The following is a 111,346-nucleotide window of genomic DNA, read 5'->3' as shown; positions in this document are numbered from 1 at the left end:
AGTGCAGTCGCGAGGGTTTCGAGGTTTGTCGTCACACACGAACCAACGAGACCCTCGTTTCATGCGCCCGAAGACTTCGGACTTACTCGTCTAGGTCCTGTCCGGACAGGACCTGGGGGCGTCCTGTCGACTGAGGCCCGGGTACGGCCAAGCCCCGATACGACGAAGGCCCGGCTGCGGCCAAGCCCCGGCTGCGGCCAAGCCCCCGATACAGCTACAGCCGCCAAGCCCCCGATACGGCCACCGACCCCCCGGCACGGCGAACCCCCCGCACGGCGAACCCCCCGGCACGGCGAACCCCCCGGCACGGCGAAGCCCCCGGCACGGCGAAGGCCCCGGCGGCTCCTGGGGAAGGAGGCGGCGGGGCCTTCGGCGTACTGGGTGGGCTCGCACCCGCGTGGCGAACGCGTCCGCGTGCGAGTCCGTGTGGCCGTCGGGAGCGGGAGAGAGGGCCCGCTGGATCCCGTACGACCGGCTAGATCAGAGCTCAGCCCTGGAGGGCGGCAACCTTGGTGGCCAGCGCCGACTTCTTGTTGGCGGCGGCGTTCTTGTGGATGACACCCTTCGAGACAGCCTTGTCGAGCTGACGCGAGGCGGCGCGAGAGGCGATGGTGGCCTTCTCGAGGTCGCCGGCGGCGACAGCCTCACGGGCCTTGCGGATCGCGGTCTTGAGCGACGACTTGACGGCCTTGTTGCGCAGGCGCGCCTTCTCGTTGGTCTTGTTCCGCTTGATCTGGGACTTGATGTTCGCCACTGAAAGAGCCTTTACAGGTTCGATGTTCCTTCTGGATGTGATCTCGCAGGCTGAGAGGGCACACGAGACACAGCTGTCCACGTTACCAGTCACCCTCGGGGCCGCCCAAACCGGGCGCCGGGCGGCGGGCATGGGACCATGGAGCCTACGTATCGATCCGACATCGCCCCGAGACGAGACCCTGCGTGCCCGCGACTCCTACCAACGTGCCCGAGCCGAGCCGTACCGACCCGGCTCTGATCCGCAACTTCTGCATCATCGCGCACATCGACCACGGCAAGTCCACGCTCGCCGACCGGATGCTCCAGCTGACCGGTGTGGTCGACCAGCGGCAGATGCGTGCCCAGTACCTCGACCGCATGGACATCGAGCGGGAGCGCGGCATCACGATCAAGTCCCAGGCGGTCCGGCTGCCCTGGGCGCCCACGGACGGGCAGGGTGAGGGCCGGACGCACATCCTGAACATGATCGACACGCCCGGGCACGTCGACTTCACCTACGAGGTCTCTCGGTCGCTCGCGGCCTGTGAGGGCACGGTCCTGCTGGTCGACGCGGCGCAGGGCATCGAGGCGCAGACGCTGGCGAACCTCTACCTGGCGATGGAGAACGACCTCACCATCGTCCCGGTGCTGAACAAGATCGACCTGCCGGCGGCCCAGCCGGAGAAGTTCTCCGAGGAGCTGGCGAACCTCATCGGCTGCCAGCCGGAGGACGTCCTCAAGGTCTCCGCGAAGACCGGCATGGGCGTCGAGGCGCTGCTCGACCGGGTGGTCCGGGACGTTCCGGCTCCGGTCGGTGTGGCCGACGCCCCCGCCCGCGCGATGATCTTCGACTCCGTGTACGACTCGTACCGGGGCGTCGTGACGTACGTCCGAGTCGTCGACGGCCAGCTCAACAAGCGCGAGCGCATCAAGATGATGTCGACCGGCGCCACCCACGAGCTGCTGGAGATCGGTGTCTCGTCGCCGGAGATGACGTCGTCCGACGGTCTCGGCGTCGGCGAGGTCGGCTACCTCATCACCGGTGTGAAGGACGTCCGCCAGTCCAAGGTCGGTGACACGATCACCTCCCTGAACAAGGGCGCCACCGAGGCGCTCGGCGGTTACAAGGACCCCAAGCCGATGGTGTTCTCGGGTCTGTACCCGCTGGACGGCTCGGAGTACCCGGACCTGCGCGAGGCGCTCGACAAGCTGCAGCTCAACGACGCCGCGCTGGTGTACGAGCCGGAGACGTCCGCCGCGCTCGGCTTCGGCTTCCGCGTCGGCTTCCTCGGCCTGCTCCACCTCGACGTGATCCGCGAGCGACTGGAGCGCGAGTTCGGTCTCGACCTGATCGCCACCGCCCCCAACGTGGTCTACCGCGTGGTCATGGAGGACGGCAGCGAGCACACGGTCACGAACCCGAGCGAGTTCCCCGAGGGCAAGATCAACGACGTGTTCGAGCCCGTCGTGCGCGCGACGATCCTCGCCCCCAGCGAGTTCATCGGCGCGATCATGGAGCTCTGCCAGACCCGTCGCGGCACGCTGATCGGCATGGACTACCTCTCCGAGGACCGGGTGGAGATCCGCTACACCCTGCCCCTCGCCGAGATCGTCTTCGACTTCTTCGACCAGCTGAAGTCCAAGACCCGCGGTTACGCCTCCCTGGACTACGAGCCCACCGGCGAGCAGGCGTCCAGCCTGGTCAAGGTCGACATCCTGCTGCACGGCGACAAGGTGGACGCGTTCTCCGCCGTCACCCACAAGGACGCCGCGTACGCCTACGGCGTGCGGCTCGTCGCCAAGCTGCGCGAGCTCATCCCGCGGCAGGCCTTCGAGGTGCCGATCCAGGCGGCGATCGGCTCCCGGGTGATCGCCCGCGAGACCATCCGCGCCATCCGCAAGGACGTCCTCGCCAAGTGCTACGGCGGTGACATCTCCCGTAAGCGGAAGCTGCTGGAGAAGCAGAAGGAAGGCAAGAAGCGCATGAAGATGGTCGGCTCGGTGGAGGTGCCGCAGGAGGCCTTCATCGCCGTCCTGTCGAGCGACGAGTCCTCCGGCAAGAAGAAGTAGCAGGGCGCCGGGCAGGGCTGTCCTGCGCAAACGACGGGTCCACGCGCCGTGTGCGCGTGGGCCCGTTCGTTATGAAGCGACGCCCGGTAGGCCCTTACGCGCCGGACCTCGGGCCTCTACTCTGAACGCGGCTCGAAGGTTACTCGCCAGTTAGTTACGAACCACCAGAAGGCACCGCCGCCGCCCGGAGGACGTCGTGAGCGACACACAGACCCAGATCGAGAACCGGCCGCCCTCCGTGGCGTCCCTCTTCCTTACGCGCGTCGAGCGGACCCCGGATGCGGAGGCCTACCGCTATCCGGTTCCGGCCGCCTCCGGCGCCGGCCCGGACGAGTGGAAGTCGCTCAGCTGGGGACAGGCCGCCGAGCGGGTCTACGCGATCGCCGCCGGTCTCGTCGACCTCGGCGTACGGGCCGAGGAGCGGGTCGCCCTCGCCTCCTCCACCCGGGTCGAGTGGATCCTCGCCGACCTCGGTGTGATGTGCGCCGGCGCCGCGACCACGACGGTCTACCCGCAGACCAACGCCGAGGAGTCGGCGTTCATCCTGTCGGACTCGGAGTCGCGGGTCCTCATCGCCGAGGACGCCGCGCAGCTCGCCAAGGCGGTCGAGCGCCGCGGTGACCTGCCGGACCTCCACCACGTGGTCGTCGTCGACGCCACCGGCGTGGAGAGCGACGGAGAGTTCGTCCTCTCCCTCGCCGAGCTGGAGGCGCGTGGCAAGGCCTACCTGGAGAAGCATCCGGAGGCCGTCAAGGAGCGGGTCGCCGCGATCACCTCCACCCAGCTCGCCACCCTCATCTACACCTCGGGCACCACCGGCCGCCCCAAGGGCGTCCGCCTCCCGCACGACAACTGGTCGTACATGGCCAAGGCCATCGCCGCGACCGGCCTCGTCACCCAGGACGACGTGCAGTACCTGTGGCTGCCGCTCGCCCACGTCTTCGGCAAGGTGCTCACCTCGGGCCAGATCGAGGTCGGGCACGTCACCGCCGTCGACGGCCGCGTCGACAAGATCATCGAGAACCTGCCGGTGGTCCAGCCGACCTACATGGCCGCGGTGCCCCGCATCTTCGAGAAGGTCTACAACGGGGTCGCCGCCAAGGCCCGCGCCGCCGGCGGCGCCAAGTACAAGATCTTCCAGTGGGCGGCCGGTGTCGCCCGCGACTACGCCAAGACCACCCAGGACAACTTCCGCCGCACCGGCACCGCCTCCGCGCCGTTCGGCCTCTCGGCGAAGCACAAGGTCGCCGACGCGCTCGTCTACGGCAAGATCCGCGAGGCCTTCGGCGGCAACCTGCGCGCCTGCGTCTCCGGCTCCGCCGCGCTCGCTCCCGAGATCGGCTACTTCTTCGCCGGCGCCGGCATCCACGTCCTGGAGGGGTACGGCCTCACCGAGTCCTCCGCCGCCTCCTTCGTCAACCCCGGCGAGGCCTACCGCACCGGCACCGTCGGCAAGCCGCTCCCCGGCACCGAGGTCCGCATCGCCGACGACGGCGAGATCCTGCTGCGCGGCCCCGGCATCATGGAGGGCTACCACGGCCTGCCCGAGAAGACCGCCGAGGTCCTGGAGTCGGACGGCTGGTTCCACACCGGCGACATCGGCGAGCTGTCCGCCGACGGCTACCTCCGGATCACCGACCGCAAGAAGGACCTGATCAAGACGTCCGGCGGCAAGTACATCGCGCCGGCCGAGGTCGAGGGCCAGTTCAAGGCCGTCTGCCCGTTCGTCTCGAACATCCTGGTCCACGGCGCCGACCGGAACTTCTGCACCGCCCTGATCGCCCTCGACGAGCCCGCCATCCTCGGCTGGGCCGCCGAGCACGACCTCGCGGGCAGGACGTACGCCGAGGTCGTCGCCGACGCGCGCACCCAGAAGCTGATCCAGGGCTACGTCGACCGCCTCAACGAGGGTCTCCAGCGCTGGCAGACGATCAAGAAGTTCCGGCTGCTGCCCCGCGACCTCGACATCGAGCACGGCGAGCTCACCCCGTCGCTGAAGCTGAAGCGGCCGGTCGTCGAGCGCGAGTACAAGGACCTCATCGAGGAGATGTACGCGGGCTCCCGCGAGTCCTGATCCCCGTCGCACGACGGCCACCCCGGGCAGTACGGGACAATGGGGTCCATGCCTTCCGTACTGCCCGATGGTGAGCCCGTGCCCGACGACGGGGCGCTGCCCCCGCACGCCCTCGAAGGGGCCGGGGAGCGGCCGCTCGGGTTCTACCTGCACGTGCCGTACTGCGCCACGCGGTGCGGCTACTGCGACTTCAACACGTACACGGCGAGCGAGCTGCGCGGTACGGGCGGTGTGCTCGCCTCCCGGGACAACTACGCCGAGCAGGTCGTCGAGGAGGTCCGGCTCGCCCGGAAGGTCCTCGGTGACGACCCCAGGCCGGTGCGGACCGTCTTCGTCGGCGGCGGCACGCCGACGCTGCTCGCCGCCGGGGACCTCGTACGGATGCTGGGGGCGATCCGCGACGAGTTCGGGCTCGCGGACGACGCCGAGGTGACGACGGAGGCCAATCCGGAGTCCGTGAACCCGGCCTACCTCGCCGAGCTCCGTGAGGGCGGCTTCAACCGGATCTCCTTCGGCATGCAGAGCGCCAAACAGCACGTCCTCAAGATCCTCGACCGCACGCACACCCCGGGCCGCCCCGAGGCGTGCGTCGGCGAGGCGCGGGCCGCCGGCTTCGACCACGTCAACCTCGACCTCATCTACGGCACGCCCGGCGAGACCGACGACGACTGGCGCGCCTCCCTCGACGCGGCCATCGGCGCCGGGCCCGACCACGTCAGCGCCTACGCCCTCATCGTCGAGGAGGGCACGCAGCTCGCGCGCCGCATCCGCCGCGGCGAGGTGCCCATGACCGACGACGACGTGCACGCCGACCGCTACCTGATCGCCGACGCGGCCTTCGAGGCGGCCGGATTCTCCTGGTACGAGGTGTCCAACTGGGCCACCTCCGAGGCCGGGCGCTGCCTCCACAACGAGCTGTACTGGCGCGGCGCCGACTGGTGGGGCGCCGGCCCCGGCGCCCACTCCCACGTCGGCGGCGTCCGCTGGTGGAACGTCAAGCACCCCGGGGCGTACGCCGCCGCCCTCGCCGCCGGCAAGTCCCCGGGCGCCGGCCGCGAGCTCCTCTCCGACGAGGACCGCCGGGTCGAGCGGATCCTCCTGGAGCTCCGGCTGGAGGAGGGCGTCGAGCTGTCCCTCCTCAAGCCCGCCGGGCTCGCGGCGGCCGCCAGGGCCCTCGCCGACGGCCTCCTCGCCCCCGGGCCGTACGGCGCGGGGCGCGCGGTCCTCACCCTGCGCGGCCGGCTGCTCGCCGACGCGGTGGTGCGGGACCTGGTGGACTGAGACACCCCCGGAGCCTGCCCGGCCGCGGAGCCTGCCCGGTCCTGGAGCCTGCCCGGTCCTGGAGCCTGCCCGGTCCTGGGGCCTGCCCGGTCCTGGGGCCTGCCCGGCCGCGGAGCCTGCCCGGTCCTGGAGCCTGTCCGGAAGGTCCCGTCCGGCTCGCGGTCTTCCGGACCGGCCCTACGGGGCCGTCACGAAGTCGATCAGTTCCTCGACGCGGCCCAGCAGTTCGGGTTCCAGGTCCTTGTAGGAGCGGACGCGCTCGAGGATGGCCTGCCAGACGGCGCCGGTGTTGTCGGCGGGCCAGCCGAGGGCGCGGCAGGTGCCGGTCTTCCAGTCCTGGCCGTGGGGCACGGCGGGCCAGGCGGGGATGCCGAGCGAGGCGGGCTTCACCGCCTGCCAGATGTCGATGTAGGGGTGGCCGACGACGAGGACGTCCGGAGAGGTCACCCGGGCGGCGATCCGCGACTCCTTGGAGCCGGGGACCAGGTGGTCGACGAGGACGCCGAGGCGCGCGTCGGGTCCCGGACCGAAGTCCGCGACGACGGACGGCAGGTCGTCGACGCCCTCCAGGTACTCCACGACGACGCCCTCGATGCGCAGGTCGTCGCCCCAGACGCGTTCGACGAGCTCCGCGTCGTGGCGTCCCTCGACGTAGATGCGGCCCGCGCGTGCCACGCGCGCGCGTGCGCCGGGGACCGCGACCGAGCCGGAGGCCGTACGGGCCGGGCGTACCGGTCCGCCCGGCACCGGGCGGACCAGGGTGACGACCTTCCCCTCCAGGAGGAAGCCGCGCGGTTCCAGCGGGAAGACCCGGTGCTTGCCGAAGCGGTCCTCCAGGGTCACCGTCCCCGCCTCGCAGCGGATCACCGCCCCGCAGAATCCCGTGCCGACCTCCTCGACGACGAGGTCGGCGTCCGCGGGGACCTCCGGGACGGGCCTGGGCCGCTTCCAGGAGGGCGTCAGGTCCGGGTTGTAGCTACGCATGGGCTCCGATCCGTCCGGGCGCTGGGGCGGGGGTCCCGCCGGGGGCCCGGGGCCGTCCCCCGGGCGGGCGCGGCCGGGGCGGCGTCGGATCCGGCACCGGGCAGCGCATTCGGGCGACGTTATGCGACCGCGAAGCGCCTGGCCAGTTCCTCGCGTTGGCGTCGCACGAACGTGGCGTCGACGACGGCGCCGTGGCCGGGGACGTACACCGCGTCCTCGCCGCCCAGGGCGAGCAGCCGGTCCAGGGCGTCCGGCCAGCGGGAGGGGATCGCGTCGGGGCCGGCCTGCGGCTCGCCGGACTCCTCGACCAGGTCGCCGCAGAACACGACCTCGCGGCTGCCGGGAACGCACAGCGCCAGGTCGTGGCCCGTGTGGCCGGGCCCCACGTTCGCCAGGAGGACCTGGCGGCCGCCCAGGTCGAGCGTCCACTCGCCCGAGACGACGTGCCGCGGGGCGACCAGGACGTCCACCGCCTCCGCCGCCACCCGCGGGTCGACCCCCTGCCGTACGGCGTCCTCGCCGAGCTCCTCGCGGCCCCGGGAGGAGCCCATGAGGTCGTCCGAGCCGACCGCCCCGAAGACCTCCGCCCCGGCGAACGCCGCCGTGCCGAGGACGTGGTCGAAGTGGGGGTGACTGAGTGCGATATGCGTCACTCTCCGGCCCCCGGTGAGCGCCGTCACCTGCGCGCGCAGCCCGGCGCCCTCCGCGAGCGAGGACCCCGTGTCGTACAGCAGCACCGCCCGTGTGCCCAGGACCAGTCCGACCGTGGCGTCCCAGCCGGGCAGCCGCCGCCGGCCGACCCCGTCCGCGAGCCGCTCCCATCCGCATGCTTCCCAATCCGTGTCCATGAGGCGACGCTAGCCGCTGGGTGCGCCGCCTCCTTGCCAGGAGCGACGCCCGCCGCCGTACACTGACCGGGGATCGCTGGCACTCGGACCGGGTGAGTGCCAAAAGCGGAGCAACCGGAAACGACGACAGCTGGAGGTGCGCACGATGCTCAGCGAACGCAGACTCGAGGTGCTGCGCGCCATCGTCCAGGACTACGTCGGGACGGAGGAGCCCGTCGGCTCCAAGGCGCTCACCGAGCGGCACAAGCTCGGCGTCTCGCCCGCCACCGTGCGCAACGACATGGCGGTCCTGGAGGAAGAGGGCTACATCGCCCAGCCCCACACCAGTGCGGGCCGCATCCCGACCGACAAGGGCTACCGGCTCTTCGTCGACCGGCTGGCCGGCGTCAAGCCGCTGTCGACCCCCGAGCGGCGCGCCATCCACAACTTCCTCGACGGCGCCGTCGACCTGGACGACGTCGTCGGCCGCACGGTCCGGCTGCTCGCGCAGCTGACCCGCCAGGTCGCCGTCGTCCAGTACCCCTCGCTGACCCGTTCGACCGTCCGGCACGTGGAGCTGCTCTCGCTGGCCCCCGCGCGCCTGATGCTCGTCCTCATCACGGACACCGGCCGGGTCGAGCAGCGGGTCATCGACTGTCCCGCGCCCTTCGGCGAGGTCTCGCTCGCCGATCTGCGGGCCCGGCTCAACAGCAGGGTCGTCGGCCGCCGGTTCGCCGACGTGCCGCAGCTGGTGCAGGACCTCCCCGAGTCCTTCGAGGAGCCCGAGGACCGCGCCACGGTCTCCACCGTGCTCGCGACCCTCCTCGAAACCCTCGTGGAGGAGCACGAGGAGCGGCTGATGATCGGCGGCACCGCCAATCTCACCCGCTTCGGACACGACTTCCCCCTGATGATCAGGCCCGTCCTGGAAGCCCTCGAGGAGCAGGTCGTGCTCCTCAAGCTGCTCGGCGAGGCCAAGGAATCGGGCATGACCGTACGCATCGGGCACGAGAACGCCCACGAGGGGCTGAGCTCCACGTCCGTCGTCTCGGTCGGCTACGGTTCGGGCGGCGAGGCAGTCGCCAAACTCGGCGTGGTCGGACCGACCCGCATGGACTACCCCGGAACGATGGGAGCGGTACGCGCAGTGGCACGTTACGTCGGACAGATCCTGGCGGAGTCGTAAGTGGCCACGGACTACTACGCCGTACTCGGCGTGCGCCGCGACGCCTCCCAGGACGAGATCAAGAAGGCCTTCCGGAGGCTCGCCCGCGAGCTGCACCCGGACGTCAATCCCGATCCGAAGACGCAGGAACGCTTCAAGGAGATCAACGCCGCCTACGAGGTCCTCTCGGACCCGCAGAAGAAGCAGGTCTACGACCTCGGCGGCGACCCGCTCTCGGCCTCCGGCGGCGGCGGCGCGGGCGGCGGCTTCGGAGCCGGCGGCTTCGGCAACTTCTCCGACATCATGGACGCCTTCTTCGGCACGGCCTCGCAGCGCGGCCCGCGCTCGCGGACCCGCCGCGGCCAGGACGCCATGATCCGCCTGGAGATCGACCTCAACGAGGCGGCCTTCGGCACCACCAAGGACATCCAGGTCGACACGGCCGTCGTCTGCACGACCTGCTCGGGCGAGGGCGCCGCACCCGGCACCTCCGCGCAGACCTGCGACATGTGCCGCGGCCGCGGTGAGGTCTCCCAGGTCACCCGGTCCTTCCTGGGCCAGGTCATGACCTCCCGCCCCTGCCCGCAGTGCCAGGGCTTCGGCACCGTCGTCCCGACCCCGTGCCCCGAGTGCGCGGGCGACGGCCGGGTCCGGTCCCGCCGCACCCTCACGGTCAAGATCCCGGCCGGCGTCGACAACGGCACCCGCATCCAGCTCGCGGGCGAGGGCGAGGTCGGCCCCGGCGGCGGCCCCGCCGGGGACCTGTACGTGGAGATCCACGAGACGCCGCACGACACGTTCCAGCGGCGCGGCGACGACCTGCACTGCACGGTCACCATCCCGATGACCGCGGGCGCGCTCGGCACCAAGGTGCCGCTGCAGACCCTCGACGGCGTCGAGGAGATCGACATCCGCCCGGGCACGCAGTCCGGCCAGTCGATCCCCCTGCACGGCCGCGGCGTCACCCATCTGCGTGGCAACGGCCGGGGAGACCTGATCGTCCACGTCGAGGTGCAGACCCCCGGCAAGCTCGACGCGGAGCAGGAGCGGCTCCTGCGCGAGCTCGCCAAGCTGCGCGGCGAGGAGCGCCCGACGGGCCAGTTCCAGCCGGGGCAGCAGGGGCTGTTCTCGCGCTTGAAGGACGCGTTCAACGGGCGTTAGGACGCCTGGTCCGTACGCCTCGACGGCGGCGGGCGGTAGGGACGAGGGCGGTACTCGCGGAGGCGCGGGTGCCGCCTTCGTCCGTTTGCGGAGGCGTTGGTTCCATGACGTGACGTACGGATTCGGCCGGGAAGCAGGGGCATGACACGATGCCCATATGTCCACCACCGCACTGAACGATCTCTCTCGGTTTCCGATCGTGCAGGCCCCCATGGCGGGTGGTGCCTCCTGTCCGGAGCTCGTCGGGGCCGTGTGCGAGGCCGGGGCGCTCGGCTTCCTGGCGGGCGGCTACAAGACGGCCGGAGGCCTGTACCAGGAGATCAAGCAGCTGCGCGGGCTGACCGCGCGGCCCTTCGGCGTCAACCTGTTCATGCCGCAGGACGGCCGGCCGGCCGACCCCTCCGCGGTGGAGGTCTACCGGCACCAGCTCGCGGGCGAGGCCACCTGGTACGACACACCGCTGGGCGAGGCCGACGACAGCCGGGACGACGCCTACGACGCCAAGCTGGCGATCCTCCGGGAGGACCCGGTCCGCGTCGTCTCCTTCACCTTCGGCTGCCCGGAACCGGAGGTCCTCGCCTCCTTCGCACGGGTGGGTACGTTCACGATCGTGACCGTGACCTCGGCCGCCGAGGCCCTCGCCGCCGAACGGGCGGGCGCCGACGCCGTGTGCGTGCAGGGCGTCGAGGCGGGCGGACACCAGGGGACGCACCGCGACGACCCCGCCGACGACGGAGCCCCGGGCACCGGCCTGCTCGCCCTCGTCACCCAGGTCCGCGAGCGCGTCGGGCTGCCGATCGTCGCCACCGGCGGGATCATGCGCGGCGCGCAGATCGCCGCGGTCCTGGCCGCCGGGGCCGACGCCGCCCAGCTCGGCACCGCCTTCCTCGGCTGCCCCGAATCGGGCGCCCACCCGCTGCACAAGCGGGCCCTGACCGACCCGCTGTTCACCCGGACCGCCCTCACCCGGGCCTTCTCCGGCCGGCCGGCGCGCGGCCTGGTCAACCGCTTCATGCGCGAGCACGGGCCGTACGCCCCCGCCGCCTACCCCGAGATCCACCACCTCACCGCCCCGATCCGCAAGGCCGCCGCGGCCGCGGGCGACGCCCAGGGCATGGCCCTGTGGGCCGGTCAGGGCCACCGCCTCGCCCGCGCGCTGCCCGCCGGGGAGCTGGTGGAGGTGCTGGCCGCCGAACTCCACACCGCCCTCTCCGAGATCGCCCACAGGAGCGCTTCATGACCGCACCCGTCTTCGTCGTCGACGCCATCCCCGACACCCGGCTCTTCGTCCTGGACGGGCCCGAGGGCCGGCACGCCGTCTCCGTGAAGCGGCTGAACCCGGGGGAGGCCGTCGTCCTGACCGACGGCCGTGGCCGCTGGGCCGACTGCGTGGTGGTCGCGGCGGAGGGCAAGGACCGGCTGACCGTGGAGTTCTCGTCCGTGTCCGAGGACCCGCAGGAGGAGCCGCGCATCACCGTCGTCCAGGCGCTCCCGAAGGGCGACCGGGGCGAGCTCGCCGTCGAGACCATGACGGAGACCGGCGTGGACGCGATCGTCCCGTGGGCCGCGGCCCGCTGCATCACCCAGTGGAAGGGCGACCGGGGCCTCAAGGCGCTCGCCAAGTGGCGGTCCACCGCGCGCGAGGCCGGCAAGCAGTCGCGCCGCACCCGCTTCCCCGAGGTCGCCGACCTGATGAGTACGAAGCAGGTCGCCGCGCTCCTCGCCGGGGCCGACTTCGCGGCCGTCCTGCACGAGGACCGCGACCACCCCAGCGGCGCGCTCGCCACCGCCGAACTCCCGGAGAAGGGCTCGATCGTCCTGGTCGTCGGCCCCGAGGGCGGGGTCTCACCGGACGAGCTGGCGGCCTTCGAGGCGGCCGGCGCGAAGCCGTACCGCCTCGGCCGCAGCGTCCTGCGCACCTCCACCGCGGGCACCGCGGCGACGGCCCTCGTCCTGGGCCGCACGGGCCGCTGGAGCTAGACGGCGCCTTGCCGATCACGCCGGGCTCGCGGGGCCTGATCGACGAGGAAACCTAGGGCCTGTCCGGCGGGGCCCCCGCGCCCGTGTCCCTGCCCGCCGCCACGGTGTCGTAGAGGGGCCAGGCGTCCTCCTCGTGGACGCCGTGGACGGTCGGGAGGAGGCCGCGGGTCGCGGCCTCCTCGAGGAAGCGGCGTACGACGCCCGGCTTGTTGAGGTTCAGGACGGCGCCGCCGGTGGAGGCCACGTCGCCCTGGCCGAAGGGGTATCCGGCCACGATGCGGCCGGGGCCGTCGCGGAAGACGAGCCGGAGCTGCGCGTGCGGGTGCTCCGCGCGGCGCAGGGAGAGCACCGTCCGGCAGTCGGGGTGCCGGTGGCGGACGTTCCAGAGCCACACGGTGCCGTCCACGGTCAGTCTGCGCGGCGCGCTTTCGCGTCTCATGCCGCGCACCCTACGCGGCACGCCTTCCGCCGCACCCGGTGGACAGCGGCCCCCCGGCGCTCCTTAGGCTGACCGCATGGCCGACGAGTCCCCTCTGATCCGCAGTCTGCGCGCCGCCGTGGCCGCCGCACCGGGTGACGTACCCCTGCGTCTCCACTTCGCCGAACTCCTCCTCTCCGAGGGGCGGAACGACGAGGCCGTCGCCGAGGCGGCGGTCGCGCTCCAGCACGTGCCCGGGGACGCGGACGCGCGGGCGCTCATGGTGCGGGCGATGGGCCTGCCGCCGGCTTCCGGTCCCGCGCCCGGCCCGGCGGCCGGGCCCGCGCAGACCTCCGCGTCCGACCCCGTGCCGGGGCCCGCTCAGGCTCCCGCTCCCGCTCCCGAGCAGCCTTCCGCTCACGACGAGCCCTCCGTGTCCGCTCCGGCTGCCGAGGAGCCCGCCGGGCACGTACCCGACTTCGACTGGGCCGCGGCCGAGCAGCAGGTGCAGGACGTGGTGGGGCCCCGGTTCCTGGAGGCCCCGCAGGCGGACGGCGGCGAGGGGACCGCGGGGGACGCCGCGGCGTGGGACGTGGACGCGCCCGGGGCGGTGCGGCTGGCCGACGTCGGGGGCATGGAGGAGGTCAAGGACCGCCTGGAGGCCGCGTTCCTCGCGCCGATGCGCAACCCCGAACTGCGCAGGCTGTACGGCAAGTCGCTGCGCGGCGGGCTGCTGCTCTACGGGCCGCCCGGCTGCGGCAAGACGTTCATCGCGCGGGCCGTCGCGGGCGAACTGGGCGCGAACTTCCTCACCGTGTCGCTCTCCGACGTCCTGGACATGTGGATCGGGGCCTCGGAGAAGAACATCCACGACATCTTCGAGACCGCCCGCCGCCAGGCACCGTGCGTCGTCTTCCTCGACGAGCTGGACGCACTCGGCGCCAAGCGCTCGCGCACGCACCACAGCGGTCTGCGCAACGTCGTCAACCAGCTGCTCACCGAGCTCGACGGCATCGCGAGCGGCGCGGGCAACGAGGGCGTCTTCGTGCTCGCGGCCACCAACGTGCCCTGGGACGTCGACATCGCCCTGCGCCGACCCGGCCGCCTCGACCGCACCCTGCTGGTGCTGCCGCCGGACGCCAGGGCCCGGGAGGCGATCCTCCGCTACCACCTGCGCGAGCGGCCGATCGAGGCCGTCGACCTCGGCAAGCTCGTCAAGGCCACCGAGGACTTCTCCGGCGCCGACCTCGCCCACGTGTGCGAGTCCGCCGCCGAGGCCGCGCTCCTGGACTCCGCCCGCACCGGCTCCGTACGGCTGATCACCACCAAGGACCTGCTCGGCGCGGCCAAGCAGATCAAGCCGTCCACGGAGCCGTGGTTCGCCGCGGCCCGCAACGTCGCCATGTTCGCCAACGAGGGCGGCCTGTACGACGACCTCCTGGCCCACCTCAAGCGGAAGCGCAAGCTGTGACCGCCCCGGGCGGCCCGACCGCGCTCCTGCGCGCCGAGGCGTTGTACGACACCGGGCGGTACGCGCAGGCCGGGGCCCTGGTCGCCCAGCACCTGGCGAGCGAACCCGAGGACGCCGAGGCGCTCGTGCTGCTCGCCCGCTGCCACCACCGCAGCGGTGAGGGGCCCGCCGCCCTGGCCGCGGTGGACCAGGCGCTGCGGGCGCAGCCGGACCTGCTCGGGGGCTGGCTGATGCGCGTGCACATCCTGCTCGCCGCCAAGCGGTTCCCGGAGGCCGAGGCCTCCGCGCGGCACTCGGTCGAACTCGCCCCGCAGTACTGGGGCACCCACTACGCGCTCGGCACGGTCCTCGCGGAGCACGGCGAGCGCGCGCGTACCCCCGGGCGCACCGTCGAGGCGTACGAGGCGGCCAGGACCGCCGTGGCCCTCGCGCCCGAGGAGGACGCGGCCCACTTCCTGGTGGGCCTGACCGCCCAGCGCCGGGGCGACCGGGTCACAGCGCAGCGGGCGTACGAGACGACGCTGCGGCTCAACCCGCAGAGCAGCGAGGCCCACAACAACCTGTCGCTGCTGCGGCTGCGGCGCCGCTGGTTCCGGCGGGGCGCGTGGACGCAGGCCGCCGAGGGCTTCGTGGCGTCCGCCGCGCTCGACCTCCAGGACCGCAAGGCCCGCTACAACCTGGAGGCCATGGCGTGGAGCACGGTCGCCGGGGCCCGCTGGGTGGCGCTGCTCGGCTTCCTCGCCTCGGTGTTCGGTGCCGCTCCGCTGCGCGAGGGGGCCACCGGGGCCGCCGCGTTCGTGCCCTTCGCGATCGGCGTGGGCGTGCTCGTCGGCGCCTGGGGCGGCTGGGCGCTGTGGATGGCCCGGCGGGTGCCGCCCCGGCTGCGCCGTCCGATCCTGCTGGTCGCGCGCGCGTGCCGGCCGGTGATCGCGATGGCCGCCGCCGCCGGGCTGCTCGGCCTGTACTCGGCGGTGTCGATGACCCTGTGGGCGTTCGACGCGGGGGTGATCGGCGGGCTGGGCACGCCGCTGTTCTGGGCCGTCGTCATCACGTACTGGGTGAGCCGCTCGGCCCTGAACCGGCGCGCGCCCAAGGACTGACCGGGACGCGCCACCGGGGAAGCGGTGATGTCGGGGGCGGCCGATAGCATGCGCGTGTACTGACCGACGGAGGCGAGGAGGCCCGGGCCATGGCCGGAGAGCCGCAGAGCGACTGCCTGTTCTGCAAGATCGTGGCGGGGGAGGTGCCCGCGACGATCGTCCGCGAGAGCGAGACGACCCTGGCGTTCCGCGACATCAACCCGCAGGCACCCACGCACGTCCTCGTGATCCCGCGCCTCCACTACCCGGACGCCGCCTCGCTGGCCGCCGCCGCGCCGACCGTCGCGGCCGACGTCCTGCGCGAGGCCGGCGAGGTCGCCGCCCAGGAGAAGGTCGACGGCCACGGCTTCCGGATCGTCTTCAACACCGGCGCGGGCGCGGGACAGACCGTCTTCCACGCCCACGCGCACGTGCTGGGCGGCCGCGGCCTCAACTGGCCCCCCGGGTAACCCGTGTCCGTACGCGAACTGGTCGTGCTCGGGACCGCCAGCCAGGTCCCGACCCGGCACCGCAACCACAACGGCTACCTGCTGCGCTGGGACGGCCAGGGCATCCTCTTCGACCCCGGCGAGGGCACCCAGCGCCAGATGCTGAGGGCCGGGGTCGCCGCGCACGACCTCGACCGGATCTGCGTGACGCACTTCCACGGCGACCACTCGCTCGGCCTGGCCGGGGTGATCCAGCGGATCAACCTCGACCAGGTCCCGCACCCGGTCACCGCCCACTACCCGGCGAGCGGGCAGCACTTCTTCGAGCGGCTGCGGTACGCCACGGCGTACCGGGAGACCGTGAAGCTGACCGAGTCGCCCGTCGCCGCCGACGGGCCGCTCGCCGTCACCGAGGCGTACACCCTCGACGCGCGCCGGCTCTCGCACCCCGTCGAGTCCTACGGCTACCGGCTGACCGAGCCCGACGGGCGCCGCATCCTGCCCGAGAAGCTGGCCGCGCACGGCATCAAGGGTCCCGACGTGGGCCGGATCCAGCGCGACGGCGTCCTGGACGGCGTGACGCTCGACGAGGTCAGCGAGGTCCGGCGGGGCCAGCGCTTCGCCTTCGTCATGGACACCCGCCTCTGCGACGGGGTGCACGCCCTCGCCGAGGGCGCCGACATGCTCGTCATCGAGTCGACCTTCCTCGACGAGGACGTCCGACTCGCCACCGACCACGGTCATCTGACGGCCGGACAGGCCGCGACGGTCGCGCGGGAAGCGGGGGTGCGGCATCTCGTCCTCACCCACTTCTCGCAGCGCTACTCCGACCCGGCGGAGTTCGAGCGGCAGGCGCGGGCGGCCGGGTTCGACGGCGAGCTGAGCATTGCCCAGGACCTCATGAGGGTCCCCCTTCCGAAGAGATAGAGCACCACCCATGCACCTCCCGGTGGCCCTTCCCAAGGCCGAACTGCACCTCCACATCGAAGGCACCCTCGAACCCGAGCTGGCCTTCGCGCTCGCCGCGCGCAACGGCGTCACCCTGCCGTACGCGGACACCGCCGCCCTGCGCGAGGCGTACCGCTTCAGCGACCTCCAGTCCTTCCTGGACCTCTACTACGGCCTGATGGCGGTGCTGCGCACCGCCGAGGACTTCACGGAACTCGCCGACGCGTACCTGGAGCGGGCCGCTGCGCAGGGCGTCCGGCACGCCGAGATCTTCTTCGACCCGCAGGCGCACACCGCCCGCGGCGTCCCGATCGGGACCGTGATCGAGGGCCTGGGCGCCTCCCTCGACCGCGCCGAGGAGCGGTACGGGATCTCGACGCGGCTCATCCTGTGCTTCCTGCGCGACGAGTCGGCCGAGTCGGCGCTCGCGACCCTGGAGGCCGCGAGGCCGTACCTGGACCGGATCACCGGCGTCGGCCTGGACTCGGCCGAGGTCGGCCACCCGCCGGCCAAGTTCCGCGAGGTGTACGAGGAGGCCGCCCGGCTCGGCCTGCGCCGCGTCGCCCACGCCGGCGAGGAGGGCCCCGCCGCCTACGTCCGGGAGGCCCTGGACGTGCTCGGCGCGGAGCGGATCGACCACGGTCTGCGCTGCATGGAGGACCCGGACCTCGTCGAACGGCTGGCCCGCGAGCGGGTCCCGCTGACGCTGTGCCCCTTCTCGAACGTCCGGCTCCGCGTCGTCGACACCCTCGCCGACCACCCGCTCCGCACGATGATGGCGGCGGGCCTCCTCGTCACCGTCAACTCCGACGACCCCGCGTACTTCGGGGGGTACGCGGGCGACAACTTCACCGGGGTGCGGGAGGCGCTGGGCCTGTCGCCGGAACAGCTCCGCGAGCTGGCGAGGAACTCGTTCGAGGCGTCCTTCCTGGAGGACGACGAGCCGCGCAGGGCGCGGTACCTGGCGGAGGTGGCGGCGTACGAGTTCGGGGCCGCCGGCTAGCCGGGCGGCCGGGCGCCGGCGCGGGCCGGTGCGGGGGCCGCGCCCGCGGCGGCAGGACGGCCGCTCACCCCCGGCCGTTCGGCCTCGCCGGGCCGAACGCCGCTCACCCCCGGCCGTTCGGCCTCGCCAGGCCGAACGCCGCCCGCCTGCGGCCCGCGGTGGCCGGCACCGGGATCGGTGCCACCGGCTGCTCCGGCGCGCCCATCTGCGGGACCAGGCCGGTGGCCGGGCCCCTGCCCGCGAGGACCGCCGCCGGTGCGCCGCCGCGACGGCGGATCGAGCCCGGGACCAGGGGACGGCCGGAGGCGTGGCGTGCGACGGCCGTCATGGGGGCCGCGACCAGGACGAGCAGGGCGCAGAGGACGGCGCCCATGCCCGGGTAGCCGGCGCCCTCCGAGAGGAGGCTGCCGACGACGGGGCCGCAGGCCACGCCGAGGGAGGACGCCGAGCCGACCAGGACGGCCCAGCGGCCGCGCGGGTCGAGGGAGGCGGCGAGGCCCAGGAGGTACGACAGGACGACCGGGTAGAGGGCGTTCCACAGGATCTCGCCGGCCGCGAAGGACGCCAGGCTCCCGGCGGCCGAACTCAGCAGCACGCACCCGGCGATGAGGACGGTGCCCACCCCGATCGGGACCGCGCGGCCGAGACGCGCGCCGAGCGCGCCCGCCGCCGTGACCCCGGCGAGCCCCGCGCCGAGCGCCGCCGCGAAGACCGCGCCCACGGTGACCTCGGAGAGTCCGGCCTGGGTGATCCCGATGCGGCCGCTGACGCCCCAGAGCGCGTTCTGCGCGAGGGACCAGCACAGGATGCCCCCGGCGAGCACGGCCCCGGCCCGGCGGTACGGCAGCGGGCCCGTGGGGGCGCCGCGTCGTTCCGCGCCGTCACGCGCGTGCGTGGCGCCCGGGAGGCGGCCGGTCAGGGGCCACACCAGGGCGGCCGCGCAGGCGATCGCGAGCAGGGGCGCGGCGTGACCGCCGCCCAGGTGCGGAAGCGTCAGATAGAGGGCGCCCGCCGTGGCCGACACCGTCAGGAGGCCCAGCGTGGACGCCCGGTGCGGGTCCCGCTGCCCGGCGATCCCGGCAGCGGCCACCGCCGTCGCCGTGCCCGAGCCGATGCCGCCGACGACCGCGCCCGCGACCACCAGCGGCACGGTGCCGGTCGCGGCGGCGGAGCCGTATCCGACGGCCATCGCGAGCAGGCCCGCGCGGGCCGCCGTGCGGGGCGCGACGCGGTCGCCTCGCGCGGCGAGGGCGAATCCGGCGGACGAGGAACCGAGCAGCAGCACGGAGCCGACCAGACCGGCCTGCGCGGGGGTCAGGCCGAGCCCGGCGGAGAGCCGGCCGACGACGGTCGGCAGCAGGTACGGGGCGAGGTAGCCGGCCGTGAAGAGGGTGACGAGGGCGACGAGGGCCCCCGGGCCGCGAGTCCGCGACGACATGGGCGTTCCCAGGAACAGGAAAAGGGGAGGGTGGAGCGCCCGGTGGTGCGGGGAACACGGGGTCGCGGAACCATGTGTATCAAGCAGGTGCTCGCCCGGAGAAGGCGGTATCCGCCCGTTCGTCACGTGATCTGGGTCACCATCGGTTTCCCTTGGGGAATCCCGGGTAGGAACGGTGTTCGTCGCTGCGTCCCACCCGTCACCCACCCCCCATCGGGCACACTGGCCTGATCCGCACCGCAACCGGGGAGTCCGCCGTGACCACAGCAAGGGGAGACCAGCCGCAACACGACGCCGGGGTCGACCCGTTGGTCTGCCTGCGCGAACCCACCGACCCCGACTGCGACGTCTTCCTGACGGGCACGGTCTTCCTCGACATCATCTTCACCGGTCTCGACAGCGCCCCCGTCCGGGGCACCGAGTCCTGGGCCCGCGGCATGGGCTCCAGCCCCGGCGGCGTCGCCAACATGGCCACCGCCCTCGCCCGCCTCGGCCTGCGCACCTCCCTCGCCGCCGCCTTCGGCGACGACCACTACGGTGAGTACTGCTGGGACGCCCTGGAGCAGGGCGAGGGCATCGACCTCTCGCTGTCCCGCACGGTCCCCGGCTGGCACTCCCCGGTGACCGTCTCCATGGCCTACGAGGGCGAGCGCACGATGGTCTCCCACGGTCACGAGGCCCCGCCGCTCGACGGCGCCCTGCCGGCCTACCCCCCGCACGCCCGCGCCGCCGTCGCCTCCCTCGTCCCCGGCCGCTCCGAGGACTGGGTCGCCCAGACCGCCCGCGGCGGCGCCAAGGTCTTCGCCGACGTCGGCTGGGACGACACCGGCCGCTGGGACCTGGCCGGGCTCACCGACCTGGAGCACTGCGAGGCCTTCCTGCCCAACGCCGCCGAGGCCATGCGCTACACCCGCACCGACTGCCCCAGGGCCGCCGCCCGCGCCCTCGCCGACAAGGTCCGCTACGCCGTCGTCACCCTCGGCGCCGAGGGCGCCTACGCCGTCGACGGCGCCACCGGCGAGACCGCCGAGGTCCCCGCCATCCAGGTCGCGGCCCTCGACCCCACCGGCGCCGGGGACGTCTTCGTCGCCGGTTTCGTCACCGGCACCCTCGCCGACTGGCCGCTCGCGGACCGCCTCGCCTTCGCCGGCCTGACCGCCGCCCTCTCCGTCCAGGAGTTCGGCGGCTCCCTCTCCGCCCCCACCTGGGGCGAGATCGCCGCCTGGTGGCAGCACGTCCAGGGGCACGCCCGGCAGGACCCCGAGGCCCTGCGCGGCCGCTACGCCTTCTTGGAGCGCCTCCTCCCGGCCCCGGCCCGGCCCTGGCCGCTGCGCCGGGCCGTGCCGACGATCGGCTTCCGGGCCGCCCACTCGTAAACCGCTACGACCTTGTCGGACCCGAGTCGTAGGCTTGGTAGCCCAGAGGCCGTCGAGCGGCGACAGCCCTGCAACGGGGAGGTGTGTGCAGGCCACAGTGCCGGCCCATGACTCAGACACCCACAACCCGCAACGGCGCGTCCGGCGAAGCACGAGCCCGCTTCACCGTCCCCGCCAAGCACCCGATGGTGACCATCCTCGGATCCGGTGACTCGCTGCTCCGCGTCATCGAGCAGTCGTTCCCGGCCGTGGACATCCACGTCCGGGGCAACGAGGTCAGCGCGGTCGGAGACGCGGCGGATGTCTCCCTGATCCAGCGCCTGTTCGACGAGATGATGCTGGTGCTCCGCACCGGTCAGCCGATGACGGAGGACGCAGTGGAACGCTCGATCGCCATGCTCAGGGCGAGCGAGGACGGCTCGGAGACCGGCGAGGAGACCCCCGCCGAGGTGCTCACCCAGAACATCCTCTCCAACCGGGGCCGCACCATCCGCCCCAAGACGCTGAACCAGAAGCGGTACGTCGACGCGATCGACAAGCACACGATCGTCTTCGGCATCGGCCCCGCCGGCACCGGAAAGACCTACCTCGCCATGGCCAAGGCGGTCCAGGCCCTGCAGTCCAAGCAGGTCACCCGGATCATCCTGACCCGGCCCGCCGTCGAAGCGGGCGAGCGCCTGGGCTTCCTCCCCGGCACGCTCTACGAGAAGATCGACCCGTACCTGCGCCCGCTCTACGACGCCCTGCACGACATGCTCGACCCCGACTCGATCCCCAAGCTCATGGCGAGCGGAACGATCGAGGTGGCGCCGCTGGCGTACATGCGCGGCCGGACGCTCAACGACGCGTTCATCATCCTCGACGAGGCGCAGAACACGAACCCCGAGCAGATGAAGATGTTCCTCACCCGCCTCGGCTTCGACTCGAAGATCGTCATCACCGGTGACGTCACCCAGGTCGACCTGCCGAACGGGACGAAGAGCGGTCTGCGGCAGGTCCGCGACATCCTGGACGGCGTCCAGGACGTCCACTTCTCCACGCTCACGTCGCAGGATGTCGTCCGGCACAAGCTCGTCGGCCGTATCGTCGACGCGTACGAGCAGTACGACAGCCGCAACGGGAAGTAGTAACACGCACCATGTCGATCGACGTCAACAACGAGTCCGGCACCGAGGTCGACGAGCAGGCGATCCTCGACATCGCCCGCTACGCGCTCGCGCGCATGCGCATCCACCCGCTCTCCGAGCTCTCGGTGATCGTCGTGGACGCGGAGGCGATGGAGCAGCTCCACATCCAGTGGATGGACCTGCCCGGGCCGACGGACGTCATGTCCTTCCCGATGGACGAGCTGCGTCCGCCGTCGAAGGACGACGAGGAGCCCCCGCAGGGGCTCCTCGGCGACATCGTGCTCTGCCCCGAGGTCGCCACCCAGCAGGGCAAGGACGCGCCGACCGAGCACTCCATGGACGAGGAGCTCCAGCTCCTCACCGTCCACGGCGTGCTGCACCTCCTCGGGTACGACCACGAGGAGCCGGACGAGAAGGCAGAGATGTTCGGCCTCCAGGCGGCGATCGTCGACGGCTGGCGCGCGGAGAAGGGCCTGACCGGCCCGTCCCCGGCGCCGACCGTCTCCTGACCCCGTGGACGTCTCGCTGATCCTCGGCGCCGTCGCGCTGGTCATCGTGGCCTGGCTCGCCGCCTGCGCCGAGGCGGGCCTCGCCCGCGTCTCCAGCTTCCGCGCCGCCGAGGCCGTACGGTCCGGGCGGCGCGGGGCCGAGAAGCTCGCGCAGGTCGCATCCGACCCGACCCGCTACCTCAACGTGGCGCTGCTCGTCCGCGTCGCCTGCGAGATGGCGGCCGGCGTCCTCGTCACGTACGCCTGCCTGGAGGCCTTCCCGGAGACCTGGGAGGCGCTGCTCGTCGCGATCGTCGTCATGGTCCTCGTCTCGTACGTGGCCGTCGGCGTCTCGCCGCGCACCATCGGCCGCCAGCACCCGCTGAACACGGCGACCGCCGCCGCGTACGTGCTCCTCCCGCTGGCCCGGGTCATGGGCCCGATCCCGCAGCTGCTGATCCTCATCGGCAACGCGCTGACCCCGGGCAAGGGCTTCCGTAAGGGCCCCTTCGCCTCCGAGGCCGAGCTGCGGGCCATGGTCGACCTCGCCGAGCAGGAGTCGCTGATCGAGGACGAGGAGCGCCGCATGGTGCACTCGGTCTTCGAGCTGGGCGACACGCTCGTGCGGGAGGTGATGGTGCCGCGCACGGACCTCGTCTGCATCGAGCGGTACAAGACGATCCGTCAGGCCCTCACGCTCGCGCTCCGCTCCGGCTTCTCCCGGATCCCGGTCACCGGCGAGAACGAGGACGACATCGTCGGCATCGTGTACCTGAAGGACCTGGTCCGCAAGACGCACATCAACCGGGACTCCGAGGCGGACCTGGTGGCGACCGCGATGCGGCCCGCCGCCTTCGTGCCGGACACCAAGAACGCGGGCGACCTGCTGCGCGAGATGCAGCAGGAGCGCAACCACGTCGCCGTCGTCATCGACGAGTACGGCGGCACGGCCGGCATCGTCACCATCGAGGACATCCTGGAGGAGATCGTCGGCGAGATCACCGACGAGTACGACCGGGAGCTGCCGCCGGTGCAGGACCTCGGCGAGGGCCGTCACCGGGTCACCGCCCGGCTCGACATCGGCGACCTCGGCGAGCTGTACGGCCTGGGCCCCGACGAGTACGACGACGAGGACGTGGAGACCGTCGGCGGCCTGCTCGCCAAGGCGCTCGGCCGCGTCCCGATCGCCGGCGCCAAGGCGGTCGTGGAGCTGCCGGACGGCCGCTCGCTGCGGCTGACGGCCGAGGCCCCGGCCGGCCGGCGCAACAAGATCGTCACCGTGGTCGTGGAGCCCCTGGAACCGGAGGAAGTATCCGAATGACCCCCGACGAGCTGCGGACCTTCTGCCTGGACTTCAACGACGCCTCGGAGGAGTTCCCGTTCGGACCGGACACCTCCGTCTTCAAGGTGGCCGGGAAGATGTTCGCGCTGTCGTGGCTCGACGGAGACCCGCTGCGGATCAACCTCAAGTGCGACCCGGACGACGCGGTGCGGCTCCGAGAGGAGCACCCCGCGATCGCCCCCGGCTACCACATGAACAAGCGGCACTGGAACACCGTGACCGTCGCGGAGCTCCCGGACCTGATGGTCCGGGAGCTCGTCGAGGACTCGTACGACCTCGTCGTCGCCGGTCTGCCGAAGGCGGTACGGCTCCGCCTCGACCGCCCCTGAGTCAGGACCGGCGCCGCAGGCCGAGGCCGACGAGGACCGCGGTGCCGAGGACGATCGCCGCGTCCAGGGCGATGACCGTGCGGACACCGCCGTACAGGTCGCCGCCCGTGGTCGCGAGCACGCCGAGCAGCGGGATGCCGACCGTGAGGCCGACCTGCTGGGTGGTGGTCACCAGACCGGTCGCCAGGCCCTGCTCCTCGTCCGGGACGCCGGAGGTGACGGTCAGGCCGTACGAGATGATCGCGCCCAGGTGGAACATGCAGGCCAGCGAGGCCGCGACCGTCGCGAGGACCGCCCCGGAGTCCCGGCCGACGCCGAGGACCGCGGCCGTCAGCAGGCCCTGGCCGGCGAGCGAGACGACCAGGACGCGGCGGGTGCCGAACCGGCCGATCACCTTCGGGGCGAGCATGCCGGCCACGATCGCCGCCACGCCCTGCACGCCGAAGACCAGGCCGGTGACGAAGGCCGAGAGGTCCAGCGTCTCCTGGAGGTACAGGGTCAGGACGAAGACGACGGTCGACATCATCGCGAAGGTGACCAGACCGGCCAGGTTGCCGAAGGCGACCGTCCGCTTCCGCAGCATCGGCAGCGACACCAGCGGAGCGGCGTGCCGGGACTCCACCCGCACGAAGACCGCGAGCAGCAGCACGCCCGCCACCAGGGTGACCAGCACGTCCACGCCGCCGAAGCCGCGCTGGGCCGCCGTCGACAGGGCGTAGATCAGGGCGAGCAGACCGCCGGTGACGGTCACCGCGCCCGGCACGTCGAGCCGGGGCCGCTCCGGGGTGCGGGACTCGGGCAGCAGGCCCGGTGCCAGGGGCAGCACGATCAGGGTGAACACGGCGAGCAGGCCCATCGTGGAGCGCCAGCCGAGGGCGTCGGTCATGACGCCGCCGAGCACCATGCCGACGGTGAAGCCCAGCGACAGCACCGTGCCGGAGATGCCGAGCGCCCGGTCGCGCAGCGGCCCCTCGGGGAACGTGGTGGTCAGCAGCGACATGCCGGTGGGGACGATCGCGGCGGCGCCGATGCCCTGGAGGGCGCGGCCGGTGAGGAACGCCGCCGGGTTCCAGGCGAAGGTGGCGAGCAGCGAGGCGGCGCCGAAGAGCGCGAGCCCGGCCAGGAACAGCTTCTTGCGCCCGTAGAGGTCGCCGATCCGGCCGAAGAGGAGCAGGAAGCCTCCGGACGGCAGGGCGAAGGCGGTGACGGCCCACTGGAGGGCGGACTGGCCGAAGCCGAGGTCGGTGCCGAGGACGGGCAGCGCCACGTTCAGGACGGAGAAGTCGAGCGCCACCATGAACTGGGCGGCGCACAGCACGAAGAGGATGAGCCGGGTGCGGCCGGTGAGCACCGGAGGGACCGCGGGGGCCGTGGGTTCTGTGGGGGCGGTCGGAGGAGAGGTCGTCGTTGCCATGCCCCCACCTTCGGCGCCGGGGAACAACGCTGGGGAGCGGGAACTTATCCTGTTGGTCGCACCACCAGGCACCACCAGGCACCAGGCACCAGGCACCAGGCACCAGGCACCACCAGGCATCCACCATGCGTCCAGGGGGAGGAAGCACACGTGGCCACCGTTCTCGAGAGCGCCGACGCGAAGCAGCACCGACTCGCCGAACTGCGCGAGTTCCTGATGAGCCGTCGGGCGCGGGTCAGCCCGGCGGAGGCGGGGCTCCCGGACGGCGGGGCGCGTCGCCGCACCCCGGGCCTGCGCCGGGAGGAGGTCGCGGTCCTCGCGGGGGTCGGGGTCTCCTGGTACCAGTGGCTGGAGCAGGGCCGGGACATCACGGTCTCGCCGCAGGTCCTGGACTCGGTCGCGCGGGTGCTGCGGCTGAGCCCGGCGGAGCGGCGGCACCTGTACGTCCTGGCGGCGCTGAACCCGCCGGCCCTGGAGGCGGCCCCGGAGGACCGGGACATGTGCGACGGGCTGCGGCGCCTGATCGACGCGTGGATGCCGTTCCCGGCGCACATCATGGACCAGTACTGGAACACGGTCATGTACAACGACGCGGCGGCGATCGTGCTCGGGATGCGGCCGGAGATCTCCCAGAACTGCATGATCGCGTTCTTCACCGACCCGCTGTACCGCGCACGGGTGAGCCACTGGGAGGAGCTCGCGCCGAAGGTCGTCGCGCAGTTCCGTTCGGCGTGCTCGGAGTGCGACGACGACGGCGGGTTCCGGGCGGTGATCGACGAGCTCAAGGAGCGCAGCGAGGAGTTCGTGGAGCTGTGGGAGCGGCGGGACATCCTGCCGGGCGGCCAGAACCGCAAGGAGCTGGAGCACCCGGTGGCCGGCACCCTCGTCGTCGAGTCGACCCAGCTCAGGGTTCCCGCCCGCCCCGACCTCGTCATCGTCATGCACACCCCGCTCCCGGAGGCCGACACCGCCGCCAAGCTGGAATGGCTGGTCTCCCCTGAGGGCCGCCGCGGCACGATGTACCCGCTCGCGGGCTGACCCCCCGGGCGGCCCCGGCCGGGACGGACGGGCCACTCGCGGGCCGGCCCCCGAACGACCGGCGGTCGGGACGAGCCGCTCGCGGGCCCCCCGGAGACCGTCGGCCGAGACGGTCCGGTCGAGGACTGAGACGCCCGGCGGCCGGGCGCGGGGCCCGACCTATGCTCGGGGGCATGACACTCAGCAGCGAGCACGGCGACCTCGGCGCCGAGGACCTCAAGATCATCACGCTGGCGCGGAGCGCCCGCGCCCGCAACGGCGTGCCCGAGGGCGCGGCCGTACGCGACGAGACGGGCCGGACGTACGTCGCCGGCACCGTGGAGCTGGAGTCGCTCAGGCTGAGCGCGCTGCGGACCGCGGTGGCCATGGCCGTGGCCAGCGGCGCCCAGTCCCTGGAGGCGGCGGCCGTCGTGTCGAACGCCGAGGCCGCCTCGGACGAGGACCGCGCCGCCGTGCGGGACCTCGGCGGCCCCGAGACCCCCGTGCTCCTCGCCGGCCCCGACGGGCGGCTGCGCGCCGCGGTCCCGGCCGGCTGAGCCGCACGGCGACTTCGGAGCATCGAGGACCCGGCCGCCCGCCGGGTCCTTGCGCGTTTGTGAAGGATCACCGCAACTTCTCTTGCCTTCCCCGGTCGTCTGCGCATCAATGGCATCGGTCCGCCCGACGGATCGTCAGATATCCGCCATTCACGCAGTGTCCGCACCCCCTGCGTTCTCCATCGGAAGGGGTACGAACCCGCCATGAGAAGCAGAAGCACCTTAGGGACCGTCGCGGTCGTCAGCGGCGCGCTGGCGGCCGCCGGACTCGCCTTCGCTCCGACGGCCGGCGCCGTCGCGCCGGGCACCGCCACGGCGACGTACGACTGCGGCAGCTGGGGCGGTGGCGGTGCCACCCTCACGGCCACGCAGAGCGGCACCGCCGCGACCATCACCGTCACCTCGGCCGTCACGACGCCGATCCCGGTCGGCGCCGACACGATCAACGCCACGCTGACGATGGCCAAGGGCGGCGGTGGCACCCGGGTCTTCACCGGCAAGAAGAACCCGGCGCTCGGTGCCGGGCAGTCCGTCGTCATCGGCCCGCTGAGCGGGACCGTGGCCTCGGGCGACAGCCTCAACTCGTACTTCGCGGGGGTCGCCCTCAAGATGGTGATCTTCGGGGTCACGGTGAACTGCGACGCGCTGACGTCGCAGTCGCCCGGCCCGTTCGTCTTCAGCTGACCCCGCTCCGCCCACGACCGGTGTCGCCTTCGGCGGCACCGGTCCCTGCCGTGTCCGCACCGCCGATGAGCTGGGAAAACGTCCCGCACCGCCGATCTTGACAGAATCTGATGGGTCATCAGTCGATGGGTCCCGATCCCATTGACTTCTCTCTCCGCGCAGCCGTCAATGGCGCCCACTCATCCCTCAGGAGGGGGCACACCCATGGCACTCAACCGATCCCGGGCGGCGGCCCGAAGACGGCGCTGGACCGCCGTCCTCGGCGCCACCGCCCTCGCGGTCGGCGGCGGCGCGCTCGCCGCCCCGGCGGGCGCGACGACCACCTCGCAGTCGGTGGAATTCCCGACCCGCTGCGTCCCGCCGCCCATCGCCGGCATCCCGCCGATCGAGGGCACCACCACCGCCGAGATCACGGTCGACAAGCCCAGCCCCAAGGTCGGCGAGACCGTGACCGTGACCTACACGGTCACCAAGCCCGCCGCGTCCAACCCGGTCGACCTCGCGCTCCCGGCCGACATCATGACGCCCAGCGGCAAGGTGGTCCTCGGCGGCGCCCAGACCGGCCAGGTCACCGTCACCGGCCCCAAGAAGAACCCGCCGGTCCCCGGCAAGGGCTCCTTCCCGGCCTTCTCCATGACGGGCACCTTCACGGCCACCGCGGCGGGCTCGATCACGCTCTCGCCCGGCGACTACAACATCCACACCAGCTACCTCATGGAGCTGGACACCCCCTGTACGGTGCTCAACCCGCCCGCCCCGGTCTCCGAGACGGTCGTCGCGAGCCCCGTCACCAACCCCAACACGCGCACGCTCCAGCTCGACAGCGCGTCCGGGGACCCCGGCGTCCGGGTGACGGTCAGCGGATCGAAGTTCACCCCGCTCACCGAGGTCACCGTCGTCGGCCGGGCCGGCGGCGCGGAGACCGCCGACCGGATGACGGTCACGACCGACGCCGAGGGCGGCTTCGCGGCGCGCCTGAAGGTCAACGACCCGGCGACCACCGGGATCGTGGCCTACGAGGGCGCGGCCTGGGACCCGGAGAAGGGCGCCGGACCCGCCGCGTACAAGGTCGTCGTCCCGGCACCGCCGAACAGCCAGACGATCACGGCGGCCGTCACCGCGGGCGAGCTGTCCATGACCCAGGCGGGGGACGCCGTCCAGCTGTCCTCGGTCGACTTCGGCGCGGGCGGCGCGGCCACCGGCGCCCTGCGGACGGTGACCGTCAAGGACTTCCGCGGCGGCCCCGCGGGCTGGTCCCTGACCGGCAAGGTCACCGACTTCAGCGGGCCCGGCGGAGCCATCGGCGCCGGGAACCTCAGCTGGACGCCGGCCTGTACCGCCAAGGCGGGCAGCCCCAGCGCCTGCGCGGCGGGCTCGGCCGGGCCGGTCGGCGGCGGGGGAGCGACCCTCGCGTCCACCCCGAACGGCACGCTCACCGGCGGTGAGTTCACCGTCGACGCGGGCCTCTCCCTCGACGTCCCGGCGTTCACCGCGCCCGGCTCGTACGCGGGCGTCCTCACGCTGACGCTGTCCTGACCACCCCGCGGGCCGGGCGCGCACCCGGCTGGCCCGCTCCGTCTCCGCACCCCCGGGGGGTCCCGCACCCGTGCGCACCAAGCCGTACGTCCTCCTCCTGAGCACCCTCCTCGTGCTGCTCGCCCTCGCGCCGAGCGCGGAGGCCGCCGAGAACGGCGAATGGGCCGTCTACCCGGCCGCCGCCCGGCTCGGCAGCCGCCCCTACTTCTTCCTCTCCGCCGACCCCGGCGGCACCCTCACCGACCGGGTCACCGTCGCCAACAAGACCGCCGCCCCGCTCACCTTCCGGCTGTACGGCGCCGACGCCTACAACACGGACCGGGACGGCGGCTTCGCCGTCCGCACCCGGACGGAGAGGCAGACCGGCGCCGGTGCCTGGATCAAGCCCGAACGGACCCGGGTCACCGTCCCGCCGCGCTCCGCCGTCACCGTGGCGTACACCCTCGCCGTGCCCGCCGACGCGGACCCCGGCGACCACCCCGGCGCCCTCGTCGCGCTCGACGAGCGGATCAGCCCCGGCGGGAAGGGCGCCGTCGCCGTCGGCGTCCAGCGGGCGGTCGCCGCCCGCCTCTACCTCCGGGTCAACGGGCCGACCGTCCCCGCGCTCGCCGTCGAGGACGTGACCCTCGACCAGGACCGGCCGCTCGTCCCCGGCACCCGTACGAGCAGCGCCGTCGTCTCGTACACGCTGCACAACCGGGGCAACGTCACCCTCAACCCCAAGGTCGTGCTCAGGGCCCGGGGCCTCTTCGGCCGCACGCTCCTCGACCGCGACCTGGCCAGGGTCCCCGGCGAGCTGCTGCCCCGCCAGAAGATCCGGCTCACCGAGCGGTGGAGCGGTTCCCCGCAGTTCGACTGGGGCGACATCACCCTCACGGCCACCGCGAAGGACGTGGAGGAGACCGGCGCCGTGTCCTTCCTCGCCCTGCCCTGGCTCGCCGCCGCGGTCCTCGTCGCGGGGGGCGCGGCGGGCGTTCTCGGCCTGCGGATACGGCGCCGCCGGGGCACCGGTCGGGCCCCCGCGGAGGCCTGAGGCCGCACTGAGTGCGTGACGCGGGCGCTCATCGGGGACAATGGCCCCCATGAGCGCTCGCAACCAAGAAACCGAAGCCGTCCACCGGGCCGGCTTCGCCTGCTTCGTCGGCCGCCCCAACGCGGGCAAGTCCACCCTCACGAACGCTCTGGTCGGCCAGAAGGTGGCCATCACCTCGAACCGGCCGCAGACCACCCGGCACACCGTGCGCGGCATCGTGCACCGCCCGGACGCGCAGCTGATCCTGGTCGACACCCCCGGCCTCCACAAGCCGCGCACCCTCCTCGGCGAGCGGCTCAACGACGTCGTGCGCACCACCTGGGCCGAGGTCGACGTGATCGGCTTCTGCCTGCCCGCCGACCAGAAGCTCGGCCCCGGCGACCGGTTCATCGCCAAGGAGCTCGCCGGGATCAAGAAGACCCCGAAGGTCGCGATCATCACCAAGACCGACCTGGTCGACTCCAAGACCCTCGCCGAGCAGCTGATCGCCATCGACCAGCTCGGCAAGGAGCTCGGCTTCGAGTGGGCGCAGATCGTGCCGGTCTCGGCCGTCGGCAACAAGCAGGTCCAGCTCGTCGCCGACCTCCTCGTCCCGCTGCTCCCGGAGTCCCCGCCGCTCTACCCCGAGGGCGACCTCACGGACGAGCCGGAGCAGGTCATGGTCGCGGAGCTGATCCGCGAGGCCGCGCTCGAAGGCGTACGGGACGAGCTGCCGCACTCGATCGCCGTGGTCGTCGAGGAGATGATCCCGCGCGAGAACCGCCCCGCGGACCGGCCGCTGCTCGACATCCACGCCAACGTGTACATCGAGCGCCCCAGCCAGAAGGGCATCATCATCGGCCCCAAGGGCAGCCGCCTCAAGGAGGTCGGCATGAAGTCCCGCAAGCACATCGAGGCCCTGCTCGGCACCCCCGTCTTCCTCGACCTCCACGTCAAGGTCGCCAAGGACTGGCAGCGCGACCCCAAGCAGCTGAGGAAGCTCGGCTTCTAGGCGGTCCGGCCGGAGGCCGGCGCGGCCGTCCGAAGCCCCTGAGGCCCCCTGGGGGCCGAGTGGTGCGAGGACGGCGGAAAGAGAAGCCCCCGAGCAGCCGAGGAAGCCCGGCTTCCAGGCGGTCCGGCCCCTTCGGGGGCCGGGAACGGGCCGCCGACTCCGTCGCCGTTTCCGGTCATCCGGCCCCTTCGGGGGCCGGAGTGCCGTGTTGTCCCTTCGCGCGGGCGGCGCGATCATCCGGTCGGTACGCATCGACACGACCGGTCGATCGAGCAACGGGGGACACACATGGACGTCGTATTCGACACCGAGGCGTTAGCGCCGAAGGCCCGGACCGACGGATGGCGGGACCTGTCGCACCGGGCGCTGTGCGCCACGGAGGTCCGGCCGCCGGACGAGGGCCGGCTGAGGGTGCGGCTCAGGGCCGTGGGCCTGCGGGAGGGCGTGCACCTCTCGGAGCTCACGTACGGGCCGCTGGACTGCCGGCGGACCCCGGAGCTCATCAGGCGGTCGGACCCGGAGCTGTACCACCTGGCCCTGATCACCGGCGGGCGCCAGGACCTGGAGCAGTGCGGCCGCCGCGTGTCGGTGGGCCGGGGCGAGATGGTCCTGTACGACTCCTCGCGGCCGTACGCGGCGTCCGTCACCGCCGACGGGTCCCGGGCGGGCGCGCTCATCCTGAACTTCCCGAAGCGGCTGCTGCCGTTGCGCGACGCCCACGCGGCCCGGCTCCTCGCGGTGCCGCTCTCCGCGCGGCAGGGCGTGGGCGGGCTCCTGGCCCGCCTCCTCGCCGGACTGCGCGAGGAGGCGCCGCACTGCACGCCCCAGGACACCGGGCGGCTCCGGACCACCGTGCTCGACCTGACGGGCGCGGTCCTCGCCCACCACCTCGACCGGGAACTGCCGGCGCCGTCCGCGGAGCGCGTCCTGCTCCTGCGGATCGAGTCGTTCATCCGGGCGCACCTGGGTTCGGAGGACCTGACGCCCGCGGTCGTCGCGGCGGCGCACCAGATGTCGGTCCGCGCGCTGCACCGGCTGTTCCACCACCACGAGACGACGGTCGCCGAGTTCATCCGGCGCCAGCGCCTCGAACACTGCCGCCGCGACCTGACGGCCCTCCACCTCGGCCACCTCACGGTGCACGCCATCGGCGCGCGCTGGGGCTTCCCGCGTCCCGCCGTCTTCAGCCGGTCCTTCCGGAGCGCGTACGGGATGCCGCCGGGCGAGTACCGGAACCGGGCCCTTCGGGGAGCGGGCGCGCAGCGGTAACGACCGGGCACGCGGTGCGAATGCCCCGGCCGGGGGAGGCTGGCTAGCGTCCTGCCCGGCGGTGGAACCACCACCGACCGATACGGGAGGACATCCACATGCTGAAGAAGCTGATCGCGAGTGCGGCCGTGGTCGCCGCGGCCGGGCTCGGCGCCGGCCTCTCCACCACACCGGCCGCCGCGGCCGCGTGCCCGTCCGGGGCGCTCTGCGCGTACCTGTACACGAACTACTCGGGCGACCCGGGCACGGTCTACGGCAACAACACCAACCTGCTCCAGTACAACAAGTTCAACAACGCGGTGTCGGTGTCGAACTCCGGTACGCAGTGCAGCGTCCGCATCTACAGCGGCACGGGATACACCGGCTCCTCGGTGAACATCCCCCGCGGATACGGCATCGGCGACCTCTCCGGCACCGCGTACTACAAGAACGTCGCCTCGAACCGCTGGTGCTGATGACGTGAACCTGCGACCAGCGGCCCTGTTCGTCCTGTGCCTGCTGGCAGTGGGCGGGTGCTCCTCGGCACCCGCCCACCGGGACGCGAGCACCCTCCCCGTCCCCCTGGACGGGGCCACCGTCGTCGCGGAGCGCCAGGCCGTGACGCTGCACGAGGCCGAGGAGCGGGCCGTCGAGGCGTGCATGCGGCGGCGCGGGTTCGCCTACGAACCGGTGCCCGGCGGCCGGTACGCCTCCGCCAACCCCTACGGACTGCTGACGGAGGACGTCGCCCGCGCCGACGGGTACGGCCTGTCGTCCGTCGCCCTCGCCGGCCGCCCCGACGACCCCAACACGGGCGCCGTGGCGCGGCTGGCCGAGCCCCGGCGCACGGCCTGGCAGCAGGCGCTGATCGGCACGGGGAAGCGGCAGGCCACCCTGACGGCGAGCGGCGCGCCGACGCTGCGCGTCAACACCGACGGCTGCGTGTACCTGGCCCGCCGCGAGGTGTACGGCACGGCGTGGGAGCAGGCCGAGGTGGACGCCACCGGGGCGACCGCCGAGGTCGTCGCCCGGGTCGCGGCCGCACCCGAGTTCCTCGCCGCGCAGAAGGCCTGGGCCGCCTGCATGGCGGAGCAGGGGGAGACGGTCACCACGCTCCAGGAGGCCCGCGGGCTCGTCCAGGACGCGCTGCTGCGGGCGGGCGAGGACCGCTCGGCGCTGCTGCGGACGGGCCTGCGCGAGCAGGAGCTGGCGGGGCGCGACGCGCTCTGCCAGGGCCGCGGGGACCTCGCCGCGGTGACGCGCACCACCCAGGAGCGCGTCCAGGCCGGTCTGCCGAAGTCCTCGTGGGCCCGCGCCACCCGGGTCAGGGAGCTGCGCGAGCGCGCCCTGCGGAAGAGCGGCGGCGCCTGACCCGGCGGGCCCCCGCCGGTCAGGCGCCTTCCTTGAGGACCCTCGTGATGAGGGCCCGCTGGGCGTCCGTGAGGCGGGGGTCGTCGCAGTGGACGGTGACGCCGTCGACGGTGATCTCGTAGGAGAAGCCGTCCGGCACGCCCCGGCCCCCGTCACCGCCCTCGTCGAGGACGGTGCCGGCCAGGGCGTGCCAGTCGTCGGCGTCGGTCAGGCCGGCGGTGTCCACCTCCGCCGACCGCTCGATGCCCGCGAAACCGCCCGTGCGTCGCACTCGAATCCGCATGGGCCCTGTCTACCAGCCGGTCAGTCGGTGGGCACCCCCACCGCGGTCCAGGCCTTCAGGACGGCCTGGATCTCCTCGCCCTCGCCGTACCGGGCGCGGGCCGCGGCCACCGTGGCCGCCGCGAACTCGTCGAACCGGGTCTCGGGGGCGAGGGTGCCGCCGGTCATCACGTCGTACCAGATCTGTCCGGCCCGCTCCCAGGCCCTGCCGCCGAGCTCGGTCGCGACCAGGTAGAAGGCGTGGTTGGGGATGCCGGAGTTGATGTGCACGCCGCCGTTGTCGCGGCCCGTGCGGACGTAGTCGTCCATGTGGCCGGGCTGCGGGTCCTTGCCGAGGACGTCGTCGTCGTACGCGGTGCCCGGGGCCTTCATGGAGCGCAGCGCCGCCCCCTGCACGTTCGGGTGGAAGAGGCCCTCGCCGATGAGCCAGTCGGCCTCCTCGGCGCTCTGGTCGAGGGCGTACTGCTTGACGAGGGAGCCGAAGACGTCGGAGACCGACTCGTTGAGGGCGCCGGACTGGCTGAAGTACTCCAGGTTCGCCGAGTACTGCGTGAAGCCGTGGGCGAGCTCGTGCCCGATGACGTCCACCGGGAGGGTGAAGTCGAGGAAGATCTCGTCGTCGCCGTCGCCGAACACCATCTGCTCGCCGTTCCAGAAGGCGTTGCCGTAGTTCTCGTCGTAGTGGACGGAGGCGATCAGCGGCAGTCCGGAACCGTCGATCGAGTCGTGCCCGAAGGCGTCGAGGAACAGGTCGAAGGTGGCGCCGAGGCCGGCGTAGGCGCGGTTGACGGTGGCGTCGGCGACGGCCTCCTCGCCCTCGCCGCGGACCCTGGCGCCCGGCAGGTCGGTGCCGCGCGCGCAGTCGTGGAGGGTCCGGTGCGGCTTGCCGGCGTCGCCGGGGGCGAGCGTGGGGGCGCCGCCCGGCAGCGGCAGCACCCGGAAGGTGCGGGCGGCGGCGTCCGCGACCAGGGTGCGGCGGGCGGCGGCGGCCACGGCCGGGTTCGAGGAGCGGGCCAGGTGCTCCAGGAGGTGGGGCGGCACGATGGAGCAGAAGACGGGCGTCTGGGGGGTCATCCCAGCAATGTGGCACTGTGTGACGCCACTGTCACGAGGAGAGACGAGAATTGGCGAAATGGAGTGATGTGTCACTGTTCAGGCTTGACGCCGGAGCCGTCCCGCATACTGAAACAGGACGTCCGCCCTCTGCGGGTCTGGGCTATGGTGACGCACATCATGCGTTTCGGGCTGCTTCTCCTTAGCCGCCGCGGCGAGGGCCTGTAGTCGTAGGCCGACCCCCTCCCCGCGGGTGATCGGCGTTGCGTTCGACAGTCGGCCGTCCCTCCGTTGGACCCCCGAGGAGCCCTACGCAATGTCCCAGTCGCCTTTCGTCAGCCGCCCGACGCCGATCACCAACGCGACCCACACGCAGCAGCCGTCCGGGATGCCGATCCACAAGTACGGCCGCTACGAGGCCGTCGCCATCCCCGACCGGACCTGGCCCGAGCAGCGCATCACCCAGGCGCCCCGCTGGCTGTCCACCGACCTGCGCGACGGCAACCAGGCCCTGATCGACCCGATGTCCCCGGCCCGCAAGCGCGAGATGTTCGACCTGCTGGTCCGTATGGGCTACAAGGAGATCGAGGTCGGCTTCCCGTCCTCCGGCGAGACCGACTTCGCGTTCGTGCGCTCCATCATCGAAGAGGGCGCGATCCCGGACGACGTCACCATCTCCGTACTGACCCAGGCCCGCGAGGACCTGATCGAGCGGACCGTGGAGTCCCTGGTCGGCGCCAAGCGCGCCACCGTCCACCTGTACAACGCCACCGCCCCCACGTTCCGCCGGGTCGTCTTCCGCGGTTCGAAGGAGCAGATCAAGCAGATCGCCGTGGACGGCACCCGCCTGGTCATGGAGTACGCGGAGAAGCTGCTGGGCCCGGAGACGGCCTTCGGCTACCAGTACAGTCCCGAGATCTTCACCGACACCGAGCTGGACTTCGCGCTGGAGGTCTGCGAGGCGGTCTGTGACGTCTGGCAGCCCGGCCCGGGCCGCGAGATCATCCTCAACCTGCCCGCCACCGTGGAGCGTTCGACGCCGTCCACGCACGCGGACCGGTTCGAGTGGATGTCCCGGAACCTGACCCGCCGCGAGCACGTCTGCCTGTCCGTCCACCCGCACAACGACCGCGGCACGGCCGTCGCGGCGGCCGAGCTGGCGATCATGGCCGGCGCCGACCGCATCGAGGGCTGCCTGTTCGGCCAGGGCGAGCGCACCGGCAACGTCGACCTGGTCACCCTGGGCATGAACCTGTTCAGCCAGGGCGTCGACCCGCAGATCGACTTCTCGCAGATCGACGAGATCCGCCGCACCTCCGAGTACTGCAACCAGATGGAGGTCCACCCGCGCCACCCGTACGCGGGCGACCTGGTCTACACGGCCTTCTCCGGCTCCCACCAGGACGCCATCAAGAAGGGCTTCGACGCCATGGAGGCCGACGCGGCCGCCGCCGGCAAGACGGTCGACGAGATCGAGTGGGCCGTCCCGTACCTGCCGATCGACCCGAAGGACGTCGGCCGCTCCTACGAGGCCGTCATCCGCGTCAACTCGCAGTCCGGCAAGGGCGGCATCGCGTACGTCCTGAAGAACGACCACAAGCTGGACCTGCCCCGCCGGATGCAGATCGAGTTCTCGAAGATCATCCAGCAGAAGACCGACACCGAGGGCGGCGAGGTCACGCCGGCCGCGATCTGGTCCGTCTTCCAGGACGAGTACCTGCCCAACCCGGACAACGCCTGGGGCCGCATCCAGCTGCGCTCCGGCCAGTCCACCTCGGACACCGACGGCACGGACACGCTGACCGTCGAGGCGGTCGTGGACGGCGCCGACACGGTCCTGACGGGCTCCGGCAACGGCCCGATCTCGGCGTTCTTCGACGCGCTGCAGTCCATCGGCGTGGACGCCCGCCTGCTGGACTACCAGGAGCACACCATGAGCGAGGGTGCCTCCGCGCAGGCCGCCTCGTACATCGAGTGCGCCATCGACGGCCAGGTCCTGTGGGGCATCGGCATCGACGCCAACACGACCCGCGCCTCCCTGAAGGCGGTCATCTCGGCGGTCAACCGCTCCGCCCGCTGACCCGCACCGCGCCCGACGGCCGCCCCGGCCCCTCCTCGACGAGGGGCCGGGGCGGCCGTCGCGTGTGAGCTGCGTCACGGTTTCAGATTCACTTAAGGAAGATCATCACGACATGCCGGAATCGGAGTCTTTTCAGGTGAGTTGACGGCACATCGGGGAATGGCGGAAGGTCGGCCCGTCCACTCGGACACACCCCCCACGCGCCCTCTCCGTGCCTCCCTGACCTGGAGTTCCGCATGCGCACGACCGCTGCCGTGGCCGCCGTTCTCGCGGTGACCGGTGCCGCCCTCGCCTGGGCCCCCGCCGCTTCCGCCACGCCCTCCACGGCGTGCGCGACGAACCCGCTCGGAACGGCCGGTCTGTACGCCGAGTTCGTCGAGAAGGACTCCACCCGCTTCTCGGACTCCGAGGGCGCGGTCGCGGTCGGCGGCGACGCGTTCTTCGGCGACGCGAAGGCCGGCCAGGGCTTCTCCGTCGGCCACAAGCTGACCGGCACCGACCTGGCCGGACTGCCGGGCGGCCACAGCCTCGTCGTCGGCGGCACCCTCCATGCCAACCAGGTCGTGATCGACAAGGGCTCCGGCGTGTACGGATCGCTCGACGACCGCTCGGTGAAGGGCGCGGGCTTCGCCGTCGACGGCCCGCACGCCAAGGGCGCCTCGCCGGTCGACTTCGGCAAGGAGTTCGCGGGGCTGCGCGCGCTGTCCACCGGCTGGGCGGGCGTGAGGCCGAACGGCACGGTCGCCACCTCCGGCGACGGCGTCTTCCTCACCGGCACCGACCCGAAGCTGAACGTCTTCGCCGTGAACGCCGCCGACCTGGAGAAGTTCCGCGCGATCACCCTGGACGTCCCGGTCGGCTCCTCGACCCTGGTGAACGTGCTCGGCACCTCGTACGACATGAGCACCTCCGCCACCTACGGCGTCTACTACAGGAACCTCGACGGCGGCGCCCCCGTCGTCGACGACTACGCGGTGCCGCGCGACGAGTACCGGCAGATCCGCTCCAGGCTGCTCTGGAACTTCCCGCAGGCCGAGAGCGTGAAGAAGAACCACACCTCCTGGCCCGGCGCGATCCTCGCGCCGAACGCCAAGGTCGAGATGGGCGGCAAGAACGTCGGCCCCGGCCACGTCAACGGCTCCGTCGTCGCCGAGGAGCTCGTCACCGTCCCCGGCGCCGAGACCCACCGGATGAACTTCACCGGCTGCCTGCCCGGCGAGCCGACGCCGGGCCCGGTCGTCACCCCCGAGACGCCCAAGCCGACCGACACCCCCGTCCCCACCCCGCCGGCCACCCCCGAGCCGACCCCCGGCGAGGGCGGCGCGACGCCGGGCGCCTCCGAGACGCCCGGGGGCTCCGCGTCCCCGTCCGCGCCCGCCACCCCGGGCGAGAGCACCACCGCGCCCGCCACGACCCCGGCGCCGTCCGCCACCCCGGAGGGTGATCTCGCGACGACCGGATCGGCCATCGGCCCGGGCGTCGTCGGAGCCGCCGCGGCCGCCGTCGTCGTCGGAGGGGGCTTCCTGGCCTTCGCAAAGCGCCGTCGCCGCGCCTCCTGACGGATTCCGCAGGGTGACGTGTCTCGGCCAAGTCCACGGTGAACTCCCGACGGGGTGCTGACGTCGCATCATGGATGTGGCTAACATCACGCCAACGCCGGCAGTGCAGCCGGGCCGTCGAGGAGGTGCGTGTGCGGTCTGCCCGGAATTCACGTGGTGGGAAAGTGGGCGTCTGCGGAATCCGCACTTCCTGGAACACCGTCGGAGACGGCGAGTTCTTCTGCGAGGAGTGCGGGGGCGACCGGAACTACCGGCGGCGCACCGGCCGCCGCAGGTTCGCCGTCCTGGGCGTCCCGGTCCTGCCCCGGGGCTGTACGGGCCCCGTCGTCGAATGCGCGGCCTGTCACACGCACTTCGGCACCGAGGTCCTCGACCACCCCACGACGAGCCGCTTCTCGGCGATGCTGAGGGACGGCGTGCACACCGTCGCCCTGGCCGTGCTCGCGGCCGGCGGCACGGACTCCCGCGCGGTCCTCGACCGGGCCGTCACCGCCGTCCGGTCGGCCGGCTTCACCGAGTGCACGGCCGTCCAGCTCGTCGACCTCGTCGAGGCCCTCGCCGCCGACACCGGACGCTTCATGCCCGAGGTGAACCCCGAGGGCGCGCTCCTCGCGATCGAACTCCACGAGGCCCTGGAGCCGCTCACCCCGCACCTGGCGCGCGCCGGCCGGGAGTCGATCCTGGTCCAGGCCGCGCGGATCGCCCTCGCCGACGGGCCCTACAGACCCGCCGAGATGGAGGTCCTCGGGACCGTCGGGAACGCCCTCGCGTTCGCCCCCGACGACACCGTCCGCCTCCTCGACTCGGCGCGGACGGTGCCGTAGGCCCCGGTCTACGGGACGATGTTCTGGTTGAGCCGGAACACGTTGCCGGGGTCGTAGCGGCGCTTGACCGCGCGGAGCCGGTCGTAGTTCTGGCGGTAGTTGACCCGCACCCGGTCCTGGTCGTCGGTGTCCATGAAGTTCACGTACCCGCCCGCCTGGGTGTGCGGGCGCAGCGCCTCGTCGTAGGCGCGGGTCCAGGCGATGTTCCGCCCGGAGTCCGCCGGGTCGGTCCAGGTGCCGCCGAAGGAGTGCGAGAAGACGGCGTCCCGGTAGGCGAAGGCGGTGTCCTGCGGGCCCACCTCGTGGCAGACCCCGTCGATCGGGAAGATCGCCGTGTCCGACTCCATGGACGGCATCGTCTCGCCGTACGCCATGTGGGCCGCGATCGCGCCCTCGGAGAGCTCGCGGCTGAAGTTCCCCTTCCAGTAGTGGTAGAGCCCGGGCGGGAGCTGCTCGTCGAAGAGGGTGTTGATCACCGGGTACGGCATCCGGTCCATGAACCGGCCCACGACCGGACCGAGCCCGTCCAGGCGGGCGAGGACCTTCTCGTCCTCCGTCGCCGGACCGGTGAAGCAGGTGAAGGCGGCGCAGATCGGACGGCCGTGCCAGCGCTCGGGCAGGAACGGCTCCTGCGGACCGAGCGCGATCACGAAGATCGAGTTGAGCTCCACCGGCGCCGCCGCGTTCATCGCCTGCCAGGCACGGGCCACGTCGCCGTCCAGCGGGTAGCAGGTGATCCCGCCGAGGATCACGTCGACCGGGTGCAGCCGGTAGGCGAGCGAGACGACGACTCCGAAGTTCCCGCCGCCGCCGCGCAGCGCCCAGAACAGGTCCGCGTTCCGCTCCGCGTCGCAGGTCACGAGCGCGCCCTCGGCGGTCACCACGTCCGCCGAAACCAGGTTGTCGCAGCTCAGCCCGTAGCGGCGGGCCAGGTGCCCCATGCCGCCGCCGAGCGTCAGACCGCCGAGGCCGGTCGTGGAGACCACCCCGCCGGTCGTGGCGAGCCCGAAGGCGTGGGTGGCGTGGTTGAAGTCGCCCCACGTGGCGCCGCCCTCGGCCCGGGCCGTACGGGCCTGCGGATCGACCCGCACGCCCCGCATGCGGGACAGGTCGACCACGAGGCCGTCGTCCACGGTGCCGAAGCCGGCGACCGAGTGGGAGCCGCCCCGCACGGCGAGCGGGAGGTGGTGCTCCCGGGCGTGGAGGACCGCCGCGATCACGTCGCCGGCGTCCGCGGCGTGGACGACGACGGCCGGACGGCGGTCGTGCAGGGCGTTGTAGACCCGGCGGGAGACGTCGTACGACGGGTCGCCGGGCGTCACGACGGTGCCGCGCACGGCACCGCGAAGCGTGTCCAGGGAGTGGGTCGTGGTGGTCATGGTTCCGGTGTAGCCCGGTGGACCGCGGGCCCGCATCGCCCGAACCGCCCATGGGAGGGCCGGTCGCCGCATGGGTCGTACGGCCCATGGCGCGGCGGGCGGGGGCGTGGCGGGGTGGACCCGCCGGGGTCGGGCGGGAGCATGGCGGAGGCGGGCGGCCGGGCCGGGCCGTGACCCGGGCGGGCCGCCGGTTCAGAGCAGGTCGTGCGCGTACGCGTAGGCCGTGGCGGCGGCGCGGGAGCCGACACCGAGCTTGGCGAAGATGTTGTTCAGGTGGCGGCCGACGGTGTGCTCGCTGATGACCAGGGCGTGGGCGATGTCCCGGTTGGTGCCGCCGGCGGCGACGAGCCGCAGGACCTCCGCCTCGCGGGCGGTCAGACCGCCCGGCAGCCGCCGCCGCTGCCCGCCGGAGAGCAGCGCCGCGGCGCGCCGGGCGTCCGGCACGGCCCCGAGCCGCTCGAACACGGCCCGCGCGGCCCCCAGCTCCAGCCGCGCGGCCTCCTCGTCGCCCGCCGCCCGGCAGGCCGCCGCGAGCAGCATCCGTACCTGTGCGGCCTCGTACGGCACGCGCAGCTCCAGCCACCCGGCGAGCGCCCGCCGCAGCGGAGGCAGCGCGGCCCCGTGGGAGGCCAGGGCGACGGCGCCGCCCGCCGTGTCGGCCATCGCCCGCAGCAGGGGTACGTCCCCGGCCAGCGCGTCCAGGTCCGCCGCCGCCTCCGAGGCCCCGGGCAGGTCGCGGACGGCGAGGGCCACCTCGGTCCGGGCGGCGAGCAGCCGGGCCCGGCCCAGGAGGTCGTGGCGCGGGTCGCTCTGGCAGGCGAGCGCCAGCTCGACGCCCGCGACCGCCGCGTCGGCCCGGCCCTGCGCCAGGCGCAGCAGCGCGAGCCCCGGCTGCGGGATCCGGCCCAGCTCGTGCGCGTGCGCGTACGACACCGCCGCCGCGTCGAGCCGCCCCTGCCGCCGCTGCACGTCCCCGGCGGCGTAGTACGCGGCCGCCGCGGACTCCAGGCAGTCCACCGGGACCTCACGGCACGCGAGCCGCGCCTCCGCCTCGGCCGGCTCCCACGCCCCCAGCAGGTCGAGGACCTCCACCCGGTGCGCCCGGCAGACGCCCCGGAAGGGGTTCTCGCCGGAGGGGACCGTCATGGGGAGGGAGACCTCGGCGGCGGCCGGGCCGGGAGCGGCGTCCGCCGTCGTGCGCCCCGACCACGGCGGCGCGCACCACTCCATCGCCGCGTTCGTCCACTCCACGGCGCGGCCGAGGTCGGCGGCCTCCATGCACTGGGTGAGGGCGAGGCAGTAGAGCCAGCCGGTGAACATGCCGGTGAGCTCGCCGGCGGAGACGGCGCACATGGCGTCGTCGAGGAGGGCGAGGCCTTCGGCGCGGCGGCCGTCGGCGAGCAGGACGGCGGCTTCGGCCTGGCGGCTCAGGGCGAGGAGGTCCGGGCTGCCGGAGCGGAGGGCGAGACGGGTCATCCGGTGGGTGGCGGCGAGGGCCGCGGCACGGTCGCCGTGCTGCTCGGCCTCCTCGGCGTCCGTCCAGGCGAGGAAGCACTGTTCGGGGCACGGGGGCAGGTCCGCCAGGTGGTGCCTGGCCCGGTGGAGCCAGCCGGAGGCCGCCGCGGGGCGCCCGAGGCCCCGGTACTCGTAGTGCAGCCACCAGGAGGCGAGCCCGGCGCCCCGGTGGTCACCGGCGGCGAGGAAGGCGGCGTGGGCGCGGAGCCGGGCGGTGACGGACTCGTCGACGTGCCCCGACCACCAGGCGGCGTCGGCGAGCACGGACAGGTCGTCGGCGGTCAGCGCGCGCGAGGGGTGCCGGTCGTGGGCGTGCAGCAGCGCGTACGCCTCCGCCCAGGACTCCCGGCCGGCGGCCGCGCGGGCCCGCTCGACCGGGTCCACCGACTCGGCCGCGTCGGGTGTGTGCGCCACCGGTGCGGACATGGGCCTCACCTCTTCCCGGTCCTTTCAGGGTAGGACCGGGAAGAGGCGAGGGCCCGCGGCGGCGGGGCGGCGACCGGCGGGATCGCTCCTGCGGGTCCGAGACCGGTGGGATCGCTCCTACCGGTCCGCGGCTACTGGATCGCGCCGCTCGCGCGCAGCATGTCCTCGCGCTCGACGATCTTCACGCGCGCGCGGCCCTGCGGCTCGCCCAGCGCCTTCTCGGCCGCGTCGAGGGCGTACCAGCCCTCCCACGTCGTGTACGTGATGCCCTTGTCCTCCAGGAAGGACACGACGGCGTCCTGCTCCGGGGTGTCGGGCGTCAGCAGGCGGCCGTGGGCGAAGTCGTCCAGGAGGTTGGCCACGGTCTCGTTGGCGTCGCCCTTGGTGTGGCCGATGAGGCCGACGGGGCCGCGCCGGATCCAGCCGGTGCAGTACGTGGAGGCCATGTGCTCGCCGGTCTCCTCGATCACGCGGCCGCCCTCGTCGGGCACGGTGCCGGTGGCGGTGTCCCAGGGGAGCTTGGGCAGCTCGTCGGAGAGGTAGCCGACGGCGCGGTAGACGGCGGTCACGTCCCAGTCGGTCGTGGTGCCGGTGCCCTTGACGTTGCCGGTGCCGTCGAGCTCGGTGCGCTCGGTGCGCAGGCCCACGACCTTGCCGTCCTCGCCGAGGATCTCGACGGGCGACTCGAAGAAGTGCAGGAAGAGCTTGTGCGGGCGGTCGCCGATGTCGCGGATCGCCCAGTTCTCCAGGGTCTTGGCGACCATGTCGGTCTGCTTGTTCTTGCGCCGCTCGGCGATCGAGCCCTCGTCGTAGTCGATGTCCTCGGGGTTGACGATGACCTCGATGGTGGGGGAGTGGTCCAGCTCGCGCAGCTCCATGGGGCTGAACTTCGCCTGGGCCGGGCCGCGGCGGCCGAAGACGTGGATCTCCACGGCCTTGTTGGCCTTGAGGCCGTCGTAGACGTTCGCCGGGATCTCGGTCGGCAGCAGCTCCTCGCCGGTCTTGGCGAGGATGCGGGCCACGTCGAGGGCCACGTTGCCGACGCCGAGGACGGCGACCTTCTCGGCCTCCAGCGGCCAGGTGCGCGGCACGTCCGGGTGGCCGTCGTACCAGGACGCGAAGTCGGCCGCGCCGTACGAGCCGTCGAGCTCGACGCCGGGGATGCGGAGCTCGCGGTCGGCCATGGCGCCGGTCGAGAAGATCACGGCGTCGTAGAAGGCGCGCAGGTCGTCCAGGTGTATGTCGGTGCCGTAGTCGACGTTGCCGAAGAGACGGACCTGCGGCTTGTCGAGCACCTGGTGGAGGGCGGTGATGATGCCCTTGATGCGCGGGTGGTCGGGGGCGACGCCGTAGCGGATGAGGCCGAAGGGGGCCGGCATCCGCTCGAAGAGGTCGATGGACACACCCGGCTCGGCGGCGGCGTCGGACTTCAGCAGCGCATCGGCGGCGTAGATTCCGGCGGGGCCGGCGCCGACGATCGCGACCCGGAGGGGGCGGGGCATGACTGGGTTCCCTTCGCAAGCGACGTGGCGGCGAAGCCGCCGACACTTAGGTCACCCTAAATAATTTCTTTCGCGGAGTGGTACCCGGGCCCGGTCTATGGACTCATAAGGCGGACTTATGGGTTCCATAAGTGAGTGCATGAAGGAGCGCCCGCGCGCTCAGAAGCCCCGCCGTCGAGGAGTGCCAGGACCCTGACCGTGATCGCAGGGGTGATGCCGACGCTCCGTTGAGCCCTTTCCGCGCATGGCCTGTGACGCCGCCGCCGTTACGCTATGACGACCGACATGCCCAGGGGTGTCGGAGTCGAAGGAGAGCCCCGGCGTGACCGACAGCAGCCCCCGGGCGCGGGAACGGATCGTGGCCGGCGCCGCCGACATGATCCGCCGGCGCGGTCTGAACGCCACCAGCATCCGCGAGACCGCCAAACACGCCGAGGCGCCGCTCGGCTCCACGTACCACTACTTCCCCGGCGGAAAGCAGCAGCTCACCACCGAAGCCGTCCGCTACGCCGGCGACGTCGTCGTCCGCCGCCTCCGCGAGGAACTCGACGCCGGCCCGGTCGCCGGCCTCCGCGCCTTCCTCGGTCTCTGGCGCGGCATCGTCGTCGAATCCGACTTCCGCGCCGGCTGCACCGTCCTCGCCGTCGCCGTCGAAGAACCCCCGGAAGCCGAGATCCCTCCCGCCCTGGCCGCCGCCGCCGAGGTCTTCGGCCAGTGGGAGGAGCTCCTCGCCTCCTCCCTCCGCGCCCACGGCGCCGACCCCACCCAGGCCGCCCAGGTCGCCACCCTCGTCGTCGCCTCCGTCGAAGGCGCCGTCGCCCTCTGCCGCGCCAGACGCTCCCCCGAACCCCTCGACCGCGTCACCCGCCAACTGGAGGCCGTGGTCGCCGGCGCGATCAGCCCTCCAGGCCCGTGAGGGTCCTCAGGACCAGCAGGCCGGCCCCGTACAGCCCGCCGCCCACCAGCCCGCAGCCGGCGACCGTCATCAGCGCCATCACGCAGCGCACGTACAGCCCCTCGGGGCGGACGCGCGCGATCGCGGCCAAGGGTATGGAATGACCCTCGCCGGGGCGGCCGAAGGACACGGCCCCTCCCTCGAAGCGGACGACGGTGGCACCGCTGCCGCGCAGGACGAGGGAGGGAGCGGTCGTCATCTCGCGACGCCGGCGACGAACGCGGACCAGGCGGCGGCGGGGACGATCAGGACGGGGCCGTCGGTGACCTTGCTGTCCCGGACGGGGACGACGCCGGGGACGTCGTCGAGGACCTCGACGCAGTTGCCGCCATCGCCGTCGCTGTAGGAGCTCTTGCGCCAACGGGCGTTGCTCAGGTCGTACGCGCGCATCGTCTGTAGTCCTCCGCCGCCGACTCGATCAGGGGCAGGGACGCCTCCGGCGACAGAGCGGCGGCCCTGAGCAGATCGTAGGTGGCCTGTGCTCGCTTCACCACTGCCGGATCGTCGAGCAGATTGCCCGAATACACCGCCTCTGTATAGGCGGTTGGGGGAGCGTCCGCGAATTCCATGAGCTTCAGCGGTTTGCCCATCTGGGGGTAGGCGCCTGCGGCGAAGGGCAGTACTTGGATCAGGGCCACGCGGCTGCGTGCCTGCGTCGCGAGGTGGTCCAGCTGTTCGGCCATGACGGCGGGCCCGCCCACGGGGATGCGCAAGGCCGTTTCGTGCAGGATCGCCCAGTACATGGGGCGTGTGGCGTCCTTCAGGATGGCGGAGCGGTCCAACCGGCCCTTGACTGTGTCTTCGACGTACTCGTCTGTGGCGAGCGGGTTGCTCGCGTGCACGATCGACCTCGCGTAGGCGGGTGTCTGGAGCAGACCAGGGATCGTCGTCGATTCGAACTCGCAGATCTTCGTAGCCATGTCCTCCAGCTCGGCGGCGGCCTGGAAATAGGACGCGTACGGCGACTTGTCGATGAGCTTGCGCCACGTCCGTTCGAAAATACCGCCGGTTTGTAGGACGTCGTCGATTCGTTCCGCCACATCCAGCTGGGGCTTTCGAATTCCCTGCTCGAACAGGCCGATGTATGCCCCGGATACGAACACCCGTCTGCCCAGCTCGCCCTGTGACAGCCCTGCGACCTCCCGGCGTTCCTTGAGGAGCTCGCCGAAGAACTCCCACGCCTCGTCCTTCTTGGCCTTGGCCATGGATTAACTCCCCAAGCCTACGCCGCAGTTGTACGGCCTGAGCATCTGCCGATTCTACGGATCCGCCCCCACCCTGGTGAGGCGAAGCGGGAAATGGATTCAGAAAGGCATACGTTGGTGAAGGAAGACACCATGAAGACGACCACGGGGGTCATCGGAGCCGCACAAGAGGCAGTGGCGGAATTGCGCGAGGCGCTGGCGAGGGCGGGACTCACGCTCCCCTCGTTGGGGCTCGACGTCGTCACGCTCGCCGCCGACCCGCCGAGGCCGCTCGTGGAATTGGGATGCTGCACGGTGGAAACGGCCAGGCTGCTCGCCGCCGCCGTACTGCCGAGGGAGGAGAGTCGAACGTGACGCTGCCCATCGGGTCGTACGTCGTGGAGATCCGCACAGGGCGGGTCGGGAGGGTGATGGGACATGAGGGCCCGTACGTCCAGATCCGGCCGCTGGGTGGGGGGCGGGAGTGGGATGTGGAGCCCGAGGACGTACGGGAGGCGACGTCGGCGGAGCGGCTGAGCGCGGCGACGGCGCACGTGAACGCGCGGAGCAGGGGCGAGGTGCCCTGAGGGGGTTCGCGGGCCGGCGCGAGGGAGCCGGCGCCGGCCCGCGCGCCGAGAGGTCAGTCGGTTCGGCGGCGGACCGCCTTGACTTCGCGGGTGACGGCCCAGGCGTCGCCGACGGGGCCGAGGTGGCTGAGCTTGTCGGGGTTGAGGACGGCGCGGATGGTCTGGATCCGGCCGTCGAGGACGTCGAGGGCGAGGGCCTGGAGGATCTTGCCGTCGCGGTCGCGGTAGACGGCGCCGGGCTGGCCGTTGACGACGCGGGGCTCGCAGGTGACGTCGATCTTGACGAGCCAGGGGTAGGCGGTGCCGAGGAGGCGAGCCACGTTCTTCGCACCGGCGATGATCTTGGCCAGCTGAGGGGCCTTGCCGCCGCCGTCGCCGACGAACCGGACGTCGGCGGAGAGGAGGCTCTGGAGTCCGTCGATGTCGCCGCTCTGGAGGGCCTCGAAGAACCGGGTGGCGAGTTCCCGCTGTTCCTGGCGGTCGGCGGAGAAGCGGGGGCGGCCCTCGTGCATGTGGCGCCGGGCGCGTACGAGCAGCTGGCGGCAGGCGGCCTCCGAGCGGTCGACGGCCTCGGCGATGTCCTGGAAGTCGAAGGCGAAGACCTCGCGGAGGAGGAAGACGGCCCGCTCCAGGGGGCTGAGGCGTTCGAGGAGCAGGAGCGCGGCCATGGAGACGGAGTCGGCCAGTTCGGCCGAGCGGGCCGGGTCCTGGTAGGGGTCGTCGAGGAGGGGTTCGGGGAACCAGGGGCCGACGTACTCCTCGCGGCGGACGCGCGCGGAGCGCAGGACGTCGATCGAGAGGCGGGTGACGGTGGTGGAGAGGAAGGCCTTGGTGGAGGTGGGGACCGTCGGTGAGGCGTCGAAGCGCAGCCACGTCTCCTGTACGGCGTCCTCGGCCTCGCCGACGCTGCCGAGAACGCGGTAGGCGATCGAGAAGAGCAGCGGGCGCAGCTCCTCGAACTCCTCGACCTTGTTCATGGGACTTCCTCTCCCCGTGGTGCGTCCGCGCGGCACGGACGCACCTCATGATCATCCGTACGCGGTCTCCCGTCAGTGGAACTGGCCGGGGACGTAGTCGCCGGCCGGCTGCCGGGTGATGGCGTTCAGGCGGTTCGCCAGGTTCATGAAGCCGATGTGGAGGACGAGGGCGGCGAGCTGCTCCTCGTCGTAGTGGAGGGCGGCGCGCTCCCAGACCTCGTCGCCGACGCCACCGGCGGCGTCGGCGACACGGGTGCCCTCCTCGGCGAGCTCCAGCGCGGCGCGCTCGGCCTCGGTGTAGACGGTGGCCTCGCGCCAGGCCGCCACCAGGTTGATCCGTACCGGGGTCTCGCCGGCGTGGGCCGCGTCCTTGGTGTGCATGTCGATGCAGACGGCGCAGCCGTTGATCTGGCTCACGCGCAGGGCGACCAGCTCCTGGGTCGCGGCCGGAACCGTCGAGTCCTTGACCGCCTTGCCGGCCGCCACGAGGTGCTTGAAGGCCTTGCCGACGGTCGGGTTGGTGAAGAGGTTCAGTCGCGCGTCCATGGGGTGCTCCTTCGTGTGGGCCGGTCGCTGCTACAACCCCTGAGACGAGATGGCCCGGCCCCCTGTGACACGGCCGGATGTGACCCGCGTCTCCCTGTCGGGCGATGTCCCGCCCCGGGCCCGACTGTCAGCGCCGTACGCGAGAATGGGCGCATGAGTCTGTTCCGCGACGACGGCATCGTGCTGCGCACCCAGAAGCTGGGTGAAGCGGACCGCATCATCACCCTCCTCACGCGCGGTCACGGCCGCGTACGCGCGGTCGCGCGCGGCGTGCGCCGGACGAAGTCGAAGTTCGGGGCGCGACTCGAACCCTTCTCGCACGTGGACGTGCAGTTCTTCGCCCGGGGGAGTGAGCTGGTCGGACGCGGGCTGCCGCTCTGCACGCAGAGCGAGACCATCGCCGCGTACGGCAGCGGCATCGTCACCGACTACGCGCGGTACACGGCGGGCACCGCCATGCTGGAGACGGCGGAGCGGTTCACCGACCACGAGGGCGAGCCCGCCGTGCAGCAGTACCTGCTGCTGGTGGGCGGCCTGCGGACGCTCGCCAGGGGCGAGCACGCGCCCCACCTCATCCTCGACGCCTTCCTCCTGCGCTCCCTCGCCGTGAACGGCTACGCGCCCAGCTTCGAGGACTGTGCGAAATGCGGCATTCACGGGCCCAACCGGTTCTTTTCGGTCGCGGCGGGCGGAGTCATCTGCGGCGACTGCCGGGTCCCCGGAAGCGTCGTACCCTCCTCGGAGGCCATCGGCCTGCTCAGCGCGCTGCTCACCGGCGACTGGGCGACGGCGGACGCGTGCGAGCCGCGTCACGTCAGGGAGGGCAGCGGACTCGTGTCCGCCTACCTGCACTGGCATCTGGAGCGCGGCCTGCGCTCCCTGCGTTACGTAGAGAAGACCTAGGAGACACGACCCATGGCCATCGCACGACTCCTCGGGCGCCAGCGTCGGGAGTACAGGACCCCCGAGCCGCACCCGTCCGGTGCGCGCCCGCCGAAGCTGCAGTCCGAGCTCGTCCCGGAGCACGTCGCGATCGTCATGGACGGCAACGGCCGCTGGGCCAAGGAGCGCGGGCTGCCCCGCACCGAGGGTCACAAGGTCGGCGCCGAGCAGGTGCTCGACGTCCTCCAGGGCGCGATCGAGATGGGCGTCGGGGCGATCTCGCTGTACGCCTTCTCCACCGAGAACTGGAAGCGCTCGCCCGAGGAGGTGCGCTTCCTGATGAACTTCAACCGCGACTTCATCCGCAAGACGCGCGACACCCTCGACGAGCTCGGCATCCGGGTGCGCTGGGTGGGCCGGATGCCCAAGCTGTGGAAGTCGGTGGCCAAGGAGCTCCAGGTCGCGCAGGAGCAGACCAAGGACAACACGAAGCTCACGCTGTACTTCTGCATGAACTACGGCGGCCGCGCGGAGCTCACGGACGCGGCGCAGGCGATGGCCGAGGACGTCAAGGCGGGCCGGCTCGAACCCTCGAAGATCACCGAGAAGACCATCCAGAAGTACCTCTACTACCCGGACATGCCGGACGTCGACCTCTTCCTGCGGCCCAGCGGCGAGCAGCGCACCTCCAACTACCTGATCTGGCAGAGCGCGTACGCCGAGATGGTCTTCCAGGACGTGCTGTGGCCCGACTTCGACCGCCGCGACCTGTGGCGCGCCTGCGTCGAGTACGCCCAGCGCGACCGCCGCTTCGGCGGCGTCGACCCGGCGGACCTGGCCGTCCTCGACAAGGCGTAGGGCCTCGGCCCAGGGGAGGGGGGACGATGGAGCTGGTCTACACGCCGACGCGCGCCGACGTGACCGACGCCGTACGCGTGCAGATGCGGCACGGCTCGTTCCGGTGGCTGCGCCGGGCCCTGTGGTTCGTCGTGGCGCTCGCGGCCCTGGTCGCGGCCCTGGAACTGTTCGGGCCCGGTGACCCGGAGGCGGGCCCGGTCGTGCGCATGGCGGGGCTCGTCCTGGTGTTGCTGCTCATCGGGCCGCCGGTCCGGTGGCTCACCGCCCGGCAGATGTACGCCCTGATCGGGCGGCAGGGGGAGCACAGGGCCCGCGTGGACGAGGACGGCGTGCGCTGGACCACCCGCGACAGCGAGGTCGTCCACCGCTGGCAGCTGGTGCCCCGGTACGCCGAGACGCCCACGCAGTTCGTGCTGCTCACCGCCGACAAGGGCGGTGTCGGAGTGGCCGCCCTGCCCAAGCGCGGAGTCGCCGACCCGGTCGACGTCGACCGGCTGCGCGAGCTCCTGGACCGGAACCTCACCCGCATGTGACGCGACATACGAGGGGCCCGCACCGGATCGGTCCGGTGCGGGCCCCTCGTATGTCAGGTCACTCGCTCGCGCAGTCCGCGCAGGTGCCGAAGATCTCCACCGTGTGCGCCACGTTCACGAAGCCGTGTTCCGAGGCGATGGTCTCGGCCCACTGCTCCACCATGGGGCCCTCCACCTCCACGGCCTTGCCGCAGACGCGGCAGACCAGGTGGTGGTGATGGTCGCCGGTCGAGCAGCGGCGGTAGACCGTCTCGCCGTCGCTGGTGCGCAGCGCGTCCACCTCGCCCGCGTCCGCGAGGGACTGGAGCGTGCGGTAGACGGTGGTGAGGCCGACGGAGTCGCCGCGGTGCTTGAGCATGTCGTGCAGCTCCTGGGCGCTGCGGAACTCGTCCACCTCGTTCAGCGCCGCCGACACGGCGGCCCGCTGCTTGGTCGAGCGGCCGCGTACGGGGGGTCCTGCCGTCGCCACGGGGCCTCCTTGGATGCTTGTCTGCCCCCGCCATTCTGCCAGCCCCCCGCGCCCCCGGGTTCAGCCGTGGATCAGACCTTCACGTCGTCGGTCGGTCGCCGGGTGTCCGGGACGCACCGGGCGTCGCAGTCGGCGGTGGCCCGCTCGGCCGCTTTCGCCCGCCGCTTGGCGAGCGGCGCGGCCAGCAGGGTCAGGACGACGAAGATCCCGATCGCGTACAGGACGATCGTCGCGCCGGGCGGCACGTCCTGGTAGTACGAGGTCACCGTGCCCGCCAGGGTCACCGTGATGCCGGTGGCCACCGCGAGGACGAAGGTCATGCGGAAGGACTTCGACAGCTGCTGGGCGGCCGCGACCGGCACCACCATGAGCGCGCTGACCAGGAGCAGGCCGACGACCCGCATGGCGACCGTGACGGTGACCGCGGCCGTGACCGCGATCAGCAGGTTCAGGGCGCGCACCGGCAGGCCGGTGACCCGGGCGAACTCCTCGTCCTGGCTCACCGCGAAGAGCTGGCGGCGCAGGCCGACCGTGACGAGGACCACGAATCCGGCGAGGACGCTGATCGCGGTGACGTCCGAGGTGGAGACGGTGGACAGCGAGCCGAACAGGTACGAGCTGAGGTTGGCGTTGGAGCCGGTCTGCGACAGGTTGATCAGCAGGACGCCGCCGGCCATGCCGCCGTAGAAGAGCAGCGCCAGCGCGAGGTCGCCGCGGGTCTTCCCGTACGCCCTGATCAGCTCCATGGCGACCGAGCCGGCGACGGCGACGGCGGTCGCCATCCAGACCGGGCTGGAGTTCAGGAGGAAGCCGAGGCCGACGCCGGTCATGGCGACGTGGCCGATGCCGTCGCCCATCAGCGCCTGGCGGCGCTGGACGAGGTAGATGCCGACGGCGGGGGCGGTGATGCCGACGAGGACGGCCGCGAGGAGCGCCCGCTGCATGAAGGCAGGTTCGAGGAAGTCCATGATCAGGTCAGCAGTCCCGTGCGGAGCGGCTCGCCGGCCGCGTGCGGATGTACGTGGTCGTGGCCCGGCAGCGCGTGCTGGCCGAGGGCCTCGGGCGGCGGGCCGTCGTGGACGACGCAGCCGTCGCGCAGGACGACCGCCCGGTCGATCAGCGGCTCCAGGGGACCCAGCTCGTGCAGGACGAGGAGGACGGAGGTGCCGCCGGCGACCTGCTCGTGCAGCGTCGCGGCCAGGACCTCCTGGCTCCCGAGGTCCACGCCGGCCATCGGCTCGTCCATGATCAGCAGTTCGGGCTCGGAGGCGAGCGCGCGGGCGATCAGGACGCGCTGGTGCTGGCCGCCGGAGAGCGCGGTGACGGCGTCGTGGGCGCGGTCGGCGAGGCCGACCAGCTCCATGGCGCGGTGGACGGCGGCCTTGTCGGCCTTGGTCGGCAGGCCGAACCGGCGGCGCGAGAGGCGGCCGGAGGCGACGACCTCGCGGACGGTGGCGGGCACGCCGGCGGAGGCCGTGGTGCGCTGCGGCACGTAGCCGATGCGGGCCCAGTCGCGGAACCGCCTGCGCTCCGTGCCGAACAGCTCGATGCTGCCGCCGGTCAGCGGGACCTGGCCGATGACGGCGCGGACGGCGGTGGACTTGCCGGAGCCGTTGGCGCCGAGCAGGGCGACGACCTCACCGCGGCGGACGGTGAGGTCGACGCCCCGGAGGACCGGGCGGGCGCCGAGGGCCGCCGTGGCTCCGCGGACGGAAATGACGGTCTCGTCGCTCACGAGTGCCTCCTGCTGTGCCGTGGTCACTTGGCGCCGAGTGCCTTCTTCAGCGCGGCGAGGTTGGACTGCATGACCTCGATGTAGTCATCGCCCTGGGACTTGTCCGTGATTCCCTCCAGCGGGTCGAGCACGTCGGTCTTCAGACCGGTGTCGCCGGCGAGGGTCTTCGCGGTCTTGTCGCTCGCGAGGGTCTCGAAGAAGACGGTGGAGACCTCGTCCTTCTTCGCGATGTCCTGGAGTTCCTTGATGCGGGCGGGGCTCGGCTCGGACTCGGGGTCGATGCCGGTGATGCCCTCCTGCTCCAGGCCGTAGCGCTCGGCGAGGTAGCCGAAGGCGGAGTGGGTGGTGATGAAGGTCCTCGTGGCGGTGTTCCTCAGACCCGTCTCGAACTCGGTGTCCAGGGCGCCGAGCTTCTTCACCAGGGCGTCGGTGTTCTTCCGGTAGTCGGCGGCGTGGTCCGGGTCCGCCTTCTCCAGGGCGCCGCCGACGCCCTTGGCGACCTCGGCGTACTTCACGGGGTCGAGCCAGATGTGGGGGTCGGCGCCGGCCTCGGACTCGTGGTCGTGCCCGGCCTCCTCGCCCTCGTGGTCGTGGCCGACCTCGGTGCCGTGCTCCTCGAGCTTCGTGAGCGTGGCGGCGTCGACCGTGTTCTTCACGCCGGCCTGGGCGATCGCCTCGTCGACGGCGGGCTGGATGCCCTTGAGGTAGAGGATGACGTCGGCCTCGCCGAGCTCGCCGATCTGCTTCGGCTTGAGCTCCAGGTCGTGCGGCTCGACGCCCGGCTTCGTCAGGGTGTTCACGGCGACGTGCCCGCCGCCTATCTGCTCCGCCAGGTACTGCATGGGGTAGAACGACGCCACCACGTCCAGCTTCCCGCCGCTTCCCTTGTCCGCGGCGTCGGACGTTCCGGCGCAGGCGGAGAGGGAGACGACGCCGAGCGCGACGGCTCCGGCGAGGGCGGTGCTGGGTATCAGACGGCGTACGTTCATGACACTCATTTTCAACAAAAGTGGAAACGGTTGTCAATTGCCCTACGTGTGGCCCCGCCCACGCGGGCCCTCGACCGCCCCCGGCGCCGAACCGATTTGATACGGGGGGTGCGGGCGCCGGTAACCTGAGGCATTCGCACTTCGTCGTCGTAATGAAGAGAGCACCGTGGCCGCCGACAAGATCGACACCATCGTCAGCCTGAGCAAGCGCCGTGGCTTCGTCTACCCGTGCAGCGAGATCTACGGCGGTCAGCGTGCCGCCTGGGACTACGGGCCGCTGGGTGTCGAGCTGAAGGAGAACATCAAGCGCCAGTGGTGGCGTTACATGGTCACCGCGCGCGAGGACGTCGTCGGCATCGACTCGTCGGTCATCCTGGCCACCGAGGTCTGGGAGGCCTCCGGTCACGTCGCCACCTTCACCGACCCGCTGACCGAGTGCACCTCCTGCCACAAGCGCTTCCGCGCCGACCACCTGGAGGAGGCGTACGAGGAGAAGCACGGCCGTCTCCCCGAGAGCCTCACCGACCTCAACTGCCCCAACTGCGGCAACAAGGGCACCTTCACCGAGCCCAAGCAGTTCTCCGGCCTGCTCTCCACGCACCTCGGCCCGACCCAGGACACCGGCTCCGTCGCGTACCTGCGTCCCGAGACCGCCCAGGGCATCTTCACCAACTTCGCCCAGGTGCAGACCACCTCGCGCAAGAAGCCCCCGTTCGGCATCGCGCAGATGGGCAAGTCCTTCCGGAACGAGATCACTCCGGGCAACTTCATCTTCCGCACGCGCGAGTTCGAGCAGATGGAGATGGAGTTCTTCGTCAAGCCGGGCGAGGACGAGCAGTGGCAGGAGTACTGGATGGAGCAGCGCTGGAACTGGTACACCGGCCTGGGTCTCCGTGAGGAGAACATGCGCTGGTTCGAGCACCCGCAGGAGAAGCTCTCCCACTACTCGAAGCGCACCGCCGACATCGAGTACCGCTTCTCCTTCGGCGGCAGCGAGTGGGGCGAGCTCGAGGGCGTCGCCAACCGCACCGACTACGACCTGACGGCCCACTCCAAGGCCTCCGGCGCCAACCTGACGTTCATGGAGCAGAGCGGCGAGCGCTACACGCCGTACGTCATCGAGCCCGCGGCCGGTGTCGGCCGCACGATGCTCGCCTTCCTGCTCGACGCGTACATCGAGGACGAGGCCCCGAACGCCAAGGGCGTCATGGAGAAGCGCACGGTGCTGCGCCTCGACCACCGCCTGGCCCCGGTCAAGGTCGCCGTCCTGCCGCTCTCGCGCAACGAGCAGCTCTCCCCGAAGGCCAAGGGCCTCGCGGCGGACCTGCGCCAGAACTGGAACATCGAGTTCGACGACGCCGGCGCCATCGGCCGCCGCTACCGCCGCCAGGACGAGATCGGCACCCCGTTCTGCGTCACCGTCGACTTCGACACCCTCGACGACAACGCGGTGACCGTGCGCGAGCGCGACACCATGAAGCAGGAGCGCGTCTCCCTCGACCAGATCCAGGGCTACCTGGGCAGCCGCCTGCTCGGCTGCTGACTCTGATCGGCCGTACGCCCGCGTACGGGAAAGCCCCCGGTTCCGAAGTCCGGAACCGGGGGCTTTCCCGTGCCGTCAGACGGCGGCCGCGTCGGCCGCCGCCGCGTCGGCCTCGGCCTGGCGGCGGGCGCCCTCGGCCGCACGGCGCTTGCCGAACCAGGCCGTCCAGACGCCCAGGACGGCGAGGACGCCGTAGATCATGACCGGGCTGAGGGCGACCATGGTCTTCGTCGGCAGGGCGTACGCGAGGGCGACGCGGACGAGAGCCTCGGCGACGTACGCCACGCCCCACACCAGCGTCATCGTGCGCATGGTGGAGCGGAAGCCCTCGTACTGCCACATGCCGTTCCACCAGGCCGTGCTCGCCGGGGTGCCGTCGGTCGCGAACTTGCGGCCGAAGTAGAACATCAGCGGACGCGGGGCGAGCAGGGTCGCCAGGCACAGCAGGCCGAACAGGCCCGTCACGCACGAGTCCTTGACCAGCAGCGCACGGGCGGTGTGCGCGCCGACGAGCGAGACCACGGCCGTGATCACCAGGAAGACCAGGGTGACGAGGGCGAACTCGTCCACCTTGCGGCGCCAGGCGACCATGATCGCGGTGTCGAGCACCGGCCACGCGCTGCTCAGGAGCAGCGCGGAGAACTCGGACCAGCCGTGGTCCTCGGTCAGGGTGTTGTACGTGAGGATCGGCGCGACGACGTTGAGGCCGATCGTGAGGATCCAGCCGATCGCGGAGGCCCCGCCTGAACGGGCCGGTGGCTTGGCGGGTGCGGACATGGTTCCCCCTGGGTGCTTCTGCGGTCGCGGTGCGGGGGAACGCTAGTCACGCCCCGGACAGGGAAGGGGAAACTCCAAGCCAAATGATCTTCAAAAGCCCGCGGCAGCGGAGACCGGGCCCATCGCCGCCCTGGCCGCCCCCGCCGGGCGGGGCCGTCCGGCGGGGTTCGGTCCGGCGGGCCGGACCCTCGCGGCGGGGCCGTCGGCCGGGACTCTCGGCCGGGGCCGTCAGGCGCGCAGGGCCCGCTGGACCAGGGAGACGACGGCGGTGAACGCGTCCTCGGCGTCCGGGGCCGACCAGTCGGCGGCGTGCGCCGGGTTGTGGAAGCGGTCCGTGGCGTCGAAGACCGCGCGGGCGGTCGTCGTGAAGTCCCGCTCCGGAGCCGTGAACAGGCCCTCGCGGTGACCGTCCTCCAGGATGCGGGCGATCTGCTCCACGAGGTGCTCCTCGTGACGGTCGACCACCGCGCTGTTCTCGCCGATCAGCACCTGGAAGGTGGCCATCAGCTCCGGGTCGCCGCCGGCCTTCCTGCGCTTGAGGGCGAAGAGGGCCGTCAGCCAGCCGGTCAGCCGCTCGTCCGCGGGCACCCCGGCCTCGACGTGCGGCCGCAGCGCCACGATCGTCCGCTCCAGCCACCGCTCGGTCACCGCCTCGCGCAGCGCCGCCTTCGTGCGGAAGTGGCGGTAGACGCTGCCGTGGCTGACGCCGAGGACCCTGGCCACGTCCACGACGGTCGCCTTCGCGGGGCCGTAGCGCCGCAGCACCTCCTCGGTGGCTTCGAGGATGCGCTCGGCGGTCAGGGTCTCGGTGGCGGCCATGGAAGGACAGTACCCGTCACCCGCGGAAGCCCGGCCGGTGCCGGTCAGTGCTCGCTGTCCAGGTGGGCCATCTGCGCCGCCGGGTAGCGCTCGCCGGCCGCCGCGCCCGCCGGGACGGCCTCCTCGATCGCGGCCAGGTCGGCGGCGTCGAGCGTGACGTCCAGGGCGCCGAGCGCCTCGGTGAGCCGGTCCCGGCGCCGGGCGCCGACGAGCGGCACGATGTCCTCGCCCTGGGCCAGCACCCAGGCGATCGCCGTCTGCGCGACGGACACGCCCTTCGCCTCGGCGACCGAGCGCAGCCGGTCCACCAGGTCCAGGTTCCGGCCGAGGTTCTCGCCCTGGAAGCGAGGGGACATGCCGCGGAAGTCGCCGGCGCCGAGCGTGCGGTCCCGGGTGAAGTGCCCGCTGATCAGGCCGCGGGAGAGCACGCCGTACGCCGTGACGCCGATGCCCAGCTCGCGGGCGGTGGGCAGGATCTTCTCCTCGATGCCGCGGGAGACCAGGCTGTACTCGATCTGGAGGTCCGCGATCGGGGCGACGGCCGCCGCCCGGCGCAGGGTGTCCGCGCCGACCTCGGAGAGCCCGATGTGCCGTACGTGACCGGCCTCGACGAGTTCGGCGATGGCGCCGACGGTCTCCTCGATCGGCACGTCCGGGTCGACCCGGGCGATCCGGTAGATGTCGATGTGGTCGGTGCCCAGGCGCTGGAGCGAGTACGCCGCGAAGTTCTTCACGGCGGCCGGGCGGCCGTCGTAGCCGGTGAAGCCGCCCTCGACGGTGCGGAGCGCGCCGAACTTCACGCTGGTCAGCGCCTGCTCGCGGGCGGCTGCGGGCGCGCCGCGCAGGGCCTCCGCGATCAGCAGCTCGTTGTGGCCCATCCCGTAGAAGTCGCCGGTGTCGAGCAGCGTCACGCCGGCGTCCAGGGCGGCGTGGAGGGTCGCGATCGACTCGGCGCGGTCGCTCTCGCCGTACAGCGCGGACATGCCCATGCAGCCGAGGCCCAGGGCGGAGACGGTCGGGCCGGTGGTGCCGAGCGAGCGGGTGGCGGTGGGGTGCTGTGTCGTCGTCATGTATCGAAGCATGGCATGACCGATGACAGATTTCAATATCTGTCATTCGTGTAGCGAAGGGGCGGGAGCACGGGCGCCGGGGGAGGGGCCCCGGACGGCACCGGGGCGGCGCAGGAGCCGGCCACACCACCGCACGACGGAGGGCCCGGGTGACCCCCCGGGACCCGGGCCCTCCCGTGTGACTGCCGCCCGCTCAGCCCACCGACCTCGGCAGGCGCAGGGCGAGGAGGGCCGTGAGGAGGGCCATCGCCAGCTGGATGAGGAGGGTCACCGTCAGGGCCGTGCCCGTCGGGCCGGAGGCGGAGAGCGACAGGAAGAGGGAGCCGAGGGTGGCGACCCCCAGCGTGATCGCCACCTGCTGGGTGGTCACCATGACGCCGCTGCCCACCCCCGCGCGCTCCGCCGGGACGTCGGAGAGGACCACCCGGAAGAGCACCGGGAGCTGGAGCCCCTGCCCGACACCCGCCACCGCCATCCCGGGGACCAGGCCCGCCACCGACAGGTCGGGCCAGGAGCGGCCGGCGGTCACCACGATCAGGCCGAGACCGGCGGCCTGGAGCAGCGCGCCCACCGGAACCACCCGCGTCCCCCAGCGGCGGATCAGCCGGGGACCCGCCAGGGACGCCGCGAAGAAGGCCAGTGCCATGGGGACCACGGCGAGGCCCGAGGCCACCGCGCCGAGCCCCAGACCCTGCTGGAGCGATACCGCGATCACGAACATGAAACCGCCGAAGCCCGCCGACAGCGGCAGGACGAGCACCAGACCGCGCCGCAGCGACGTCAGGCCCAGCAGGCTCGGCGGCACCAGCGGCGTGCGGCCCGCGCGGTCGAGCCGCCGCTCCACCCGCCAGAAGGCCGTGGCCACGAACGGGAACGCCGCGAGCGAGACCCACGTCCACAGCGGCCGGCCCGCCGCCCCGCCCTCCGTCAGCGGGGCGAGCAGGCTGAGCAGGGCGGCGGCGAGCAGCAGCGTGCCGGCCACGTCCACCGGCGCCGGGCGCTCCGAGCGCGTCTCGGGGACGGCCCGCAGGGCCAGGAACAGGCCGGCCGCGGCGATGGGCACGTTCACCAGGAACACCGCGCGCCAGCCCGTGCCCACGAGGTCCGCCGCGACGAGCACCCCGCCGAGGACCTGGCCGCCCGCCATGGAGAGACCGGCGGTCGCCCCGTACAGGCTCACCGCCCTGGCCCGCCGCGGCCCCTCCGTCGCCGCGTGGATGGTCGCGAGCACCTGGGGCAGCATCAGCGCCGCCGCGGCACCCTGGGCCACCCGCGCCCCGACCAGGGTCGCCGCGTCCGGGGCCAGTCCGCAGGCGAGCGACGTGAGGCCGAAGGCGGCCATGCCGGCGAGGAAGAGCCGGCGGCGGCCGAAGAGGTCGCCGAGCCGCCCGCCGAGGACCAGCAGCACGGCGTACGGCAGGCCGTACCCGGCGACGACCAGCTCCAGCATCACCGGGCCGGCGGCGAGGTCGTGGTCGATGGAGGGCAGGGCGACGTTGACGATGAAGAAGTCGATCAGCGGCAGCGCGGCGCCGAGGAGGACCGTGAAGAGCCCCAGGGTGCCGAGCGCCGTCGGGCCCGCCGCGGCCCCGCCGGGCGGGCCGGGGGCCGCGGCGGGCCCGGGGCCGGGGGTCGACGGGGCGGGCCCGGGGCCGGGGGCGGGCGGGTGGGCGGAGGTGCCGCCGCCCGGAGCGGGAGTACGGCCGGAAGCCGGAATCGAAGTCACGCATCCGACGATCCGCGTCCGTTCAGCCTGGTACCAGAGTGTCTTCGTCCTGGTACAACGAGTACCTGGCAACGGGCTCACGGCCCCGGCACCCTGGGAGCGTGACGACAGCGATGACGGCGGCACCCGAGACCCGGCGGCACGAGCTCGCCGCCTTCCTGCGCAGCCGGCGCGAGCGCATCACCCCCGAGCAGGTCGGCCTGCCCAGGGGACGGCGCCGCCGCACCCCCGGACTGCGCCGGGAGGAGGTCGCGCACCTCTCCGCCGTCGGCGTCACCTGGTACACCTGGCTCGAACAGGCCCGGGACATCCAGGTGTCCCCGCAGGTCCTCGACGCCCTCGCGGACGCGCTGCTGCTCGACCCGACCGAGCGGAGCCACCTCTTCGCCCTCGCCGGACGGGCCGACCCGCACCCCGGGGCGCCCTCGTCGGCGGTCACCCCCGCGCTGCGGACGCTCCTGGAGCAGCTGGAGCCCGTACCCGCCGCCGTCCAGAACAGCCGGTTCGACTTCCTCGCCCACAACCGGACCTTCGGGCACCTCTTCTGCGACCTGGACGCGCTGCCCCGCGAGGACCGCAACTCGCTCTGGCTGGCCTTCACCCACGCGGACTTCCGGGCCGCCGTCACCGACCTGCCGGACCTCCTCCCGATCCTCGCCGGGAAGTTCCGCGTCTCGATGGCCGAGCACCTCGCCGAGCCCGCCTGGAAGGCGCTCGTCGAGCGCCTCGAAGCGGCCTCGCCGGAATTCCGGGAGATCTGGGCGCGCCACGACGTGGTCGCGCCGGGCGGGCGCACCAAGGTCATCCACAACGCCCATGTCGGCCTGCTCAGGTTCGAGCACACCAACCTCTGGCTCGGCCCGAACTCCGGCCCGCACCTCGTCACGTACGTCCCCGTGGACGACGGGACCCGGGCCGGGATCGCCCGGCTCCTGGACGTGGTGGTCCGCGGGCGGGCGGCCGCGGCGGCCGCGGGCCCGGTGCCGGCCGCGGCGGGGCCCGGTGACCGGCCCCACCCGGCCCGGGTCGGGGCGACCCCGCGGCTGTGAGCTCGGCCATGCGCGGGCGGTACGGCTGACCGGGGATCCCGGCGGTGCGCGACAATGGGGCGCATGACCGCGTTCACCCCTCTCGCCATCGGGCCGCACATCGTGCAGCCGCCGGTGGTGCTCGCCCCGATGGCCGGCATCACCAACGCCCCCTTCCGCACCCTCTGCCGCGAGTACAGCGGCGGCAAGGGGCTGTTCGTGAGCGAGATGATCACGACGCGCGCCCTGGTCGAGCGCAACGAGAAGACGATGCAGCTCATCCGCTTCGACGAGACCGAGAAGCCGCGCTCGATCCAGCTGTACGGCGTGGACCCGGTGACGGTCGGCAAGGCCGTGCGGATGATCGTCGACGAGGACCTCGCGGACCACATCGACCTGAACTTCGGCTGCCCGGTCCCCAAGGTGACGCGGAAGGGCGGCGGCTCGGCCCTCCCGTACAAGCGGCCGCTGCTGCGGGCGATCCTCCACGAGGCCGTGACCAACGCGGGCGACCTGCCGGTCACCATGAAGATGCGCAAGGGCATCGACGACGACCACATCACGTACCTCGACGCGGGCCGGATCGCGGTCGAGGAGGGCGTCACGGCGATCGCCCTGCACGGGCGGACGGCGGCGCAGCACTACGGCGGCACCGCGGACTGGGACGCGATCGCGCGGCTCAAGGAGCACGTGCCGGAGATCCCGGTGCTCGGCAACGGCGACATCTGGTCGGCGGACGACGCCCTGCGGATGATGCGGGAGACGGGCTGCGACGGCGTGGTCGTCGGGCGCGGCTGCCTGGGCAGGCCGTGGCTGTTCGGCGACCTGGTGGCGGGCTTCGAGGGCACCGGGGCCTATGCGCAGCCGGGGCTGCGGGAGGTCGCGGACGCGATGGTGCGGCACGCGCGGCTGCTCGGCGAGTGGCTGGGTGACGAGGCACGCGGTGTCGTCGACTTCCGGAAGCACGTGGCCTGGTACCTGAAGGGCTTCGCGGTCGGTTCCGAGATGCGCAAGAAGCTCGCGATCACGTCGTCCCTGGAGGAACTGCGCGCTCAGTTGAGCGAGCTCGACCTGGACCAGCCGTGGCCGGTGGGTGCGGACGGTCCTCGGGGCCGTACGTCCGGAAACAACCGAGTCGTCCTGCCGGACGGCTGGTTGAAGGACCCGTACGACTGCGCGGGAGTGAGCGAGGACGCCGAGCTGGACACGTCCGGCGGCTGAGATCCGGACTTTCCGGGGGAGTGATCCTCGCCACCTCTGAGGGGGGTGGCGCTCACATGAGCAGGTTACGTACTCCTGCACCGCCTGAAGGGGTGGCACTGGGTGCCACCCATTTTGCGTTCAAGAGTTGAACGCAAGTGGTCGATTGGGCGCTCATGCGAGCGGCATACCGCAGCTTTGGACCTTAGGACCCTTCGGGGCGTGAAAGCGGAATGTTTGGCTCGGTAACTTTCGAAGTGCTGGCGGACGGGTGGTTAAGACCGAGTGTCCGGTAGGCGTACCTCCCCAGAAGCCTTCGATCTGGGTATGTTCCTCGCCGTCAGGGCAGCCAACCGAGTCGTCGAGGAGTCGAGACCCGTGTCGGGAAACATTGATCAGAAGTTCGTGTACGACTTCACCGAGGGCAACAGGGACCTGAAGGACCTGCTCGGTGGCAAGGGCGCCAACCTCGCCGAGATGACCAACCTCGGTCTGCCGGTGCCTCCGGGCTTCACGATCACCACCGAGGCGTGCAAGGTCTACCTCGAGAGCGGCTCGGAGCCGGTCGAGCTCCGCGACGAGGTGACCGCCCACCTCGAGGCCCTCGAGCACCGGATGGGCAAGAAGCTCGGCCAGGCCGACGACCCGCTGCTGGTCTCCGTCCGCTCGGGCGCGAAGTTCTCCATGCCGGGCATGATGGACACCGTCCTCAACATCGGCCTCTCCGACGAGTCCGTCGTCGGCCTCGCCCGCCAGGCCGACAACGACCGCTTCGCGTGGGACTCGTACCGCCGCCTGATCCAGATGTTCGGCAAGACCGTCCTCGGTGTCGACGGCGAGCTCTTCGAGGAGGCCCTCGACGAGGCCAAGACCGCGAAGAAGGTCGCCAGCGACACGGACCTGGACGCCGCCGACCTCAAGAAGGTCGTCAAGCACTTCAAGAAGATCGTGAAGGCCCAGACCGGCCGCGACTTCCCGCAGGACCCGCGCGAGCAGATGGACCTCGCCATCGAGGCCGTCTTCAACTCCTGGAACACGGACCGCGCCAAGCTGTACCGCCGCCAGGAGCGCATCCCGGGCGACCTCGGCACCGCCGTCAACGTCTGCTCGATGGTCTTCGGCAACCTCGGCCCCGACTCCGGCACCGGCGTCGCCTTCACCCGCGACCCCGCCTCCGGCCACGCCGGCGTCTACGGCGACTACCTGCAGAACGCGCAGGGCGAGGACGTCGTCGCCGGCATCCGCAACACCGTGCCGCTGGCCGACCTCGAGTCGATCGACAAGAAGTCGTACGACCAGCTCATGCACATCATGAGCACCCTGGAGACCCACTACAAGGATCTCTGCGACATCGAGTTCACCATCGAGCGCGGCCAGCTCTGGATGCTCCAGACCCGCGTCGGCAAGCGCACCGCCGGTGCCGCCTTCCGCATCGCCACCCAGCTCGTGGACCAGGGCCTGATCGACGAGGCCGAGGCGCTCCAGCGCGTCACCGGCGCCCAGCTCGCCCAGCTCATGTTCCCGAAGTTCGACGAGACCGCGAAGGTCGAGCAGATCGGCCGCGGCATCGCCGCCTCCCCGGGTGCCGCCGTCGGCAAGGCCGTCTTCGACTCGTACACCGCGGTCAAGTGGTCCCGCTCCGGCGAGAAGGTCATCCTGATCCGCCGGGAGACCAACCCGGACGACCTGGACGGCATGATCGCCGCCGAGGGCATCCTCACCTCCCGCGGCGGCAAGACCTCGCACGCCGCCGTCGTCGCCCGCGGCATGGGCAAGACCTGTGTCTGCGGCGCCGAGGAGCTCGAGGTCGACACCAAGCGCCGCCGGATGACCACGGCCGACGGCCAGGTCGTCGAGGAGGGTGACGTCGTCTCCATCGACGGCTCCACCGGCAAGGTCTACATCGGTGAGGTACCCGTCGTACCGTCCCCGGTCGTCGAGTACTTCGAGGGCCGCATGCACGCCGGCGCCGACGACGCCGACGAGCTCGTCGCCGCCGTGCACCGGATCATGGCCTACGCGGACCGCGTCCGCCGCCTGCGCGTCCGCGCCAACGCCGACAACGCCGAGGACGCCTCGCGTGCCCGCCGCTTCGGCGCCCAGGGCATCGGCCTGTGCCGCACCGAGCACATGTTCCTCGGCGAGCGCCGTCAGTACGTCGAGCGGCTCATCCTCGCCGACACGGACACCGAGCGCGAGGAGTCGCTGAAGGCGCTGCTCCCGCTGCAGAAGCAGGACTTCATCGAGCTCTTCGAGGCCATGGACGGGCTGCCCGTCACGGTCCGCCTGCTCGACCCGCCGCTGCACGAGTTCCTGCCCGACATCACCGAGCTGTCGGTCCGCGTGGCCCTCGCCGAGTCCCGCAAGGAGCCGCACGAGAACGACCTGCGCCTGCTCCAGGCCGTGCACCGGCTGCACGAGCAGAACCCGATGCTGGGTCTGCGCGGTGTCCGCCTCGGCCTGGTCATCCCCGGCCTGTTCACCATGCAGGTCCGGGCGATCGCGGAGGCCGCGGCCCACCGCATCGACGCCAAGGGCGACCCGCGCGCCGAGATCATGATCCCGCTCGTCGGCACCGTCCAGGAGCTGGAGATCGTCCGCGAGGAGGCCGAGCAGGTCATCGCCGAGGTCCGGGCGCAGACCGGCGTCGATCTGAAGCTCGCGCTCGGCACCATGATCGAGCTGCCGCGCGCCGCCGTGACCGCCGGTCAGATCGCCGAGGCCGCGGAGTTCTTCTCCTTCGGCACCAACGACCTGACCCAGACGGTCTGGGGCTTCTCCCGCGACGACGTGGAGGCCTCGTTCTTCACCGCGTACCTGGAGAAGGGCATCTTCGGCGTCAGCCCCTTCGAGACCATCGACAAGGACGGCGTCGGCGCCCTCGTGCGCAGCGCCGTCCAGGCCGGCCGGGCCACCCGCCCCGACATCAAGCTCGGTGTCTGCGGCGAGCACGGCGGCGACCCGGAGTCGGTGCACTTCTTCCACGAGGTCGGCCTCGACTACGTCTCCTGCTCGCCCTTCCGGATCCCGGTGGCGCGCCTGGAGGCGGGCCGCGCGGCCGCCGAGGCGAAGGGCAGCGACAGCCGCTGAGCCGTGCTGAACGGGCGTTCAGCAGCGGCCACCGAGTCCTGCTGAACCGGGGTTCAGGAGTGGCGGTCGGGCCCTCCTGACCCCCGGTTCAGCAGCGGGAACCCGCGACCACCGGGGCCGACGCCGGTCATTCTTCGACCCTCACCGGCGGGCGGAGGCCTCGGAAACACAGAGACGGGACGGACACCTTTGTGCGGAGGTGTCCGTCCCGTCGTCTTTCGTCCCGCTCATTTCGCGTGGTCGTCGACCGGATGTGAGTTCGTGTTCAATTACGGCCGATTGAATTATTGGCCATTGAACTTTTCTGTTTCCTTGCCGCAAAGAACAGGTCGGGCGCGACCCCCGGATCCCCACCCGGAGGCCGCGCCCTTTACCGATGCCGGGCAGGTGAGCCGCAACCCTCGCCGACCGCCGCCAGACGCGCAAAGCCCCCCACGGTCTTCGCCACGTCACCTCGGTCCTGAAGGTTTCCTGCCCGACCCGTACAGCTTTTCGGTTCTGCCCCGATTGCCGCGATGCTTTTCAACTGTGGCTGAAACACCCTGGTAACGTGCAGTGATGCTGTGCATACTCGTCGTCGGGGGTGGTTGCGAGTGCACAGGTGGGGACGTCATGCTGCGGATTCATTTCACCGGAAACGACTTGGCGGGGGTGCGGACGGCCGCCCGGCCTGACGTTCTGTGGGAAACGATTCTCAGCTTTCACCGTTTAAGGGACCGGCGCGGCCCCGTGGTCTACGGGGAATGGCGCTCGGAAACGCGGATGAGGCTCGGCGGTGAGACCCGCCTCCTCGCCGCGCTGGTGCCCAGCCGCGGCTATTTTCCCGACTTCCTGACGCCCGCGGAGGGCGTGCACGGGCTCGACGAGGGCCTCCAGGCGATCCGCGCGACCGACGCCGGACGGCTCCGCGGAGAGCTCTCACTGCTCGCCGCGGACCGTTCGGGGGCCCGGACCGTGCCGCACTCGCTGCGCGCCCTCGCCGACGGCGGCGCGGAGCCCTTCGACCGGCTCGTGGGGGCCCTGCGGAGCTATCACCGGGCCGCCGTGGAGCCGTACTGGCCGCACATCCGGGCCCGGGTCGAGGCCGACCGGGCCCGCCGCGGCCGGGCCCTCCTCGACGGCGGCGCCGACGAACTGCTGGCCTCGCTGCCGCCGATGCTGCGCTGGCGCGCGCCCGTCCTGGAGGCCGACTACCCGGTCGACCGGGACGTCCACCTCGACGGCCGGGGGCTCCTGCTCCAGCCGTCGTACTTCTGCCGGGGGACCCCGGTGGTACTGCGCGACCCCGCGCTGCCGCCGGTGCTCGTCTACCCCGTCACGCACGGCGAGGCGCCGACCGTCCGCTCGCCGGGCGGCTCCTCGCTCGCCAAGCTGGTCGGCCAGACCCGCTCGGCGGTCCTGCACGCCATCGGCGACGGCGGTACGACGAGCGAGCTCGCCCGCCGGGCCGGAGTCTCCCTCGCCTCGGCCAGTCAGCACGCGGGTGTCCTCCGGGAGGCCGGGCTCATCGCGACCCTCCGCAACGGCAACGCGGTCCTGCACACCCTGACGCCGTTGGGCGCCGCCCTCCTCGGCGGCGCCCAACGAGCGGTGGACCTGCGGTGCTACGCGGGGCACTACGCCCGGAACGGCCCCTTCACCTCGTAGGTGATGCCGCCCGACGAGCTGCCGGTGGTGCCGCGCTGGCTGGAGAAGTACAGCCGGCTGCCGTCGGGGGAGAAGGCCGGTCCGGTGATCTCGGAGCCGGACTGGCCGGTGATCCGCAGGAACGGCGCCACGACGTCGTCCGGCGTGATGACGCAGATTTCCATGTTGCCGCCGTCCTCGGCGACGAACAGGTCGCCCGAGGACGTGCCGGTGATGTTGTCGACGCCGGTGAGCGGTGCGCCGCCGCCCGAGACCAGCGAGTCGTCGTAGGCCAGCTCGTACGTGCCGGCGGCGAGATTCACCTGCCAGACCCGGTTGTCGCCCTTGGTGGTGAACCAGACGGTGTCGTTCGCGTAGTAGCAGCCCTCGCCGCCGCTGAAGCGCTTCGCGCCGGAGACCTGGTTGCGGGTGGTGGTCGGCGCGCCGTCCGGGTCCGGCACGTTCTGCCAGGTGAACGTGCCCGAGGTGGCCGTGCCGGCCTTGAAGACCTGGAGGGTGCCCGAGGACAGGTCGCCCCAGGTGGTGGGGACGAACCGGTAGAAGCAGCCGTCCGTCTCGTCCTCGGTCAGGTAGATCACCCGGCGCACCGGGTCGGCCGCCGCCGCCTCGTGCTTGAACTTGCCCATCGCGTCCCGGCGCGTGGCGGTGCCGCCCCACGGGTTCGTCTCGTAGACGTAGCCGAGGGACACCTCCTCGCAGGACAGCCAGGTGTTCCACGGGGTCTTGCCGCCGGCGCAGTTCTGGCGGGTGCCGGAGAGGATGCGGTACGCGCCGGTGATCGTGCCGGCCGCGTCGAACCTCACCGCGCTCGCGCCGCCGCTCGGGTTGATCTCCGAGTTCGACACGTAGATCCAGCCCGTGCCGTCGGCGAAGCAGGCGCCGCCGTCGGGGGCGTTGTGCCAGGCGTACGAGGTGCCCGGCACGGTCTGTCCGGACCGGGCGATCACGCGGCTGGTGAACCCGGCCGGCAGCTGGATGCCGTTCGCGTCCGCCGCGCCGAGCGCGCCGTAGGGGCCGGCGCCGGGCTGGGCTGGGGCGGCGAAGGCCGCGCTCTGCCACAGGCTGCCGCCGAAGGCCGCGGCCGACGTGCCGATGACCGCTCCACGCAGGAAACTGCGTCGCTCCACGTCTCACTCCTGAGAAGGGTGTCAACCGCCCCGCCGGCCGGTCGGCGGCGGGGTCGCGCGCTTCCGGAACCTAGAACTCCCGAATTGACAGTGCAGCAACAACCGGTGAAGGGGAAGCGGCGTCCACCGGGACCTTCGGCACTGGGGGGAGCGGGAGCCGTCGGGGACACTGGGGGCATGCGTGCCACCCGGGACATCCGCGACCGAGACGACCTCGACGTGCTGCTGCGCAGGTTCTACGGCGCCGCGTTCGAGGACCCCTTGATCGGGCCGTTCTTCACCGAGATCGCCGGGACCGACCTGGAGGTCCACCTGCCCGGGATCACCGACTTCTGGGAGCGGGCGCTGCTCAGGAGCGCGGAGTACGGGCGGGACGCCTTCGCGCCGCACGCGGCGCTGCACTCGGCCCGGCCGCTCACGGCCGCCCACTTCGGCCGCTGGGTGCAGCTGTGGCACGCGACCGTGGACGGACTGCACCGGGGGCCGCTGGCCGAGCGGGCGAAGGGGCAGGGGGAGCGGATCGCCGTGGCCATGCTGCGGAGGCTGGCCGGACCGGGGACGACCGCCGGGGGAGGCGGCGGGTTCGTGCCGCTGGCGGCGCTCCGGCTGCGTTCGGTCGCCTGAGCGAAAGGAATTCTCCGGAGGGCGATGAGTTCCGGGCGGTGGGTCCGTCCTACCTCTCGACAGCACCGCACGACGGAGGAGAGAGCACCATGGCCCCGCAGATGATCTTCGTGAACCTGCCCGTCACGAGCGTCGAGGCGAGCAAGGCCTTCTTCGAGAAGCTCGGCTTCTCGGCGAACCCCCACTTCAGCGACGAGACCACCGCCTGTGTGGTCATCAGCGACACCATCTTCGCGATGCTCCTCGAAGCGCCCAAGTTCGAGTCCTTCATGGCGCCCGGCAAGGAGATCCCCGACGCGACCAAGACCACCGAGGTCATGGTCACGCTGAGCGCCGGGAGCCGGGCGGAGGTCGACCGGCTGGCCGACGCCGCCCTCGCGGCCGGCGGCGGCCCGGTGAAGGACCCGATGGACCTCGGCTCCATGTACGGCCGGTCCTTCACCGACCTGGACGGCCACCACTGGGAGGTCTTCTGGATGGACCCGGCCGCCGTCCCCCAGGGCTGAGCCGCCGGGAGGTGCGGCCGGGCGGCCGGGGCGCGCTCAGGCCGAGACGCCGCCGTCGATCACCAGGTCCGTGCCGACGGCGGAGGCCGCGTCGTCCGAGGCGAGGTACAGCACCGCCGCCGCCACCTCCGCGGCGGACGAGATGCGGCCGAGCGGCGACTGCTCCTTCATCCGGACCTCCCGCTCGGCCTCGGACTCGCCGGGCAGCAGCGACATCGTGGACTCCGAGGCGCCGGGGCTGACCGCGTTGATCCGGACCCCGTCGGCGATGTGGTCCAGGGCGGCGGCCCGGGTGATCGCCGAGACGGCCGCCTTGGACACCTGGTAGCCGAACACCCCGGGGATCCGGACGTGCGGGCCCAGGTTGGACGCGATGTTCACGATCGCCCCGCCGCCGTGCGCCCGCATGTGCGCCACCTCGGCCTGGAGGGCGTGCAGCACCCCCGTCACGTTGATGTCGAGCAGCGTCCGCCAGTCCTCCAGCGGGAAGTCGGCGGCGCTGTGACCGCCCCGGAAGACACCGGCGTTGTTCACGGCGACGTCCAGGCCGCCGAACAGCTCGACCGTACGGCGCACGAGGTCCCGGGTCGACCCCGCGCTCGCCACGTCGGCGGTGACCGCGGCCCCGGTGCCCCCGGCCGCCTCGATCAGGGCGACCGTCTCGTCGAGAGGCTCGACGGTGCGGCCGGCGGCCACGACGTCGGCGCCCTCGGCGGCGAAGGCGAGCGCGATGGCCCGGCCGAGCCCGGAACCGGCGCCGGTGACGAGGACGGTGCGGCCGGTGAAGCGTGCGGACATGACTGACTCCCAGGTGAGGTGAGGAAAGCGGGGGTGCGAGGGGCGGTGGCCGAGGGGGCGGGGTCGGGCGTGGCTAGCGGGCGCGGAGTGCGAGGGTCGCGAGGGCGGCGAACAGGGCGGCCGCGGCCGCCAGCGACACCGCGTCGCCGCCGAGGGTGAGGAGCGCGGCGAAGACCACCGTCGGCCCGAGCTCCATCGCCGTGTTCAGGGCGCCGCCCGCGAGCCCGGCGCGGTCGGCCGGCACCCCCTCCGTGGCCAGGACGGCGGCGCCCGCGAAGGACAGCGCGCCGCCGGCCGGCAGCAGGAGCAGGCCGGGCAGCAGGCCGTACGCGTACGGGACGGAGGTCTCGAAGCCGGTCGCGGCCAGCAGCCCGAGCCCGGCGGCGGCCGTGCCGAGCCCGGCGCCGGTGACCGGCCCGGGGCCGTACCGGCCGATCAGCGGGCCCGCGAGCCGGCCCGCGCCGAGCAGCGCGACCGCGAAGGGCACGAAGGCGGCGGACGTCAGGAGGGCGGACCAGCCGCGCTGCTGCTGGAGCGCCAGGGAGAGCAGCACGAACACCGTCGCCGTCCCGGCCGCCGTCAGCCCGATCGCCGAAAGGCCCAGCGCGCGGCGGCCGTCGCGCAGGAAGCCCGGTGGCAGGAGCGGGTCGGCGGTCCGCCGCTCGACGGCCCCGAAGGCGACGAGCAGGACGAGGCCGGTGGAGAGCGGCACGAGGACCGGCGCGGACCCCCACGGGTGGGCGTCGGTGAGGACGAGCCCGTAACTGGCCAGCGTGATCCCGCCGGTGGCGAGCAGCGCGCCCGGCAGGTCGAGGGACCGGCTGCCGCGTGCCGGGCCGTGCGCCCGGCCCGCGTCGGGTGACCGGCTGGTGCCCGGCAGTTCGGGGGACCGGCCGGTGTCCGGCGCGTCGAGGGGCCGGTCCGTGGCGGGCAGCAGGCGTGGCGCGAGGAGGAGGGCGGCGAGGGTGACGGCGACGGGCACGGCGAAGGTGCCGCGCCAGGAGGAGGCGGCCGCGATCACGCCGGAGAGCAGGTTGCCGGCGGTGGCACCGAGGACGGAGAGGCCTCCCCAGGTGGCCATCGCCCTTCCGTAAGCGGCCGGTTGGGGGAACAGCGTCCGCAGGAGCGCCATCGCGGCGGGGGCGACCAGGGCCGCGCCGGCGCCCTGGCCGAACCGGGCGGCGAGCAGTGCCTCGTACCCGGGGGCGAGCGGTGCGGCGACGGAGGCGGCGCCGAACACCAGGAGCCCGGCGGTGAGGGCCCGGCGTCCGCCGAAGCGGTCGGCGAGCCGGCCGCCGAGGAGGAGCAGCCCGGCGAAGGTCAGCCCGTACGCGGAGCTCAGCAGGATCAGTTCGGCGCGGTCGAGCCGGAACGCGGCGCCGATGCGGGGGAGGGGCACGGCGAGCGAGGCGAGCGTGAAGACGAGCGTCGCCTGCACGCCGCCGAGCAGCACGAAGGCGGGGCGCACGGCCCCGCCGGGCGGGTCTCCCGAGACCGCCCGCGCCTCTGTCGTCGTCGTCATGCCCGTACCCCCTCCGTCCCCACCGGCCATGAACTTGACCGTACATTCCAAAAAAAGGCCCCAGGAAAGGGCACCCCATGGGTGCCCTGCTCCTCAGTCCAGCAGTCTCAGTGCCTGTTCCGCCGCGTCCCTGACCCGGCCCGGGTCGCTCGACGCCTTGCCCACCACCCGGACGCCCTGCAGCAGGACGAGCAGCATCCGGGCCAGGGCCCGGGGGTCGCGGTCCGCCGGGAGTTCGCCTCCGGCGCGGGCCCGGGTGAGCGCCCCGTGGAGGAGCGTCTCGATCTGCTCCCAGCTGAGTTCGACCCGGCGGGCGACGGCCGTGTCGTGCGGGCCCAGCTCCGCCGCCGAGTTGGTGACGAAGCAGCCGTTCAGCCGCTCACCTTCGGTCGTCGCCTCGGCGGCGAAGCGGCGGACGAGCGCGCGGACGGCCGGCAGGGCCGGGCCCGGCGCGGACAGCTCCTCGACGATCCGGGGGTCCCGGGTCTCCAGGTAGCGGTCCATCGACCTCAGATACAGCTCGTGCTTGTTCCCGAAGGTCGCGTAGATGCTCGCGCGGCCGATCCCCAGGTGCTCCACGAGGTCCGACATCGTCGTCGCCTCGTAGCCGCGCGCCCAGAACAGCTCGAGGGCTGCCTGGAGCGCGGCGTCCGGATCGAATTCCTTGGTCCTGGCCACGAGAGGACCGTACGTCTTTCTGGAACGCTCGGTCAAGCAGGAGGCTCGGTCACGCTAGACGGTGCGCACCGGGTAGACCGCCACCGCGACCTCGTCGTCGTCGAGGCAGCGGCCCGTCTCCAGGTCGAAGCGCTGCTTCAGGAGCGGCGAGGCCACGAACGGACGCCCGTCCGCCGAGCCCACGAGCCCCCGGGCCAGGACCTGCGCCCCGGTGAACGGGTCGCGGTTGTCGATCGCGTACGACCGCCCCGCGCGGTCACGGAAGACCGCGGCCTGCCGGCCGTCCGGGAGGAGCGCGGCCATGCCCCGGCCCGGGGTCAGCCGGGCCTCCTCGCAGACCGCCATCCAGGCGTCGGGGGAGGGGGAGAGCTCCAGCATCGTCGTGGCGCGTGCGGAGGTTTCGGTGAGTGTCGTCATCGGGAGGAGGCCCCTTCCAGCGTGCTGATCGTCGGTCCGAGCGTCAGGATCGTGAGGTCCGGCTTGATCTGGTCGCGCTCCGGCACGAACCGGACCGAGGGGTCCGGCGCGTCCGGGGCGTTCACGAAGGAGACGAAGCGCCGCAGCCGGTCCGGGTCGTCCAGGGTCTGCGCCCACTCGTCCTGGTAGTCCTCGACGTGGGCGGCCATCAGCGCCTCCAGCTCGTCGCAGAGGCCGAGCGAGTCGTGCACCACCACGTCCTTGAGGTGGTCGAGCCCGCCCTCCAGGCGCTCCAGCCAGGTGGACGTCCGCTCGAGGCGGTCCGCCGTCCGGATGTAGAACATCAGGAACCGGTCGATGAGCCTCACCAGTTCGGCGTCCGACAGGTCCTGGGCGAGCAGGTCCGCGTGCCGCGGGGTCGCGCCGCCGTTGCCGCCGACGTACAGGTTCCAGCCGTTCGCCGTCGCGATGATCCCGAAGTCCTTCGACTGGGCCTCCGCGCACTCGCGGGCGCACCCCGAGACCGCCGACTTCAGCTTGTGCGGGGCGCGCAGGCCCCGGTAGCGCAGCTCCAGCTGGATCGCCATCTTCACGGAGTCCTGGACGCCGTACCGGCACCAGGTCTGCCCGACGCAGGACTTCACCGTGCGCAGCGACTTGCCGTAGGCGTGCCCCGACTCGAAGCCCGCGTCGACCAGCCGCGTCCAGATCGAGGGGAGCTGGTCCACCCGCGCGCCGAAGAGGTCGATCCGCTGGCCGCCGGTGATCTTCGTGTAGAGGCCGAAGTCCCGGGCCACCTCGCCGATCACGATCAGCTTCTCGGGGGTGATCTCACCGCCGGGGATGCGCGGCACGACCGAGTAGGAGCCGTTGCGCTGCATGTTGGCGAGGAAGTGGTCGTTGGTGTCCTGGAGGGAGGCCTGCTCGCCGTCCAGGATGTAGCCGCCGATGCCGAGCGTCGGGGCGAGGGAGGCCATGATCGAGCCGACGGTCGGCTTGCAGACCTCGCAGCCCTCGCCGCCCTTGGCCTCGTCCCGGCCGTGCGAGTCGAGCAGCGCCGCGAAGGAGGTCACGCGCAGGGTGCGGGCGATCTCGTAGAGCTCGCTGCGGGTGTACGAGAAGCAGCCGCAGAGCCCCTTGTCCTTGGCGGCCGGCAGCAGCTTCTCGATCACCTTCACGCAACTGCCGCAGCCCGTACCGGCCTTGGTGCACTTCTTCACCTCGGGCAGCGAGGAGCACTGGCCGATCGCGTGCTTGGTGACGTTGTGGCAGGAGCAGATCACCGCGTCGTCCGGCAGCGCCGACGGGCCGAGCGCCACCGGAGCCCCCGCGCCCGCCGGGAGCACCAGCTGCTCGGGGGAGACCGGCGGCACGGTACCGGTGAGCGGCCGGAGGAGTCCGTACTGCTCGGCGTCGCCGACCAGGACACCGCCGAGCAGCACGCCCTCGCCGGAGATCACCAGCTTCTTGTAGACGCCCGAGCGGGAGTCCGAGTAGACGACGTCCAGGCAGCCCTCGGCCGTGCCGTGCGCGTCGCCGAACGAGGCCACGTCCACGCCGAGCAGCTTCAGCTTCGTCGACATGTCGGCGCCGGTGAAGCCGTCGACCGTCTCGTCGGCGATCGCCGACGCCGCCGTCTGCGCCATCTCGTAACCCGGCGCCACCAGGCCGTACACCCGGCCGTCCGAGGCCAGGGCGCACTCGCCGATGGCGAAGACCGCCGGGTCGGACGTACGGCACAGCTCGTCGACCGCGATGCCGCCGCGCTCGCCGACGGTGAGGCCGCAGTCGCGGGCCAGCTGGTCGCGGGGCCGCACGCCCGCCGAGAACACCACCATGTCCGTGGCGAGTTCGGAGCCGTCCGAGAGCTTCATCCCGGTCACGGCGCCGTCGGACGTCACGACCTCCTGGGTGCCCGTCCCCGTGTGGACGGACAGGCCCATCCTCTCGATCGTGCGGAGCAGGGCCGCGCCGCCGCCCTCGTCGACCTGCACCGGCATCAGGCGCGGCGCGAACTCCACGACGTGCGTGTCGAGACCGAGCCCCTTCAGGGCGCCCGCCGCCTCCAGACCCAGCAGACCGCCGCCGACGACCGCGCCGGTCGTCGCCGTCTTCGCGTACTCCTCGATCGCGAGCAGGTCCTCGATCGTGCGGTAGACGAAGCAGCCGCGGGCGTCCTTGCCGGGCACCGGCGGGACGAAGGGGTACGAGCCGGTGGCCAGGACGAGCGAGTCGTACGCGAAGACCCGCCCGGAGCGGGCGGTGACCGTACGGGCCTCCCGGTCCACCGACTCGGCCGGATCGCCCACGTACAGCTCGATGCCGTGCTTCTCCATGAAGCCGGCCTCGACCATCGACAGGTCGTCGGGCGTCCTGCCCGAGAAGTACGAGGTCAGCTGCACGCGGTCGTACGCCGGACGCGGCTCCTCGCAGAGGACCACGATCCGGGCCCGCTCGGTGACGCCACGGTCGGCGAGCGCCTCCAGGAACCGCTGGCCGACCATTCCGTGGCCGACCAGGACGATCGTCGGGGTGTGCGCGGTCATGTCAGCGCTCATGTCAGGAGCCTCCGTCGTGGGTGAGCAGGTGGAGCAGGGGGGCGTCGGGGAGGGCTTCGTCGCCCTCCCACGCCTGGGCGAGCGAGCCGACCGCGGCCAGATCGCCGAGGAGGACGCCCCCGACGAGCCGGTCACCACGGACGACGACCTTCCGATAGGCACTGCGCGTCGCGTCGGTCAACTGGACGACGTCGTCGCCCGGCCGGGCCGTGACCTCGCCGAACGCGGCGAGGTCGAGCGGCTGCGCGCCGCCGAGGGTGAGCCGGGTGAGGGCACGGGTGCCGGTGTAGCGGGCGCCGGAGAGCTCGGCCGTGAGCACGTCCGCCAGGACGTCGGCCTGTTCGAGCGCCGGGCCGGCGAGGCCGTAGCTCCGGCCGTCGTGCTCCGCGCAGTCGCCGATCGCGTGGATGTACGGGTCGGAGGTGCGGAGCTCGTCGTCGACGACGATGCCGGTGGCGACGTCGAGCCCCGCCTCGCGGGCGAGGGAGACACGGGGCCGCACCCCGCAGGCGAGGACGACGACCTGGGCGTCGAGGACGAAGCCGTCGGCGAGTTCGACCGCCGTGACGGCCCCGTCGCGCTGCCGGAGGCCGCTCACGCGGCACTCCGTGTGCACCTCGACGCCGAGGGACTCGACGTGCTCCCGGAGCAGGGCCGAGGCGTGGGAGTCGAGTTGCCGTTCCATCAGCCGCTCGCCCTGCTGGGTCAGCACCACCTCCGCGCCGAGCGAGGCGAGGGCGCGCGCCGCCGAGACCCCGAGGAGGCCGCCGCCGATGACCACCGCCCGCACCCCGGGCCGGACGACGGAGCGCAGCTCCAGGCAGTCGTCGAGGGTGCGGAAGGGGTGGACGCCGTCCGGCAGGGCCGCCCCGCGCAGGCCGCGCAGCGGCGGCAGCACCGGGTTGGAGCCGGTGGCCAGGACCAGCCGGTCGTAGCCGACGAGGGAGCCGTCCGCGCACTCCACCGTCCGCGCCGCCCGGTCGATCCGCACCGCCCGCACCCCGAGCCGGGCCGGCTCGCGGACCTCGGGCAGGGAGATGACCTCGGGGGCGTACCGCCCGGCGAGGACGTCGGCGAGCAGCACCCTGTTGTACGGGGCGTGCGGCTCCTCGCCGAGGAGGGTGACGGGCAGGCGCTGGGCGAGCCGGGCGCCCGCCGTTCCGCCCCCGACCACCACGATCCGTGTACTCATACCCGGAAGAGTGCGTCGCCGGTGTTACCCGACGGCATCCCGACTGTTTCCCGTACGGAACGCTGATCTCAGCCCCGGCCCGGGACAGCTGTGAGGGTCCGGAAGCACGGCCCGCGATCGGCGTCGGCCGGGGCCCGGCGCGGGGGACGGGACCCACGGGCCGGGCCGCGGGCCCCCGTATACACCCGCAGCGGGCGGGGAACCGGGCTCCGCAACCTCAGAACCAGCTCAACGATCAAGTGATCGATGGACGGGGTGACGATCCGCTCCGTTAGGGTCACGGCCATGCCCGAGATATCGCTGACCACCCTTGTCCTGCTCTGCCTCGCCGCGCTCGTGGCGGGCTGGATCGACGCCGTGGTCGGCGGCGGAGGACTGCTCCTGCTGCCCGCCCTGCTGCTCGGGATCCCGCACGTGCCGGCCGCGCACATCCTCGGCACGAACAAGGCGGTCGCGATCGTCGGAACCAGCGGCGCCGCCGTCACCTACGTCCGCAAGGCACCGGTCCAGGTGTGGACGGCGGTGCGGATCGGCCTCGCGGCCCTCACCGGCTCCATGTGCGGCGCCTTCTTCGCGGCCGGCATCAGCAGCGACGTCCTGCGCCCGGTGATCATGGTGGTGCTGCTGGCGGTCGCGGCGTTCGTGATGCTGCGGCCGTCGTTCGGCGCGAAGTCCGACGGGGCGGACCGGGCACCGCTGACCCGGGCCCGGATCGCCACCGCGATCGTCGTGGTCGGCGGCGGCATCGGCTTCTACGACGGTCTGTTCGGCCCGGGCACCGGCACCTTCCTCGTCCTCGCGCTCACCGCCGTGCTCCACCTCGACCTGGTGACCGCCTCCGCCACCGCCAAGATCGTCAACGTCTGCACCAACGCGGGCGCGCTCGCCATGTTCGCCTACCAGGGCAGCGTGTACTGGCAGCTCGCCGCCGTCATGGCGGTCTTCAACCTGACGGGCGGCATGGTCGGGGCCCGGATGGCGCTGAGCAAGGGCGCCGAGTTCGTCCGCGGCGTGCTGCTCGTCGTGGTCCTCTCGCTGGTCGCGAAGCTCGCCTTCGACCAGTGGGCGTGACGCCCGGCGGCCGAGAGGGTGTCCCGCCGATCGTGACGGGCCCGGCCGAGAGGGTGTCCCGCCGATCGTGACGGGCCCGGCCGAGAGGGTGTCCCGCCGATCGTGACGGGCTCGGCCGAGAGGGTGTCCCGCCGATCGTGACGGGCCCGGTTGGCAGGGCCTAACGCACCCCGATCAGATGGCCGAAGGCGACCACGTTGCCCTGGTAGCCGTTCTTCTTCGAGAAGCCGCCGCCGCAGGTGATCACCCGGATCTCGGCCCGGTCGGCCTCGTCGTACACCTTCCGGTCCGGGAAGCTCTTGTTGTCGTACACCTCGACCGCGTCGACCGTGAAGACGGCGGTGCGGCCGTCCTGCCGGTCCACCTCGATCCGGTGCCCCTTCTTGAGCGCGCCCAGCGTGTAGAACACGGCGGGGCCGTCGGCGTTGTCGACGTGGCCGGCGACGATCGCCGTGCCCTTGGCCCCGGGCGCGGTGCCGTCCTCGTACCAGCCGGCCATGTTCCGGTTGCCGGCCGGCGGCACGTCCAGGGTGCCGTTCGCGCCGAGGCCGAGCCCCATCATCGGGGCGTCCACGTCGGTCTCCGGGATGCGCAGCCGGACCGGCGCCGACGGCGGCAGCGGGTCGGCGGCCGCGTCCGTGTGCACGCTCGGCCCGGCGGCGAAGGCCTGGGCGGCGGACGGCACGGGCGGGGTGACGTCCTCCGAGCCGTTCTGGACGAGCCAGAGCCCGGCGAAGGCGGCCACGGCTATGCCCCAGCCCTTGCTCCTGTTGCTCACCTGGGTTCCCTCGGTCGGTTCGCGGATGTGGTCCTGCCCCCGGCGGGCCGTTGTGCGGGCACGCGGCGGGGGCAGGACGGGCGGTGGTCCCGGTTACCCCTGCGCGCCGCTCGCCCGGCGACGCAGGAGCCAGACCCCGCCCACGGCAGCCGCGGCCAGCACCGCCGCGCCCGCCGTGACCTGGGCGGTGTCGGGGCCCACACTGCCCCCGACACCGGTCTGCACGTGCCCGCTCGGGCTCGGGTGCTTGACGATCAGGTCGCCGCGGGCCGTCCGGCCGTTGTCACAGGCGACGCTGATCCAGTAGGAACCCGGCTTGACGTGATGCGGCACGGTGAACTGCCCGACCACGACCTCCTTGTGCGTGCTCGGGTTCAGCTGGAACTCGCCCGCGCCGAGCGAGTTCGCGTCCCCGACCCCGTGCCCGTGCTTGCCGCAGGCGAGGGTGTTGACGGTGACGGTGGTGCCGGGCGAGGCGGATGACGGGAAGATCTCCAGCGACTCGGAGTTCTCGTTGTTCGCGTACGCCCCCGGGGCGGCGAACGCCCCGAGCGCGACGACCGTCAGCGCGGTACCGGTGAACAGGCGGGCAGTGGTGCGCATGGGGATCCTCCGGGGCGCGCGTACGGTCATGCCGGGCGGTCCTTCCGGGAGGGACACCCGGAGACGGACCTTCTGTGACCGAGATAAAGGCCCCGCCCCGCCCACCGCCTGCTGATGGGGCATCAGGATTGGGCCGTTCGATACGGTGTGTCGACTGGAATCCCCGCGTCTTCGCAGGTCAGAGCCGCTTCTGAGGTGTCGGCTGACACGCCGTGCCGAACGGGTGACGTGCCGGTCGCCCACCCCCGCCCACCCCCGGCCGTCCCGTCAGAGGGCCTCTCCCGCCACCGCCCCGTACGCCGCGTGCACCCGCTTCATCAGCTCCTCGTCCACCGCGAACGCGGTCCCGTCGATCGCGGTGACGGGGGCGATCGTCCGGGAGTTGGTCACGAAGGCGGCGCGGTAGCCCGGCAGGTCCGCGAGGGTCACCGGACGGCGGACCGACTCCAGGCGGGGTGCGAGCAGGGCCATCGTGATGCCCTCCAGGCACGGCGCCGCCGGCCACACCACCGAAGCGCCGTCCCAGAAGGCGATGTTGGTGATCGCCCCCTCCGCGATGTCGCCGTACGGGGACGTCAGGAGGGCCTCGTCGTAGCCGGCGCGCGCGGCCGCCTCGCGGTGGTAGCCCTGACCGAAGCCGCCGAGGTGCTTGATGTGCGGCGCGGGGCGCAGGTAGTCGACGCTCATGAGGCGCTGTGGGTCCCCCGGGCCGTCGGGGGCCGGTTCGCGGACGGTCACGACGACGCGGGGCCCCTCGTACACGTACACCCGCGTCGAGGAGTCCCGCCGCCCCGAGGCCGCCACGGCCCCGGCGACCAGGGCGCGGACGCGGTCGCCGTCCAGGGGGGCGCCGAAGAGCTCGCGGGTCGACCGGTCGAGCCGCTCGAGGTGCGCGCCGAGGCCCTTCACGCGCCCGCCGCGCACCTGCATCGCCGTGAAGTGGCCGTAGCCGCTCATGAGGGTGGCGAGGAGGCCGGGGTCGGCCGCGGGGACGCCGTCGATCTCGATGTGCGCGGGAGGTGTCGTCATGCCCTCACCGTACGGGCCGGGAGGAGGCTGCTCGGAGGGCGGGAGCGGGCTTCCGGGAAGGGCCGGGGGGCTTCGGAAGGGCGCGCCACCGGGGCCCCGGAAGGGTGCGCGACCGGGTCCTCGGAAGAGCCCGGGAGCGGCGCTTGACCTCAACCAAACTTGAGGTACCACGATCATCCGCATGGACCTCACGAACTCCACCTCGCCCGCCGTCGCTTCGGCCCCCCTGACCCTCGCCCTGATCGTCGCGAGCGACCGCGAAGGCCGCTTCGGCCCCGTCGTCGCCGACTGGTTCCGCTCCCGGCTCGCCGAGCGCGAGGACTTCGCCGTGACCGTCGTCGACCTCGCCGAGGTCGACCTCCCGACCTCCCTCTCCCACGACCCGTCGCCGGCCGTCCGCGCCGAACTCGCCAAGGTGTCCCCGGTGCTGGCCGCCGCCGACGCCTTCGTCGTCCTCACCCCCGAGTACAACCACTCCTTCCCCGCCTCCCTCAAGAACCTCATCGACCGGCACTACACCGAGTGGCAGGCCAAGCCCGTCGGCTTCGTCTCCTACGGCGGGATCTCCGGCGGCCTGCGCGCCGTCGAGCAACTCCGCCAGGTCTTCGCCGAGATGCACTCCGTCACCGTCCGCGACACCGTCTCCTTCCACCACGCTTACGGGCAGTTCGACGAGGACGGCCGGCACCGGGACCCCGCCGCCGCCGACGGCGCGGCCAAGGTACTCCTCGACCAGCTCGGCTGGTGGGGGCACGCCCTGAGGGACGCCAAGTCCGTCCGCCCGTACGGCTCGTGAGGACACCCCGCCATGCTGCTGCGTCTCCTCGCCCCCCGCCTCAGGCCCTACCGGCCCCTCCTCGTCCTCCTCGTCGCCCTCCAGCTCGTCCAGTCCCTGGCCTCCCTCGCCCTGCCCACCCTCAACGCCGGCGTCATCGACCACGGCGTCCTGCGCGGGGACACCGACCGCGTCCTCTCCGGCGGCGCCCTGATGATCGCCGTCACCCTGCTCCAGGCGGTGGCCGCCGCGGCGGCCACCTACCTGGGGGCCAGGATCGCCATGGGCGTCGCCCGTGACCTGCGCTCCGAGGTCTTCCGCCGGGTCCAGGACTTCTCCGCCCGGGAGCGCGGCCGCTTCGGCGCCGCCTCCCTGATCACCCGTACCACCAACGACGTCCAGCAGATCCAGACGTTCGCCGTGCTCGCCCTGACGATGCTGGTCGCCGCGCCCCTGCTGTGCGCCGGCGGGATCGCCATGGCCCTGCGCCAGGACGTGCCGCTCGCCCTCGTCCTGCTCCTGTTCGTGCCGGTGATGACCGGCGCCGTCGGCACCGTCGTCCTGCGGATGCGGCCGCTCTTCCGCGGCATGCAGGAGCGCGTCGACCGCGCCAACCGGGTGCTGCGCGAGCAGATCACCGGCGTCCGGGTGGTCCGCGCCTTCGTCCGCGACCGTTACGAGCGACGGCGGTTCGCCGCCGCCAACGACGAACTCCTCTCCGTCGGCCTCCGGGCCGGCCGGCTCCAGGCCCTCATGTTCCCGACGGTGCTGGTCGTCTGGCAGCTGACCACCGTCGCCCTCGTCTACGTCGGCGCCCACCGCATCGACTCCGGCGCCCTGCAGCCCGGCGGGCTCTTCGCCTTCCTCGGCTACCTGCTCCAGACCTCCATGTCCGTGATGATGGTCCTCTTCCTGCTCATGCACATGCCGAGGGCCGAGGCGGGCGCCGAACGGGTCCGCGAGGTCCTCGACACCGTGCCGTCCGTCGCCCCGCCCGCCGACCCCGTCCGGGAGCTGCCCGGCACCGGCCGGCTGGACATCGCGGGCGTCGGCTTCCGGTATCCGGGTGCGGAGGAGCCGGTCCTGACGGACGTGGAGCTCGTGGCCCGGCCCGGTGAGACCACCGCGATCATCGGCTCCACCGGCAGCGGCAAGTCGACCCTCCTCGGACTCGTGCCCCGGCTCTTCGACGCCACCGGCGGCGAGGTCCTCGTCGACGGCGTCGACGTCCGCGGCCTCGACCCGGCGCTGATGGCCAGGACCGTCGGCCTCGTCCCCCAGAAGCCCTACCTCTTCTCCGGCACCGTCGCCACCAACCTCCGCTACGGCAGGCCCGACGCCACCGACGAGGAGCTGTGGCACGCCCTGGAGGTCGCCCAGGCCGCCGACTTCGTACGCGGCCTCGACGGGCAGCTCGACGCCCCCGTCTCCCAGGGCGGCACGAACCTCTCCGGCGGACAGCGCCAGCGGCTCGCCATCGCGCGGGTCCTCGTCGCCCGCCCCCGCCTCTACCTCTTCGACGACTCCTTCTCCGCCCTGGACCCGAGGACGGACGCCCTGCTGCGGTCCGCGCTGCGCGAGGAGACCGCCGACTCGACCGTGGTGATCGTCGCCCAGCGCGTCTCCACCATCCGGCACGCCGACCGGATCGTCGTCCTCGACCGGGGCCGGACCGTCGGCACCGGCACCCACACGTCCCTCATGCGGGACAACGCCACCTACCGGGAGATCGTCCTCTCCCAGCTCACCGAGGAGGAAGCCGCATGAGCACGGCCACGACGACCCGCCCCCCGGCCCCCGCCGCCGCACCCGCCCGCACCGGACCCCCGCCGCAGCGCGGCCCCGGCCTCGCCACCCCGTCGCTCGAACGGTCGCTGTCCTTCCGCTCCTCCGGCCTCCGCCTGCTGCGCACCCTCGCCCCCGACCGGGCCCGCCTGGCCGCCGTCGTCGCCGCCGGCGCCACGGCCGTCGCCCTGTCCGTCCTCGGCCCGCTGCTCCTCGGCCGCGCCACCGACCTCGTCGTCGGCGGGGCCACCGGGGCCGGCGGCGTCGACTTCGCCGCCGTCGGCCGGATCCTCGCCCTCTCCGTCGCCGTCGTCGCCGGCTCGTCGCTGCTCACCTGGGTCCAGCTCCGGATCGCCACCACCGTCGTCCAGCGGGCCGGCCACCGGCTCCGGGAGCGGGCCCAGCACAAGCTGGCCCGGCTGCCCCTGACCTACCTGGACGGGCAGCCGCGCGGCGAGGTCCTCTCCCGCACCACCAACGACATCGACAACATCACGCAGACCCTCCAGCAGGCCTTCAGCCAGATGACGCGCGCCCTGCTCAGCCTGGTCGGCGTCCTCCTGATGATGTTCTGGATCTCCCCGCTGCTCGCCCTCGTCGCCCTCGCCACCGTGCCCGTCTCGGTCGCCGTGGCCGCCTTCGTCGGCAAGCGGGCCCAGCCGCAGTTCGTGAAGCAGTGGGCGGTCACCGGCCGGCTCGGCAGCCACGTCGAGGAGATGATCACCGGCCACACCGAGGTCGTCGCCTTCGGCCGCCGCGCCGAGGCCGTCCGCCGCTTCGACGAGCTCGGCGACGAGCTGTACCGGGCGAGCTTCCGCGCCCAGTTCGTGTCCGGCTTCATCCAGCCGGCCCTGACCCTGGTCGGGAACCTCAACTACGTCGCGGTCGCGGTGGTCGGCGGCCTGCGGGTGGCGAGCGGCGGCCTCACCGTCGGCGACGTCCAGGCGTTCGTCCAGTATTCGTACGACTTCAACGGCCCGATCAACCAGGTCGCCGCCATGGCCAACCTCCTCCAGTCCGGGGTGGCCTCCGCCGAGCGGGTCTTCGACCTCCTCGACGCCGAGGAGGAGTCCCCCGAGCCGGCCCGGCCGGAGAAGCCCGTACGGCTCCGCGGCCGGGTCTCCTTCGAGAAGGCCGCCTTCCGCTACGAGGCCGACAGGCCGCTCATCGAGGACCTGTCCCTGACCGTGGAACCGGGCCGGACCGTCGCCATCGTCGGCCCGACCGGCGCCGGCAAGACGACCCTGGTCAACCTCCTCCTCCGCTTCCACGAGGTGACCGGGGGCCGCATCACCCTCGACGGGGTGGACATCGCGAGGATGACCCGCGAGGAGCTGCGCTCGGGCATCGGCATGGTCCTCCAGGACACCTGGCTCTTCGGCGGCACCATCGCCGACAACATCGCCTACGGGGTGCCCGGCGAGGTGTCACGGGAGCGGATCGTCGCGGCCGCGCGGGCCGCGCACGCCGACCGCTTCGTCCGCACCCTGCCCGGCGGGTACGACACCGTCCTCGACGAGGACGGGGGAGGGCTCAGCGCCGGCGAGAAGCAGCTGGTCACCCTGGCCCGCGCCTTCCTGTCCGACCCGGTGATCCTCGTCCTCGACGAGGCCACCAGCTCCGTCGACACCCGCACCGAGCTCCTCGTCCAGCAGGCCATGACCTCGCTCCGCGCGGGCCGCACCAGCTTCGTCGTCGCCCACCGGCTCTCCACCGTCCGGGACGCCGACACCATCCTGGTGATGGACGGCGGGTCGATCGCCGAACAGGGCACCCACGAGGAGCTCCTCGCCGCGGGCGGCGCGTACGCCCGGCTGCACGCCGCCCAGTTCGCCCGTACGGTGAAGGCGTGATCGTCACCGTCCGCACCACCACCGACGCGCGCGCCAAGGCCGACGCCCTGGCGCGCGGCGCCGTCGAGGCCCGGCTCGCCGCCTGCGCGCAGATCTCGGGGCCCGTCACCTCCGTCTACCACTGGCAGGGCGCGATCGAGACCACCGAGGAGTGGGAGGTCGTCTTCAAGACCACCGAGGCCCGCTACCCGGCCCTGGAGTCCCACCTGCTCGCCGCCCACGACTACGAGACGCCCGAGATCATCGCCACCCGGGTGACCCGGGTCGCCGAGGGCTACGCCCGCTGGGTCCAGCGCGAGACCGAGGCGGTTCCGTCGATCGAGGGCCTCGCACCGGTGAACGACGAGCGGCCGTTCTTCGTCTACGGGACGCTGCGCCCCGGCGCGTACAACCACGACCGGTTCCTCGCCGGCCGCATCGGCACCGAGGCGGACGCCGTGCTGTACGGGGCCGTCCTGCACGACGGACCCGGCTATCCGTACGTCGTCCCGGCGGACGGCGGCCAGGTCGTCGGCACCCTCCTCACGCCCTCGCCCGGCTCCTACGGCGAGCTGTTCGGGCTGCTCGACCGCCTCGAACTGCCCGTCGGCTACGAGCGGGTGGCGATGGACGTCGTCCGGACCCGGGACGGGGCCCGGGTCTCCGCCTGGGTGTTCCTGGCGGCGCCGGACGCGCCCCTCGGCCCCGTCATCGAGAGCGGCGACTGGTTCAGCCGGCCGTAGCCGCCACGTCCCCGGCGCGCTCCAGACGGACCGCGCACACCTTGAACTCGGGCATCCGGGAGACCGGGTCGAGCGCCGGGTTCACCAGGGTGTTCACCCGCCCCTCGCCGTACCAGTGGAACGGCATGAAGACCGTGTCCGGACGGATGGCCGCGGTGATCCGGGCGGGCGCGACCGCCCGGCCGCGCCGCGAGACCACCGCGAGCCGCTCGCCCTCGGTGACCCCGAGCCGCTCCGCGAGCCGCGGGTGGAGCTCCACGAAGGGACCGGGCGCCGCCGCGTTCAGCTCGTCGACCCGCCGCGTCTGCGCCCCCGACTGGTACTGGGACACGACCCGGCCGGTGGTGAGGACCACGGGGTACTCGGCGTCCGTCTCCTCGGCCGCCGCCCGGTGGACGACCGGCACGAACCGGGCGCGCCCGTCGGGCGTCGCGAACCGGTCGAGGAAGAGCCGGGGCGTCCCCGCGTGCCCGGGCTCCGGGCAGGGCCAGAAGACGCCCTGCTCCTCCTCGATGCGGCGGTAGCTGATGCCCGCGTAGTCGGCGGGGCCGCCCGCCGAGGCGCGCCGCAGCTCGTCGAAGACCTCCTCCGGGTCCGTCGGGAAGCCCTTCTCCCAGCCGAGCAGCGCGGCCAGCGCGTGCAGCACCTCCAGGTCGCTGCGCACGCCCCCGGGCGGGGTGAGGGCGCGGCGGCGCAGCAGCACCCGGCCCTCCAGGTTGGTCATGGTGCCGGTCTCCTCCGCCCACTGGGTCACGGGCAGGACGACGTCGGCGAGTTCGGCGGTCTCGGAGAGCACCACGTCCGCGACGGCGAGGAAGTCCAGCGACCGCAGCCGCCCCTCCACGTGCGCGGCGCGGGGCGCCGAGACCACCGGGTTGGAGCCCATCAGGAGCAGCGCCTTCACGTCGCCGCCGAGCGCGTCGAGGAGCTCGTACGCGCTCCGCCCGGGCCCGGGCAGCGTCTCCGGGTCGACGCCCCAGACCCCGGCGACGTGCTCGCGGGCGGCCGGGTCGTCGAGCTTGCGGTAGCCGGGCAGCTGGTCGGCCTTCTGGCCGTGCTCGCGGCCGCCCTGGCCGTTGCCCTGGCCGGTGAGGCAGCCGTAACCGCTCAGCGGCCGGCCCGCCCTGCCGGTGGCCAGGCAGAGGTTGATCCAGGCGCCGACGGTGTCGGTCCCCTTGGACTGCTGCTCGGGGCCGCGCGCGGTGAGGACCATGCCGGTCTCCGCGTCGCAGAACATCGCCACCGCCTCGCGCAGCAGCGGCAGGGACACGCCGGTGATCCGCTCGACCTGCTCGGGCCAGTGCGACATGGCCCCGGCGCGGGCGGCCGCCCAGCCGTCGGTGCGCGTCGCCACGAACTCCTCGTCCACGCGTCCTTCGGCCACCACGAGGTGCAGCATGCCGAGGGCGAGCGCGAGGTCGGTGCCGGGGCGCGGGGCGAGGTGCAGGTCGGCCTGCTCGGCGGTGCGGGTGCGGCGCGGGTCGACGACGATCAGCTTGCCGCCGTTCTCCCGCAGCTCGGTGAGGTAGCGCAGCGCGGGCGGCATGGTCTCGGCCAGGTTGGAGCCGACGAGGATCACGCAGCCCGTCTTCGGGATGTCCTCCAGCGGGAAGGGAAGACCCCGGTCGAGGCCGAAGGCCCGCTGGTGCGCGGCGGCCGCGGACGACATGCAGAAGCGGCCGTTGTAGTCGATCTGCGAGGTGCCGAGGACGAGCCGGGCGAACTTGCCCAGGGTGTACGCCTTCTCGTTGGTGAGGCCGCCGCCGCCGAAGACCCCCACGGCATCGGGACCGTGGTCGGCGCGGGCCCCGGACAGGCCCTCGGCGACGGCGGAGAGCGCCTCCTCCCAGCTCGCGGGCCGCAGGGCCCCCGTGTCAGGGCATCGGACCAGGGGCTCGGTGAGCCGGACCCGGGAGGAGAGTACGGAGGGGGCGGTGCGGCCCTTGCCGCACAGCGCGCCCCGGTTGACGGGGAACCCGGTCCGCTCGACCACCTCGGCGGGCAGTTCCGGGTCGCCGGTGGGGCGGAGCGACATGCCGCACTGCAGGGCGCAGTAGGGGCAGTGGGTGGGAACCGCGGTGGTGTCGGACATGCGGCCAGCATGCGTCCGGAGTGTTACGCGGGGCGGCGCCGCGTATTACGGGCGCGGTGCTCTCCGCTCAGCTCACGGCAGGTCGCGAGGTGAGGAGAGGGCCTCGGCGACCCCGTCCTCCCTCGGCCCGAGGAAGTGCGGGTCGGGCCGCAGTCCGGCGTCCAGGGCGGCCTTGCCCGCCGCGAACAGCTCCCGGGTGGTGCCGTAGTACCAGGTGCGGTCGTGGGGCTCGGCGACCCCCACGCCGTACGCGTCCACGCCCGCCCGGCCGCACAGCGCGACGGCCCGCTTGACGTGGAAGTCCTGGGTGACGAGGACGGCCCGGTCGACGCCGAACACCTTCCGGGCCCGGACGCAGGAGTCCCAGGTGTCGAAGCCCGCGTAGTCGCTGACGATCCGGCCGTCCGGCACCCCGCGCGCGGTGAGGTAGGTCCGCATGGCGCTCGGCTCGTCGTACGCGGTCCTGCTGTTGTCGCCGGTGACCAGCAGGACCCGCACCTTGCCCGTGCGGTACAGCTCGGCCGCCGTGTCCAGCCGGTGCGCGAGGTACGGCGTCGGGCGCCCCTTCCACAGGCCCGCGCCGAAGACGACGGCGACGTCCCGGGCGGGCACGTCCCCGGTGGTACGGAGCTTCCCGGCGGCCGCCGTGTGCATCCAGGTGACGGGGGCCAGCGCGAGGACGGCGCCCAGCATCACGGCCTGGACGGTACGGCGGCGGGCCCGGGTGGTGCGGGGGACCAGCCGCGAGAGCCGAGCCGGCATGCGGGAACCTCCGGGGTGCGGGAGTCGGGCGGCGCCGTCGGCCCGGTGGTGCGGGGGACGGTGCCGGTCTGTCACCCCGTCCGACGCGCCCCGGCGGCGTTCGGTTCACCGGACGCCCGGTGTGTTCCGTACAACACACCGGCCAGGAGCAGGCCGATCAGCATCCCGGTCAGCTGGGCGGCCGCGAACGCCGGCACCGACGCGGGGGCGATGCCGGTGAACGAGTCGGAGAACGCGCGGCCGAGCGTGGCCGCCGGGTTGGCGAAGGAACCGGAGGAGGTGAACCAGATCGCCGCGCCGATGTAGCCCGCGACGGCGACCGGCGCGAGGCCCGGCCGCCCGATGTGCCGCAGGCCCTGCACGACGAGGACCAGACCCGCGGTGGCGACGGCCTCCCCGAGCAGCAGGTGCAGCGCCGAACGCGGCTCGGTCGCCCAGCCGCCGGGCGCCCGCCCGAACATGGCCTCGGCGAGCAGCGCGCCCGCCACGGCCCCGGCGAGCTGCGCGGCGATGTAGACGAGGGCCTCCCGGCCGCCGCGCTCCGGCCGCAGCGACCACCACTCCGAGAGCGTCACGACGGGGTTGAAGTGCGCCCCGGACAGCGGTCCGATCAGCGCGATCAGCAGCCCGAGGCCGACCGCGGACGCGGCGGCGTTGGCGAGCAGCCGGACGCCGATGTCCTGGCTGAGGGAGTCGGCGCGGAGGCCGGAGCCGACGACGACGGCGACGAGGGCGGCGGTCCCGATGAACTCGGCGGCGGCGCGCCGGGGAAGCGCGGGCGGGGACATTCTCATAACGGAAAAGATATTCCGTGATCCGGAACGAAAAAAGAGGGGGAGGAAAACGCGGGCGGGCCGTACGATCCGGCCCATGAAGATCGACGACTGTCGCCTCCGCCGAGCGGTCGACTCCGACGCCCCCGCGGTGGCCGAGGTCTGGCTGCGCTCGTACACGGCGGCGCTTCCGGACGTGCGCCGAGCGCACACGGACGACGAGGTCCGCCACTGGTTCCGGGAGTGGGTCGTACCCGGCCTCGAGACCTGGGTGGCGACGGTCGACGACACGGTCGTCGCCATGATGGTCCTGGACGGCGACGACCTCGACCAGCTCTACGTCGATCCCCCCTGGCGCGGCCGGGGCATCGGCGACCGCCTCGTCGACCTGGCCAAGGAGCGCCGCACCACCGGCCTGTCGCTGTGGACGTTCCAGGTCAACGGCCCGGCGCGGCGCTTCTACGAACGGCACGGCTTCGTCGCCGCCGAGCACACGGACGGCGCGGGCAACGAGGAGCGCGAGCCGGACGTCCGCTACGTCTGGAGTCCGGCATGACCACCACCCGGCGTCACGCCGCCGCGGGGACGAACCGGTGGAGCTCGTCGGCGCCGGGCCGGACGACGCCGTAGCTGCTCTCCGGGACCTCGTTCCAGGCCCCCGGCAGGTCGCCGAGGGGCTCGGACACGACGAGACGGGTCTCGTCGGAGACCTCCCGCAGGAAGGCGACGTCGGGATGCAGCCTGCGCAGGGTCTCCACCCGGCTGCTGTAGAACAGCGAGCGCGAGGTGTGCGCGCTGGAGTACCGGAAGGCCCAGAGGCTCTCGCCGTCGGTGAGGGCGAGCGTCATCTGGAGCGGGAACTCCACCCCGTGCTCACGGCCGACCCGTTCCACGACGCCCGCCATGCGCGCCACGGCGGCGGGCGGGTCCCGGTCCAGGCCGTAGGTGAGGGCCAGGTAGAACATCACCTCGGAGTCCGTCGTGCCCTCGATGTCGGCGTAGAGCGCGGGATCGACGAGCAGGGTGAGGTCACGGCGCACGAGGTGGAACCCGGCGATGGCGCCGTTGTGCATGAACATCCAGCGGCCGTGCCGGAACGGGTGGCAGTTCGACTGCTGCACGGCCGTCCCGGTCGACGCCCGGATGTGGGCGAAGAACAGCGGGGACCGGACGTGATCCGCCAGCTCCCGCAGATTGCGGTTGTTCCAGGCGGGGCCGACGTCCCTCAGCAGCGCCGGCGTGTCGTCGTGCTCCGAGTACCAGCCGACGCCGAACCCGTCGCCGTTGGTGGTCTCCACGCCGAGCTTGGAGTGCAGGCTCTGGTCGATCAGGGAGTGGGCCGGTCTGTACAGGATGCTGTCGAGCAGCACCGGCGTTCCCGAATAAGCGAGCCATCGGCACATGCGCGATCACCTGACTCCCTGCCGGGTCCGCGGGCGCCGTCGTGCGCGCCGTCCGGCCCTCCCATTCTCGGCGCCCTCCCCACGGGGCGCCACATCGGCGCCCACGGGACGACCGGCCCGGCGGTCACGCGGACGGCCTGGCAGACGGGGCCAGGGGCGCGTGAGGAGGGCGGCGAGGACACGTCACGCGCCGGAAACGGCGAGGCAACGCACCCCCGCCAGGATCGGCGCATGACGGAACCAGACAGCACGCTCGCCGGCACCGCGGAGCTGCTCGCGAGGATCGCCGGACAGCTCGGGGCCCGACTGGCCCAGGTGCGTCCGTACGACCGTCGGCAGCGGAAGCACGACGAGGAGGTATGCCCACCGATGAACGTTCCCGCCCTCGCCCGGCAGATCCGCGCCACCCCCGCCCCGGCCGCGCCCGCTCCGCCCGCCCCCGTCCTCGTCGCCGTGGGCCACGGCAGCCGTGACCCCCGGGCCCGGGCCACCCTGGCCCGTCTCCTCGACCGGGTCCGCGAGCTGCGCCCGGGGCTCGACGTGCGCCTCGCCCACATCGAGCTGAACGCCCCGCTGCTCGACGACACGCTCGCCGAGGTCGCGGCCGACGGCCGGGACGCCGTACTCGTCCCCCTGCTCCTCGCCCCCGGGCACCACGTCACGCACGACCTGCCGGCGGCCGTCGCCGCCGCGCCCGCGCTCCGCGCGCGGGTCGCCGGACCCCTCGGCGCGCACCCACTGCTCGTCGAGGCGCTCGCCGGCCGGCTCGCCGAGGCGGGCTGGACACCGCAGGACGGGACCGCGCGCGACACCGGCGTCGTCCTCGCCTCCGCCGGCTCCCGCGACCCCCGGTCCGGGGCCGAGACGCGCCGGATCGCCGCCCTGCTCGGCGAGCGCCTCGGGGGCGTCCCCGTCATCCCCGCGTACGCGTCCGCCGCCGCGCCCACCGTCCCCGAGGCCGTCCGGGCGCTGACCGCCCGGGGCCGGCACCGGGTCGCCGTCGCCTCCTGCTTCACCGCACCCGGCCTCTTCGCCACCCGGGCCGCCGCCCACGCCCCGTGGATCGCCGCCGACCCGCTCGGCGCCCACCCGGCCCTCGCCCGCCTCGTCCTGCACCGCTACGACCGCGCCCGCGCGGCCCGCACCGCCACCCCCGCGCGGGAACTCGCCGCCATCTGAGGTCTTCTGTCGGTCCCTCCGGTTACCGTCGAGACATGGAAGGCATCGAGGACACCAAGGACAGCGCAGACCTCACGGACACCCCCGGCTACGACTCCGCCGCGACCGACCGCTGGGCCGCGGAGCCCGACAAACGCCCCGGCCGCACCGCCTTCCAGCGCGACCGCGCCCGCGTGCTGCACTCCGCCGCGCTGCGCAGGCTCGCGGGCAAGACGCAGGTCGTCACGCCCGGCACCCGGACCCACGCCTGGGACGCCAGCCCCCGCACCCGGCTCACCCACTCCCTGGAGTGCGCGCAGGTCGGCCGCGAGCTGGGCGCCGCCCTCGGCTGCGATCCCGACCTCGTCGAGGCCGCCTGCCTCTCGCACGACATGGGGCACCCGCCGTTCGGGCACAACGGCGAGCAGGCGCTCAACGACGTCGCCAAGGACTGCGGCGGCTTCGAGGGGAACGCCCAGTCGCTCCGGCTCCTCACCCGCATCGAGCCCAAGCGCTTCGTGAAGGACGCCGACGGCGACCTCGTCAGCGTCGGGCTCAACCTCACCCGGGCCACGCTCGACGCCGCCACCAAGTACCCCTGGGCGCGCGGCGGCCACCCCGAGGACCCCGGCTCGCCCAAGTTCGGCGTGTACGAGGACGACCTGCCCGTCTTCGAGTGGATCCGGCAGGGCGCCCCCGCCCACCGCAAGTGCTTCGAGGCCCAGGTCATGGACTGGTCCGACGACGTGGCCTACTCGGTCCACGACTTCGAGGACGGTCTGCACGCCGGGCACATCGACCCCAACCTGCTGCTCGCCGAGCCCGAGCGCGCCGACGTCTTCGCGGTCGCCGTCGGCCGCTACGTACCGCAGGACACCGACCCGCAGGAGCTCGCCGAGGCCCTCGACCGGCTCGTCGCCCAGGAGTGGTGGCCGCACGGCTACGACGGCTCGGCCGTCGCCCAGGCCCGCCTCAAGGACGCCACCAGCCAGCTCATCGGCCGCTTCTGCCTCGCAGCCGAGGGCGCCACCCGGCAGGAGTGGGGTTCGGGCCGCCTCACCCGCTACGCCGCCGAGCTCGTCGTCCCCCGCGAGGCGCGCAACGAGTGCGCGGTCCTCAAGGCCGTCGCCGACCGGTACGTGATGCAGCGCGCCGAGCAGGAGGCCCTCCGTGCCGACCAGCGGATCGTCGTCGCCGAGCTCGCCGAGGCGCTCGTCACCCGCGCCCCCGACGGCCTCGAACCGCAGTTCCGGGCCGCGTTCGACGCGGCCCGCGACGACCGCGCCCGCAAGCGCGTCATCGTCGACCAGATCGCCGGTCTCACCGACGCCTCCGCCCGCGCCCTCCACGCCCACCTCCGCCCCCACCACGCGTAGGTCCTCTTCCCTCACCCCCCGCGGTGCGGGACGCTCGCATGCGCGCCCCGAGCCGGAACGGCCCGACGAACGCCCGGGGGCGTAGGTTGGAACCGGTCGCAAAGAGGAGGAAACGACGTGGTCGACGCAGATCAGACCTTTGTCATCGTCGGCGGGGGCCTGGCAGGGGCCAAGGCGGCGGAGACCCTGCGCGCCGAGGGGTTCAACGGCCGGGTGATCCTCATCGGCGACGAACGCGACCACCCCTACGAGCGTCCACCCCTGTCCAAGGGCTACCTCACGGGCGCCAAGGAGCGCGACGGCGTCTTCGTCCACGAGGCCGCCTGGTACGCGGCGAACGACATCGAACTGCACCTCGGGCAGTCCGTCACCGCCGTCGACCGCGAGGCCCGCACCGTGCGCCTCGGCGACGGCACCGTCATCCGCTACGACAAGCTGCTCCTCGCCACCGGCGCCGAGCCGCGCCGCCTCGACGTCCCCGGAACCGAGCTCGCCGGCGTCCACCACCTGCGCCGGCTCGCCCACGCCGACCGGCTCCGCCAGGTCCTCGCCGGCCTCGGCCGGGACAACGGCCACCTGGTGATCGCCGGCGGCGGCTGGATCGGCCTCGAGGTCGCCGCGGCCGCCCGCGGCTACGGCGCCGAGGTCACCGTCGTCGAGGCCGACCCCACCCCGCTCCACCGCGTCCTTGGCCCCGAGCTCGGCCAGCTCTTCGCCGACCTGCACGCCGACCACGGCGTCCGCTTCCACTTCGGCGCCCGGCTCACCGAGATCGTCGGCCAGGACGGCATGGTCCTCGCCGTCCGCACCGACGACGGCGAGGAGCACCCGGCGCACGCCGTCCTCGCCGCGATCGGCGCCGCACCCCGCACCGCCCTCGCCGAGAACTCCGGGCTCGCCCTCGTCGACCGCGCCGACGGCGGCGGGATCGCCGTCGACGAGTCCCTGCGCACCTCCGACCCCGACATCTACGCGGCCGGCGACGTGGCCGCCGCCCTCCACCCGCGCCTGCACACCCGGCTCCGCGTCGAGCACTGGGCCAACGCCCTCAACGGCGGACCCGCCGCCGCCCGCGCCATGCTCGGGCAGCACGTCACGTACGACCGCGTGCCCTACTTCTTCACCGACCAGTACGACCTGGGCATGGAGTACTCGGGCTGGGCGCCCCCCGGCTCGTACGACCAGGTCGTGGTCCGCGGCGACACCGGCAAGCGCGAGTTCATCGCCTTCTGGCTCAAGGAGGGACGGGTCCTCGCCGGCATGAACGTGAATGTGTGGGACGTCACAGAGCCGATCCAGGACCTCATCCGCGCCCGTACGACCGTGGATCCGGAGGCCCTCGCCGACCCCTCCGTACCCCTGGAGAGCCTGCTCTGACCACCCCCGCCCCCACGTAGACTTCACGCGTGGCAGGCAGGATCAACGATGACGACGTGAAGGCGGTACGGGACGCGGTCCCGATCGACGCCGTCGTGTCCGAGTACCTCCAGCTGCGCAACGCGGGCGGCGGAAACCTCAAGGGCCTGTGCCCCTTCCACGACGAGAAGTCGCCCTCCTTCCAGGTCAGCCCCAGCAAGGGACTCTTCCACTGCTTCGGCTGCCAGGAAGGCGGCGACACCATCGCCTTCGTGATGAAGATCGACCACCTCTCCTTCTCGGAGACGGTCGAGCGCCTCGCCGCGAAGGCGGGCATCACCCTGCGGTACGAGGAGGGCGGCTACAACCCGGGCCACCAGCGGGGCGAGCGCATCCGCCTGATCGAGGCGCACAAGGTCGCCGCCCAGTTCTACGCCGACCAACTCGGCTCGCCCGAGGCCGAGATCGGCCGGAAGTTCCTCGCCGAGCGGGGCTTCGACCAGGCCGCCGCCGAGCACTTCGGCGTCGGCTACTCCCCGGCCGGCTGGGACCACCTCACCCGCTTCCTGCGCGGCAAGGGCTTCTCCGACAAGGAACTCGTCCTCTCCGGCCTCTCCCAGGACGGCCGCCGCGGCCCCATCGACCGCTTCCGCGGCCGCCTCATGTGGCCGATCAGGGACGTCGGCGGCGAGGTCGTCGGCTTCGGCGCGCGCAAGCTCCGCGACGACGACAACGGCCCCAAGTACCTCAACACACCCGAGACGCCGATCTACAAGAAGTCCCAGGTGCTCTACGGCATCGACCTGGCCAAGAAGGACATCGCCAAGGTCAGCCGGGCCGTCGTCGTCGAGGGCTACACCGACGTCATGGCCTGCCACCTCGCCGGCGTCACCACCGCCATCGCCACCTGCGGCACCGCCTTCGGCGGCGACCACATCAAGATCCTCCGCCGCCTCCTGATGGACAACGGCTCGGCCCGCGTCATCTTCACCTTCGACGGCGACTCCGCCGGCCAGAAGGCCGCCCTGCGCGCCTTCGAGGACGACCAGAAGTTCGCCGCCGAGACGTACATCGCCATCGCCCCCGACGGCATGGACCCCTGCGAACTGCGGCTCGCCAAGGGCGACGCGGCCGTCGCCGAACTCGTCCAGCCCCGCACCCCGCTCTTCGAGTTCGCGCTCCGCCAGATCGTGAAGCGCTACGACCTGGAGACCCCCGCGGGGCGCGCCGCCGCCCTCGACGAGGCCGCCCCCGTCGTCGCCCGCATCAAGAACATCGGCGCCCAGCACGAGGTCGCCGTCCAGCTCGCCGGCATGCTCGGCATCCTCGACACCCAGTTCGTCGTCAAGCGGGTCGCCCAGCTCGCCCGCTGGGCCCGCGACCGCGGCGGCAAGGGCCCCGCGCAGCCCGCCCCGCAGCGCGGCTACGACACCCCCGCCCCGACGGCCGCCCCCTCCGGGCCCGCGCTCAACCTGCGCAGCCCCGCCCACCGCACCGAGCGCGAGCTCCTCAAGCTCGCCCTCCAGCGCCCCGAACTGGTCTCCCCGGCCTTCGACGCGTACGGCATCGACGAGTTCACCGCCCCGCCGTACGCCGCCGTCCGCCAGTGCATCCAGGACGCCGGGGGCGCCACCGGCGCCCCCTCCGACTACCTCGACGCCGTCCGCGAAGCCGCGCCCAACGACGGCGTCCGCTCCCTCGTCACCGAACTCGCCGTCGAGGTGATCTTCGCCAAGAACGTCGACGAGGCCTATGCCGGCGACCAGCTCGTCACCGTCCGGCTCCGCGCCGTCGACCGCCGCATCCGCGACGTCCAGGGCACCCTGGCCCGGCTCGGCGCGAACGGCGACCCGGAGCGGCTCGCGGCCGTCCAGAACGAGCTGTGGGTCCTCACCCAGTACGGGCAGTCCCTGCGGAACAACGGCGCCGCCGCACTCTGACCCTCGGTCACGGAACGGACTCAAAAAGTCACCGCACGCCCCTCGTGGCGGCGATGAGTCGTACCCCACACTGGGTGACGGTGTCGTTCCGCCCCTCCTGGAGGTCGCCCGCCGTGCAGACCGAGATCCAGACCACCGAGCCGGACGAGCAGGCCGAACTCCCCGAGGTCCCGGTCCAGCGGCGCCGGACCGACCTCGGCGGCAACGGTCCCTCCTCCGACCTCTTCCGCCAGTACCTCCGCGAGATCGGCCGCATCCCGCTGCTCACCGCCGAGGAGGAGGTCGAACTCGCCCGCCGTGTCGAGGCCGGCCTCTTCGCCGAGGAGAAGCTCGCCAACACCCCTGACCTGGAAACGCGGCTGGCGATCGACCTGGACCGGATCGTCGTCCTCGGCCGGATCGCCAAACGGAAGCTGATCGAGGCCAACCTGCGCCTCGTCGTCTCCGTCGCCAAGCGGTACGTGGGCCGCGGCCTCACCATGCTCGACCTCGTCCAGGAGGGGAACCTCGGCCTCATCAGGGCCGTGGAGAAGTTCGACTACGCGCGCGGCTACAAGTTCTCCACGTACGCCACCTGGTGGATCCGCCAGGCCATGTCCCGGGCCCTCGCCGACCAGGCCCGGACCATCCGCGTCCCCGTGCACGTCGTCGAACTCATCAACCGCGTCATCCGCGTCCAGCGCCGCATGCTCCAGGAGCGCGGCTACGAACCCACCGCCGAAGAGGTCGCCGCCCAGCTGGACCTGGCCCCCGAGCGGGTCGGCGAGGTCCTCCGCCTCGCCCAGGAGCCGGTGTCCCTGCACGCCCCCGTCGGCGAGGAGGACGACGTCGCCCTCGGCGACCTCATCGAGGACGGCGACGCCGCCTCGCCCGTCGAGTCCGCCGCCTTCCTGCTCCTCCGCCGCCACCTGGAGGACGTCCTCTCCACCCTCGGCGAACGCGAACGCAAGGTCGTCCAGCTCCGCTACGGCCTCGACGACGGCCGCCCCCGCACCCTGGAGGAGATAGGGCGCATCTTCGGCGTCACCCGCGAACGCATCCGCCAGATCGAGTCCAAGACCCTCACCAAACTGCGGGACCACGCCTACGCGGACCAGCTGCGCGGCTATCTGGACTAGGGCCTGCACCTCGACGGTCGGCCCGTGCCGCACGGCATGCGGCACGGGCCACCCGCCGGGTCAGTCGACCTCGGCGACCGCCTGCGCGAACTGCGCGGCGTACAACCGGGCGTAGGCCCCGCCGGACGCCAACAGCTCCTCGTGCGTGCCCTGTTCGACGATCGAGCCGTTCTCCATCACCAGGATCACGTCCGCGTCGCGGATCGTGGAGAGCCGGTGGGCGATGACGAAGCTCGTCCGGCCGTGGGCCAGGCGCGCCATCGCCTTCTGGATGAGGACCTCGGTGCGGGTGTCGACGGAGCTGGTGGCCTCGTCGAGGACGAGGATCACCGGGTCGGACAGGAACGCCCGGGCGATGGTGATCAGCTGCTTCTCGCCCGCGCTGACCCCGGCGCCGTCGTCGTCGATGACCGTGTCGTACCCGTCGGGCAGGGTGCGGACGAAGCGGTCGGCGTGCGCGGCCCGCGCGGCCTCCTCGATCTCCTCCCGGGTCACCTTCCGGGTGGCGCCGTACGCGATGTTCTCCGCGATGGTGCCGCCGAAGAGCCAGGTGTCCTGGAGGACCATGCCGATGTCGGTCCGCAGCTCCTCGCGGGGCATCGACGCGATGTCGACACCGTCGAGGGTGATGCGGCCGCCGGTCACCTCGTAGAACCGCATGAGCAGGTTGACCAGGGTCGTCTTGCCGGCGCCGGTCGGGCCGACGATCGCGACCGTCTGGCCTGGTTCCACGGTGAGCGACAGGCCCTCGATGAGCGGCTTGTCGGCCTCGTAGCGGAAGGCGACGTCCTCCAGCGCGACCCTGCCCTTGACGGCCGCCGGCTCGAGGTCGGCCGGCCGTTCGCTCCTCGGCGCGTCCGGCGCCTGCTCCTCGGCGTCGAGCAGCTCGAAGATCCGCTCGGCCGAGGCGACGCCCGACTGGACCAGGTTCGCCATCGACGCGACCTGGGTCAGCGGCATGGAGAACTGGCGCGAGTACTGGATGAACGCCTGCACGTCACCGATGGAGAGCGTGCCGCTCGCCACCTTCAGACCGCCGACGACGGCCACCAGGACGTAGTTGAGGTTGGAGATGAAGACCATCACCGGCTGCATCACGCCGCTGTTGAACTGGGCCTTGAACCCGGCCTCGTACAGCGCCTCGTTCTGCTCGCGGAAGTCCTTCGCGGACTCCTCCTGGCGCCCGAAGACCTTCACCAGGGCGTGCCCGGTGTACATCTCCTCCACGTGCGCGTTGAGCGCGCCCGTGGACTTCCACTGCTGGACGAAGTGCGGCTGCGAGCGCTTGCCGATCTTCGCCGCGACGAACACCGACACGGGCACCGTCACCAGCGCCACCAGGGCGAGCAGCGGCGAGATCCAGAACATCATGGCGAGCACGCCGACGATGGTGAGCAGCGAGTTGATCAGCTGGCCCATCGACTGCTGGAGCGTCTGCGAGATGTTGTCGATGTCGTTGGTCGCCCGGGACAGCACCTCGCCGCGCTTCGCCTTGTCGAAGTACGACAGGGGCAGTCGCGCGAGCTTCGTCTGGACGTCCTCCCGCATCCGGTAGACCGTCCGGTTGATCACCTTGATCGACATGCGGGTGGAGACCAGCATGAGCAGGCCCGCCGCCACGTACACCCCGAGGACCAGGAGCAGGACCTGGCCGACGGCGGTGAAGTCGATGCCCTGCCCCGGCGTGAAGTCGACCCCGGACAGCATGTCCGCCATGCCGGAGTCGCCGGAGGCGCGCAGCCGGTCGATCGCCTCCGCCTTCGTCCCGGTCTCGATCTGCCGCCCGACGACGCCGGCGAAGACGAGGTCGGTCGCCTTGCCGAGGATCTTCGGGCCGACCACCGAGGCCGCCACCGACAGCACGCCCGCGATCAGCATCACCCAGAGCGTGCCGCGCTCGGGTGCCAGCTGCCTCAGCAGCCGCTTGCCCGAGCCCTTGAAGTCCATCGACCGCTGGTCGGGGCCGCCTCCGGCCATCATGCGTCCACCAGGACCGGCCATCAGGCTGCCTCCGCCTCGGTCAGCTGGGAGAGCACGATCTCCCGGTACGTCTCGTTGTCCGCCATCAGCTCCTGGTGCCGTCCGGTGCCCACGACACGACCCGCGTCGAGGACGACGATCCGGTCGGCGTCCCGGATGGTGGAGACGCGCTGGGCGACGATCACCACGGTCGAGTCGGCGGTCTCCTCGCGCAGCGCGGCCCGGAGCAGGGCGTCCGTCTCGTAGTCGAGTGCCGAGAACGAGTCGTCGAAGAGGTAGATCTCGGGCCGCTGCACCAGCGTCCGCGCGATGGCGAGCCGCTGGCGCTGTCCGCCGGAGACGTTGGTGCCGCCCTGTGCGATCGGGGCGTTCAGACCGGCGTCGAGGCCGCGCACGAAGTCGGCGGCCTGGGCGACCTCCAGGGCGTGCCACAGCTCCTCGTCGCTCGCGTCGGGCTTCCCGTACCGCAGGTTGGTCGCGACGGTCCCCGAGAAGAGGTACGGCTTCTGCGGGACGAGTCCCACCGTCCTGGCCATCAGCTTCGGGTCGAGCTCGCGGACGTCGACGCCGTCGACGAGGACCTCGCCGCCGGTGGCGTCGAAGAGCCGGGGCACGAGTCCGAGGAGGGTCGACTTGCCGCTGCCGGTGGAGCCGATGACCGCGGTGGTCTCACCGGGCCGGGCCACGAGCTCCACGTCCGTCAGGACCGGCTCCTCCGCACCCGGATACCGGAAGTCCGCGCTCCGGACCTCCAGGTGTCCGCGGCGGTCCAGGGTCGTCACCGGCTCGGCCGGCGGCACGACGCTCGACTCGGTCGCGAGGACCTCCTCGATGCGCTCCGCGCACACCTCGGCCCGCGGCACCATCATGAACATGAAGGTGGCCATCATGACGGCCATCACGATCTGCATCAGATAGGCGAGGAAGGCGGTCAGCGCGCCGATCTCCATCCCGCCGCTGTCGATGCGGTGCGCGCCGAACCAGACCACGGCCACGCTGGAGACGTTCACGACGGTCATCACGACCGGGAACATCAGCGCCATCAGCCGGCCGGTCGCCATCGACACGTCCGTCAGCTCGGCGTTCGCCCCGCGGAACCGCTCCTCCTCGTACCCGTCCTTCACGAAGGCCCGGATCACCCGGTTGCCGGTGATCTGCTCGCGCAGCACCCGGTTCACCGTGTCGAGGCGCTCCTGCATGGTCCGGAAGAGCGGCCGCATCCGCCGCACGATCAGGGAGACGGAGACGGCGAGGACCGGCACCACCGCGAGCAGCACGCCCGAGAGGGGCACGTCCTGGCCGAGCGCCATCACGATGCCGCCGACGCACATGATCGGCGCGGAGACCATCAGGGTGAACGCCATCAGGACCAGCATCTGGACCTGCTGCACGTCATTGGTCGTACGGGTGATCAGCGAGGGCGCGCCGAACTGCCCGAGCTCCCGCGCGGAGAACGACTGGACGCGGTCGAAGACCGCGCCGCGGATGTCGCGGCCGACCGCGGACGCCGTCCTGGCGCCGTGGAACACGGCCCCGATGTTGCAGACGACCTGCACGACGGACACGCCTATCATCAGCGCGCCGAACCGCAGGATGTAGCCGGTGTCCCCGGTCACGACACCGTTGTCGATGATGTCGGCGTTCAGGGTCGGCAGGTAGAGGCTCGCGCACGTCTGGAGGAACTGGAGCAGGACGAGCAGCGCGATGGGTTTTCGGTAGGGCCGCAGATGGGTTCGGAGAAGTCTTATGAGCACGGCTCCACTATCGCCCGCGTCCCTGTGGCGTTACGACTCGGTTTCGCGCGTGTCCGGGGGTCCGCGGCGAACCCTGGCGAAGACTTTACGAACCGTGCCCCCGGCCGGGCCGGAGCCCGGGGGACGAACCGCCCCAACCCGGTGCCCGGGGACGAACGGCCCGGACCGGGCGCCGCTCCCGCCGGCTACCCGCCGAACGCTCCCGGGTGGATCTGCTCGCGGGTGGCCCCGTACTGCTGCCGCACCGCCTGGCCCGCCGACAGCTCGTCGCCCGGCTCCAGGATCTGCGCGGCCGCGCCCTGCCAGGCCGGGGGAGTGGACGGCGACAGGGTGCCGCGCGCCGCGCCGAGGGCCCAGGCGGCCTGACGGGCCGCGCCGAGCGCCGCGTAGTCCGCCGGCTGGGGGACGACGACCTGGGCGCCGAACAGCGCCGGTGCGAGCGCCTGTACGGCCGGCAGGGCGGCGGCGGCGCCGAGCAGGAAGATCCGCCGCACCTCGACGCCCCGCCCGCGCAGCACGTCCAGGGCGTCGCCGAGGGCGCAGAGCATCCCCTCGAACGCGGCCCGCGCCAGGTGCTCCGGCTTCATGGACTCGCGCCGCAGCCCGCTGAGCGTCCCCGCGGCGTGCGGCAGGCTCGGGGTCCGCTCGCCCTCCAGGTAGGGCAGCAGCACGAGCCCGGAGGCGCCCGGCGTCGACTTCAGGGCGAGCGCGGAGAGCTCTTCGAGGGATTCGGTGCCCAGCATCTCGGCGGTGCCGCGCAGCGCCCGCACCGCGTTGGAGGTGTGGACGACCGGCAGGTGCATGCCGGTGGCGTCGGCGAAGGAGGTGATCATGCCGTCCGGGTCGGCCAGGGCCTCGTGGTGAACGGCCATCACGGAGCCGGACGCGCCGAGCGAGACCACCGCGTCGCCGGGCCCCAGGCCGAGACCGAGGGCGGCGGCCATCGTCTCGCCCGTGCCCGCGGAGATCAGCAGGCCCTCGGGGGTGGTGCCGGCGGCCTCGGCCGGGCCGAGGACCTCGGGCAGTACGGCCTGGTGGCCGAGCGCCAGTTCCACCAGGTCGGGGCGGTAGGCGCCGGTGCGGGCGGACCAGTAGCCGGTGCCTGAGGCCGCGCCGCGGTCCGTGGTGCGGCGGGCGGGCCGGCCGAGGAGCTGCCAGACCAGCCAGTCGTGGGGCTGGAGGATCATCGCGATCCGGCGGGCGTGGTCGGGTTCGGTGCGGGCCAGCCAGCGCAGCTTGGCGACCGCCTGGCCGGGGCCGGGGACGCAGCCGACGGCCTCGGCCCACGCCTGGCGTCCGCCCAGCGACTCGACGAGGTCGGCGGCGGCGACCTGGGCGCGCTTGTCGTTGCGGACGAGCGCGGGCCGCACCAGGCCGCCCTGCGCGTCGAGGGGCACGAGGCCGTGCTGCTGCGCCGAGACGCCGATGGCCTCCACGCCCTCCAGGATCCCGCCGGTGGCGGCCTCCCCGAGGGAGAGCAGCCACGACTGCGGATCGACGTCGACGGCCTTCGGTTCGCCGGGGTGCGCGGCGTACCCCTGGCGCAGTACGGCACCCGTGTCCGTGTCACAGACGACGATGCGTGTGAACTCAGCAGAGCTGTCCAGTCCGGCGACTATCCCCATGACACATGATTCTGCCGCACGCGGGCGCGCTGCGGGCGTCCCGGAGGCGTTCAGGTGTTGCTGGTGCCCCAGTCGTCCTCCTCGACCTTGCCGTTGGCCCCGGCGCGCCCGCGCAGCGCGTGCACCCGGTCGGTCACGGCGGTGGGCAGCCGGTCGCCCACCTTGTCGCCCACGACGTGGGCCGCCTTGCCCGCGACCTGGCGTCCGGTCTGCGCGGCCGACTCGGCGGCGTTGCGCACGGCCGGGTTCTGGGCGAAGTCCTGCGCGGACTTCTTCATCTGCTCGTAGCGCTCGCGTCCGGCCCGTGTCCCGACCACGTAACCGAGGGCTAGTCCCACGACGAACGTCAGCTTGTACCGCACGGCTGGATCCTTCCCTGGAGGCCCTGGGGATACCGATTGGCGGAGCACCCCCCTGCTTGCGCTAATGTATGTCTCGCAGCGAGCGAGCGCCCTCCCGGTCAGCCGGACGGGGTCCGTTCGGTGCAACGCAGCAATCCCCTGTAGCTCAATTGGCAGAGCAGCCGGCTGTTAACCGGCAGGTTACTGGTTCGAGTCCAGTCGGGGGAGCGCGATCCCCTGTAGCTCAATTGGCAGAGCATTCGGCTGTTAACCGGAGGGTTACTGGTTCGAGTCCAGTCGGGGGAGCCACACGGAGAAGGACCCTTCGGGGTCCTTTTTCGCGTCTACGGGAACCGGGCGCGGTCCTGTGGGGTCTTCAAGGTCAGCAGAGCCGATCTTCCGGAGCAGGAGATCGTATGAGCGGCTATGCTGCGGCAGACGGCGCGCACACATGTACGCGCCTCACCGATCGGGGCGGTAGCTCAGCCGGTTAGAGCAGCGGACTCATAATCCGTCGGCCGTGGGTTCGAGTCCCACCCGCCCCACAGAGAAGAAACGTCGTGACCAGGCACTTAGCCGGTCAGGCGTGAGCACGAAGGGTCTTGGCGGCCCGTCCTAAGCAGGAAAGCACACCTGATTGGACAGAGATTGGACGCTGGTCACGCGACGCGCTCGAACCCCTCGTTCGGCGCATCGGTGAGCCCGTCCCGCGTCACCTGCGGCCCCTCGGCAGGGTCCAGAGCCGCGTGATCAGCGGCACGCTTCCCCGGACTGCGTGAGCTGTCGTTCGCGGAGGCCGGCGTCGAGCAAGGCTGCGGCCGGGGGACGACCGAGCTGGTGGTCTCGGCCTCGTTGTCCAGGAGCTGCGGGAGGACCGCCGTGTAGGTGTCGGACGTCACCTGGAACGACTTGTGGCCCAGTCGCACCTGGACGACCTTCATCTTCGCCCCGCCGAGCAAGGCCAGTGCCGCTGACAGGTGCCGGGTGTCGTGCAATCGGATCGGGGGCAGCCCGGAAAGCTCGACGAGCCGGTTGAACCGCCGGCTCATCCAGTCCGGGTGGAGCGGTGTGCCGTCCTCATGCACCCAGAAGCGGTCGCTCTCGACGTAGGCGTGGACATCACTCCATGCCTCGCGCTCCTTCCTGCGCGTCGTGTCGAACCCCACCCAGAGCTCGGCGGTATCGGCGTCGAGGGTGACGGTGCGGACGCTGTCCTGCTTCGGCGCTTCGTCGTACACCCGGTAGGCGACCTCGACGACCTGTGCCGAGATCCGGAAGTACTGCACCGGCGAGTACAGGCTGACCTCCGACAGGGGCAGCGCGCACATCTCCCCGCGGCGCGGTCCCCTGAAGATGAGCCCGTTCCACAGCCCAACGAACCGGTCGGCCGCGATGAAGGCCAGGAAGTCGGCCGTCTGCTCCGGAGTCCACACCATCACCGGGGACGGCTTCTGGCCCGTCCGCTTCCACTCGTCGACGCGTTCCGGCGTCCAGACCAGCGCCGTGGGCTTCTTCACCGGCGGAAGCTCCACCATCTTGGCCCAGTTGGTGGTGTAGTCGCCGCGCTTGATGACGTCCGACATGAAGGATTTCAAGGTCGCGAGGATGCGGTGCATCGTGTTGACCGAAGTAATCTTCCGCCGTCCCTTGCTGCCCTCGCGGAGCGCCGCGTTCGCCTCCAGGTACGCGCTGCGCCTGACGCGACGCTCCTCCGTCTTCCCGGAGGCCCTGACCCACGCCGTGTGTGCCGCGTCGCGCGCCTCCGTCAGCTCGACTATGCGTGCGTGGTGCAGAAGCCGCTCGGCGTTCTCCCGCTCGATGGCCGCGAACATCGCCTCGATGTGCCGGAGCTTGAGGTCGCGCCGCTTGACGTGCCCGAGGTGGGGCCTGAGGTACAGGCGGATGTGATCCTCATATCCGTGAGTCGTCGTGCGGGCGAGCCGCTTCTTGCGAGCGATCCACGCGTCCAGGTCCTCGGCCACGGTGGCGTCGCTGAGGATGTCGGTGCCCTTGACGGCCTCCCGGTAGAGCTCAGCCGCCTTCTTCATCGCCGCGTCCTTGGTGGCGAACCCGAACCTGCGGACACGGCGCCGGTCGCCGTTCTCGCCGGCCTCCAGCTCGAAGTAGAGGCTCCACTTCCCGTGCTTCTTCTCCTTGAGCTTGGGGCAGGTGGCACCGACGTTGCGCTGTTTCGGCTTGCCTGCCTCATCCAGGACCGGGGCGCCGTCCTCACCGATCACCGGCTCCTGGCAGACGCAGTAGCGCGCGTAGGAGGGGTTGAACTTCTCCGTCACTCTTGGGTCCTCGCTCCTTGTCCTTCTATGACGGTTCACGGTGAACCGTGAGGACATCTTGCCCCAACACTTCAGTGTTGGCGTATCCTTAAGTGACGTTGGCGTGGGGGAGAACGCGACAACGGGATGACAACGGAAAATGCTGCAGGTGCCAGGGCCAGTCAGATGACCCTGGACGAACTGCTCGCGCTGCCGCCCACGGTGAACGTCACCACGGCCGCACGGGCGCTCGGGATCGGAGTCCACAAGGCATACGCCCTGATCAAGGACGGGACCTTCCCTGTGCGAACGCTCCCGCTGGGGAGCACGGTGAAGGTTCCGACCGCTGCGTTGTGGAGCGTGTTGGGGGTGACGCCCCCGGCGCGCTGATGATCGCCCGTCGACCCGAGTAACTCTCCTAGGCCGCAGCCCCAGTACAGGGCTGTGGCCTAGGATCGGGCGGCTACACGCGTACGAGAAGAACGGACGACCATCGAATGCCTCGGCTCTACGGTTTTGACGACCAGTCGCGTCGTCGGCTTCGCGACGACGAGGTGGAACCGACTCGCCAGATGGTCAGCCGGGCTCTGGCCGGCGCTTCGAACGCTGACATCGCCGCTTGGGCCAACGGCGAGGGGTACCGGGGGACGCTCGGAGGGGAGTGGAAGGACGCCTCGATCGGTCGTCTCCTCCGCACTCCGGCCATCGCTGGGCTCCGCCGTGAGGAGGATGGCACGCTGGTGGACGCTGGCCACCCTGGCGCGATCACGCCCGAGGAGTTCCACGCCTTGGAGGAGCGCGAGAAGGCGAGGAAGACCGCCCCGCCGGACGATGTGCACGACTACCTCCTCAACGATGAGGCGAGTACGTGTGGCAACTGCACGCAGGCCCTCCAGGGGGCCCGTACGAACGCGGGGACCCCTGGGTACCGCTGCCGCCCGAAGGACAAGAACGGGCGCGGTGGGTGCGGAGAGGTTCGGATCGACGGCGAGCTGCTGGAGACCTACGTCGGCGAGTACGTAGTGGCCGAACTCCTCAAGCCCGGTATTCGTGAGCAGCTCCTCCGCGCGCAGGAGGCCGTCAAGGAGCAGGTCAAGCAGCTGACGGCTGACATCGCCGACCTTGAGGGGCGGCGGACGGAGGCGGCCACGCTCTACGGGAAGCGGCAGATCAGCAGCGAGGCCCTCGTCATCGCCGAGGGCGAGCTGACGAAGACCCTCAAGGAGACGCGAAAGCGGCTGCGGTATGCCGAGCAGATGGCGAACTTCAAGCTGGGCGGCGCCACCGATTTGGTGCGCTGGTGGAACAGTGCGCCGACGGCCTCCAAGAGGGCGATCACTCTGCTCCTTCTGGAGGCCGTCGTGGTGTACCCGGCGCGCGCGCGGGGTGTCCGCACGATCGAGCCTGGTCGTGTCGTGCTGCGCTGGCGGAAGCTGGGCGCCGCGTCACGCGGCTGAGGGGGTCACCTTCCGGGCGGCGATCCGCCGTCCGACCATCGACATCGTCAGGCCGGTGATGAGGGCGACCACCGCCAGGCCGGCCAGGACCGGGGAGACGATCTCCTCGGTTTCCAGCGGCCACGGATGGCCGAGGTAGCGCGTGACCAAGTAGGAGCCCTTGCTCAGCGCGTACGCGACACCCAGCATCGCTGCGACAGCCGACATGGTGAGCCCTCGCGCGGTCCAGAGGTGACCGCCTCGACGCATGGACAGGGCCATTCCCGAGCACAGGAAGACGATCTCGCCGCAGGTCACCGCGACGTAGGCCAGGTAGACCATGAGGTACACGGTGACGCCGGGCGCGGCGGCGTGCGCGGTGGTGAACTCGATGGTCTCGTCCGTGGTCGCGACGAACAGCGGGAGCATGGCGGCGAGCACGACGGCCGCGAAGGCGCACCGCGCGTAGAGGCTGGCCTTGAGGACTTCCCGGGTGTACGACCAGTCCACCATCATGAGCTGGAGGCTGCCGCACCACAGGACTGCGCAGACGTGGGCGCCGATCTTGGCCGCGTTGTTCATGCCGGTCGCGGACTCGACCGCAGACTCGACCGCCGGAACGGCGAGGAGAACCCCGAGGGTGCACACGCCGAACGCGACAGCTCGTGCGGCCCGTGCGATGCGGTAGTCGGCTCGGTCCCGCTGGCGCCAGGCTTCGCGGGCGGAGAGCACGGTGCCCGTCAAGCCGAAGAGGGTGCACAGGCCGAAGACTATGCCGTCCATGTTGTTCTAGGGTCCTTCCAGGTCGGAGGCGGCCCGTTGGGCTGCCTCGTCGAAACTGAGCCGGCGCCGCCTACCGGGCCGAGGGGCCTCGGGGACGGAGGGCAGGGCTTCGGGGATTTCCGGGACTGTGAGGTTGCTGTGGCCGTGCCGTGAGCGGATCTCACGGGCGGCCTCCAGCAGCTCATTGGCCCCTTCCGGCCCCAGGTCGTGAATCAGGCGTAGAGCTTCACGGACCTCTGGGTATTCCTCGTAGACCGTCAGAGAGGTCAAGCCGTTGTATCCGGGGAGCAGGAAACTTACCGGAGTCTCGAAAGCCCGTGCGAGTCCAAGGAGCTGAGACAGCTTCGGGTCCGTCTTCTCCCCAGTCAGCAGCTCGTTGACGACCTGGTGGGTCATGGCCGGCTTCCCGCCGACATCTTGGGTGGTCGCCGTGGCGATGGCGCGTGTGCTGGGCGTCTTCCCGGCCTGGTCGCGCTTCCTGCCGAGCAGCAAAGCCAGCTTGCTGGCGAGAGGTACGTGCGGGCCGAGCGGCATCTGGTCGTAACTCCTCTGAGTCTGTCAACTCCGGCCGGTGTGCGGCAGATGGAGGTGTTCAATGTCTTTGTTTGTTGACAATACCGGGCGCCCCGAAGCAAGATCTATAACGGGTGAGAAACGAACGCTTACCTAGCGTGCGGGCACCGCCCCCTGGGGAGTGGGTCGGGGTGGCGCCTTTCTTCGGGCCTAAGGTGTGCCGGGGTCTCTGCTGTGTGGGGATCTAATGGTTGGGCATGCCTGGGCGGTACGGCGTCACGACGCAAAGAGGTACGGGTGGGGATCGAAGTGGGGCGAGTGCTGGCTCGGCTGACGGAGTCCGGGGGTAAAGCGCATGTCGCCCTTGATGACGGGCTGGCGCGTGAGGTGCTGGGCGCGCTGGCGATCGTGGACGTCGAGGAGATCGATCGACAGGCGCGTCCGGGCGGGGTGGACGGCTGCGGGAAGTGAGGCGTGGGGCGTGAACCTTCAGGTTCGCGTCCCACGCCTCTGACCTGCGAAAACTTCGAAAATTTGTGGACTCTCGCCCTGAAGGCATATAGAATAAAAGCATGAAGGGGGGAGAGGCCCCACCCACTGACCTCTTGGAGACGACATGCCGCAGCACAAGTACCAGACCCTCAAGATGCGCCAGATCACCCGCAACGAGGGCCAGCCGCGCGAGACCTTCAACGAGGAGGCGCTGAACGAGCTGGCCGCCTCGATCAAGCAGCACGGTCTGATCCAGCCGGTCGTCGTCCGCAAGGTCGAGCAGGGCTACGAGCTCGTCGCCGGCGAGCGGCGCTTCCGCGCCAACGAGATCGCGGGCAACATCACCATCGAGGCCAAGATCCTCCTCGCCGACGGCGATGCCGGAATCAGCGACCTCGACTCTTTCAAGAAGGCCATGGCTGAGAACCTCAACCGCGAGGACATGCTCCCCCTGGAGGAGGCCCGCGGCTTCAAGCGGGTCCTGGACGATGAGCACGACGGCGACCCCGACATGGTGCCCGCGGTCGCCGAGACCTTCTCCAAGTCGGTCGCCTTCGTCACTCAGCGGCTGACCCTCCTCAACCTGCGCCCCGAGATCCAGGCCGCCGTGGACGCCAAGCACATCGGCACCCAGGCCGCCGTCCAGATCGCCGCGCTCTCGCCCGCCAACCAGAAGGCCGTCTTCGACGACTGGAGGAAGAGTGACAAGAGCGACAACCAGCTCCTCCACGTCGCGTACGCCATGCGGAAGCAGGAGAAGGCGGCGAAGCAGGACTCCATGGTCGACGTCGAGGAGCTGACCCCCGAGAAGAAGGCCGAGGTCAGCCGCGCCCAGGCCAAGACCAAGAGCGACCTCGACGCCATCGAGCGCATGTGTGCGCTGCTGGACGGCATCGCCAAGACCGACCCGATGGAGCTCGCCCGGATGCTGGAGGGTCAGGTCGGCAGGCGGCTGGAGCAGATCGACAGGGTCGCCGACTTCGTCCAGAAGGCCCGCTGGCGGCTCAAGCAGGCCAAGGCCCACGCCGACGCCAGCGAACTGATGGTCAGCCCCGACGCCGCTGCGCCGGACCTCGTCGGCGACGCGGCCGCCGCGCTCGCGCGACTGGAGCCCGCGGGCGACGACGCCCCCGAGCAGGTCGACGCCCCCGCACAGGACGAGCCCGCCGCGCCGGAGGAGCCCGCCGCGCCGGAGGAGGACCAGAACGTGGCCGCCGTCGAGACGAACGCCAGCCCGCGGCAGGAGAACGCGCAGGACGCCGAGACCGCCGTCGAGCCGGAGTGGGACGACGCCGACGTGAGTGCCGAGGCCGAGCCGGTCGACCTCGCCGCCTGACCCACCCGCCCAGGGGGCGGCTCGCCAGCGGGCCGCCCCTCAAAATAGATCCCAACGCTTAAGAGTGGTACGGTCTATCTCGTTGGAGGGAACGGCCACAGCCGAGGAACCGGCCCACCGACTGCCGTGGCATGCGGCATCCCCTCGGTGCCTGACGGGTGGCCAATCCCCCGCGCCCTACCCGTCAGGCACCGGCTCCGCACCGAAGCCACCTGCCGCACCACATCCACGCACGCGAGCAGACCCGCCCCGGCCCAGGCCGACGGCGGGTCCACTTGTACCCGGGAGTGCTATGACCTCGCAGGACTTTCGCGGCCACGCCGACGAGTACGACCTGTACCGCCGCCTCATCACAGAACGCGATGGCAGGCCAGCCGCGCCCATCTGCGACCACGGGCCCGACGCCTGCTGGAGCCGTGAGCCCGACCCGGACGCCGCCCGGCATCGAGCGGAACTCGAAGCAGCCCTCTACACGCGCATAGGAAGCAGAGCAGCATGAACGAGCAGCAGGCGACCGAGAAGAGCGAGCCCACCTCGCCCGTGCCCGGGGCAGTGTGGTGCAAGTCGTGTGACTCCTGGTGCTTGCCCTCCGGGATCTGCCGCTGCAACAACCGCTGATCCTGCGCGCACCGTAGCGAGCGCCACCTTGGCGCCCGCTACGGTGCGGGCGTCGTCAATCCGCCTGTCGGCTCCTCGCCGGCAGGGAGGTCACATCCACCGTCACTTGTTTCCTGCGCTGCGACACGCTCTCTTGGCCGAGCTCTACTCCTGACTGGCGCAGGCCTTCGAGCACGATCGAGGCCAAAGTCTGAGCGTCGGTCAGGTCATCAGCGGAGACCTGTACGCGAGTTGGTGCCTTGCGGGCCGGAAGCTGCTTCCCTGGTACCCGCTCGGGTGTGTGCGGGGGGCGACCGAAGAGTAGTTCGGCCCGGCTGATGAAGGGCTTTAGCGGGGCGCCGACCAAGAGCGGGTCCATCACCTTCGTGGCTTGGATGAGGCAGTACGCGGCGTGAGTCAGCTGAGCGTGGTCCGCCTGGGGCAGGCGAATGCTGATCACGCCGTCCTCTTCGCGCAGGAAGGCCTTCGAGCCGATCGCGGAGGGGTGTACGTCGGCAGACAACACCCGATAGGCAATATAGGTGTCCTTTTCGTCGTACAGCTGGGTGAGGCGCCGGAACGATGAGTACTCCGCCCGGAGGGGATGCTCGTCTCCCTTCGCTGGAAGTTCTGGAACGCTGACCCAGTCGGGCAGGTCCCATTCGGCCTCTCCCGCTTCCTTGATCAGTTGACGCTGGTTGTGCAGACCCTCCTCCTCCAATGCCTGGACGGTCTCAGGAGCGCCCTCCACCAGCCACTGCAGGGCGAGCGTGTGCTCGATGATCACCCGAGCAAGGGGTGAGGCTTCGCTCGTCATGTTGTTGTGGGCGAGCAGGGATACCCCGCGCGCCGTACGGGCGATCTTTCCCCACCAGCCGAAGCCCGCGAGGAAGGCGAGCTCATGTTCGGCCTTCACTTCCACGGTGCCACCCGCCACCGTGTCGAAGGCGTCGGCCAGTTCCTTGATCGTCAGATGTGCGGCAGCCAGCTCCGCTGCAGTCTTCTCGTCCCCTGCGCTCATGAAGTACAGGCTGGCAGACAGTCGTCGACCGTCTAGGCTGGATTTCTGGTAGGGCGCGGGGAACGGCCTACACAGAGGACGCCCGTGACCGCGCTCGCTAACATCCCCGAACAGCTTCTCCCGCTCGCCGTCCCCATCTCGGAGCTGACGCCCTACTACCGCAACCCCCGCACGGGCGACCTTCCGGCTATCGCCGAGTCTCTGACTGTGAACGGCCAGTACCGGGCCGTCGTCGTCAACAAGGGCACGCACACCGGCCGATCGAACGAGATCCTGGCGGGCAACCACACCGTCGCCGCCGCGCAGCAGCTCGGCTGGGAGCAGATCGCCGCCACCTGGGTCGACGTC

The 111,346-nt window shown here is 72.2% G+C and carries 105 protein-coding genes and 3 tRNA genes (1 of these 108 running past the window's edge); 62 read left to right on the top strand and 46 right to left on the bottom strand.

Going from position 1 to position 111,346, the window contains the following annotated elements; translation table 11 throughout:
- Window positions 1-487: 487 nt before the first annotated feature.
- A complete protein-coding gene (gene rpsT / locus AC067A_RS11380) occupies window positions 488-754 on the bottom strand; it encodes a 30S ribosomal protein S20 (RefSeq protein ID WP_367824803.1) in 267 nt (88 codons plus the stop codon).
- Window positions 755-939: 185 nt separating this feature from the next.
- Here rpsT and lepA point away from each other — a divergent pair, with 185 nt between their 5' ends.
- From lepA to hemW, 3 genes are all read left to right on the top strand, one after another.
- A complete protein-coding gene (gene lepA / locus AC067A_RS11375; RefSeq protein WP_478617775.1) occupies window positions 940-2,805 on the top strand; it encodes a translation elongation factor 4 in 1,866 nt (621 codons plus the stop codon).
- A gap of 196 nt (window positions 2,806-3,001) precedes the next feature.
- Window positions 3,002-4,879 (top strand): AMP-dependent synthetase/ligase, encoded by a 1,878-nt coding sequence (locus AC067A_RS11370; RefSeq protein WP_478617773.1) that lies wholly within the window; start codon window positions 3,002-3,004, stop codon window positions 4,877-4,879.
- Between the two features lie 39 nt (window positions 4,880-4,918).
- Window positions 4,919-6,160, top strand: coding sequence for a radical SAM family heme chaperone HemW (gene hemW, locus AC067A_RS11365; RefSeq protein WP_478617770.1), 1,242 nt, complete (start codon window positions 4,919-4,921; stop codon window positions 6,158-6,160).
- A gap of 177 nt (window positions 6,161-6,337) precedes the next feature.
- Here hemW and AC067A_RS11360 read toward each other — a convergent pair whose 3' ends face one another.
- Both AC067A_RS11360 and AC067A_RS11355 read right to left on the bottom strand, forming a co-directional pair.
- Window positions 6,338-7,144: a DUF3097 domain-containing protein gene (locus tag AC067A_RS11360; protein ID WP_478617767.1), complete on the bottom strand. Its 807-nt coding sequence runs from the start codon at window positions 7,142-7,144 to the stop codon at window positions 6,338-6,340.
- 119 nt (window positions 7,145-7,263) lie between these two features.
- Window positions 7,264-7,992 carry an MBL fold metallo-hydrolase gene (locus tag AC067A_RS11355; protein WP_478617764.1) on the bottom strand — a complete coding sequence of 243 codons (729 nt, stop codon included), beginning with the start codon at window positions 7,990-7,992 and terminating at the stop codon, window positions 7,264-7,266.
- Window positions 7,993-8,137: 145 nt separating this feature from the next.
- Here AC067A_RS11355 and hrcA point away from each other — a divergent pair, with 145 nt between their 5' ends.
- The 4 genes from hrcA to AC067A_RS11335 all read left to right on the top strand — a co-directional run bounded on the left by hrcA (window position 8,138) and on the right by AC067A_RS11335 (window position 12,277).
- The gene (gene hrcA / locus AC067A_RS11350; RefSeq protein WP_478617761.1) at window positions 8,138-9,157 is read left to right on the top strand and encodes a heat-inducible transcriptional repressor HrcA; all 1,020 of its coding nucleotides are present in this window, start codon (window positions 8,138-8,140) and stop codon (window positions 9,155-9,157) included.
- The gene (dnaJ, locus tag AC067A_RS11345; RefSeq protein WP_478617758.1) at window positions 9,158-10,297 is read left to right on the top strand and encodes a molecular chaperone DnaJ; all 1,140 of its coding nucleotides are present in this window, start codon (window positions 9,158-9,160) and stop codon (window positions 10,295-10,297) included.
- Between the two features lie 157 nt (window positions 10,298-10,454).
- Window positions 10,455-11,537 (top strand): nitronate monooxygenase, encoded by a 1,083-nt coding sequence (locus AC067A_RS11340; protein WP_478617755.1) that lies wholly within the window; start codon window positions 10,455-10,457, stop codon window positions 11,535-11,537.
- Window positions 11,534-12,277 (top strand): 16S rRNA (uracil(1498)-N(3))-methyltransferase, encoded by a 744-nt coding sequence (locus AC067A_RS11335; RefSeq protein ID WP_478617752.1) that lies wholly within the window; start codon window positions 11,534-11,536, stop codon window positions 12,275-12,277. The genes AC067A_RS11340 and AC067A_RS11335 overlap by 4 nt, the downstream gene beginning before the upstream one ends.
- Before the next feature lie 52 nt (window positions 12,278-12,329).
- Here AC067A_RS11335 and AC067A_RS11330 read toward each other — a convergent pair whose 3' ends face one another.
- On the bottom strand, window positions 12,330-12,716 hold the full coding sequence (locus AC067A_RS11330; protein WP_478617749.1) for a hypothetical protein: 387 nt from the start codon (window positions 12,714-12,716) through the stop codon (window positions 12,330-12,332).
- Window positions 12,717-12,792: 76 nt separating this feature from the next.
- Between AC067A_RS11330 and AC067A_RS11325 the strand changes: the two genes are divergently transcribed.
- The 5 genes from AC067A_RS11325 (at window position 12,793) to AC067A_RS11305 (ending at window position 17,645) form a co-directional block, all read left to right on the top strand.
- Complete coding sequence (locus AC067A_RS11325) at window positions 12,793-14,166, top strand: ATP-binding protein (RefSeq protein WP_478617747.1); 1,374 nt, start codon at window positions 12,793-12,795, stop codon at window positions 14,164-14,166.
- On the top strand, window positions 14,163-15,266 hold the full coding sequence (locus tag AC067A_RS11320; RefSeq protein WP_478617744.1) for a tetratricopeptide repeat protein: 1,104 nt from the start codon (window positions 14,163-14,165) through the stop codon (window positions 15,264-15,266). The genes AC067A_RS11325 and AC067A_RS11320 overlap by 4 nt, the downstream gene beginning before the upstream one ends.
- Before the next feature lie 89 nt (window positions 15,267-15,355).
- Window positions 15,356-15,715 carry a histidine triad nucleotide-binding protein gene (locus tag AC067A_RS11315; protein ID WP_478617742.1) on the top strand — a complete coding sequence of 120 codons (360 nt, stop codon included), beginning with the start codon at window positions 15,356-15,358 and terminating at the stop codon, window positions 15,713-15,715.
- Window positions 15,716-15,718: 3 nt separating this feature from the next.
- On the top strand, window positions 15,719-16,621 hold the full coding sequence (locus AC067A_RS11310; RefSeq protein WP_478617739.1) for a ribonuclease Z: 903 nt from the start codon (window positions 15,719-15,721) through the stop codon (window positions 16,619-16,621).
- Window positions 16,622-16,631: 10 nt separating this feature from the next.
- A complete protein-coding gene (locus AC067A_RS11305) occupies window positions 16,632-17,645 on the top strand; it encodes an adenosine deaminase (protein WP_478617736.1) in 1,014 nt (337 codons plus the stop codon).
- A 103-nt stretch (window positions 17,646-17,748) separates the two neighbouring features.
- Here AC067A_RS11305 and AC067A_RS11300 read toward each other — a convergent pair whose 3' ends face one another.
- A complete protein-coding gene (locus AC067A_RS11300; RefSeq protein WP_478617733.1) occupies window positions 17,749-19,083 on the bottom strand; it encodes an MFS transporter in 1,335 nt (444 codons plus the stop codon).
- Window positions 19,084-19,340: 257 nt separating this feature from the next.
- Between AC067A_RS11300 and AC067A_RS11295 the strand changes: the two genes are divergently transcribed.
- From AC067A_RS11295 to AC067A_RS11275, 5 genes are all read left to right on the top strand, one after another.
- Window positions 19,341-20,459 (top strand): carbohydrate kinase family protein, encoded by a 1,119-nt coding sequence (locus tag AC067A_RS11295; RefSeq protein ID WP_478617730.1) that lies wholly within the window; start codon window positions 19,341-19,343, stop codon window positions 20,457-20,459.
- Between the two features lie 107 nt (window positions 20,460-20,566).
- Window positions 20,567-21,586 carry a PhoH family protein gene (locus AC067A_RS11290; RefSeq protein WP_478617727.1) on the top strand — a complete coding sequence of 340 codons (1,020 nt, stop codon included), beginning with the start codon at window positions 20,567-20,569 and terminating at the stop codon, window positions 21,584-21,586.
- An 11-nt stretch (window positions 21,587-21,597) separates the two neighbouring features.
- Window positions 21,598-22,095, top strand: coding sequence for an rRNA maturation RNase YbeY (ybeY, locus tag AC067A_RS11285; protein WP_017239253.1), 498 nt, complete (start codon window positions 21,598-21,600; stop codon window positions 22,093-22,095).
- A gap of 4 nt (window positions 22,096-22,099) precedes the next feature.
- Window positions 22,100-23,395: a hemolysin family protein gene (locus AC067A_RS11280; protein ID WP_478617723.1), complete on the top strand. Its 1,296-nt coding sequence runs from the start codon at window positions 22,100-22,102 to the stop codon at window positions 23,393-23,395.
- On the top strand, window positions 23,392-23,745 hold the full coding sequence (locus AC067A_RS11275; RefSeq protein ID WP_478617720.1) for an MmcQ/YjbR family DNA-binding protein: 354 nt from the start codon (window positions 23,392-23,394) through the stop codon (window positions 23,743-23,745). The genes AC067A_RS11280 and AC067A_RS11275 overlap by 4 nt, the downstream gene beginning before the upstream one ends.
- A 1-nt stretch (window position 23,746) precedes the next feature.
- Here AC067A_RS11275 and AC067A_RS11270 read toward each other — a convergent pair whose 3' ends face one another.
- A complete protein-coding gene (locus AC067A_RS11270; RefSeq protein ID WP_478617717.1) occupies window positions 23,747-25,159 on the bottom strand; it encodes an MFS transporter in 1,413 nt (470 codons plus the stop codon).
- Window positions 25,160-25,309: 150 nt separating this feature from the next.
- Between AC067A_RS11270 and AC067A_RS11265 the strand changes: the two genes are divergently transcribed.
- The 9 genes from AC067A_RS11265 to AC067A_RS11225 all read left to right on the top strand — a co-directional run bounded on the left by AC067A_RS11265 (window position 25,310) and on the right by AC067A_RS11225 (window position 33,596).
- Window positions 25,310-26,197, top strand: coding sequence for a helix-turn-helix transcriptional regulator (locus AC067A_RS11265; protein ID WP_478617715.1), 888 nt, complete (start codon window positions 25,310-25,312; stop codon window positions 26,195-26,197).
- A 173-nt stretch (window positions 26,198-26,370) separates the two neighbouring features.
- Window positions 26,371-26,733, top strand: a complete 363-nt coding sequence (locus tag AC067A_RS11260) for a cytidine deaminase (RefSeq protein WP_478617713.1) — start codon at window positions 26,371-26,373, stop codon at window positions 26,731-26,733.
- Window positions 26,734-26,937: 204 nt separating this feature from the next.
- Window positions 26,938-27,417 (top strand): hypothetical protein, encoded by a 480-nt coding sequence (locus AC067A_RS11255; protein ID WP_478617711.1) that lies wholly within the window; start codon window positions 26,938-26,940, stop codon window positions 27,415-27,417.
- 204 nt (window positions 27,418-27,621) lie between these two features.
- Window positions 27,622-28,953, top strand: coding sequence for a beta-xylosidase (locus tag AC067A_RS11250; RefSeq protein WP_478617709.1), 1,332 nt, complete (start codon window positions 27,622-27,624; stop codon window positions 28,951-28,953).
- 70 nt (window positions 28,954-29,023) lie between these two features.
- Window positions 29,024-29,986: a DUF916 domain-containing protein gene (locus AC067A_RS11245; RefSeq protein WP_478617707.1), complete on the top strand. Its 963-nt coding sequence runs from the start codon at window positions 29,024-29,026 to the stop codon at window positions 29,984-29,986.
- 40 nt (window positions 29,987-30,026) lie between these two features.
- Window positions 30,027-30,977, top strand: coding sequence for a GTPase Era (gene era / locus AC067A_RS11240; RefSeq protein WP_478617704.1), 951 nt, complete (start codon window positions 30,027-30,029; stop codon window positions 30,975-30,977).
- A 288-nt stretch (window positions 30,978-31,265) separates the two neighbouring features.
- Window positions 31,266-32,246 (top strand): AraC-like ligand-binding domain-containing protein, encoded by a 981-nt coding sequence (locus tag AC067A_RS11235; RefSeq protein WP_478617702.1) that lies wholly within the window; start codon window positions 31,266-31,268, stop codon window positions 32,244-32,246.
- Window positions 32,247-32,344: 98 nt separating this feature from the next.
- Window positions 32,345-32,701, top strand: a complete 357-nt coding sequence (locus tag AC067A_RS11230) for a peptidase inhibitor family I36 protein (protein ID WP_478617700.1) — start codon at window positions 32,345-32,347, stop codon at window positions 32,699-32,701.
- Window positions 32,702-32,705: 4 nt separating this feature from the next.
- On the top strand, window positions 32,706-33,596 hold the full coding sequence (locus tag AC067A_RS11225; RefSeq protein WP_478617697.1) for a hypothetical protein: 891 nt from the start codon (window positions 32,706-32,708) through the stop codon (window positions 33,594-33,596).
- 19 nt (window positions 33,597-33,615) lie between these two features.
- Here the strand turns inward: AC067A_RS11225 and AC067A_RS11220 are convergent, their stop codons facing one another.
- Both AC067A_RS11220 and AC067A_RS11215 read right to left on the bottom strand, forming a co-directional pair.
- Entirely contained in the window at window positions 33,616-33,879 is a 264-nt protein-coding gene (locus AC067A_RS11220) for a protealysin inhibitor emfourin (protein ID WP_478617694.1), read from the bottom strand.
- Window positions 33,880-33,899: 20 nt separating this feature from the next.
- Entirely contained in the window at window positions 33,900-34,952 is a 1,053-nt protein-coding gene (locus AC067A_RS11215; RefSeq protein ID WP_478617691.1) for a M4 family metallopeptidase, read from the bottom strand.
- A gap of 295 nt (window positions 34,953-35,247) precedes the next feature.
- Here AC067A_RS11215 and leuA point away from each other — a divergent pair, with 295 nt between their 5' ends.
- From leuA to AC067A_RS11200, 3 genes are all read left to right on the top strand, one after another.
- On the top strand, window positions 35,248-37,011 hold the full coding sequence (gene leuA / locus AC067A_RS11210) for a 2-isopropylmalate synthase (RefSeq protein ID WP_478617688.1): 1,764 nt from the start codon (window positions 35,248-35,250) through the stop codon (window positions 37,009-37,011).
- A 236-nt stretch (window positions 37,012-37,247) separates the two neighbouring features.
- Window positions 37,248-38,570, top strand: a complete 1,323-nt coding sequence (locus AC067A_RS11205; protein WP_478617686.1) for a choice-of-anchor A family protein — start codon at window positions 37,248-37,250, stop codon at window positions 38,568-38,570.
- A gap of 131 nt (window positions 38,571-38,701) precedes the next feature.
- Window positions 38,702-39,394: a TerB family tellurite resistance protein gene (locus AC067A_RS11200; RefSeq protein WP_478617684.1), complete on the top strand. Its 693-nt coding sequence runs from the start codon at window positions 38,702-38,704 to the stop codon at window positions 39,392-39,394.
- An 8-nt stretch (window positions 39,395-39,402) separates the two neighbouring features.
- Here the strand turns inward: AC067A_RS11200 and AC067A_RS11195 are convergent, their stop codons facing one another.
- From AC067A_RS11195 to AC067A_RS11185, 3 genes are all read right to left on the bottom strand, one after another.
- Complete coding sequence (locus AC067A_RS11195) at window positions 39,403-40,773, bottom strand: FAD-binding oxidoreductase (protein ID WP_478617682.1); 1,371 nt, start codon at window positions 40,771-40,773, stop codon at window positions 39,403-39,405.
- A 192-nt stretch (window positions 40,774-40,965) separates the two neighbouring features.
- The gene (locus AC067A_RS11190) at window positions 40,966-42,714 is read right to left on the bottom strand and encodes a LuxR C-terminal-related transcriptional regulator (protein WP_478617680.1); all 1,749 of its coding nucleotides are present in this window, start codon (window positions 42,712-42,714) and stop codon (window positions 40,966-40,968) included.
- Window positions 42,715-42,845: 131 nt separating this feature from the next.
- Window positions 42,846-44,216 (bottom strand): FAD-dependent oxidoreductase, encoded by a 1,371-nt coding sequence (locus tag AC067A_RS11185; RefSeq protein WP_478617677.1) that lies wholly within the window; start codon window positions 44,214-44,216, stop codon window positions 42,846-42,848.
- A 322-nt stretch (window positions 44,217-44,538) separates the two neighbouring features.
- Here AC067A_RS11185 and AC067A_RS11180 point away from each other — a divergent pair, with 322 nt between their 5' ends.
- On the top strand, window positions 44,539-45,132 hold the full coding sequence (locus AC067A_RS11180) for a TetR/AcrR family transcriptional regulator (RefSeq protein ID WP_478617674.1): 594 nt from the start codon (window positions 44,539-44,541) through the stop codon (window positions 45,130-45,132).
- Here the strand turns inward: AC067A_RS11180 and AC067A_RS11175 are convergent.
- From AC067A_RS11175 to AC067A_RS11165, 3 genes are read right to left on the bottom strand one after another with little or no spacing between them, the layout of a single operon-like run.
- A complete protein-coding gene (locus tag AC067A_RS11175) occupies window positions 45,113-45,370 on the bottom strand; it encodes a hypothetical protein (protein WP_478617673.1) in 258 nt (85 codons plus the stop codon). The two genes, AC067A_RS11180 and AC067A_RS11175, sit on opposite strands and share 20 nt — an antisense overlap.
- A complete protein-coding gene (locus AC067A_RS11170; RefSeq protein WP_478617671.1) occupies window positions 45,367-45,561 on the bottom strand; it encodes a DUF397 domain-containing protein in 195 nt (64 codons plus the stop codon). The genes AC067A_RS11175 and AC067A_RS11170 overlap by 4 nt, the downstream gene beginning before the upstream one ends.
- Entirely contained in the window at window positions 45,543-46,376 is an 834-nt protein-coding gene (locus AC067A_RS11165) for a helix-turn-helix domain-containing protein (protein ID WP_478617669.1), read from the bottom strand. Before AC067A_RS11165 ends, AC067A_RS11170 begins: the two co-directional genes overlap by 19 nt.
- A gap of 132 nt (window positions 46,377-46,508) precedes the next feature.
- Here AC067A_RS11165 and AC067A_RS11160 point away from each other — a divergent pair, with 132 nt between their 5' ends.
- Together AC067A_RS11160 and AC067A_RS11155 are read left to right on the top strand one after the other, a co-directional pair.
- Entirely contained in the window at window positions 46,509-46,730 is a 222-nt protein-coding gene (locus AC067A_RS11160) for a hypothetical protein (RefSeq protein WP_478617666.1), read from the top strand.
- On the top strand, window positions 46,727-46,942 hold the full coding sequence (locus AC067A_RS11155) for a hypothetical protein (protein ID WP_478617663.1): 216 nt from the start codon (window positions 46,727-46,729) through the stop codon (window positions 46,940-46,942). The genes AC067A_RS11160 and AC067A_RS11155 overlap by 4 nt, the downstream gene beginning before the upstream one ends.
- 53 nt (window positions 46,943-46,995) lie before the next feature.
- Here AC067A_RS11155 and AC067A_RS11150 read toward each other — a convergent pair whose 3' ends face one another.
- Both AC067A_RS11150 and AC067A_RS11145 read right to left on the bottom strand, forming a co-directional pair.
- Window positions 46,996-47,919: an RNA polymerase sigma-70 factor gene (locus tag AC067A_RS11150; protein WP_478617660.1), complete on the bottom strand. Its 924-nt coding sequence runs from the start codon at window positions 47,917-47,919 to the stop codon at window positions 46,996-46,998.
- A gap of 72 nt (window positions 47,920-47,991) precedes the next feature.
- The gene (locus AC067A_RS11145; RefSeq protein WP_478617657.1) at window positions 47,992-48,465 is read right to left on the bottom strand and encodes a carboxymuconolactone decarboxylase family protein; all 474 of its coding nucleotides are present in this window, start codon (window positions 48,463-48,465) and stop codon (window positions 47,992-47,994) included.
- Between the two features lie 153 nt (window positions 48,466-48,618).
- On the opposite strand from AC067A_RS11145, the gene recO reads away from it, so the two are divergent.
- The 3 genes from recO to AC067A_RS11130 are packed head-to-tail and all read left to right on the top strand — an operon-like array spanning window position 48,619 to window position 50,738.
- Window positions 48,619-49,368 (top strand): DNA repair protein RecO, encoded by a 750-nt coding sequence (gene recO / locus AC067A_RS11140; RefSeq protein WP_017239231.1) that lies wholly within the window; start codon window positions 48,619-48,621, stop codon window positions 49,366-49,368.
- A gap of 12 nt (window positions 49,369-49,380) precedes the next feature.
- The gene (locus tag AC067A_RS11135; protein WP_478617654.1) at window positions 49,381-50,205 is read left to right on the top strand and encodes an isoprenyl transferase; all 825 of its coding nucleotides are present in this window, start codon (window positions 49,381-49,383) and stop codon (window positions 50,203-50,205) included.
- Window positions 50,206-50,231: 26 nt separating this feature from the next.
- Window positions 50,232-50,738, top strand: a complete 507-nt coding sequence (locus tag AC067A_RS11130) for a YcxB family protein (protein WP_478617651.1) — start codon at window positions 50,232-50,234, stop codon at window positions 50,736-50,738.
- Window positions 50,739-50,796: 58 nt separating this feature from the next.
- Here AC067A_RS11130 and AC067A_RS11125 read toward each other — a convergent pair whose 3' ends face one another.
- The 4 genes from AC067A_RS11125 to AC067A_RS11110 form a co-directional block, all read right to left on the bottom strand.
- Window positions 50,797-51,207: a Fur family transcriptional regulator gene (locus AC067A_RS11125; RefSeq protein ID WP_478617649.1), complete on the bottom strand. Its 411-nt coding sequence runs from the start codon at window positions 51,205-51,207 to the stop codon at window positions 50,797-50,799.
- 71 nt (window positions 51,208-51,278) lie between these two features.
- The gene (locus tag AC067A_RS11120) at window positions 51,279-52,175 is read right to left on the bottom strand and encodes a metal ABC transporter permease (protein WP_478617646.1); all 897 of its coding nucleotides are present in this window, start codon (window positions 52,173-52,175) and stop codon (window positions 51,279-51,281) included.
- Window positions 52,176-52,177: 2 nt separating this feature from the next.
- Window positions 52,178-52,942 carry a metal ABC transporter ATP-binding protein gene (locus AC067A_RS11115; protein WP_478617643.1) on the bottom strand — a complete coding sequence of 255 codons (765 nt, stop codon included), beginning with the start codon at window positions 52,940-52,942 and terminating at the stop codon, window positions 52,178-52,180.
- A 23-nt stretch (window positions 52,943-52,965) separates the two neighbouring features.
- Window positions 52,966-53,931, bottom strand: a complete 966-nt coding sequence (locus AC067A_RS11110) for a metal ABC transporter substrate-binding protein (protein WP_478617640.1) — start codon at window positions 53,929-53,931, stop codon at window positions 52,966-52,968.
- Window positions 53,932-54,097: 166 nt separating this feature from the next.
- On the opposite strand from AC067A_RS11110, the gene AC067A_RS11105 reads away from it, so the two are divergent.
- A complete protein-coding gene (locus AC067A_RS11105; protein ID WP_478617637.1) occupies window positions 54,098-55,474 on the top strand; it encodes a glycine--tRNA ligase in 1,377 nt (458 codons plus the stop codon).
- Window positions 55,475-55,549: 75 nt separating this feature from the next.
- On the opposite strand, the gene AC067A_RS11100 is transcribed toward AC067A_RS11105, so the two are convergent.
- From AC067A_RS11100 to AC067A_RS11085, 4 genes are all read right to left on the bottom strand, one after another.
- Window positions 55,550-56,251, bottom strand: a complete 702-nt coding sequence (locus AC067A_RS11100) for a VC0807 family protein (protein WP_478617635.1) — start codon at window positions 56,249-56,251, stop codon at window positions 55,550-55,552.
- Window positions 56,252-56,479: 228 nt separating this feature from the next.
- Window positions 56,480-57,070 carry a TetR/AcrR family transcriptional regulator gene (locus AC067A_RS11095; protein ID WP_478617632.1) on the bottom strand — a complete coding sequence of 197 codons (591 nt, stop codon included), beginning with the start codon at window positions 57,068-57,070 and terminating at the stop codon, window positions 56,480-56,482.
- Between the two features lie 44 nt (window positions 57,071-57,114).
- On the bottom strand, window positions 57,115-58,140 hold the full coding sequence (locus tag AC067A_RS11090) for an aldo/keto reductase (RefSeq protein WP_478617629.1): 1,026 nt from the start codon (window positions 58,138-58,140) through the stop codon (window positions 57,115-57,117).
- A gap of 193 nt (window positions 58,141-58,333) precedes the next feature.
- Window positions 58,334-59,866: an MFS transporter gene (locus AC067A_RS11085; RefSeq protein WP_478617627.1), complete on the bottom strand. Its 1,533-nt coding sequence runs from the start codon at window positions 59,864-59,866 to the stop codon at window positions 58,334-58,336.
- 113 nt (window positions 59,867-59,979) lie between these two features.
- Between AC067A_RS11085 and AC067A_RS11080 the strand changes: the two genes are divergently transcribed.
- The 4 genes from AC067A_RS11080 to AC067A_RS11065 all read left to right on the top strand — a co-directional run bounded on the left by AC067A_RS11080 (window position 59,980) and on the right by AC067A_RS11065 (window position 66,831).
- Window positions 59,980-60,915: an MmyB family transcriptional regulator gene (locus AC067A_RS11080; RefSeq protein ID WP_478617826.1), complete on the top strand. Its 936-nt coding sequence runs from the start codon at window positions 59,980-59,982 to the stop codon at window positions 60,913-60,915.
- A 63-nt stretch (window positions 60,916-60,978) separates the two neighbouring features.
- A complete protein-coding gene (dusB, locus tag AC067A_RS11075; protein ID WP_478617624.1) occupies window positions 60,979-62,115 on the top strand; it encodes a tRNA dihydrouridine synthase DusB in 1,137 nt (378 codons plus the stop codon).
- Between the two features lie 357 nt (window positions 62,116-62,472).
- Complete coding sequence (gene ppdK / locus AC067A_RS11070; RefSeq protein ID WP_478617621.1) at window positions 62,473-65,184, top strand: pyruvate, phosphate dikinase; 2,712 nt, start codon at window positions 62,473-62,475, stop codon at window positions 65,182-65,184.
- A 612-nt stretch (window positions 65,185-65,796) separates the two neighbouring features.
- A complete protein-coding gene (locus tag AC067A_RS11065; protein WP_478617618.1) occupies window positions 65,797-66,831 on the top strand; it encodes an ArsR/SmtB family transcription factor in 1,035 nt (344 codons plus the stop codon).
- Here the strand turns inward: AC067A_RS11065 and AC067A_RS11060 are convergent.
- On the bottom strand, window positions 66,801-67,958 hold the full coding sequence (locus AC067A_RS11060; protein WP_478617615.1) for an alkaline phosphatase PhoX: 1,158 nt from the start codon (window positions 67,956-67,958) through the stop codon (window positions 66,801-66,803). The genes AC067A_RS11065 and AC067A_RS11060 overlap by 31 nt on opposite strands.
- Window positions 67,959-68,135: 177 nt before the next feature.
- On the opposite strand from AC067A_RS11060, the gene AC067A_RS11055 reads away from it, so the two are divergent.
- Together AC067A_RS11055 and AC067A_RS11050 are read left to right on the top strand one after the other, a co-directional pair.
- Entirely contained in the window at window positions 68,136-68,582 is a 447-nt protein-coding gene (locus AC067A_RS11055; RefSeq protein WP_478617612.1) for a group III truncated hemoglobin, read from the top strand.
- A gap of 89 nt (window positions 68,583-68,671) precedes the next feature.
- On the top strand, window positions 68,672-69,088 hold the full coding sequence (locus tag AC067A_RS11050; RefSeq protein ID WP_478617609.1) for a VOC family protein: 417 nt from the start codon (window positions 68,672-68,674) through the stop codon (window positions 69,086-69,088).
- Window positions 69,089-69,124: 36 nt separating this feature from the next.
- Here the strand turns inward: AC067A_RS11050 and AC067A_RS11045 are convergent, their stop codons facing one another.
- From AC067A_RS11045 to AC067A_RS11020, 6 genes are all read right to left on the bottom strand, one after another.
- Window positions 69,125-69,886, bottom strand: a complete 762-nt coding sequence (locus AC067A_RS11045; RefSeq protein WP_478617606.1) for an SDR family NAD(P)-dependent oxidoreductase — start codon at window positions 69,884-69,886, stop codon at window positions 69,125-69,127.
- Between the two features lie 73 nt (window positions 69,887-69,959).
- The gene (locus AC067A_RS11040; RefSeq protein ID WP_478617603.1) at window positions 69,960-71,408 is read right to left on the bottom strand and encodes an MFS transporter; all 1,449 of its coding nucleotides are present in this window, start codon (window positions 71,406-71,408) and stop codon (window positions 69,960-69,962) included.
- A gap of 93 nt (window positions 71,409-71,501) precedes the next feature.
- Window positions 71,502-72,086, bottom strand: coding sequence for a TetR/AcrR family transcriptional regulator (locus AC067A_RS11035; protein ID WP_478617600.1), 585 nt, complete (start codon window positions 72,084-72,086; stop codon window positions 71,502-71,504).
- Window positions 72,087-72,140: 54 nt separating this feature from the next.
- Entirely contained in the window at window positions 72,141-72,503 is a 363-nt protein-coding gene (gene nirD, locus AC067A_RS11030; protein WP_478617597.1) for a nitrite reductase small subunit NirD, read from the bottom strand.
- On the bottom strand, window positions 72,500-75,061 hold the full coding sequence (gene nirB / locus AC067A_RS11025) for a nitrite reductase large subunit NirB (RefSeq protein ID WP_478617596.1): 2,562 nt from the start codon (window positions 75,059-75,061) through the stop codon (window positions 72,500-72,502). The genes nirD and nirB overlap by 4 nt, the downstream gene beginning before the upstream one ends.
- A gap of 1 nt (window position 75,062) precedes the next feature.
- Window positions 75,063-76,253 carry an NAD(P)/FAD-dependent oxidoreductase gene (locus tag AC067A_RS11020; RefSeq protein WP_478617593.1) on the bottom strand — a complete coding sequence of 397 codons (1,191 nt, stop codon included), beginning with the start codon at window positions 76,251-76,253 and terminating at the stop codon, window positions 75,063-75,065.
- 285 nt (window positions 76,254-76,538) lie between these two features.
- Between AC067A_RS11020 and AC067A_RS11015 the strand changes: the two genes are divergently transcribed.
- On the top strand, window positions 76,539-77,324 hold the full coding sequence (locus AC067A_RS11015) for a sulfite exporter TauE/SafE family protein (protein WP_478617590.1): 786 nt from the start codon (window positions 76,539-76,541) through the stop codon (window positions 77,322-77,324).
- A 160-nt stretch (window positions 77,325-77,484) separates the two neighbouring features.
- On the opposite strand, the gene AC067A_RS11010 is transcribed toward AC067A_RS11015, so the two are convergent.
- The 3 genes from AC067A_RS11010 to AC067A_RS11000 all read right to left on the bottom strand — a co-directional run bounded on the left by AC067A_RS11010 (window position 77,485) and on the right by AC067A_RS11000 (window position 79,734).
- Window positions 77,485-78,102, bottom strand: coding sequence for a class F sortase (locus AC067A_RS11010; RefSeq protein ID WP_478617587.1), 618 nt, complete (start codon window positions 78,100-78,102; stop codon window positions 77,485-77,487).
- A 93-nt stretch (window positions 78,103-78,195) separates the two neighbouring features.
- Window positions 78,196-78,705: a hypothetical protein gene (locus tag AC067A_RS11005; RefSeq protein WP_478617584.1), complete on the bottom strand. Its 510-nt coding sequence runs from the start codon at window positions 78,703-78,705 to the stop codon at window positions 78,196-78,198.
- 267 nt (window positions 78,706-78,972) lie between these two features.
- On the bottom strand, window positions 78,973-79,734 hold the full coding sequence (locus AC067A_RS11000; RefSeq protein WP_478617581.1) for an aminotransferase class IV: 762 nt from the start codon (window positions 79,732-79,734) through the stop codon (window positions 78,973-78,975).
- A gap of 181 nt (window positions 79,735-79,915) precedes the next feature.
- Here AC067A_RS11000 and AC067A_RS10995 point away from each other — a divergent pair, with 181 nt between their 5' ends.
- The 4 genes from AC067A_RS10995 to cutA are packed head-to-tail and all read left to right on the top strand — an operon-like array spanning window position 79,916 to window position 84,869.
- Complete coding sequence (locus AC067A_RS10995; RefSeq protein ID WP_478617578.1) at window positions 79,916-80,530, top strand: NADPH-dependent FMN reductase; 615 nt, start codon at window positions 79,916-79,918, stop codon at window positions 80,528-80,530.
- 12 nt (window positions 80,531-80,542) lie between these two features.
- Window positions 80,543-82,276: an ABC transporter ATP-binding protein gene (locus AC067A_RS10990; protein ID WP_478617575.1), complete on the top strand. Its 1,734-nt coding sequence runs from the start codon at window positions 80,543-80,545 to the stop codon at window positions 82,274-82,276.
- Window positions 82,273-84,147 (top strand): ABC transporter ATP-binding protein, encoded by a 1,875-nt coding sequence (locus AC067A_RS10985; protein ID WP_478617572.1) that lies wholly within the window; start codon window positions 82,273-82,275, stop codon window positions 84,145-84,147. The genes AC067A_RS10990 and AC067A_RS10985 overlap by 4 nt, the downstream gene beginning before the upstream one ends.
- Window positions 84,144-84,869, top strand: coding sequence for a divalent cation tolerance protein CutA (gene cutA / locus AC067A_RS10980; RefSeq protein ID WP_478617569.1), 726 nt, complete (start codon window positions 84,144-84,146; stop codon window positions 84,867-84,869). Before AC067A_RS10985 ends, cutA begins: the two co-directional genes overlap by 4 nt.
- On the opposite strand, the gene AC067A_RS10975 is transcribed toward cutA, so the two are convergent.
- The 3 genes from AC067A_RS10975 to AC067A_RS10965 all read right to left on the bottom strand — a co-directional run bounded on the left by AC067A_RS10975 (window position 84,856) and on the right by AC067A_RS10965 (window position 88,517).
- On the bottom strand, window positions 84,856-86,961 hold the full coding sequence (locus AC067A_RS10975; RefSeq protein WP_478617566.1) for a molybdopterin oxidoreductase family protein: 2,106 nt from the start codon (window positions 86,959-86,961) through the stop codon (window positions 84,856-84,858). The genes cutA and AC067A_RS10975 overlap by 14 nt on opposite strands.
- 72 nt (window positions 86,962-87,033) lie before the next feature.
- On the bottom strand, window positions 87,034-87,723 hold the full coding sequence (locus AC067A_RS10970; protein WP_478617563.1) for a SanA/YdcF family protein: 690 nt from the start codon (window positions 87,721-87,723) through the stop codon (window positions 87,034-87,036).
- A gap of 71 nt (window positions 87,724-87,794) precedes the next feature.
- Window positions 87,795-88,517 carry an aquaporin gene (locus AC067A_RS10965; protein WP_478617561.1) on the bottom strand — a complete coding sequence of 241 codons (723 nt, stop codon included), beginning with the start codon at window positions 88,515-88,517 and terminating at the stop codon, window positions 87,795-87,797.
- Between the two features lie 76 nt (window positions 88,518-88,593).
- Between AC067A_RS10965 and AC067A_RS10960 the strand changes: the two genes are divergently transcribed.
- Window positions 88,594-89,052, top strand: coding sequence for an N-acetyltransferase family protein (locus AC067A_RS10960; protein ID WP_478617558.1), 459 nt, complete (start codon window positions 88,594-88,596; stop codon window positions 89,050-89,052).
- 13 nt (window positions 89,053-89,065) lie between these two features.
- Here AC067A_RS10960 and AC067A_RS10955 read toward each other — a convergent pair whose 3' ends face one another.
- Window positions 89,066-89,899, bottom strand: coding sequence for a class II glutamine amidotransferase (locus AC067A_RS10955; protein WP_478617555.1), 834 nt, complete (start codon window positions 89,897-89,899; stop codon window positions 89,066-89,068).
- 231 nt (window positions 89,900-90,130) lie between these two features.
- Here AC067A_RS10955 and AC067A_RS10950 point away from each other — a divergent pair, with 231 nt between their 5' ends.
- From AC067A_RS10950 to AC067A_RS10930, 5 genes are all read left to right on the top strand, one after another.
- Entirely contained in the window at window positions 90,131-91,078 is a 948-nt protein-coding gene (locus AC067A_RS10950) for a sirohydrochlorin chelatase (protein ID WP_478617552.1), read from the top strand.
- 35 nt (window positions 91,079-91,113) lie between these two features.
- Window positions 91,114-92,433 (top strand): deoxyguanosinetriphosphate triphosphohydrolase, encoded by a 1,320-nt coding sequence (locus AC067A_RS10945; RefSeq protein WP_478617549.1) that lies wholly within the window; start codon window positions 91,114-91,116, stop codon window positions 92,431-92,433.
- Window positions 92,434-92,550: 117 nt separating this feature from the next.
- Window positions 92,551-93,810, top strand: coding sequence for an NAD(P)/FAD-dependent oxidoreductase (locus tag AC067A_RS10940; protein ID WP_478617546.1), 1,260 nt, complete (start codon window positions 92,551-92,553; stop codon window positions 93,808-93,810).
- Between the two features lie 29 nt (window positions 93,811-93,839).
- On the top strand, window positions 93,840-95,729 hold the full coding sequence (dnaG, locus tag AC067A_RS10935; RefSeq protein ID WP_478617543.1) for a DNA primase: 1,890 nt from the start codon (window positions 93,840-93,842) through the stop codon (window positions 95,727-95,729).
- A gap of 53 nt (window positions 95,730-95,782) precedes the next feature.
- Window positions 95,783-96,847 (top strand): RNA polymerase sigma factor, encoded by a 1,065-nt coding sequence (locus tag AC067A_RS10930; protein WP_478617541.1) that lies wholly within the window; start codon window positions 95,783-95,785, stop codon window positions 96,845-96,847.
- Window positions 96,848-96,907: 60 nt separating this feature from the next.
- Here AC067A_RS10930 and AC067A_RS10925 read toward each other — a convergent pair whose 3' ends face one another.
- From AC067A_RS10925 to AC067A_RS10910, 4 genes are all read right to left on the bottom strand, one after another.
- Window positions 96,908-98,848, bottom strand: a complete 1,941-nt coding sequence (locus AC067A_RS10925) for an ABC transporter ATP-binding protein (RefSeq protein WP_478617538.1) — start codon at window positions 98,846-98,848, stop codon at window positions 96,908-96,910.
- Window positions 98,848-100,581 carry an ABC transporter ATP-binding protein gene (locus tag AC067A_RS10920; protein ID WP_478617535.1) on the bottom strand — a complete coding sequence of 578 codons (1,734 nt, stop codon included), beginning with the start codon at window positions 100,579-100,581 and terminating at the stop codon, window positions 98,848-98,850. The genes AC067A_RS10925 and AC067A_RS10920 overlap by 1 nt, the downstream gene beginning before the upstream one ends.
- 185 nt (window positions 100,582-100,766) lie before the next feature.
- Entirely contained in the window at window positions 100,767-102,206 is a 1,440-nt protein-coding gene (locus AC067A_RS10915; RefSeq protein ID WP_478617532.1) for an FGGY family carbohydrate kinase, read from the bottom strand.
- 50 nt (window positions 102,207-102,256) lie between these two features.
- The gene (locus tag AC067A_RS10910) at window positions 102,257-102,568 is read right to left on the bottom strand and encodes a YtxH domain-containing protein (protein ID WP_478617530.1); all 312 of its coding nucleotides are present in this window, start codon (window positions 102,566-102,568) and stop codon (window positions 102,257-102,259) included.
- 134 nt (window positions 102,569-102,702) lie between these two features.
- On the opposite strand from AC067A_RS10910, the gene AC067A_RS10905 reads away from it, so the two are divergent.
- From AC067A_RS10905 to AC067A_RS10895, 3 genes are all read left to right on the top strand, one after another.
- A tRNA-Asn gene (locus tag AC067A_RS10905) sits at window positions 102,703-102,775 on the top strand.
- A 5-nt stretch (window positions 102,776-102,780) separates the two neighbouring features.
- Window positions 102,781-102,856, top strand: a tRNA-Asn gene (locus AC067A_RS10900).
- A 162-nt stretch (window positions 102,857-103,018) separates the two neighbouring features.
- Window positions 103,019-103,092, top strand: a tRNA-Ile gene (locus AC067A_RS10895).
- Window positions 103,093-103,206: 114 nt separating this feature from the next.
- On the opposite strand, the gene AC067A_RS10890 is transcribed toward AC067A_RS10895, so the two are convergent.
- Window positions 103,207-104,841, bottom strand: a complete 1,635-nt coding sequence (locus tag AC067A_RS10890; protein WP_478617528.1) for a tyrosine-type recombinase/integrase — start codon at window positions 104,839-104,841, stop codon at window positions 103,207-103,209.
- Window positions 104,842-105,006: 165 nt separating this feature from the next.
- Between AC067A_RS10890 and AC067A_RS10885 the strand changes: the two genes are divergently transcribed.
- A complete protein-coding gene (locus AC067A_RS10885; protein ID WP_478617525.1) occupies window positions 105,007-105,210 on the top strand; it encodes a DNA-binding protein in 204 nt (67 codons plus the stop codon).
- 107 nt (window positions 105,211-105,317) lie between these two features.
- Entirely contained in the window at window positions 105,318-106,277 is a 960-nt protein-coding gene (locus AC067A_RS10880; protein WP_478617523.1) for a recombinase family protein, read from the top strand.
- Here the strand turns inward: AC067A_RS10880 and AC067A_RS10875 are convergent.
- Together AC067A_RS10875 and AC067A_RS10870 are read right to left on the bottom strand one after the other, a co-directional pair.
- Window positions 106,266-107,039 carry a hypothetical protein gene (locus AC067A_RS10875; RefSeq protein WP_471517267.1) on the bottom strand — a complete coding sequence of 258 codons (774 nt, stop codon included), beginning with the start codon at window positions 107,037-107,039 and terminating at the stop codon, window positions 106,266-106,268. The genes AC067A_RS10880 and AC067A_RS10875 overlap by 12 nt on opposite strands.
- Before the next feature lie 6 nt (window positions 107,040-107,045).
- On the bottom strand, window positions 107,046-107,573 hold the full coding sequence (locus AC067A_RS10870) for a hypothetical protein (protein ID WP_478617519.1): 528 nt from the start codon (window positions 107,571-107,573) through the stop codon (window positions 107,046-107,048).
- A 276-nt stretch (window positions 107,574-107,849) separates the two neighbouring features.
- Here AC067A_RS10870 and AC067A_RS10865 point away from each other — a divergent pair, with 276 nt between their 5' ends.
- From AC067A_RS10865 to AC067A_RS10855, 3 genes are all read left to right on the top strand, one after another.
- A complete protein-coding gene (locus AC067A_RS10865; protein WP_478617517.1) occupies window positions 107,850-108,023 on the top strand; it encodes a hypothetical protein in 174 nt (57 codons plus the stop codon).
- Window positions 108,024-108,168: 145 nt separating this feature from the next.
- On the top strand, window positions 108,169-109,380 hold the full coding sequence (locus AC067A_RS10860) for a ParB/RepB/Spo0J family partition protein (RefSeq protein ID WP_478617514.1): 1,212 nt from the start codon (window positions 108,169-108,171) through the stop codon (window positions 109,378-109,380).
- A 495-nt stretch (window positions 109,381-109,875) separates the two neighbouring features.
- A complete protein-coding gene (locus AC067A_RS10855; RefSeq protein ID WP_478617511.1) occupies window positions 109,876-109,998 on the top strand; it encodes a hypothetical protein in 123 nt (40 codons plus the stop codon).
- 55 nt (window positions 109,999-110,053) lie between these two features.
- Here the strand turns inward: AC067A_RS10855 and AC067A_RS10850 are convergent, their stop codons facing one another.
- Window positions 110,054-110,998 (bottom strand): DUF5677 domain-containing protein, encoded by a 945-nt coding sequence (locus AC067A_RS10850; protein ID WP_478617510.1) that lies wholly within the window; start codon window positions 110,996-110,998, stop codon window positions 110,054-110,056.
- 84 nt (window positions 110,999-111,082) lie between these two features.
- On the opposite strand from AC067A_RS10850, the gene AC067A_RS10845 reads away from it, so the two are divergent.
- Window positions 111,083-111,346: the 5' portion of a ParB/RepB/Spo0J family partition protein gene (locus AC067A_RS10845; protein ID WP_478617508.1), read on the top strand. The gene runs 396 nt beyond the window's last position; the window shows 264 of its 660 coding nt (coding positions 1-264); the start codon lies at window positions 111,083-111,085; its stop codon lies beyond the right edge, outside the window.

The organism is Streptomyces sp. NPDC043176, assembly GCF_056436715.1.
Note: the sequence above shows the minus strand (reverse complement) of the source record. Positions and strands in the feature narration are given on the sequence as shown.

Excerpts from the sequence above, each read along its gene's own strand:
- AC067A_RS11355 (WP_478617764.1), bottom strand. The coding sequence starts at position 7,992 with ATGGACACGGATTGGGAAGCATGCGGATGGGAGCGGCTCGCGGACGGG.
- AC067A_RS11205 (WP_478617686.1), top strand. The coding sequence starts at position 37,248 with ATGCGCACGACCGCTGCCGTGGCCGCCGTTCTCGCGGTGACCGGTGCC.
- AC067A_RS11000 (WP_478617581.1), bottom strand. The coding sequence starts at position 79,734 with ATGACGACACCTCCCGCGCACATCGAGATCGACGGCGTCCCCGCGGCC.
- AC067A_RS10860 (WP_478617514.1), top strand. The coding sequence starts at position 108,169 with ATGCCGCAGCACAAGTACCAGACCCTCAAGATGCGCCAGATCACCCGC.
- nirB (WP_478617596.1), bottom strand. The coding sequence starts at position 75,061 with ATGAGCGCTGACATGACCGCGCACACCCCGACGATCGTCCTGGTCGGC.
- AC067A_RS10955 (WP_478617555.1), bottom strand. The coding sequence starts at position 89,899 with ATGTGCCGATGGCTCGCTTATTCGGGAACGCCGGTGCTGCTCGACAGC.
- AC067A_RS11145 (WP_478617657.1), bottom strand. The coding sequence starts at position 48,465 with ATGGACGCGCGACTGAACCTCTTCACCAACCCGACCGTCGGCAAGGCC.
- AC067A_RS11270 (WP_478617717.1), bottom strand. The coding sequence starts at position 25,159 with ATGGCAACGACGACCTCTCCTCCGACCGCCCCCACAGAACCCACGGCC.
- AC067A_RS11170 (WP_478617671.1), bottom strand. The coding sequence starts at position 45,561 with ATGCGCGCGTACGACCTGAGCAACGCCCGTTGGCGCAAGAGCTCCTAC.
- AC067A_RS11275 (WP_478617720.1), top strand. The coding sequence starts at position 23,392 with ATGACCCCCGACGAGCTGCGGACCTTCTGCCTGGACTTCAACGACGCC.
- AC067A_RS11165 (WP_478617669.1), bottom strand. The coding sequence starts at position 46,376 with ATGGCCAAGGCCAAGAAGGACGAGGCGTGGGAGTTCTTCGGCGAGCTC.
- AC067A_RS11260 (WP_478617713.1), top strand. The coding sequence starts at position 26,371 with ATGACACTCAGCAGCGAGCACGGCGACCTCGGCGCCGAGGACCTCAAG.
- AC067A_RS11330 (WP_478617749.1), bottom strand. The coding sequence starts at position 12,716 with ATGAGACGCGAAAGCGCGCCGCGCAGACTGACCGTGGACGGCACCGTG.
- era (WP_478617704.1), top strand. The coding sequence starts at position 30,027 with ATGGCCCCCATGAGCGCTCGCAACCAAGAAACCGAAGCCGTCCACCGG.
- AC067A_RS11110 (WP_478617640.1), bottom strand. The coding sequence starts at position 53,931 with ATGAACGTACGCCGTCTGATACCCAGCACCGCCCTCGCCGGAGCCGTC.
- AC067A_RS10950 (WP_478617552.1), top strand. The coding sequence starts at position 90,131 with ATGACGGAACCAGACAGCACGCTCGCCGGCACCGCGGAGCTGCTCGCG.
- AC067A_RS10925 (WP_478617538.1), bottom strand. The coding sequence starts at position 98,848 with ATGGCCGGTCCTGGTGGACGCATGATGGCCGGAGGCGGCCCCGACCAG.
- AC067A_RS11175 (WP_478617673.1), bottom strand. The coding sequence starts at position 45,370 with ATGACGACCGCTCCCTCCCTCGTCCTGCGCGGCAGCGGTGCCACCGTC.
- AC067A_RS11160 (WP_478617666.1), top strand. The coding sequence starts at position 46,509 with ATGAAGACGACCACGGGGGTCATCGGAGCCGCACAAGAGGCAGTGGCG.
- AC067A_RS11040 (WP_478617603.1), bottom strand. The coding sequence starts at position 71,408 with ATGACGACGACGACAGAGGCGCGGGCGGTCTCGGGAGACCCGCCCGGC.
- AC067A_RS10915 (WP_478617532.1), bottom strand. The coding sequence starts at position 102,206 with ATGGGGATAGTCGCCGGACTGGACAGCTCTGCTGAGTTCACACGCATC.
- AC067A_RS11185 (WP_478617677.1), bottom strand. The coding sequence starts at position 44,216 with ATGCCCCGCCCCCTCCGGGTCGCGATCGTCGGCGCCGGCCCCGCCGGA.
- dusB (WP_478617624.1), top strand. The coding sequence starts at position 60,979 with ATGACCGCGTTCACCCCTCTCGCCATCGGGCCGCACATCGTGCAGCCG.
- AC067A_RS11050 (WP_478617609.1), top strand. The coding sequence starts at position 68,672 with ATGGCCCCGCAGATGATCTTCGTGAACCTGCCCGTCACGAGCGTCGAG.
- AC067A_RS11135 (WP_478617654.1), top strand. The coding sequence starts at position 49,381 with ATGGCCATCGCACGACTCCTCGGGCGCCAGCGTCGGGAGTACAGGACC.
- AC067A_RS10850 (WP_478617510.1), bottom strand. The coding sequence starts at position 110,998 with ATGAGCGCAGGGGACGAGAAGACTGCAGCGGAGCTGGCTGCCGCACAT.
- AC067A_RS10975 (WP_478617566.1), bottom strand. The coding sequence starts at position 86,961 with ATGTCCGACACCACCGCGGTTCCCACCCACTGCCCCTACTGCGCCCTG.
- AC067A_RS11090 (WP_478617629.1), bottom strand. The coding sequence starts at position 58,140 with ATGACGACGACACAGCACCCCACCGCCACCCGCTCGCTCGGCACCACC.
- AC067A_RS11215 (WP_478617691.1), bottom strand. The coding sequence starts at position 34,952 with ATGACCCCCCAGACGCCCGTCTTCTGCTCCATCGTGCCGCCCCACCTC.
- AC067A_RS11055 (WP_478617612.1), top strand. The coding sequence starts at position 68,136 with ATGCGTGCCACCCGGGACATCCGCGACCGAGACGACCTCGACGTGCTG.
- hrcA (WP_478617761.1), top strand. The coding sequence starts at position 8,138 with ATGCTCAGCGAACGCAGACTCGAGGTGCTGCGCGCCATCGTCCAGGAC.
- AC067A_RS11100 (WP_478617635.1), bottom strand. The coding sequence starts at position 56,251 with ATGTCCGCACCCGCCAAGCCACCGGCCCGTTCAGGCGGGGCCTCCGCG.
- AC067A_RS11080 (WP_478617826.1), top strand. The coding sequence starts at position 59,980 with ATGACGGCGGCACCCGAGACCCGGCGGCACGAGCTCGCCGCCTTCCTG.
- AC067A_RS11130 (WP_478617651.1), top strand. The coding sequence starts at position 50,232 with ATGGAGCTGGTCTACACGCCGACGCGCGCCGACGTGACCGACGCCGTA.
- AC067A_RS11020 (WP_478617593.1), bottom strand. The coding sequence starts at position 76,253 with ATGAGTACACGGATCGTGGTGGTCGGGGGCGGAACGGCGGGCGCCCGG.
- AC067A_RS11045 (WP_478617606.1), bottom strand. The coding sequence starts at position 69,886 with ATGTCCGCACGCTTCACCGGCCGCACCGTCCTCGTCACCGGCGCCGGT.
- AC067A_RS10990 (WP_478617575.1), top strand. The coding sequence starts at position 80,543 with ATGCTGCTGCGTCTCCTCGCCCCCCGCCTCAGGCCCTACCGGCCCCTC.
- AC067A_RS11235 (WP_478617702.1), top strand. The coding sequence starts at position 31,266 with ATGGACGTCGTATTCGACACCGAGGCGTTAGCGCCGAAGGCCCGGACC.
- ybeY (WP_017239253.1), top strand. The coding sequence starts at position 21,598 with ATGTCGATCGACGTCAACAACGAGTCCGGCACCGAGGTCGACGAGCAG.
- AC067A_RS11015 (WP_478617590.1), top strand. The coding sequence starts at position 76,539 with ATGCCCGAGATATCGCTGACCACCCTTGTCCTGCTCTGCCTCGCCGCG.
- AC067A_RS10960 (WP_478617558.1), top strand. The coding sequence starts at position 88,594 with ATGAAGATCGACGACTGTCGCCTCCGCCGAGCGGTCGACTCCGACGCC.
- AC067A_RS11065 (WP_478617618.1), top strand. The coding sequence starts at position 65,797 with ATGCTGCGGATTCATTTCACCGGAAACGACTTGGCGGGGGTGCGGACG.
- AC067A_RS11290 (WP_478617727.1), top strand. The coding sequence starts at position 20,567 with ATGACTCAGACACCCACAACCCGCAACGGCGCGTCCGGCGAAGCACGA.
- AC067A_RS11335 (WP_478617752.1), top strand. The coding sequence starts at position 11,534 with ATGACCGCACCCGTCTTCGTCGTCGACGCCATCCCCGACACCCGGCTC.
- recO (WP_017239231.1), top strand. The coding sequence starts at position 48,619 with ATGAGTCTGTTCCGCGACGACGGCATCGTGCTGCGCACCCAGAAGCTG.
- AC067A_RS11340 (WP_478617755.1), top strand. The coding sequence starts at position 10,455 with ATGTCCACCACCGCACTGAACGATCTCTCTCGGTTTCCGATCGTGCAG.
- AC067A_RS10875 (WP_471517267.1), bottom strand. The coding sequence starts at position 107,039 with ATGGACGGCATAGTCTTCGGCCTGTGCACCCTCTTCGGCTTGACGGGC.
- leuA (WP_478617688.1), top strand. The coding sequence starts at position 35,248 with ATGTCCCAGTCGCCTTTCGTCAGCCGCCCGACGCCGATCACCAACGCG.
- hemW (WP_478617770.1), top strand. The coding sequence starts at position 4,919 with ATGGGGTCCATGCCTTCCGTACTGCCCGATGGTGAGCCCGTGCCCGAC.
- AC067A_RS11255 (WP_478617711.1), top strand. The coding sequence starts at position 26,938 with ATGAGAAGCAGAAGCACCTTAGGGACCGTCGCGGTCGTCAGCGGCGCG.
- AC067A_RS11300 (WP_478617733.1), bottom strand. The coding sequence starts at position 19,083 with ATGTCGTCGCGGACTCGCGGCCCGGGGGCCCTCGTCGCCCTCGTCACC.
- AC067A_RS11150 (WP_478617660.1), bottom strand. The coding sequence starts at position 47,919 with ATGAACAAGGTCGAGGAGTTCGAGGAGCTGCGCCCGCTGCTCTTCTCG.
- AC067A_RS10930 (WP_478617541.1), top strand. The coding sequence starts at position 95,783 with ATGAGTCGTACCCCACACTGGGTGACGGTGTCGTTCCGCCCCTCCTGG.
- AC067A_RS11195 (WP_478617682.1), bottom strand. The coding sequence starts at position 40,773 with ATGACCACCACGACCCACTCCCTGGACACGCTTCGCGGTGCCGTGCGC.
- AC067A_RS10965 (WP_478617561.1), bottom strand. The coding sequence starts at position 88,517 with ATGAGAATGTCCCCGCCCGCGCTTCCCCGGCGCGCCGCCGCCGAGTTC.
- AC067A_RS11095 (WP_478617632.1), bottom strand. The coding sequence starts at position 57,070 with ATGGCCGCCACCGAGACCCTGACCGCCGAGCGCATCCTCGAAGCCACC.
- AC067A_RS10870 (WP_478617519.1), bottom strand. The coding sequence starts at position 107,573 with ATGCCGCTCGGCCCGCACGTACCTCTCGCCAGCAAGCTGGCTTTGCTG.
- AC067A_RS10995 (WP_478617578.1), top strand. The coding sequence starts at position 79,916 with ATGGACCTCACGAACTCCACCTCGCCCGCCGTCGCTTCGGCCCCCCTG.
- AC067A_RS11120 (WP_478617646.1), bottom strand. The coding sequence starts at position 52,175 with ATGGACTTCCTCGAACCTGCCTTCATGCAGCGGGCGCTCCTCGCGGCC.
- AC067A_RS11230 (WP_478617700.1), top strand. The coding sequence starts at position 32,345 with ATGCTGAAGAAGCTGATCGCGAGTGCGGCCGTGGTCGCCGCGGCCGGG.
- AC067A_RS11315 (WP_478617742.1), top strand. The coding sequence starts at position 15,356 with ATGGCCGGAGAGCCGCAGAGCGACTGCCTGTTCTGCAAGATCGTGGCG.
- AC067A_RS10985 (WP_478617572.1), top strand. The coding sequence starts at position 82,273 with ATGAGCACGGCCACGACGACCCGCCCCCCGGCCCCCGCCGCCGCACCC.
- AC067A_RS10885 (WP_478617525.1), top strand. The coding sequence starts at position 105,007 with ATGACCCTGGACGAACTGCTCGCGCTGCCGCCCACGGTGAACGTCACC.
- AC067A_RS10855 (WP_478617511.1), top strand. The coding sequence starts at position 109,876 with ATGAACGAGCAGCAGGCGACCGAGAAGAGCGAGCCCACCTCGCCCGTG.
- AC067A_RS11190 (WP_478617680.1), bottom strand. The coding sequence starts at position 42,714 with ATGTCCGCACCGGTGGCGCACACACCCGACGCGGCCGAGTCGGTGGAC.
- AC067A_RS11305 (WP_478617736.1), top strand. The coding sequence starts at position 16,632 with ATGCACCTCCCGGTGGCCCTTCCCAAGGCCGAACTGCACCTCCACATC.
- AC067A_RS10970 (WP_478617563.1), bottom strand. The coding sequence starts at position 87,723 with ATGCCGGCTCGGCTCTCGCGGCTGGTCCCCCGCACCACCCGGGCCCGC.
- AC067A_RS11360 (WP_478617767.1), bottom strand. The coding sequence starts at position 7,144 with ATGCGTAGCTACAACCCGGACCTGACGCCCTCCTGGAAGCGGCCCAGG.
- AC067A_RS10880 (WP_478617523.1), top strand. The coding sequence starts at position 105,318 with ATGCCTCGGCTCTACGGTTTTGACGACCAGTCGCGTCGTCGGCTTCGC.
- AC067A_RS11005 (WP_478617584.1), bottom strand. The coding sequence starts at position 78,705 with ATGCGCACCACTGCCCGCCTGTTCACCGGTACCGCGCTGACGGTCGTC.
- nirD (WP_478617597.1), bottom strand. The coding sequence starts at position 72,503 with ATGACGACACTCACCGAAACCTCCGCACGCGCCACGACGATGCTGGAG.
- AC067A_RS11250 (WP_478617709.1), top strand. The coding sequence starts at position 27,622 with ATGGCACTCAACCGATCCCGGGCGGCGGCCCGAAGACGGCGCTGGACC.
- AC067A_RS10945 (WP_478617549.1), top strand. The coding sequence starts at position 91,114 with ATGGAAGGCATCGAGGACACCAAGGACAGCGCAGACCTCACGGACACC.
- AC067A_RS11325 (WP_478617747.1), top strand. The coding sequence starts at position 12,793 with ATGGCCGACGAGTCCCCTCTGATCCGCAGTCTGCGCGCCGCCGTGGCC.
- AC067A_RS11220 (WP_478617694.1), bottom strand. The coding sequence starts at position 33,879 with ATGCGGATTCGAGTGCGACGCACGGGCGGTTTCGCGGGCATCGAGCGG.